This window comes from Sporosalibacterium faouarense, assembly GCF_016765695.1.
In the GTDB taxonomy this organism is placed as follows: Bacteria; Bacillota; Clostridia; order Tissierellales; family VENL01; genus Sporosalibacterium; species Sporosalibacterium faouarense.
In genome coordinates this window covers 1-115,343 of the sequence record NZ_JAETGO010000069.1, presented here as the reverse complement: position 1 = coordinate 115,343, position 115,343 = coordinate 1, and the positions used below count along the sequence as shown (strand labels likewise).

Below are 115,343 nucleotides of genomic sequence, written 5' to 3'. Positions count from 1 at the left end.
ATATTTTCCTTCTTTACCTTCCCTAAATCCATCATTCATTAAATCAGTAAATCTAGATAAATCTTTTATATCGGTCTTAACAAAACTTAATTCGTTATTTTCCAAACTCTCAAACTTTTTATCTCTTAGGTGTAACTTCATATGCCACATGTATTCATACTCTTTAAACTTATTTCTTTCAAATAAGCTTCTCAAATATTCAATATCCTCATTTGAACTAGCAGTTACTTTTCTTAATTTCTTTTCCTTAGCTTTTTTTACAAGAATATCATAGATGCTATCCTCAATGCCCATCCCCCTAAATTTTGGATGAACGTAAACCTCAAATCCACCTTCATATTTAGATGTTCCTGATGATATACATGTACCTATCCCTATAAGCTTACCTTCTTCATAAATTAAAAACATACTATCTTTAAAGTTTGGTTTGCTTAGAAAATAGTCCAACATTTCCTCAGAAACAGTAGCTTCTAAATTATCTACTTCATTTAACACTTTTATAAAATTAATAATATTTTTCTTATCTTCCTTTTCAATCACTTTCCATTGAAAGTTTGATACTTTATTCATTTATATTCCCCCATATCTAATATTTTTTCATAAAATGTTTGCACTATAACTCCTTTAACTCTTTTACAAACAACATCCATATTGTTAATGAAATTGACATTAATCCCACAGTTATAAAAATAGCTGATGGATGAAATGTATCAGCTATAAAGCCGATTACTAATAGACCTAGAGGTGTAATCCCCTGGGACACAGTTCCTAAAATGCCAAAGAATCTTCCTCTATACTCATCAGGTATCTTTTTTTGAAAGGTAGTTGTCAGGGGTACATTTAGTAATGCATTAAAGACTCCGAACATAAAGAATATTGCACAGAATATAAAGAATGCCATTGAATTGCTTATGTTTCCTAGAATAAATGGTAATATAGGTAATCCTAAGATTGCTAATAAAAATCCATGCATAAATATCGTAAACATCATCATACCATAATTTTTTTCCTTTTGAGGTAAAATAGATAAAAGGAGCATTCCAAGAATTGATCCTACAGGTGAAACAGCATACAATAGTCCATACTCCCTTGCTCCCATACCTAAAGTGAATTTAATGGTCTTTGGGAAAACCACTTGGAAAATAGGATTAAATAAGAAGTTAAGAACTATCACAAATCCCAATAAAGTCATTATTGCTTTTTGTCCTCGAATCACTCGAAGCCCATCCTTAAAATCCTCCCAAAAGGATGATTGAACCTTTTCATTTTCATCGGATTGACCAATTTCAGTTTCTTCTTTCGAATATTCCTCTTTATTATCTGATTCATTGGACAGCTTTTCTACTTTCTTTTTATTTTGGGGAATATTAATAAACATTTCTGAAAGAGCTGATAAGATAAATGAGAGACCATTAACTACTAATACGCCTACAAACCCTATATAGTAATATAAGAATCCTGATATTGCCATTCCAACTATCCAAGTCAGTTGTCTTCCCATACCACTAAAGGAATTTGCCTTAGTCAAATTTTTCTCTTCTACAATATTTGGTATTGATGCGCTTACTGCTGGATTAAAGAAACTTCCAAAAAATGCGCTTATTGCAGTCATCGTAAAAAGTGCAATCAATGGCACTATATCAAAATATATAAATCCTAATAATATTAACATTAATATACCTCTGATGAAATCTGTACCAACAATAATCTTTTTTCTATCAAATTTATCAGCAAATACTCCTGATAATGGTCCAAATATAATTCCTGGAACAGCCATACATATTCCAAAAATACCTATAAACATACCAGAATTACCTTCACCAACTAAATCCATAATATACAAGGATACTGCTGCAGAATGAACTGCATTTCCTATATTAGACACTAGTTGACCTAGTAATAAAAGCATAAAGTCCCTATTTCGAAAAATAATCTTCTCTTTCTTTTTTATTACAGTGTCCATGCAACTCCCCCTTAATATTGTTGAATTAAACTTTGATTTTTATTATATGTATTTTAAATTTATTGCGTTATAATATCATTATACTAAATTTTATTTATGTGTCAATATAATTCTATGCATTTTATTAATATTGTTTATTCTTTTTTTCTTTTTATTAATTTTAAAATTAAATAATTTAATTATCGTTATTTTAAAATTATTGTCCTTATTTAAGTCATTTGTCTAATTTATCAATAAGTTATATAATGGAAATAATTGATAAAATATTTATATTATGGGGGGATTATTTTGAAAAAAAGTATGTTTATATCTATTTTAATTCTTTTATTCCTTATTTCCGGTTGTGAAACTCAAGAAAGTTCTTCACAAAGTATAGAAGAGAAAATGATTGATAAAGTTAAGATATTAGCAGTTAATGATATTAAGTTCAAGCACTTAGACATAACCTATTCCGATTATAAATCTAATATAGAAGGAATACTTGTGGACTGGTTTCCTGATTTAGATGATGAAGTGATATTTTCTTCTTATGATGAAAATGGTCAATTAAAAGAGTTTAAAGGAATTGATTTAAAGGGGTTATCTATAGATGATTTAAAAGCACATAAAGAAAAGCTAAAAAAAGATATGCAATACAACATGACTTCTTTTATTTCCAATGAAAATGTCGAAAATACATTAAAGATATCAGATGTATATGATCCTAATGTTAATGACTTCAGATATGTATTCACTCAAAGAATTACAAAATTCCATGATGAAAAAAATACAGTTGATTATGTTAACAAACGCTATACTCTACAGAAAATAGATAATGAATGGAAAATTATTAATATTGAGAAATCAATGACTTGGTATTACGATGGATTGACAGTTAACGGAAAAGATGGAGAAAAAGCTATTACTTTAGAAGAGTTGATAAAGATGCCAAAGTATACTAGCTACAATAATGAAGAGATTGAGTACATTATAGAATTAGACCCCTTAGAATAGCAAGCCATCAGAAACCTATTGTAGCTAAATAAAAAAGTCATATTTACAAAACAAATGTGTTTCTAATAAGGTTGTAATATGCAATTTACTTAGGTTAATATTAATTTGCTTAACAACTTAATATTAAAAGGTATAGCTAAAGCTAAAAAAAGAAATTGTAATCAAAAGAGGACCGCATTCAACTGCAGTCCTCCTTTATTACTAACAAATTATTATTCTATTTATTAGTACTCTTTCTAGCATTTGAAACTGCCCAAAAAAGCCCTCCATACAGAATAACAATCCCAAATATAAGCATTATCCATGCACCTAATGACATATATATTCCCCCTCATTGTAAGGTACTTGTAATATTATCCTTCCTGCTTATTCTACTTCCTCAGAAGCCTCTTCCATAACATAACTAGACTTTGATTTTCCTAATATAATTGAGCCAACTATAAGTACTATCGCTACTAACCAACCACCTACGGCTATTGCCCAAACTGGATATCCACCATAGGCATTTCCTTGTGTAACATCAATAATTTCTTGCACAATATTCCATACAAGAATACCTGCTAAAGCTAAAGGTGCTATAAATTTAATTAAGACGTCATACCATCCACCTAGATGAACCTCAGATATTGGATTTACATATTCACGTAGTTTCCTAGATTTGTAAATCCAACCTATAGCTATAGTTTCAAATAAAGCAACACCAATAATACCATAGTTATTTACATATCTATCAACTATATCTAACCAGTGTAAACCACCTTTAGTTGCATAGATTAAACTAATAACAAATCCAACTAATATAACTCCAATAGTTGTCTTCTTCTTACCAAAGCCCCACTTATCAGATACCCCTGCAACCACACCTTCTACAAGTGAGAAGAATGAATCAATACCAAGAGTTAATAACATAATATAAAATACTAGTGCAAAAACTACAGATCCAAATGGTAGTAGTCTTATAGCCTCTGGATATACCCAGAAAGCCAATCCAATTCCTCCTGTGCCTGCAACTTCAGCCACTGAAGCACCTTTCTCAGCTGCCATATATCCCATTGTTCCAAATACTGCAAAACCAGCCATGAAACTAATTCCACAGTTTGCAAATGCAGTAATGAATGCATTGTTAGTTATGTCAGATTTCTTAGGTAAATAACTAGCATAGGCAATCATAACACCAAAAGCAACACTTAATGAGAAGAATACCTGTCCATAGGCACTAGCCCAAACCTTTGGATCCAATAACTTAGAGAAATCAGGATTTAGATAGTAATTGATACCATCTATAGCACCTGGCAATGTTAATCCTCTAATTACAAGGATTCCAAGCATTATAATTGGTAAAGGAACAGTCCACTTAACAACCTTACCAACAGATTTTACTCCGTCTCTAATTGTCCAGTAAACAGCTAGCCAAGCTAAAATTAGACCTATAAGCACTGGAATGCTGAATCCTCCTAAATGACCTGGTCCTTCTGAAAGCTTAAGAACATTATTTAAGAAGAAATCTGCCGGTGCATCACCCCATGCCAATGAAAGTGAATACCATAGATAGTCAAATACCCATGCCATAATTACAGCATAGTATGTAACTATAACGAAACTAACACCGATAGACCACCAGCCTAAGCCTTCCCAACCTTTTTTAACTTTACTGAATGCTGTTGGTGCTCCAGCTTGGAACTTATGTCCAATACCAAACTCAAGAATTAATAACGGTATACCCGCAGTAATAAGTGCAATAAAATAAGGAATTAAAAATGCACCACCGCCATTAGAGGCTGCCATATACGGAAATCTCCATGCATTTCCTAGGCCAGCAGCTGAACCAATTGCTGCAAAAATAAAAATCATTCTGCTATCCCACTGTTGTCTTTTTTCCATTAAAAATTCCCCCCTTGTTAATTTTTTATTAGAAGTAACTTTACTCCTAATACTATAATTATTAATAATTGTTACGAAATATTAATAATTATAGTATTATTATATCATTTTTGAAAATTATGACAAGTTGTAATATTGTTAATTTTCGGACAATTGACAGTTAACATTATTTGCTTTTGTCGTGTAATTATTACATACAAATTATAATTATTCATCCTACCGTTATTTAGGAGCAATTTGTTTCTATTTATTAATATTTTAATCAATTAGTCATATATTATGATTTTATGAAATAGATTATTAATATGAGATATTATAGTCCTTTTGCCATCAAAGGATTTTAAGGAGGGTTTTCCATGACCAAAATATTTTTTGTAAAGAAAAAGTTCCTGTATTGGATCGTTGGAGGAATCATCGCTATACTAATCTTAATTGTTTTATTGTCAGTACTTTAGATAAACTATAAATTAACATAATGAAAAAACCCTGATAAATCATCAGGGTTTATTTTTTTGCTAACTTATATTTCCAAGCTTAAATTATTTTTAACTTTAATATTTAAGTAAAATAAAACAAATAATATTTCTGATAAGTAAAATTATCTAACAAATTAATTAAAGGAGGTGCACAATGAAAAAGAAATATTTAGTATTGACTATAATTTTGCTTTTACTAACTTCCTGTACTAGTCCTAGTGAAAAACCTATGGATACTAATGAATCATCAATTTTTGAAACTGCAGAAGTTAAAAATGTTAAAATTCTTAGAAATGGATGCGATGTTAAATCAGGTGCAGGAGAAAGCTTTGATACAATTGGAACCTTAAATCAAAATGATGTAGCAAACGTACTTGGTAAGGTAGGAGATTGGTATGTCATTAAGCTAGATAACAATCGTGTTGGATGTGTAAATAATGAGTCAGTACAACCAGTTATAAAAGAAACAGATACTGCTAAACAACCAAACAATATACCGAATTCTGACCAAACGCAGCCAAATCAACCAAACACAGGTAATAACCAAGAACCTAATACAAACAACCAAACACCTAATAATCAACCAGACACAACGCCTAACACTAATCAAAACAATACACAATCACCGGCTAACCCTGTTAAAAGGTTAACCGATCAAGAACAAAGAATGGTAGAGTTAGTCAACATGGAAAGGACTAAAAATGACTTACCTCCATTAGAGGTTGATTTAGAATTAGCAAGGGTTGCAAGAATTAAAGCTCAAGATATGGCAGAAAATAATTATTTCAGCCATTATTCTCCTAACTATGGTAGTCCATTTGATATGATGAAAAGCTTTGGTATAGAATACTTACACGCAGGAGAAAATTTAGCTGGTAATTCTGGCGTAGAAAATGCCCATAACGCACTAATGAATTCAAGTGGTCATAGGAAGAATATTCTAAGTCCAGACTTTACTCATATTGGAATTGGAATAACTCCAAGTGATAAATATGGATATATCTATACACAAATGTTCATAAGTAAGCCAAAATAAATCCTTTATTTAGCTTAAAATAATAACGACCATATCAAGATATGGTCGTTATTATTTTAATTTTTCTTTATTACAGTCATAGTTTCAAAGAACTTAACTTCATCATAGGGAACACTGAATATCCCTTCTCCATCTCCTCTTTTTCCGTATATTTCTCCTAATCCAGCTGATGAACCTAGCACTAACTTTTCAACTTCCTCATCACTATAGGTTAGTATTATTGTTAGTGAAGGGTTATCTAATCCATAGAAAGATATCTCTTCATTTTCTTCATTGTGAAAATTAGCTATTTTAATCTTCTTTAAATCATTCACAAAATTAGATAGTTGCTCTTGGTCTATATCAAATGAATCTTTTCCTTCTTGTATCTTCCATCCACCATCATTTATTAAGGTCAACAATCTTTTATCTTCTCGAGTAACCTCAATTTTCTTCATATCTTCCAGATCTCCAGTAAAGATTTGTTTGGTTCGAAGCTCGTCAATAGGCTTAGTTACTTCTTTAAATCTAGTTGCTCCTACTTTATAAACTGTATCATTATTTGGAAGCTTAGCAAAATAGCAATCTCCTGATGGAGTATAATCTCCAATATCAACTTCCTGCGTATTGCCATCTGCTTTCATAAAGAGCTTATACTTTGGATTTTTTAAGCCATATTGGTCAAAATTATCTGGATTGGTTTCAATTATCCCAATAGATTCAAGTTTTGATAGTTTACCTACCATCTCTTCTATAGTCTGCTGGTCGGCAACATACTTATTTTCATCTATTACATACCAAGTATTATCCTCATTAATTATAGTTTTATTTCCTTCCTCTTGCTCTACAATGACTTCATTTATGGTCTTTCCTTCAATATTTCCTACTAGTGATTCATAACCCTCTAGTCCAGTATCTCTAGGCACTAAATAATAATACCCAAGGAAAACTATAAATACTATAGCTATTATAATCGTACCTCTAAACTTTCTCACCTTCTTCTCCTCCTTATGAAGATGATAAGTCCTGCTGCAAATATTATCAGAGGAATTACTCCTACAAGAACTACATATAAGAATGTACCTTGATTACCTTGAATTGTTAAAGGTTCCATTACTCTATTCTTTGTCCTTATGGATATCAATTCTTCTTTATCCTGAGTAAAGTTTATAGCATTGACTATAAAGTCCATATTTCCCTGTTCATTTATCAACTCATTTGTCGCAATAGCTACATTACCAATCACAACTACCTTCATAGCCTTTTGTCTTCCATTTTTAGTAATTGCTGCTGCTACGGTTAATGGACCTTCATGATCATTTTCATCAAAATTAATATCATCTGCTGTTAAATTTGTTTCACCCCATGCTTTATTACTAGTTTCAAGAAGCGGTTCATATAAAGTGTTATCCTTTATATTTTCTGATTTTTCGATGCTAATAGCATCTGTTAAAATCACATATAGTCCTGCTTGTTTAAGCTTATTTACTATAGTTTGTGTTTTATATTCTGGAATAATCGTAATTGGGTCATTAAAGTAATTTCTTTCAGGATCAATAACTAAGTCATTATTTACCTGTACTCCAAGACTTCTCATATACCCCAGAAGGCCATTTATTGAGGCCTGATCTTGTACCCTTCTCATCAAGAACATTATTCTACCACCATTGTCGGTATATTGAGTTAAATACCACAATTCATCTGAGGTAAAATCCTTTGTAGGACCAGGAATGATTAATAAATCAGCATCCTCTGGTATTCCATTTTCCTGTGCCATATTTAAATCATCAACAATATATCCTTCTCCTTCAACAGAACTTTTAAACCAGTGTATGCTATCTCCTGACAATTCTCCATGACCTTGTAAGAAATATGCTTTATTCTGCTTCTCAGTTGTTACATCAACAATGGCTTGAGTAATTTTTTCCTCTCCTGCAAATACATTTTCAGTAGTTCTAAAGTCCATCTGATAAAAATCATTTCTTCTGATTCTAACAATTCTATCTCCACTTTTAACTACAACTGTTCCATAGTCAGTAACATCATATTGTCTAGCTTTTACAGGATTTGAGTTTATATCCAATAATGAAATTGTAAGATCGTCAGAATGATGTTTGTATTCCTTCAATAGTTCATTTATTTGAGGAAGTAAGTCTGAATCATCAGTAAAAAATCCTATAATTTCTATATCATTATCTAAATTACTTAATACTTGCTTAGTTTTATCTGATAATGTGTGTAGTTTGTTCTGTGTCATATCTATTCTCATATTGTAATTACTTATTAATATATTAAAAAGAATAACAATTCCAACAATTGATACAGTTAGAATTATTGAATTACTTCCGTATTTTAATCTTCTCATATTAAATAATTTCTTCATTTTCTGCCCCCCTTATTTCCAACGTCTTCTATCAATTACTCTAGTGGTCAAGAATAAAAATACAAAGATAAAACTTAGATAAACTATAATTGCATTAGAATCTAATATTCCATTTTGGAAATCGTAGAAATAATTAAATAAGTCTATCTTTAATACAATAGTAACTAGAATACCACTCAGTACTGATTTTAGCATTGTAAGTAGCCAAATAGTTAATAGTATACCAAAGGATACTAACCCTGCTATAACTTGACTCTCAGTTAAGGAGGATGCAAATAAACCAACCGAAATAAATACTCCACCAACTAATAAAAGACCTATATACCCACTTACTATTGAACCATAGTCTGGTGTTCCAAATATCTCTAGTACCCCTGGATACATAAAAGTAAAGACTAGCATAATGCTATAAACAGAAAATGCAGCTAAAAACTTACCCATAACAAATTCTGTAACTCCAAGGGGAGTTGTAAATAATAGTTGGTCAATCCCCTGCTTCCTTTCTTCAGTTAATAGTCCCATAGTAAGTAAAGGAATCAAAAATATCATTAAAGTTACCATATTGGTAAATACATCTTGCATATATGACGATTTAGTAAAAAGAATACTAGTTGTAAATAGATATCCTGATATAACTAGGAAAACCGAAATAATAACATACGCTAAAGGTGAATAGAAATATGACTTCATTTCCCTCTTAAATATTGTTGCAGTTTTATTCATCCTCACTTTCCCCCTCTTCTACTACTCCTTCTCCCTTTTCACTTAATCCAGTAAGTTGAAGGAATACTTCTTCTAGAGTAAGCTCTACTGTCTTCATCTCTAATATGGGGAATCCCGCCTTAGACATATCAAAGAATACTCTTTTTCTTATATCATAGTTTGTATCTGATAACACATTATAATCATATGATTCCTGTTCAACCTGACCTATTACCGATACACTTTGTACTCCGGGAATTTCTTTGATGGTATTTATAACTTTCTCTTCATCTCCAACTATTCTTAAAGATAATCTTGAAGCAGTACTCAATCTTTTAGAAAGGTTTTCAGGAGAATCAATTGCAACTATTTTTCCCTTATTAATAATAATTACTCTCTCACATAATTGGTTGATCTCAAAGAGAATATGTGAGCTTATCATAATAGTATGCTCCTTACCTAGTTCTCTAATTAATTCCCTCATTTCAATAATTTGTTTTGGATCAAGTCCAACTGTTGGTTCATCTAAGATAAGAATTTCTGGCTTACCGAGTATTGCCTGGGCTAGACCAACCCTCTGTCTAAATCCCTTTGAAATGTTTCTTATTAATCTATTCTTAACATCTTCAAGTCTCAGCTTTGAAACAGCATATTGAATTTTTTCCTTTATCTCCTTCTTAGGAATATTTTTTAATTCACTTACAAATCTTAAATATTCTGTTACAGTCATATCTTTATATAACGGTGGAATTTCAGGTACATATCCAATCTTTCTTTTAGCCTCTTGAGCATCGTCGATGATATCTAATCCATCTATTAAAACGGTACCTTCAGTTGATGGCATATATCCTGTCATCATTTTCATTGTGGTAGATTTTCCTGCACCATTAGGTCCTAAAAAGCCTAGTATTTCGCCTTCTTGAACAGTAAAGTTTAAGTTATCGGCAGCAACTAGATTACCATACCTTTTAGTTAACCCTTTAACTTCTATCATAGATTCCCCTCCATATTCTATAATTTCAACAAATTCATAAATGTCACATATTATAAACAATTATATAACAATAGTATTACGAAAATATGAACAAATTATGAACAAGCCCTATCTCTTAGTATTGTATAATAAAAAAGAAGGGTTTTAAACCCCTCTTTTCAATAATCTTATCTCTAAATAGAGTAATCCATATGAAAACTATATGTTAGTCGCAGCAATCTGTTCTTTGCTTCTTTTATTTAACTCATTAGATATATCAGTAACTTCTTTTTCCATATTTTTAAACGCTACCGATAACATAAGCTTAATTCGATTTAATTGATTAACTTCACTTGCCCCAGGGTCATAGTCGATAGCAGCAATATTAGATTTAGGATATGCCCTTCTTAATTCCTTAATCATACCTTTACCGGTAATATGATTTGGCAAACAAGCAAATGGCTGTAGGCATACTATATTATTTACGTCACTTTCAATCAACTCAACCATTTCTGCTGTTAAAAACCATCCTTCTCCTGTTTGGTTACCTAAAGATAGATGCCTTGCAGCTCCTTCTGCAAGATCTTCAATAGATTTTGGTGCTTCAAATCTTTGACTTTCATTAAGAGCCTTTTTCATATCCTTCCTATAAAATTCTATTGCCTTAATAATAACTTTACTACTCAACATACCCTTAAAGCTTCCAGAAAGCTTTTCATACTTTACTTGACTATTATAGGCAGTATAGGAGAAGAAGTCAATTAAATCAGGCATTACTGCCTCTACCCCTTCATCTTCAAGTAAGTCCACAATATTATTATTGGCCGTTGGATGGAACTTAACAAGTATTTCACCCACTATTCCAACCTTTGGTTTTCTTAAATCTTCTTGTATTTCCAGGTTATCAAAATCATTAACAATTTTATATATATTTTCTTTAAATTCTTTAAATCTCTCATTCATTAAGGAATATTTACATTTTTCTATCCAATGGTCATAAAGTTTATTTGCAGAGCCTGGTATCTTCTCATAAGGTCTCACTTTGTACAGGATTCTCATAAGTAAATCCCCATAAACCACTGCCTTCATTAAATTATGAATCAAAGAAGGAGTTAATTTAAATCCTGGATTTTTTTCAAACCCTAAGGCATTCAATGATATTACAGGAACCTGCTCCATACCCGCATCCTTTAGAGCCTTTCTCATAAAAGCAATATAATTGGTAGCCCTGCAACCTCCTCCAGTTTGAGATATTATTACCGAAGTATTATTTACATCATATTCTCCCGACTTTAATGCCTTCATAAGCTGTCCAACAACGATAATGGATGGATAGCAAGCATCATTGTTTACGTATCTTAATCCTTCGTCAACAGCTTTTTTGTCAACTGATGGAAGCACTTCAAGATTATATCCAGCCTTATCAAAGGCAGTTTTCAAAAATTGAAAATGAATTGGAGACATTTGAGGAGCTAAAATTGTGTGTTTTTCCTTCATTTCCTTAGTGAACACGGCCCTCTTTGGTGCTTCTGATAGTTTTTTAGGTTCGAAACCTCTTCTATCCCTCTCCTTGATTGCTGCAATAAGTGAACGTATACGAATCCTAGCAGCTCCTAGGTTATTAATTTCATCTATTTTAAGCAGAGTATATATTTTCCCATGGTCTTCTAAAATTTCTTGTACTTGATCAGTTGTAACAGCATCTAGACCACAACCAAAAGAATTCAGCTGAACTAACTCTAGATCATTATGATTAGCAACATAGGTTGTTGCAGCATACAATCTTGAATGATATACCCATTGGTCAACTACTCTAATTGGTCTTTCCACATCGGCTAAATGACTAATAGAGTCTTCAGTAAGTACTGCATAGTCAAAGGAATTTATCATTTCAGGGATTCCATGATTTATTTCTGGATCCACATGATAAGGTCTACCTGCTAGTACAATACCTTTCATGTCATTTTCTCTTATATATTTAAGGGCTTCTTCACCCTTATTTTTCACATCACATTTAAATTTTTCAAGCTCTTTATATGCCTTATCAACGGCAATTTGTATTTCATCTTTATTAATTTTCTCTTCAATTAACTCTTCATTTAACCTCTTCACTAACCTTTTTTGATTATCTAAAGGTAAGAAAGGCTTAAAGAATATAATAGATTTATCATTCAATTTATCCATATTCGCAGCTATAGTTTCAGGATATGATGTCACTATAGGACAATTATAGTGATTATCAGAGTTCTCATCCTCTCTAATATTTAAAGGTATACAAGGATAGAATATCTTATTTATCCTCTTGTTTATTAAATCTTCAATATGTCCATGTACCAATTTTCCAGGATAACATACTGATTCAGAAGGAATTGTTTCCATTCCCATCTCATATATTCTCTTAGAAGAACGTCCTGAAATAACAACTTTATATCCTAATTCTGTAAAGAATGTAAACCAGAATGGATAATCCTCATACATATTTAGAACTCTAGGAATCCCAATTAATCCTCGAGGAGCTTCATTAACTGGGCGAGATTTATAGCTAAAAGCTCTTTTATATTTATATTCAAATAAATTAGGTATATCCTTTTTCTTTTTCTGGATTCCTGCGCCCTTTTCGCATCTATTTCCAGAAATAAACTTACCGCCATTTGAAAACTCATTTATAGTTAATAAACAATTATTACCACAAAGCTTGCATCTTTCCATAGTGGTATTAGCAGAAAAATCATCCAATTGGTCCGCTTTTAACATAGTTGTTTGATAATTTAGGGTATATTTCTCTCTGGCAATTAAAGCAGCACCAAATGCTCCCATAATTCCAGCTATATCTGGTCGAACCACTTCTCTATCAGAAATTTGCTCTAAAGAACGAAGGACTGCATCATTATAGAAGGTTCCACCTTGAACTACTATCTTTTCTCCTAAGTCTTCAGGACTACGTAATCTAATAACTTTAAATAAAGCATTCTTTATAACAGAGGTTGATATGCCAGCGGATATATCATTAACCGTTGCCCCCTCTTTTTGAGCCTGTTTCACTCTAGAATTCATAAATACTGTGCATCTAGTACCAAGGTCAACAGGTTTTTTACTTTTCAAACCATGCTTTGCAAAATCTTTAATTTCTATATTCAATGATTTAGCAAATGTCTCAATAAAAGAGCCACATCCAGAAGAACAAGCCTCATTTAACATGATTGAATCTATCACTCCATCATGTATTTTTAAGCTCTTCATATCTTGGCCACCAATATCTAAAACAAAATCCACTCCTGGCAAGAAATAATCCGCTGCTTTATAGTGGGCAACTGTTTCAATTTCTCCATGATCTATCTTTAAAGCTGACTTTAGAAGGTGTTCACCATATCCTGTAACAGCTGAATTCACAATATCTATTTTATTATTAACTTTACTGTATAAATCCTTTAATGCTTTTATAGTTGATTGCAATGGACTTCCCATATTGCTACCATAATAGGAGTATAGTAAAGCTCCCTGTTCATCAATTAAAGCTACCTTTGTAGTAGTAGATCCTGCGTCTATCCCTAAAAATGCTTTACCTTCATATTTTTCTATATCAATTCTTTTAACCTTGTGTTTAGAATGTCTTTTCACAAATTTATTATATTCATCTTCATTTTCAAATAATGGTTCTAACTCCTTATTTTCATCGTCATTTAATTTATCTATCTCGGGTAATTTACTGTATAAGATATCAAAGGATTGAGTTTCTTCTTCTACAGCAGAAAGAGCCGCTCCAATAGCCACAAAAAACTGAGAATTCTTAGGAAATATAATATTTTCATCATCCATTTTCAAAGTTTCAATGAATCTTTTTCTAAGCTCTGACATAAAGTTTAAAGGTCCACCTAAAAATGCAACATTTCCTCTTATAGGCTTGCCCTGAGCCAATCCGCTTATTGTTTGGTTTACAACCGCTTGTAAAACTGAGACTGAGATGTCTTCCTTAGCAGCACCTTCATTTAACAAAGGTTGAATATCAGTCTTTGCAAAAACTCCACATCTAGATGCTACAGGATATATCTGCTTATAATCTTTAGCCATCTCATTAAGTCCCGAAGCATCAGTCTGTAATAGAGAAGCCATCTGATCAATAAATGCTCCCGTACCTCCTGCACATGTACCATTCATTCTTTGCTCTAAAGATTCACCAAAATATGTTATTTTTGCATCTTCTCCACCGAGTTCTATGGCAACATCAGTATCAGGAATAAATTTCTCTATTGCAGTTGTGCAAGCAATAACTTCTTGTGTAAAAGGAATTTTAAGTTTTTGAGCTATACCTAATCCACCTGAGCCAGTAATCACAATTGATACAGCCTTATTATTGAGCAGTCCCTTCACATCTTCAAACATAGAAGTTACAGTCTTTTTTATATCAGAATAATGTCTCATATATTTCTTATAAAATATATTTGCATCACCATCTAAAACTACCATTTTAACTGTAGTTGATCCAACATCTAATCCAATATTATAAACCTTATACATTATTTCACCCCCAAGTGCTAATCAAGCTTAATTGCATTCCAAAAGAAATCTATATGACTCTCTATTTGATCTTTATAATACTTTTCATCACCATCTTCAGATCCAATTATTAGATGTTCTAAGTTTACTAATCCCAGGGGAGCCAAAAACTCGTTGGCTAAGACAGCTGGATCATGATTCTTAATGACTTGCCTCTTTGCCATTAATTCGAAAATTTCTCTTAGCAAACCTCTAGTCTGATCAAAGATTTCTCTTTCTATAATATATCTGGCATTTTCCTCACAAAACATTTCCATTACCACAATTCTCTTAAACTTATTAAACTCTTTATTACAAATAATCTCTAAAATTTCATCTAATGCTATGTGCTTAAGAAAATGATATGGATCATCTAGAAATTTCTCGTCATTCATCATCTGCTCTATATATATTCTAGCCTTACCTATTCCATACATATGAAAAATAGTATTAATTATTTCTCCTTTGCTTTTAAAGTGGTTATATATAGCACTTTCTCTTACCCCTACTTCCCTTGCAATTTCCCTGACAGAAGTAGAGTTAAATCCTTTTTCAGAGAATAATCTTAATGATGTCTCTATAATTAACCTTTTAGTATCATTTAATTGTTCCATATCCTTGTTCTTCCACCTTCTTTTCTATTATATCTATAATAATTTATTATAGTGAACGCTCGTTCACATGTCAAGATAATTTACTTTTTTACCCATATAATTCTATCCTGTTGAAGACAAGGAGAAACCTACACCTAATACATAAATGTAGGTTTCTTTACAAAATATTAACAATATTCACGGAAAACTAACTTTAATTTTAATATATAATTTATATTTCATGACTTTTATACCCTTATTTGCACTTTTTATTATTGATTTAAAATTTTCTTTATTGTAAACTCTATCAACTCAGGAACTCTCTCATATACATCCTTTTTAAAAACTCTTTCACTAAATTTATGAATGTCTTTTCCCCATGGTCCAATATTCATTACTGGAATATTAAGAGACTTTATACCTTTAAAATCTATGCTATATATGTTATCCCACAAAGGCATATTATCTCCAATTGAGGATACATCCTCCATGCTATCAGATAGGGATACATAGCTCATATCAGATATTCCCATAAAATAATTCTGCTTTTCATAGGATATGTTCCATTTTTCTTTAGAATATTTTGAGATTTCTTGATTTAAGTTTAATACCATTTCTGATAAATTTTCCATGGTAATATTTGATACGTTAGGATAATATGGAGGTGATACAGCAATAACCATAATAGGTGAAAAATCATCTATATATTCTAACGTTTTCTCAATCAATTCAAATGTACCCTCTTGCATATTAATATCATTGTTCTCAATTTTTCTCTTAACCTCATCCATTGCTCTTTTATAATCTTCAATAAAGACATTGCCATATTTATTATATGCTTGTTTATATACTTCTGAAAAGTCCTTTACATTGACTTTCCAAGGTATCTTCATGTCTACTATATCCTTTTCTACTAGAGATTCATACTTCTTATATTTTTCTCTTATTATTTCTATAGCTTCACTAAAGCTACTTTCACAAATATTCTTTATCTTATTTATTACTTCCTTTGGACTACTATTAAGGGTTATAACATTTAAATATCCACCTGCTGCTTGGGGAATGGAAATGTCATAAGCTATTTTCCTATCTCTAGTATTTATCCAAGCTGGTGGTGGTGATTGCTCTTTACCTACTTTATCAACAAAATCCAAATTCATTTCTGACCTTTTAATTACTTCCGACAACAATGCTATTGGATTAATCCCTTGAAATACATCTAAAATATGAGTCTGCTTACCTCTTACATAAATCAATGGCGTAACCTTTCCTGCAGACCCTTCATATAGGGTTGCTATTTCATCTTCTCTTCTCCCATGGGGCTCAGAGTTTATTAATAACTTATATTCTAAATTAAAGCTTTTTTTTAGTTTATTTAATAGTTTTACTGCTTCTCTCATCCCTAATGACAGATTTTCTTCATCGGGCACTGATAACAATAGGATATTACCATTAAAATTTGTTTTTTTCGAATATTTCTCTATCAGAGATAGTTGTATTGCTGCTCCAGCTTTCATATCTGCCGTACCTCTTCCAAAAATCCATTCATTTCCTTCAAGGTCTTTTCTTACCTCTTCTGATAATGATAATTTTTTTAGCTCATTAGAGAGAGCATCTGGATCATATGCAAACTTAGACAATTGTCTATAGTCATCGGCATCTACTGCATCATGATGATGAAGTAGAATAACTGTGTCCTTACCTTTCCCCTTGACTAAACTCCATACAATAGCCCTTTCTAAGTGATCTTTCTCAAGCTTATATGCTCCGTATAATTCAGTATTTTCTTTATAGTAGTTTATTCTACTTAATTGGTCATGAATAAAAAATTCAATTTTTCTTTCTAATCTAGTTCCAGTATCACTTTTTATGGAAACTAAATTTAATAAATTGTCTTTAATATTACTACATAAATTTTCATACACTTACTATGCACCCCTTTTACGATTGAAACATTTAAAGTAATCTGAATTATAATTATAACTATCTGATTTGTCATTATTTATTTATATATCCTATATTCCACTTAATATTCGAAGATTCCTTTTTTATAGCAAAAAATTAAAACACAAATATTATTTTAAAATTTATTTAAAATGTTCGTATATTGTGTTATTATATTAATGTATCCAAAGAAGGAAAGGTGAGATTATTATGAAATACGATATTATTATAGTTGGTGCAGGTCCATCGGGATTGTTCACGGCTATGGAGTTAATAAAGCTTAATAAAAATAAAAAAGTTCTATTAATTGAAAAAGGAAAAAAAGTTGAAAATAGAAAATGTCCTAAAGAGAAAACTAATGAGTGCGTTGATTGCCAACCATATTGTAGTATAACAGCTGGAGTTTCAGGCGCAGGAGCTTTTTCTGATGGAAAGCTTAGCTTAAGTCCAGAAGTTGGAGGAGAATTACCAAATTATATTGGTCATGATAATACAGTTGAGTTAATTAATTATGTAGATAAAACATACTTGAACTTTGGTGCTGATGAGCATGTAGAGGGTATAGAAAATGAAGAAGCTATTCAAGAAATTCGTAAAAAAGCTATAAAAGCTAATCTGAAACTAGTCCTCTGTCCTATTAGGCATCTAGGAACTGAAAAAGCCCATGATATATTTAAGCGTATTCAAGATCATATCATCGACTGCGGTGTAGACTTAAGAGATAATCTTTATACAGAAGATTTAATAATAGAAGATAACACTATAAAAGGCGTAAGGGTTATAAAGTCTCAGGAATATAAAAAAGGACATTTAGAGAATATAGAAGAAATTTATGGAGATAAAGTAGTTTTATGTGTAGGTAGGAAAAGTGCAAATTGGCTCAAAACTATGTGTCTAAAGCACAATATTAATCATAGAGCAGGAACCGTAGATGTTGGTGTAAGAGTAGAAGTTAGAGATGAAGTAATGGCAGAAATAAATGATGTCTTATATGAAGGTAAACTAATAGGTCATCCTAAGCCTTTTAAAGATAAGGTACGAACCTTCTGTCAAAATCCAAGTGGTTTTGTGGCTGAAGAAAGGTATGATAATAAGTTGTCAATTGTAAATGGTCACTCATATAAAGATAATAAGTCCAAAAACACGAACCTTGCAATACTAAGCTCCCATAACTTCGAATATCCTTTTAATCAGCCTATAGAATATGGAAAAAAAGTTGCTGAGCTTGTAAATATGCTGGGAGATAATAAAATATTAGTTCAGAGATATGGAGATATAGTAGATGGAAAAAGAACTTGGCCGAAGGAATTATCGCAGTCAAATGTGATACCTACTCTTAAAGATGCAGTAGCAGGAGATCTAACATCTGCTATTCCTTATAGACCAATGATGAATATAATAAACTTTATACAAGCTATGGATGTAATTGTTCCAGGCTTTGCCAGTCCAGAAACCCTATTATATGGACCAGAAGTTAAGTTTTATTCAAACAAGGTCATTTTAGATAACAATTTTAAGGCCAATATTGAAAATCTACATTTTCTTGGAGATGGATGTGGGTTAACTCGAGGGCTTATGATGGCATCATGCTCAGGAGTTCAAATGGCTAGGATATTAGAAAAAAAATAGATTAAATAAATCAGAGGATACTTTACACTGTACCAATAATGGATGTATTAGTATTCTCTGTTTTTTTGTTTTATCTATTAAGCATTTCATTTAATCATCAGCAATCTTTTAATATATAATCACATATCTTCATTTATTAATATATTTTTATAAGTTACTTTTACCATTTTTGCAGCTCTTATCATATTGTATTAAATGAAAGGTGAGTATAGTAAGGGATTGAACTAATAGATAGACAGGGAACGAATATTGTATTTCCCACTCTTTATACTGAAACACATTAAAAATTGCCATAATATATTCTATTATAGTCCCTATCAGTGATGATATTAGGATAAACAACATAATATTTATGCCCTTTGGCTTCAATCTATCATATATATTTAGAAAAATATATGAAGTTAAAGCAAAAAATATATATATGATTATCTCAAATAATTCAAAGGGTTCTCCATCTAAAACATCGTATAAATCATAGGGCCTTGGAGCTAATAAATGATCAGAAATTCTTGGGACTACAAGTCCAATTAATAATATTAGAATAATTGTAGATAATGAAAATCGTTTTGGTAGCTTTATTGCAACAAAAAATGTGATTATAAAAAAAATAATTACAAAAATCTCATTCTGGTCAAACGTTTCAGGTAAAGGCACTTTATTTCTTCCCCTCTCTTATATATACTTTTCTAAATGGTTGAAATAAAAGAAATGTTGTTATTAGCAAAGCTATCAAAAAAAAACTTTGAGTTACTATTCTTAATTTAAATTTTTCAATTATATTAAAATAAATCGCTAAATACTGTATCGCTATTAGTATTCCAGTGAATATTATTGTTAAGCAAATTCTTACTAAGAGTACTTTATATCCTACCATTAATTCTATATAGCTTATTATTACTATGGGAATAAGAATCACATCTATTATACGAGAATTCCAATAAAGTGCAATATTACTATTCAATCTAACAACCTTGTAATTTACAATAGCTATATCTTCCACGAAAGTATATAAGAAAGAAGCTACTAACCATAAAAATATAATTTCATTTATACTAAATTTATTCTTTTTTACTAAAAAAGAAATAAGCACAATTAAAGTAATACTTATAAAAAATGAGTATTCCATAAAACCCTCCTAAAAATCTAATTTAAATTAAACAATCTGCCATTTGCTATTTCAATATATATTTAGACTTCATATATGCTTTGCTAAAACATTTATTAATTATATTTCGTCAATATACGTCAAATTATGCGATTAATTTTACGAAAACTTCCTTCCGTTAAGTAGTTATTTGATGTAATAAAAAAATTAAGGTCAAAAATATTCTTAACCCTAACTTTTCTGTAACCCACATATATTCTTTTTTTCTCAAATTACTTATCAATTATTCGTTCTAAATCTATACTACTGCAAATCTTGTAATTATTTTCTTATATTTTTTTCATTTCTATTTTATTCTAGTTCGCTTCTTGTTTAATATTCTACTTCTACTAAGTAAAGGCCTTGAGCTGAGGCAGTTGGTCCAGCTAGTTGTCTATTCTTTTTCTTTAATATATCGTTAACCTTCTGAGGCTTCAGATTGCCCTTTCCAACCTCTATTAGGGTTCCTACGATTATTCTTACCATATTATATAGAAATCCATTTCCAACTATTTTTATTTCTATCAAACCATCACTTTTAGTAATATCTATAGAGTATATTGTCCTAACATTAGATTTTTTCTTAGATTTTGATGTAACAAAGCTAGAAAAATCATTTTCTCCAACTAAAAATTTAGCACCTTTTTCCATAGCCTCTACATTTAAGCTTTCATTAATATGTTCAGAATAATTTCTGACAAAAGGATTTCTATATTTTTCATTCCATATTTTATATAAATAAGTTTTTCTTATGGCATTATATCTTGAATGAAATCTATCATGTACCTCTTTAACTTCACCAATCACTATATCTTGAGGCAGATAAATATTTAAATAATCTTGAAGATCATTTAAAATCATGTCAGAATTTGTCTTAAAATTAGCTACTTGACCTATAGCATGAACTCCTGCATCTGTTCTACCAGACCCAATTATTTTTATATCCTCTTGTGTAATTCTTGAAAGTGTTTCTTCTATTTTCTGTTGAATAGATTTATCACTATTTTTTAATCGTTGCCACCCTTTATATTTAGAGCCGTCATATTTAATTAAAAGCTTGATATTTCTCATCTACCTCTCTCCTTTTCATAACTTCTTAATATTATAACCTAGACTTTTATCTTTTACAATTGACTTACTCATGCTAATATTTATTTGAGGTGTTGAATATTAAATAGTATGCAGAGTTATCCACTATCTTTTTGTTTTGTTTTTCTTTGAACTATGATATAACTAAATAGGATATAAATTTAGAGACGCTAAATTTCATAAAAGAGGAGATGATAAATTGGCAATAATAACATTAATTATTTCTATCACAGTGGTTCTTATCATAGTAAGTAAAAAAGTGAATATTGGATATTCTCTAATGATTGGAGCAGTTTTATTAGCCCTTTTAAATAAAATGTCTCCAATTAAAATATTAAGTTTAGTTTGGCAGACATTCTCTGACTACTCATCAGTCACATTAGCCATAACCATAGGCTTGATTACTATATTAAGCCATTTAATGGATAAGTATTTAATACTAGATAGAATGATATCTAGCTTAGAAAAGGTATTAAGAAGTGCAAAGATAACGATTTTATTCACACCCGCAATAATTGGAACATTATTGGTTACTGGAGGGGCTTTAATGTCGTGTCCAGTAGTTGATAAATTAGGTGACAAGCTTAATTTACCAAATGATAAAAGAGCATCAATTAATCTTATTTTCAGACATGCCTTGTATTTTGTATATCCTTTATCTCCTGCCATAATTTTAGCAGCAGAGGTAGGAAATATTAATTTATGGGATTTCATTAAGCTTCAATTTCCTATCACTATAGTTATGTATATATTAGGTTATATTTTCTTATTAAGAAAATGCGATGACACTAAACCAGAAAAAACTAGTCTTAAAGAATACATGATTTCAATTAAAGAGTTCCTATTATATGCATCTCCAATATTAATAAGTCTTTTAGGAGTTATAGTACTAAGATTACCTTTTTATATTTCATTACTCTTTGGTATTTTAATATCCATATCTATAAACATATATGATAAAAGACAGGATTCTAAATATGATACTAACCAAAGAGTTTTTAAAACTATTTTTCAAGGTTTAAAAATTCCAATGGTAGTCGCTATATTAGGAATAATGCTATTTAAAAACGTTGTAAACAACATTGATGAAATATATGTACAATTAAATGGTTTTTTAGATAAAGGCATCCCCTTAGAGTTATTAATTATAATTGGATGTGCTGTTATATCTTTCTCCATGGCGTCTACTCAGCCAAGTATTGCATTACTATTTCCAATGATATTACCTTTGGCTACTAGCTATGGTATGAAGCTAAACTATGCAATGTTTATATATGTTAGTGCATTCACCTTCTATTATATTTCCCCATTGCATTTATGTCAGGTACTAACTATAGAATATTTTGATGTTAAGGTAAAAAATCTTTATAAAAACTATGTGTATATTCTTCCTATTACATATCTGTCCATGATTGTAATTTATCTTTTGAATATATTTTAAAAGACTTGTTGCACAATGTTCTCAAAATATTGTGCAACAAGTCTTTTTTATTTTTTTCTTTGTTTTTTTGTTATAGGTTTCTATTTATATTCGATTGATTTGCATATTTAATAATTAAATGTATTTCTTGCATGATTTTAATATGTAATTTCCTAATCTCTAAGAAATACATTTACAGATAAAGTCATTCCTATAAATATCCAAAGATATATATAACTTAGATTTTCTTCTATAAGTACAAATAATAAAGCAAATAAAATAAAAGCGATAAACTTATTAGGTGACTTATATAAAAAAACTTTTAGAGCATCTATAACCTTATTATCTCTATTAATAAAGATTAATGTAGTAATGATTAATGAAACAGCTAGATAAATAGCTAAGGAAATCATAATACTCTTAAATGATAAATCCCTATCCCCTATGAGCTTAGCTATAATTAATAAAATAGGATAACTTACAAATAGCATTATTACTTTCTTTGTAACTTTTGATTCTAATAACATTTACTCACCTCAACTTTAGAGAAGTTCTAATTATATATCATTTTACCATTAGTTCCATTAAAAGTAAATTTATTAGCTTATAATGTTTTAAAACTATATCAAAAGAAGATATTTTCATAAAAAAAATGTGAGCTTTTTAATCTCACATTTTTTTCATTATTCTATTTCTTAATTATACCTATGCTACTTCTAGAGTAACCTTATCATCCTTCATTACTACCTTCACATAAGCTCCATCTACAACTTTATTTTGAATATATTGCTCTGCTATTTCATCCTCAATATATTTCTGGATAGTTCTTCTTAAAGGTCTAGCTCCATATTTCTCATCGTACCCTTTTTCAAGTATAAACTCTTTTACCTTATCATCAACATCTATTGTAATATTCTTTTCCTTCGCTTCAATAATAATCTCCTTAAGCATTAAATCTATTATCTTACGAAGTTCTTCTCTTGTTAGTTTAGTAAATACTATTGTATCGTCTACTCTATTTAAGAATTCTGGTCTAAAAATATCTTTAAGAGCCTCTTTGACTTTATTTTCTAAAGCATCATATCCTTGTTTTCCAAATCCTATACCACTAGACTTTAAATTTGTTCCAGCATTTGATGTCATTACTATTATTGCATTATCAAAATAAACTGTTCTACCTTGACTATCAGTCAGCCTTCCATCCTCTAGAATCTGTAATAACATATTGAAAACATCATAATGGGCTTTTTCAATTTCATCTAAAAGTATAACTGAATAAGGCTTTCTACGTACTTTTTCAGTTAACTGTCCACCTTGGTCATATCCTACATATCCTGGAGGAGCACCAATTAATTTAGATACTGTATGTTTTTCCATATATTCAGACATATCAATTCTAATCATAGCTTCTTCACTACCGAATATTTCATGGGCTAAAGCTCTAACTAATTCTGTTTTACCAACTCCTGTAGGTCCTACAAAGATAAAAGATGATGGCTTCTTACGTTTTTTGAATCCTGAACGATTACGTCTTATTGCCTTGGAAATACTTTCTATAGCTTCATTTTGACCAATCACCCTGTTATGAAGTCTATCTTCTAATTTCAATAGCTTTGCAGCTTCTTCTTCCGTAATTTTTTGAACAGGGATTTTTGTCCATGCTTCAATTACATATGCAATATCCTCAACTGTTATCTCAACTTCTGTACATTCTTCTTTTATTTTCTCTATCTTTTCCTGAATCTTAATTTCATTCATTTTTAAGTCTGCTGCCTTTTCATAATCACTATTTTCAGCTGCAATCTCTTTCTCTACTTCAATATCATCTAACTCTTCTTCAAGTGCAGCAAGCTCAACTAAGCCTTTATTTTTCAAGTTAGCTCTAGATCCTGCTTCGTCTATTACATCAATAGCTTTATCAGGTAGATATCTATCATTAATATATCTTTGTGATAGCTTGACAGCCACCTCAATTACATCATTAGAAATTTTTACTTGATGATAATCTTCATAATAATCTTTTATCCCTTGTAATATTTCAATGGATTCATCTATTGATGGTTCCTCTACTAAAACTGGTTGGAATCTTCTTTCAAGGGCTGTATCCTTTTCAATATGCTTTCTGTATTCATCAATAGTTGTTGCACCTATTATCTGTATTTCTCCCCTTGCAAGAGCAGGTTTTAGTATGTTAGCAGCGTTCATGACTCCTCCATGTACTTCACCTGCACCCATTATATTATGAACTTCATCAATTACTAAAATAACATTTCCACATTCAGAAGCTTCTTTAATGATAGATTTCATTCTACCTTCAAATTGACCCCTAAATTGAGTTCCAGCCACTACAGCGGTTAAATCTAATAAATAAACTTCCGTATCAAATAGCTTTATTGGAACTTGTTGTTCCACAATCCTAACTGCTAAACCTTCTGCAATAGCTGTTTTACCAACTCCTGGTTCACCAATAAGTATAGGATTATTTTTCTGACGTCTATTTAAAATCTGAATTACCCTATCAATTTCTCTATGTCTTCCAACAATTTTGTCAACTTGATTATTTTTTGCTTTATCTGTTAAATTTGTACCATAAGTATCCAAATACTTTTTCTTCTTTTTCTTTGATTTCTTTCCTTTGGTATCTTTTTTATCCTTTTCCTTTGTTTGTTTTATGTTATCTGATTTTTGAGTCTTTTCTTCCTTAGACTCTAACTTATTAGACTCTAACTCATCAGATTCTAAATCATCAGATTCTAAATCCTTTGATCCTTTCATAAATGGTAATGCACCTCTAAATATATCCTTAAATGCATTTTCTTCATCTATTTCCATATCATCCATCTCACCATTTTCATACATTGCATTCATCTGTTCAGTAAGATTTTCTACTTCCTCCGAAGACATCCCTGTTTGCTCCATCAATTGATTCATAATTGGAAAACCCATTTTCTTAGCACATTCTATACATATACCTTCCATTTTGGGCTTACCATTTTCCAGTTTTGATATAAAAGCAACAGCCATATTCTTCTTACAAATAGAACATTTTTTCATCACAACCATCTCCATACTTGTTTTATATTTTATTAAATTTTTACTGAGATCATTTTTAATTATTTACCCATAAAAAATATTAAATCAAAAATTAATTATAATTTTGCTAATTTTATAGTTGAAAATGTATATTTAAAGTTTTTCTTATATTAACTATTATACTAGACAAACTCATAACTTATTTTATTTAAAAGTACCTGGAAAAATTCATAGGAAAGATATAGTGTAGTTATATCACATTATATATAACATGATTACTATTTTCAATACATCAACTCAAAAACTAGAAATTATTATAAAAAAGTAATATATGCTAACTTATTTTGGATTATGCACTTTTTTCTTATTATGTTATAATTTAAATGTACTATAATAACGAGCATAGAGAAAAATAAAAATATAGAATTATTATTATTTATAAAATTCTATGCTTTAGCTCTAAATTTCAAGTTTTCTACAAACTAATAAACTAAATTATAGCAAGGGGGATTATATGAGTAAACAAACAAATATTGATTGGAGCAAATTAGGATTTAGTTACATGAAAACGGATTTCCGTTATATATCCAGATGGAAAGATGGAAAATGGGATGATGGAAAGTTAGTTGAGGATAATAGACTTTCAATTAGTGAAGCCTCTACTGCTTTACATTATGGACAACAATGTTTCGAAGGACTAAAGGCTTATCGCACAAAGGAAAATAAGATTCAGCTTTTTAGACCTGATGAAAACGCTTCCCGTCTTAAAAATAGTTGTAAGCGTGTACTAATGCCAGAAGTTCCAGTAGAAAAATTTATTGATGCATGTAAACAAGTTGTTAAAGCTAATGAGCATTTTGTACCACCATACGGTTCTGGTGCAACATTGTATCTTAGACCTTTTGTAATTGGTGTAGGAGATAATCTAGGAGTTAAACCAGCTCCTGAATATATTTTCTGTGTTTTCTGTGTTCCAGTAGGACCTTATTTCAAAGGTGGCATGGCACCAGTAAACTTTACTATTGCTGATTACGATAGAGCAGCGCCTTATGGAACAGGAGCAGCTAAGGTTGGAGGTAACTATGCAGGAAGTCTTTTACCTCACGAAGAAGCTGTGAAAAAAGGATTTGCAGATGCAATTTATCTTGACCCTAAAACTCACACTAAGATTGAGGAAGTTGGGGCTGCTAACTTCTTTGGAATTACTAATGACGATAAATTCATTACACCTAATTCACCATCTATTCTTCCAAGTATAACTAAGTATTCATTAATGCATATTGCTAAAGAATATTTAGAAATGGAAGTTATCGAAAGAGATGTATTTATCGATAAATTAGATGAATTCAAAGAAGCAGGAGCTTGCGGTACTGCAGCAGTTATAACACCAATCGGTGGTATAGAGTACAAAGGAGATCTTCATGTGTTCCATAGTGAAACAGAAGTTGGTCCTGTAACTAAGAAGCTTTATGATACTTTATATGGAATTCAATTTGGTGATGTTGAAGCACCAGAAGGTTGGATTGTAGAAGTAGAGTAATTTGAAATTTATTTAAAATGACTGTCATGTAAAAGTGACAGTCATTTTTTTATTATTAACACTTTAAAAATAAATAATTATATATTTCTATTAAGTCAGGAAAGTCTCCCTATTAAATAAGGTACAGCAGTTTCTACTCTCAAAATTCTTTTTCCCAGACTAACAATTTCAAAGCCTTGTTTCTTTAACATTTCAACTTCGTAGGGTATAAAGCCTCCCTCTGGACCAATGGTTAGAGTCACAGGTTCGTAAATGCCTCTAGGACATTCTCTTTCACCAGTTGGGTGTCCAGCAATCGGTCTAGTTCCCTTAATGATATTGGGAATTTCATCTTCTACAAATGGCTTAAAAAGCTTTTTGATATGAATTCTTGGTAATATCGTATCCTTACCTTGTTCTAAGCCTAATATCATATGCTTCAATAGATTATCATCACTTAATAAAGAACTCCCCCAATAGCTTTTATCTACTCTCCACGTTTTTATTAGATATATGTCTTTAATTCCCATTGTAGTAACATCTTGAAGAATACGTTTAAATACCTTTGGTCTTGGCATAGCCAATATTAATTTAATATTAGATGGCTCCGATGGATTATCAATTAAATTTACATTCATTTCTATAGATTCTTTAGTCAATGAGATAATTTTTCCTTCTCCCATTTTGCCATTTAGTAATCCTACTCTTAATGTATCTCCTATATCAGCCTTATGAATTGATTGAACATGCTTAAGTCTTCTACCCTGTAATCTAACCTTATTTTCTTCAATAAAATCTTCTTCAAATAGTATTATTAGGTTCATATACTTTTCCTTTCTTAATATTTGAGGAAGTTGCATGTTAAAATTTTATGCAAGATTATATTTAATTTGTAAATATGCAATTTCCTCATTTGCATTAATTACTTATAGTTTATAACAAAGGTCATAGACTTATTAAGCCTATGACCCTTTAGTCATCAATATCTGAATTGAACTCCTATTGTTTTTTAGTCTCTATTTCTTCAACCACTTTATTAACAAACTCTTCAATCTTCATTGCACCTATATCGCCTTCTTCTCTATCTCTAACCGATACAGTTTCGTCGTTTACTTCTTTTTCTCCTACAATAAGCATGTATGGATTTCTAGCTAATTGTGCTTCTCTTATCTTGTATCCGATTTTCTCAGATCTAGTATCAACTTCAACCCTTACTCCCTTTGCTTTAAGGGCTTCTGCTACTTCATATCCATAATCATTGAATTTATCAGATATAGGTAATATGCTAACCTGAGTTGGAGCTAACCATACTGGGAATTTACCTGCAAAGTGCTCTATTAAAACTCCAATAAATCTTTCCATACTTCCCAATATAGTTCTATGAATCATAACTGGTCTATGCTTTTCATTATCCTTGCCCACATAAGTTAAATCAAACCTTTCTGGCATTTGAAAGTCAAGTTGAATAGTTGCACATTGCCAAGTACGTCCTATACTATCTTCAAGATGGAAGTCAATCTTTGGCCCATAAAAAGCTCCATCGCCTTCATTAACCACATAATTAATCTCCATTTCCTCCAGAGCTTCTCGTAATGCATTTGTTGCCATATTCCATTGCTCTTCTGTTCCCATTGCCTTTTCTGGTCTTGTAGAAAGCTCTATGTGGTATTTAAATCCAAATACTTCATACATATGATCTGCAAGTTCTATAACATTCTTCAATTCATCTTTTACCTGCTCTGGAAGCATAAATATATGGGCATCATCTTGAGTAAAGCTTCTAACTCTCATTAATCCATGAAGAGCCCCTGCTAACTCATGTCTGTGAACAAGTCCAAGCTCTGCCATTTTTAATGGTAAATCTCTATAACTATACATATTTGATTTATATATTAACATAGCTCCTGGACAGTTCATTGGTTTTATTGCAAAATCTGAATCATCTATATTTGTGAAATACATATTTTCTTTATAATGATCCCAGTGTCCTGATTGATGCCATAATTGTTCATTTAATATTATTGGAGTTTTAACCTCAGAGTATCCTCTCTTTACATGCTCTTCTCTCCAGAACTCTTCTATGTTGCGCCATAAAATCATTCCCTTAGAGTGGAAGAATGGAAATCCCGGTCCCTCTCCATGCATACTAAATAATCCTAATTCTTTTCCAAGCTTTCTATGGTCTCTTTTCTTAGCTTCTTCAAGTCTTTCTAAATACTCATCTAAATCCTTCTTCTTTTCAAAGGATGTTCCATAAATTCTTTGAAGCATTGGTCTCTTTTCATCGCCTCTCCAATATGCTCCAGCAATGCTTGTTAATTTGAAGGCTTTAACTTTTTTAGTTGTTGGTAAATGAGGTCCCTTACATAAATCAACAAAGTCTCCTTGCTGATAGAAGGATATTACAGCATCCTCTGGTAAATCTTGAACTAATTCAACCTTATAATCTTCTCCAATTTCTTTAAGGTACTCTATTGCTTCATTTCTAGGCTTAATAAACTTTTCTGGATGTAAATCAGACTTAACTATTTTTTTCATTTCTTTTTCAATCTTCTCTAAGTCTTCTGGAGTAAATCTATGCTCTGTATCGAAGTCATAATAAAATCCATCCTTAATTGCTGGTCCTATTGCTAGTTTTACATCTGGGAAAAGGCGCTTAACTGCTTGAGCTAGGATATGAGCACTTGTATGTCTAAATACATCTTGACCTTCTTCACTATCAAACTTTAAAAGGTTTATTTTAGAATCTTCTTCTATAGTTTCTTGTACACCCACTAGTTCTCCATTTAACTCAGCTCCAACAATCACCCTAGCTAAGCCTTCACTTATGTCCTTTGCAACATCTAAAACCGTAATCTTATTTTCATACTCTCTAATTGATCCATCTGGTAAAGTAATTTTAATCATTGACATCACAACTCCTCCTCTTATTTATTATTTAAAAATCAAAAAAACCTCTCACTCCTAGCAATGCTAGGGGCGAGAGGTTACTCACACGGTTCCACCCTAATTAAAACCATTCATATATAACATTATATATAAACGTCCACTCTAATGATTATAACGTAATCAACGGAAATCCTTACCCAAATTAATGGATTTTAGATACACTCAAGGTTAGTTTTCAATTGGGTTCATCTAGGGTGCTTCCAGCCACGACATCCCTTCTCTGATAGATTAAAACCAATTTACTCATCCTATCATCGCTTTAATCCTTTTATTTTTATTCATTATATTTATTATTTTGTATATTGTCAAGGAATAATATTCATTTTTTATAAATAGTAGTACCACTTTCTCCTAGCAATGCCTGCCTAGCTTTTTCAAGAGAAGCTATTATAGCCTTTCTACCCTGTTTCGATTCCACAAATTTAATTGCAGCTATTACTTTTGGAAGCATACTTCCTGGTGCAAATTGATTTTCATCAATGTATTCTCTCGCTTCTTCTACTGAAATACTTTTTAATTCAATTTGATTAGGTTTTCCAAAATTAATAGCTACTCTATCAACTGCAGTTAATATAAATAAATAATCTGCATCAACTATTTCAGCCATTTTTTCACTTGCAAAGTCCTTATCTATAACTGCTGGCACTCCTTGAAGAGAACTACCTTGCTTAACTACTGGAATTCCTCCACCCCCAACAGTTATAACCACTTGCCCCTTTTCTACAAGTACTTTTACTATGTCCTTTTCTACAATATCTACAGGCTTTGGAGAAGGAACAACTCTTCTATATCCTCTACCCGAGTCCTCAACCATTTCATAACCCTTTTCATTTATTAGCTTCTCTGCTTCTTCTTTAGAGTAGAAGCTTCCTATTGGCTTTGAAGGCTTTCTAAAAGCTTCATCGTTCTCATCCACTATTACTTGAGTAATGATTGTAGCTACCGATTTGTCTATACTTCTTTTAGTCAATTCTTCTCTAATTGCATTTTGCATATGATATCCAATATATCCTTGACTCATAGCTCCACATTCTGGAAAAGGCATTTGTGAAACAGTTTCATTTGTACTTGATGCTATCTCCATAGCTAAATTAATCATGCCGACTTGTGGACCATTACCGTGGGCAATAATTACTTCATGACCTTGCTCTATTAGATTAACTATTGATTTAGCTGTTTCTTTAACTAGTTTTAGTTGTTCCTGTGGTGTTTTACCAAGGGCATTTCCACCTAAAGCCACCATAATTCTACTCATCATTTCCACCTCTTTTGCCATTATTAGTAAATTCTAGTATTGCTTTTTCAAAGCATTCTATCGGTGGATGTACAATACCTGCACCTATTTGTCCTACTCCTGCGACTTTATGAGCCATTCCTGTATTTATTATTGGTAATATTCCTGTTTCTACTACCTTAGCAATATTTATACCTAAAGCTGAACCACGAAAATCTAGTGTAGGGATTGAGTAGTTCGTATTTTCACCATCAGTGATTTCATACATTTGCTCACTGTAATTAATAGCATCTACAACTGTTCCACCAACAAATTGTACGATAGCAGGAGCACCACCCATTACAAATCCGCCTATACCCATTGTTTCTGTTATAGTGCTATCTCCTATATCTGGGCTTGCATCATCTTCTTTGTATCCAGGAAATAGAAGTCCTTTTACCATATTTGCTGGAGCAGTAAACCACTGTTTTTCACCTAATCCACTTACTCTAATTCCAAAATCAACACCATTTCTTGCCATAGTGGTTACAATTGTAGAATTATCTATTCCCTGAGCAGCGTCTAGCGAAACCTTACATGATGGCATAGAGAGATTTAAGAAATAATGGTCATTTCCTTTCATAAATTTTATAACTTCAACCAATGTTTCATTATCAGTGTTGGACGCAATTAAATAAGGTGCTATCTCCCTAAAAAACAGACTTGTAGCTGCCTTATTTCTATTATGACATTCGTCACCCATGTGAACAGCTTGAGCTATAATTGATTTTAAATCAATTCCATCTTCAATTAAAGCTAAGGCAGCCTTTAAAGTAGGTGCAAGCTTCTTTTCTATCCATTTCAATCTATTTATTACTTCATCACTAAACGCTCCATATCTTAATACCTTACCTAGTCCTTCATTAATTGTACAATACCCATAGTTACCATATGTTTTATTATATACTACGTGAACAGGCATAGATGGTGAAACTACACCAGCCATTGGTCCAACTGAATTATGCTCATGGCATGGAGCAAATTCTATTTTTCCTGATGCTGCCAATTCTCTTGCTTCTTCTTCATTCTTAGCTAATCCTTCATATATCAATGCACCGACTATTGCTCCCTGCATTGGACCACACATTCTCTCCCATTTAATTGGAGGACCTGCATGTAGTATCAAGTTTTTTTTCATTCCAGGAATTACATTGATAGCAATATCTACATCTATCAATACTGGATGGGATTCCTTTATAATTTTTATCGCCTTTTCATTAGCATCATTAATTTTATTATTATTCGAAATATCATCTAATGCTTTAATTAATTCTATATTTCCTCTAGCAGGAGGATTCCAATCAACTTGTATTACTTCTTCATTCTGTAATTCAATATCATCCTTGAATTTTGATGTTCCTATATTAATAACCTTAAGCTTCTCTGAAAATAGTTTATCTATTCCATTCATTTCGTGACTCCCTCCTATGATAAAATATTTGCTACTATATTGGCTGCTTCTACATTACTTTCCGCAATTATTATGTCTCCATTTTCTAGCATTTGTATTTGCTTTTTATAATCCTGTTTATCCTTGCTTGTCCCACAAACATATACTACAAATATGATATTTCTTCCATCTTTCTTAGCTATTTGTTGCGCTTCCTCTATTGTTGAAATAGTAACTCCTACAGGATCTTCATGGGAGCCATATCCTAATTCAAAATCCATTAAAACAACACCTACTGATTCATCTTTTGCTGTTTCTTTTATTTTATCTAACCTCAATGTTGGCTCAATCATTGGATGAGGTTTGCCAACGGTAAATTCATCTTCACCCAGATCAAGGAGAACATTCCCATTATAATTATTAATATCTTTTAGTTTCTCTTCTTCCCTTTTAGCAACGTTACTCTGTATACCTGTAAGTTTATCCCTTAGAATATATAGGGCTTCAGCACAGAGAGTTCCACCACCAAAGAGCCCCCTTAAATATTTTTGGTTATCATTTAGTTTACTCTTAGCTTCTGTTATTTTCCTATTTATTTCATTATTATCATTCTTTCTTAACTCTAATTTGATTTCTAATCCTGAAGCCTCAACAGCTTTCTTAGCTGCATTATAAAGGTTATCAGCAAAAATTGCATTAGATTTCTCTACCTTTTCCGAATCTCCTTCGATAAAGCATATAACTACCTGTTTTTTTATATTTTTAACTTGCTCTAGTATCTTTTTCTCGACTTTCTTTGCTGGTGGTTTTGATATTAAAACTATTACATCAGTATTCTCATCTCTATCTAATGCCTTAAGTCCTTCTAACATCATTATTCCACCAATTTCTTCCTTAAGGTCTCTCCCACCAGTTCCAATGGCTTGAGATATGCCCCCACCTAATCTATCAATTTGTACCATTACCTCTTGTAAACCTGTTCCTGATGCTGCAACTAACCCGATATTCCCTTTTTCTACTTTATTAGCAAAGCAAAGTCCTGTGTTATTTATTGATGCTGTTCCACAGTCAGGACCCATTACTAATAATCCTTTATCTTTAGCAAGCTCCTTTAAAGCTTTTTCGTCTTTTAAATCAACATTATCACTAAATAACATTACATTAAGCCCATTTTCTAAAGCTATTTTAGCTTCTCTTGCAGCATATTGTCCTGGCACTGAAATTACTGCTAAATTCCCATCATTCATTTCTTTAAGGGCAGATACTATTGTTTTTGGATTTCTATCTTTTTTTTCTTTTCCTTTCTTTTTTGAATTTAAAGATTCATCAATAATCTTTAAAGCTTCTTCATATACCTCATTGTTTATAGCTTTTATTGCTATTATGAGATCATTATTACTGGCTCCTCTTGTCTCTTCGTTTGAAAGTTCTACATTTTCCAATAGTTCTTTATTCATTTCTGTACCCATTGATATCACTGCTTCTTCTATCCCATCTAGCTCAAGTATTTTACTTGATAATGACATCAATGTAACAGAATCATAGTATGCATTTTTTCTTACTATAGTATTAGATATCATTTTTATCCCTCCATTTTGTGAAAATCTATTGCTAAAATAAATGCTGTAGCTATTCCTATAGCTAAATCTGTACCTGAAGATGAACCAATAGCTAATACTCTATCTAAAGATTTAATAAACTCAGACTCATTTTCATTTATAAAAGAATATATAAGTTTTAAAATTCTTTCCTTATATCTTCCTTCAAAAGTATTCATCAGCATCTGCCTACTTACATAGGTTGTAGATATATCTTCAAGATTAAGATCTCGTATAATTCTTTGTGAAATTTTATTAGTTTTTTTTGAGTTTATAATGCTTATTGTCGATAAAAATCCTGATAGGAAATCATCCCCTGAAGGAGTTAATCCCATTCCCAGCCCTATCAAAGAATTAATATGAGATATATTGACTTTTTCTTTATACACTTCATCTGTAAAAACCTTAATTCTATTGGATAACTCTCTTTCTACTAAACTTGGCTTATACTTATATTTCTCTAGATATCTACTCTCATAAAAATATTTGCATCCTCCATTAATTCCTTTATCTACTATTTTTTCATTAAACTTAATTATATTTCTTTCAGCTACTTTTACGTTTTTTATATTTATCTTACGATTAGAAGGCTTCCATAATTTTGTATTATATAATTTAATAACTATTTTATTTCCTAATATTAAACTATTCCTAATTTTTATAGCAGAATTTCCCACTATAAGATTTAATTCCTTAAAGCTACATCCCTTGTTATCAATTCTTAGAGTATATGGTGAGTTATCAACCGCTAACGCTGCTATTGAATAAATCCTATTACCATATACAATATTAATTACTTTATTAAATATTGTGTGGATTTTTCCAATAGACTCATAATCTTTCTTATCCTGAAAATGATCTAGAAAACCTTCATCACAAGAAAGGGAATTAAAAAATATTTTATTTTGATTTTTAGTACACATAGCTGATCCTCTCCTAGATTACTATTTAATAGATACCATTTTCCTCTATACTATTCATTAATATTTTTTTCAGGCAACACTATATTTAAAATAATAGCTACTATAGCAGCGGGTACTACTCCAGACCTTAAAAATAATTGAATGTTTTCTGATAAATATTGAGTAGCTTCTGGAACTAGATTTAACCCCACTCCAATTCCTAAAGATATAGCCATGATAAGCATATTCCTATTATTGAATTTAACCTTTCTTAGCAAAGATATCCCTGAAACTCCTACCATTGTAAACATTGCAATGGCTGCCCCGCCTAATACTGGTTCAGGCATAATAGCTATTATGGCTGCAAATTTAGGTAGCAGCGATAATATTATCAATATAATGGCTCCAATTCTAACCACATATTTACTGAATACTCCTGTCAAATTAACAACTCCAATATTTTGTGTATATGAAGTATTGGGAAAGGCATTAAAAAATGCTGAAATACAACTGGCAAGTCCATCGGCTATTACTCCACCACTTAATTCCTCATGTGTTGGTGTTCTATTCTCTGCACTACTTGTAATTGCAGAAATATCTCCTATTGTTTCTATAGACGTTGCGATAAACATAAAAAGCATGGCTATAATAGCTGAAGGTTCAAAGCTCCACTTATACTGAAATGGTATAGGAAATGACAACCATCCTGCCTCCATTAGTGGAGATAAATCAATAATGCCTAAAATAATAGAAATGATATATCCAATAATTAATCCCATTAATATTGATGATGTTCTTAAAAATCTATTTCCAAATTGATTAAATATAATTATAGTTGTTAGTACAATTAAAGCTATCAACAAGTTTTGAGGAGATCCTATGTCTCCATTTCCTCCGGCTGCATGTCTAATTCCTACTGGAATTAGAGTTATTCCGATAGTTAATATTACTATGCCAGAAACTAATGGTGTAAATATCTTTTTCAGTAATTTCAGGTTCTTACCTATTAAAATCTCGAACAGACCTCCTATAAAACCGGCACCTAGAACAGCACCAATACCAAATTCTCCAGATATTGCTAGCGCTACAGGTAAAAAAGCATTGCTCGTTCCCATGACTATTGGCAATCCTGAGCCTATGTTTTTAAATTTAAGGACTTGAATTAGTGTAGCTACTCCAGCCATAAATAGTGCACATTGTATTAAGAAAGTGCTTTCTTTAGAACTTAAATCTAGTAATCCAGTTACTAATAGAGGTACCGTTATATTTCCTGAAAACATTGCAAGAATATGTTGAAAAGCTAATGGTACTCCATTAGCTAACTTAGGCTTATCATCAATTCCATAGATAATATCTATTTCTGTTGATTTGTTTGTCATAATATCACCTCAAAAATTACTTCCAGTAAATTTATATAAAATATAAAGGGAAAGAATGATTGTCCTTAACATCATTTATCCCTTTATATTTAAATACTCATTTTAAACCAATTGATTCCAAGCATTCATTATTTTAAACAATTATTACTGCAAGTATAACTAGAATTACCATAGCAGATATTATAAACTTAATATTTTCTTTAATTACATCCATAATATCCATATCAAATCCTTCAGCTAATGCTGCCACATTTATTTGAACTGGACTAACTTGTGTTCCTAGTCCTGCAGCTATGGCCACGAAACCCATTGCTTCTGATGGTAATCCTAAAGCTGCAAGAGTCGGTAAAACTAGAGTAAGAACTCCTGCACAGAATGCACCTGCTGGAATAGCAATTAAGAAGGCTATAATCATTGCCACAGGAACCACTATCATTTGAGGCGCATTTCCTGCTATTGCTGCAATCTGCTCAAAAGTACCTAATTCTGCTATCATATTTATAAATCCTAAGAATATTCCTACTGAAAATAAGGTAGTTAGTATAAATCTCGAACCATCTACTAATGCTTCCGAGGTTTTATTGATATTTAGTGGTGTGAATATTACAGTTAATACACTAGTAAATATTATTGTAGTAGCAGGTGAAAAAATTGATATTCCTATTAGAGAGTTGATTTTACTCCCCCCAACTACCATTATAAGTAATGCAAGTGAAGGTATGGCCTTCTTCCATAAGGTAGTGGTATCTTCCTTTTCCTCTATTGATCCATCTTTGGTAGCTACCGTTTCCTTAATTGTCAATCCACCTCTTTTATATACACCATACATTGCAAGTCCAGCTGCAAGTAGGAAGAAGAGAATTGTAAATGGTCTCATAGCAGCAGCATGAGCTGCTATTTCTCTACCAGCGCTTTCAGCTGCTAAAGCTGTTTCTGTAGAAGCAGGTGACGTAGTAAATCCAACAGCTGTAGCAATTGCCATGCCAGCAATTACCTCTGGAACAGCTCCAACTGCTATTGCAATTAGAGGAGCAGTTACCATTGTGTTTCCGGCTCCCATACCAGCCATATAAGTTGCAAAGGCTTGAATTAATACCATAATTCCAGCTAAAATACTTATTTTTCCCTTTAATCCTCTTTTTGAAAGCTCAACAAGAGATTGAATACTACCTCCCTTGGCAACCATTGCTGCTGTTGCTGCATATAGGATGGGGACTGTAATCCCTAACATGTTCGATACTCCACCTAAAAATATTCCGGTTGCATCACCAACTGTCATTTTTCCAATTATCATTGCTAACACTCCACCGCACACTCCAGCAAATAGCATATGCTTTCTTTTAAACAAAAGAACTACTATCAACACTAATGGTAAAATATTTATTATTAACATGATTTTCCCCCTTAGTTTTATCCTCTTTTTACTGTACCCTCCAGATAGCTCTAATTAAGTGGGTTTAGTAATATTATTATCTTTCCACTATTACAGCAATCGGTCCACCACCTGATGGTCCTTGATGCTCTGCTCCTCCCGATACATAAACCATAGGGTCACCTACTATTGCAGAAATAACTCCATTTACCACTGCCCTTGCATGACGAGTATGATTTATATCAGAGTCAGTTAACATTGTGGTTCTTCTATTTCTCACATATCCATCTGGTGATGCTTCTGCCTTAGCTAGTACATTGACAATTTTCCTTTTATCCTCTTCGGTAGGAAGACTATTAAACTCTAGTCCTGCATCTTTCATGGAGTTAATTACTGCTTCCAGATCGATTGAGTCCTTCATAACGTCATGTCCTATTTTAAATCTACTATTAGATTTGTTTGAATTTCCCATAAGAATTATTTCACAATTTAGAAGCTCTACTCCAGCTGATGTGGAGGCTACCTCTGAAAATAAAGACCAATCTTTAAGAATTGATTCATCTTTTAACTTTTCTTCATCTATTTCATTTAGTGCAACTGCCACTCCTAATGCCGATGCTCCTCTTGAATATCCCATAGATTTATAGGTATCATTTACAATCACCCTTTTGCCTCTAGCCTGGGCATCTAAAATTCTATCTGAAGTTAATAAAGGACATTTTATTTGTACAAAATGTACATCTTCCTTAGACTCTATAGCTGCAGAATCCATAAGCTCTAAAACTACTCTTTCAACCTCTTTTACCATGGTCATAGTACCTATTTCCTCAGGTAGAAAATCTCTAGTAAATCCAACACTTACAGCTAGAGCTTTTTCATCATTACTATTATTATTTTCTTGATCAATTTCTTTTTTAGTAAAAATTGTAGCATGTGGTGACATTACTCCTTCTGTGCCACCAGACATAACAAAAGCAATACGTTCTCCAATTTCAGCCACAGACTTTCCTAGTTTATTGGATAAAAAGGTTTTAAAAGCTAGTGTTGAAAAGCCTCTTGTGAAATCGTTTACACACCCATTACCTTCAGTCTTACCCAGTATAGCTACTATTTCCTCTGGATTTATATCTCCCTTATTAATTAATTCCTTCAGTCCTTCTATATCATCAGGCGATGACATAGCTATCCTGTATACATTTACATCCATCATAAATATAACCTCCTTTAATGGTTCAGTGATCACTTAGATTGTTAACTGATTTGTACAATGTTCAAACTCACTATTTTTTCATCATACTCTAATCACCAAAAATAGTTTGTTTACCATTGGTACTTTCAATACTTCTTCTTCACTTTAATATTAGGAAATTTCCTTAAGATAATCTCAATTGAGTGTTTTTACAATAATAATCATTGGTAACTTCTTAATAAAGCTTATAATCATTATCCTTTTTAAAATTGTTAATTTACTTTAATATTCCATATGTTAATTAAATGATACCATGTAAATATTTGATAATCATCATAATACTCTGACAAAAAAAAACACGATTAGTTGTCACTGAGTGACAACTAATCGTGTTTTGAAAACGCTATTCCTTGTAAACTAATTACATATCAAGCTTTCCTTTAGCCTTTAACCATAAATACCCATTATATGCTAAAACAATTTCTCCCATTTCAAATCCATTTTCAATTTGTATTCCAAGCTCTTTAAGCTTTTCAACCCTATATCTTAATGTATTATAATGTATAAATAGCTTTTTTGCTGCCTTTTTCATATTAAAATTCACTTCTATAATTACTCTTAAGGTATTCATTAAATTTAGGTCATTTTTATTATCATATTTAATTATTTCTCCTAGTTTACTTTCAATGTATTCTCTCAATACGTCTTCGTCTTTTATTTCCTTTAAAATATTAAAAATCCTGTATTCATCATAGTGGCTGACGAAAGAACCTCTATTTAATATAGCGCCCACACTTAAACTATTATGAGCCTCACTATATGCTATTGGAAATCTATCTATATCTTCAATCAATTTTGAAATTCCTATACCTACATCAGTTTCTTTTTTTAGCTCATTCACTATCACGTTTCCAATATCAATACAGTATTGTTTTATATTATTTATAAATATAGCATTAATAAATACAACTAAAGAATCATCTAAATAAACTGTTTTTATATTTCCTGTGAATATGGATAATCTCTTAAAAAATATCTTTTCAACAAGACTAGAGCTAATGATATTCTCATAAACTGTCTTTTTATTAGTCTCATCACTATTCAACACTTTTATTACGATAATTACCTGGGGAAATTCTAGATTCCACCCGAAAACCTTGGCTTTCTTTATAGCATCAATTTGTGATTTCACTTTACCTTGCAAAATATCCCTAATAAAAGCATCCTGAAAATTCTTTTCTTTCTCTAATACTGCACTATTCTTATGAAATACTGATGCAATTAGTAATGCTGCCTGTTGGACAGCAACAATTAAATTTTCACCATTTGCCTGACCTTTTAATAAAATTATATATCCAAAACAAGTATTTCCTGCATTAATTGAATATATTATACACGAATCCTTTGTACATTCCTTGCCATTTATCACAACTTTAATATCATCTGCATGAATATTAGATATATTTTTATTGGCTATCACTGAAATATTTTCAACATCAATATCCTTTGAAGTGCAAATGATATTTAATTCACCGTCAAGAAGAAAGACTGGAAATTCAACAATATTTGATAAACTCTCCACCAGTGTTTTAATATCAGCTCCTTTTAAAAATAAGTCCATAAGTTTATCATGAACATAATTTCTAAACTCTAAGGTACTTATATGCTTATCCAATGATAATTCCAGAATATCGTTCACTAAATCTGATAAATTAGCATCCTGTGGAAGCTGCAATATTGGAAATTGTAGATTATTAGCTTGCTGAATCATTATTTCTGGTATTTCTTCAATATATCTTCCAGGTTTTATGCATATACCAGCAAGCCCTTGGGAAGCAAGCTTAGGTATTAACTCCTGAATAGCGTCCTTATTGTCATAAATAGGATACAGTGTAGTAATTAGCAAATTATTAGCCTCTACGTATGGAAAAATATCAGGAACCTCCATAAGAGATGCATTATTTACTTTTCTAGATATACCTTTAAATCCAGCCACTAGCTTAACTGTTTTGAAGCTATTTAATTGTAGTACATTCTTCACAGTAATAGGCATGATACCTTACTCTCCTTATAGTTTGTCCTAATTGATTTAGTATATGACTTATCTTTAAAAGATTGTCTTTATATTATATATTATACTATCCCAATATCAAGCTGTCTTTATTAATATAGAAATATTTCGTACTTATATTATATAAACTCCTAAATAAAGTTTTTTAACACTAAAATCTTATACACAACTTTATTCTAATGATTTACATTTGTAAATATAGAACTACTTTATATATATAATTACTCAAACATAACATCCTTTTCACAAAGCTTTAACAATATTGTTTTACTATTAAATTAAAGGAAAATAGTAAAACAATCAAGGGGGATTTTGATGAAAGTAGCCTTATTTACAGACACTTTTTTACCTCAGATAAATGGAGTGACTAAGACCTTAGGAAAATTAATTGAACATATGGAAGAAAATGATATTGATTATAGGGTCTTTGCTCCAGTAGATGGAGATGTAGAGTATAATAATCGGATTATTAGATTTTTTAGCTTCAAATTTTTTCTCTATCCAGATTGTAGAGTATCACTTCCAAATTACTACTCAATAACTAAAGAATTAGATGAATTTCAGCCAGATATTATTCATGTAGTTACACCATTCAATATAGGTCTTTGGGGTTTAAGATATGCTAAAAGTCGTAATGTACCACTGGTTTCATCTTATCACACCAATATCCCTCAATATCTAGAATATTTTAAATTAAACTTTCTCGCAAATATAAGTTGGGAATTCTTTAGATGGTTCCATAAGCATTGTGAAATAAATTATTGTCCATCCCAATCAACCTTCATTCTACTCAAAGAAGAAGGTATAAATAATCTAGAAATTTGGGACAGAGGTATTGATACTAATAAATTCTCTCCAACCCATAGAGATATAGAGTTTAGAAATTCCCTTGAAATCAATGACAAATTAGTTTTTTTATATGTTGGCAGAATGTCACCTGAAAAAGATTTAGATATATTTATGAATGTAGCAAAGAGATTAAATCAGAGATATCGTGATAAAATTCATTTCCTGATGGTGGGTGATGGTCCTATGAAAAAGGAATTAGATGAAAGCAAGCCTGATAATATGACCTTTACAGGATTTATAAAAGGAAAAGAACTAGCAAAAGTTTATGCTTCTTCTGACATCTTTATGTTTCCATCTTCAACTGAAACCTATGGTAATGTGATTTTAGAAGCCATGGCTTCTGGTCTCCCTACCATAGCCTGTTTAGCTGGTGGTATCATTGAAAACCTTAAAGATAATTACAATGGATTAGGATGTGGAGTTAGAGAAGAAAATGAATTTTTTAATGCTTGTGAGCAGCTAATTACTAGTGATGACTATAGAAGGAATATAGGTAAAAATGCGAGGAAATACACATTAGAAAGAAGCTGGCATAAAGTTTTTAATAATCTTTTCAATAGCTATAACAGTGTAATAAGCAAAGACTTATTAGATAAAGAAAGGAATAAAATATCTGCTTAATGGAGGGTTTTTTATGAAAATTTCTGTAGTTGGAACTGGGTATGTGGGGTTAGTAACAGGCACTTGCCTATCTGAAGTGGGAAATGAAGTAACCTGCATAGATATAGATTCCATAAAGATAGATAAGTTAAAACAGGGAATATCTCCAATCCATGAAGAATTTCTCGATGAGATGATAGCTAGAAATATTGCGAAAAACAGACTTAGCTTCACTACTTCTATGAAAAATGGAATTAAAGATTCAAAAGTAGTTTTTATAGCTGTTGGAACTCCTTCCTTAGAAAACGGAGAAGTTGATATGAGTCAAGTTGATTCTGTGGCAAGGGAAATTGGTACATATTTAAATGATTATAAAGTAATTGTTAATAAAAGTACAGTACCTGTTGGTAGCTGCCAAAGAGTTAAATCAATTATTAAAAACAACCTTGATAATAAGAATGCCAGCTTTGATGTAGTATCTAATCCTGAATTTCTGAGGGAAGGTACTGCTGTCTTTGATACCTTCAATGGAGATAGAATAGTTATCGGCAGTAACTCACCAAGAGCCACTTCAATACTTACAGAGATTTATAATTCATTTAACACCGATTATTTAATAACAAATCCTGAAAGCTCTGAAATGATAAAGTATGCTTCAAATGCTTTTTTAGCAACAAAGATTTCCTTTATTAATGAAATTGCAAACTTATGTGAAAAAGTAGGAGCTGATGTAAGAGAAGTAGCAAAAGGTATGGGAATGGATAATCGTATAGGAAATAAATTTCTTAAAGCGGGAATAGGTTTCGGTGGAGCATGCTTTCCAAAGGATGTTAGTGGTTTAATTAAAATTGGTGAAGAAGCTAACTATAGCTTTGGAATAATTAAAGAAGTTATAAATGTTAATAAAAAACAGAGAATTAAGCCTATAGCTACATTACTTGATGCATTCGAAAGTCTAGATGGCTTGACTATTGGACTCCTAGGCTTGGCTTTTAAACCAGGTACCGATGATTTGCGTGAAGCCCCTTCCTTCTTTATATCTGAAGAATTACATAAATTAGGTGCAAATATAAAAGCCTATGACCCTGTAGCTCATAAAAATGCTATAGATAATATATCAACACCCATAAATTATTGTGAAAATCCATATGAAACCGTAAAGAATTGTGATGCTATTATCTTGGTTACAGAATGGCCACAATTTAAAAGATTAAAAATGGATGATGTAAGAAATTTAATGAAGGGCAATGTTTTAGTTGATGGTAGAAATCTATATAATCATATCGAAATGAAAAAAATTGGTTTTGATTATTACGGAGTGGGAATAGGTTCAAATGAATATTCATCTAGTACTACTAATTTGAATGCCTTAGATAAAACGAAAAACAAAGAATCTATAGTTGTTTAATATTTAGTGGAAAGCTTGAATCAAATAAAGCTAAATAAAAAAGAGTGATGGAATATTCCATTACTCTTTTATTTTAAGCAACTTGAGGAAATTGCATATTAAAATTTTATGCAAGAATCTAATCAAGTTATATATATGTAATTTTCCCACTTCATAATAGCTATCTTTATGATAAAATGTGATTATAATTATATTAAGGAGGTTTGGAAATAGTGGATAATTACAATATGGATGTTATCAAAGAAATTAAAAAGCTTAATCCTGTTTTATGGAAGAACAAAAATAAGGAAAGCTTTAAGGACATAGTTAATTCCTTACCTATGTCATATGAGGATATCGTTGATGCTTCAAACAGATTAGAGCGATTTGCTCCCTTAATTGAAAGACTCTTCCCCGAAACAAAAAATGGAATTATAGAATCTCCATTAGCTGAGACAAATAGCCTAAAACATAATCTTGAAAGCAGATATACAACTGAGATTAAGGGAAAGCTCTATCTAAAATGTGATAGTCATTTAAAGATTGCAGGCTCAATTAAGGCTAGAGGTGGAATATATGAAGTTTTAAAGCATGCTGAAGATATTGCTCTTGAAAAGGATATATTATCAGTAAATGATGATTATTCTATTCTGGCAAATAAGGAATTCAAAGAGCTATTCTCTAACTATAAAATTGCTGTTGGTTCTACTGGCAATCTTGGTTTAAGTATTGGTATAATATCCTCTGCATTAGGTTTTAAAGTAGATGTACATATGTCCAGTGATGCTAAGGAGTGGAAAAAAGAAATTCTCAGAAGTAAAGGTGCCAATGTAATAGAATATGAGGATGACTATTCTAAGGCAGTTGAAGAAGGAAGAAAGCAATGTGAAGGAAATGATTACGCTTATTTCATAGATGACGAAAATTCTAAGGATTTATTTCTAGGCTATAGTGTAGCAGCTCTAAGATTGAAGAAACAGCTTGAAGAAAAGAGTATCTCCGTTGATGAAAATCACCAGTTATACGTTTACCTTCCCTGTGGTGTAGGTGGGGCTCCTGGAGGTATAGCCTTCGGTTTAAAGCATATCTTTGATGATAATGTTCATTGCTACTTCGTTGAACCAACCCATGCCCCATGTATGCTTTTAGGACTTGTTACTGAAAAGTATAGTGATTTAAAGATTAATAACTATGGTATAGATAATATAACGGAAGCCGATGGTTTAGCTGTAGGCTCTCCTTCAAAGCTAGTTTCTGAAATGGCTTCTAACTTTTTAGATGGCATTTATACAATTGAAGATGATGAGCTTTTCAAGCTACTTAGACTAGTAAAAGACGTCGAGAATATTAAAATTGAGCCTTCTGCTGCATCTAGTGTATTAGGGCCGACACTGGTTAATGCAAATAATAATGACACCCATATTTGTTGGTTAACAGGAGGAATCTTTGTACCTGATTCTGAATATCAAGAGATGTATAATAAAGGATTGGAAAACTAGTGTAAAAAATATACGATTTTATAAAAAAACTCCTTTCTGGCAATAATTACAATGTTAATTAAGCCTAAAAAGGAGTTTTGTAATAAATACATACCAAAGGAAGTTTTTAAAGTTCTATTGTTCACATTTTCTTGCTAATCTTACTTTCCAAAATTATACAAACCAGAATTATACAAAGCTTTTGTCTGTTAATGTTGATGTGAATCCATTCATTATCACCTTATCTCCAATTTTTGCTTTGGTACTATCAATCAAAGCATATCCAATGCTTTTTCCAACTGTATATCCATATGTGAACTTCGTCACTCGTCCAACTTCTTCACCTTCAACCATAACGGCTGCACCAGGTCCTCCCTTATCTCTAGCTTCTATCATAGCCTCATCATCATCGACAATGAATCCAAGCATATTATATTTCGGACCTTGTTCTTTAACTTTTTCCAGTGCATTCTTGCCTATAAAATCTTTATCCCAATCAATTCCACGCTCTAAACCTACTTCAAAAGGATTTCTGCCACCAATATCGCACATTAGATAGAATCCTTTTTCAGTTGGTAATGTCCAAACCATAACTTGAAATTCTGTAACTTGCATTGCTCCCAACTCTTTTCCATACTCAGTAAGTTTTGATCTTACTAACTCAACATTTTCAGGAGCAACATATATTTCATATCCTAGTTTTTCACCTGAGAAACCTGCTCTAGAAACTTTTATCGGAATATCATCAATCTTGTTGTCTTTAATAGAAAAGAATTTTTGATCATCAATCTTATTTGCCAATATGTTGTTTAATAATTCTTTAGATTTTGGACCCTGAACTGCATACATGTCCATGTTGCTAGTTATATCTTTATACTCCACTACTTCTTCTACTTTATGAGCATTGAACCATGAAATCATTTTATTCACAAAAAGGGTTGATACCCAATACTTATCCTCTTCGATACGGAATATTACAACATCATCAATGATGAGACCATCTTCATTTAACATTGTTGTATATCTAGCTCTACCAATCTTTATACTAGCGATAGGCTTTGGAAACATCTTATCTAGAAAAGCTGTTGCATCATCTCCAGTAACTTCAAGAAGTTGATGCGTAAAATGGTACCACCCCACGGAATTTCTTACGGCTTCATGCTGTGCTCTCTTCATGGCGTCGTCCTTGTACACATTCTTAAACATTTTTATACACTCTCCTCTTCATTCTACTGGGGCTTTAGCAAAATTTATCAATTTTTTTCCCTATCTTTAGACGTAAGATTTCATCAGCAACTCCTTCTGTTTCACGCCATACGAACCACTGTGATCCTATTAGAGTTTTACCCATTCCGTTCCACATGGATAGATAAGCTTTTGTCAACATTGGGTGCCTGCGCTCAAGACCTGCCAAGTTTATATCATAAATAACTTCTTCCTTGTCAAAATTCTGAATATCATATTTAGCCCTTAAAGCTTGAAGAACTACTTCAATATAACCACCAAGTACGCGACCATCTTTAACGTCACCTGGTACCCCTAGCCAATCACGAAGCCCTTTAATAGCAAAATGTTCGCCAAATGTCATCTTTCCTGAGGCTTCAAATACACATTTAATGACATTCTCAATTTCTTCCTTATTAATCTCTTTAGCTTCAATCATAGGGTATAGAACATTGAGTACCATATCACTACCAAGGGGATGAGCCAAACCACCATATAATTGATCATGTGTAATCTCAGCATTCAAGCCATTTCGATATTTAAAATCACACTCTTGTCTGAACTGCTGAGGTTCTTTGTACATTTTATCTTCAGGTGTGAACTTGATTTGATCTGATGTTGCGATTGGACCAAATTTTTCCCAACTTTCCTTTTCAGGCATAGGATATTTATCACGGTTTTCTGCGATAACGCGGCAATGTAAATCTCCACATCCTTTTGCTTCAACCATATTGTATTCCATTGAAGGCCCTCCAAAAGCTACACCAGTTCCCTCTAATGAAGATGTGGTACAACGGCAAAATTCTGATCCAACTATATCCCAAGGACATGCATCAAGCTCTTTTTCAACGCGAAATTGACCAAAGTCGTTAACACGACCTGGCATACATAAACGCTCGTCACCAGAATCGCCAAATATAGCACCGATATATCCTCCTTCCATGAAAGGATGAATATTGTGATTTTCTACTTGAATTCGTTTATAAGGTGATGAAAATATTTGTTCCAAATTTTTCTTATTGTATTCACAGAGTAATTTGCTACGTTTAACATAGTCCGGAATAAGTATGCGTAAGGCTTGCATAAAAGCTGAATCTATAACTGAAATGTGTCGTACGACATAATGATATGCATCGTGATATGAAATAAGTCTTTCCCAAGGTGTCTTTATCGCCGGGTGGTCTGGAAGAACCCCCTTGCCAACTTCTCTAGGAATCCGTTTGTTATCCATAATTATTCTCCTTTTATAATGAATTTTGTAAATAACTTAACCCATATTTTTTATATTAATTATCGTTTGAAATCGTTTTCATATTGTTTATAGAAAGTTATATCAGACATAATTTAAACCTCATTATCATTTTTCTTTACATCTTCACAGTTCAAATTAGCAGTTATTTGTACTACTCATTATGCGCTATACCAACCGCCGTCTACTATAAGGCTCGATCCAGTAATAAATTTGGCCTCTTTTGATGATAGGAAACAAATAGCGTCTGCAATATACTGCGGGATACCTACATTAGTTCGTGGATTTATCGTACCAATACCTTGCTGATGATAAATAGAAAGACCTTTTGGACAGAACCCGTGCTCATAGTTTCTATTAGGAAAAATACGGGTAGCAGTTTCCATAATTTCCGTATTAAACGCACCAGGAGCTACGCAGTTAACCCTTACGTTATCTCCTTTGTAAGTAAAAGCGAGATTCTTCATTAGTCCTTCTACAGCATGCTTAGAAGTGATGTAAGCAGTACCTGCTGATGAACCAACATATCCTCCCAATGAAGAGACGATAGTTATACTTGCTTCATTATTCTTGTGATTTTTCATTAGTGGTATTGCTGTCTTCACAATACGCCAAACACTCTTAACATTTACATCCATGACACGGTCCCATAGCTCGTCATCAACCTCTTCTGGAGGACACATAAAATCTAAAATGCCTGCTACATACGCAAGAATATCTAGCGTTCCATACTTCGTCTTTACATAATCCACAACACCATTTACTGTTTTAGGATCACATATATCACCAAGATAAGTATCAACACTACCTGCCAGTCCATCTGCCTTAACAGAAAGCCGGTCTAGACGATCCTGAAACATATCCAATGCTATAACTTTTGCGCCTTCCCTAGCAAATTGCAGTGTAGTAGCTTCCCCCATGCCAGCACCAGCACCCACTACTAATACATGCTTATTTTCAAATCGATTACAACTCAAAAATAGTCAACCCCTTTCAAATATTTTAAATACATGATATGATTTATATAGAAATCGTGTATCTTAATACAATTTTATCAACGTTTTTTTAAATCGTATAGACTTCAACAATATGGAAGTTTGTCCCTATACGGGCATCATTTTGACTTCCTAATTTTAGCTGCTACTCAATAGTAATTTGCAATACAGGATATTTGGGGCACAAAACTAATACCTCATACTGCACAAAAGTAAACGAATGGTAGTTACACCTATGAAAATTTTCCGCTTATTTTGACAAATTCAAATTTTATGCAATAATCATACTTATTACTGAGTATGACTTTTTCTAATCTGTATAAAAGAAAGGAGGATAGGTTTTAAAAAAACTATGAGTTTATATACAACGACAAAACCACCAGTAAACTGCTACTTTTTAAAATATCAAATATTATTAAATTAAGAATATTAAGCTGATACAGCATGAAAAAAAATTTAAAATAATAGATATTGACTAAATATCTAGCAAAGAATACCAATAGAATTGCTTTAACAATTATTATATTACGTACTAATGACACACTTTTTTTACTTAAAAATATATTTGACGCATGTTATTTGTTATACGGACTTGTTTCCGAAAAAATAACTCGGTAGACACTTGATTACGATTTGTGTCTAAGCGAAGTGAAAGGATTGTGGGTTATTGTGAAATTAAATCTTGACATTATAAGCGATAATTTGCCAGAATCCTATCAATTAGAACGGTTTGGTCGAGAAAATAGATCTCTATCTCTTAAGCGACCACTTCTCTATGAGGTAGGATATGAGTTTGAAAATGATAGATTATACGTAGCACGGGCTGATACTCTTCCAAAGACACCACCAAAACGAGGTCTCTCGGTGGTATGCGTAGATATCCGTCCACCTCAGGAATGGATGTCTAACGGTTGTAATATCCTTTTGATTACTAGTGCTCAAAGCTTATTTACTGTCTTTAACGAGATTATTAAAATCTATGATAAATTTGACGAATGGGAAAACAGCCTTAGGAATGAACTGGAGTCAGACGTTGACTTTGATATTAAGAACATACTTAAGATAGGTATACGTATGTTGGGAAACCCTATGTCCGTTATTAACGGCACAATGTTAGTCATATTACAATCCGATATCGTAGTTGATGGAGAGAATGTAATTGATATCGTCGTCGATGATGAGCCCACTTCCCCATCTGTCGAAACTAGTGAAATGATAAAAAATGCATGTCAGCTAGAGCGATCTCTAACTGTGCCATTCATCTCTTCTTTATCGATAGACGGAACGCGAAGCTACTGTAACAATTTGTATACTTTTGGACACTTCTCAGGATGCATTTCGTTATCCGAAAGACACAGACCATTCAGAGATAGTGATTTTTCTCTGGCCAATTATTTTTTTGATTATTTTCAAAAAGCATTTGTGAAATACCTTCAAAGAATGCGGGCATTTGAATTACCAGGTATCGTTGCTTTTAAAAATTTGTTAAACAACGTACCACTTGGAGTTAGAGAGCAGAAAATACTCACATTGGATGAGGGAGAACATTGGATATCCTTTGAACTGAGACAGAAGAAATCTAAGAAATATTTTCCAATAAATTATATGTGTACAGCCCTCAGTGCGCTGATGTCTGGCTCTGTGTATTCCGTAATTAAGGATGATACCATACTTGGTCTAATAAAACTTAGCCGAGTTGAAACTGCTCAAAATAGCGAGACTCTAAATTTTTTTCAAGAATTTCTCTCCAAAATGGAATATATTGCTGGACTGAGCGATGAATTTACTAATATAAGACGCATAAATACTTACCTACAACAAGCAAATTATGCCGTTGAGAATGGCGAACGGATATGTGTACAAACGAGTGAAGAAAATCAATTGTACCACTTTAGTAACTATGCATTAGAATATATGATGTCCCAATCCACAGGTAAATTCTCTGCTGAATACCTGTATCCTAAAGGATTTCGCAAATTGATCAAATATGATATGAACAGAAGCACAGACTATGTTGAAACACTAGATACTTATTTAAAGAACGAAATGCGCCCAACCAAAACGGCAGATGAGTTATTTTTACACCGTAGCAGCCTCTCAAAGCGACTAAAGAAGATAAGCAAGCTTCTTGACGCTGATTTAGATGATCCAGATGTGCGATTATATCTTAGAATATGTCTCTATTTGTTTAGAAAAGACAAATAATAATGGACTAAAACATTCATTTGTTTTTAGGACATGCTCCTAAGCCCAATAACCACTTTTGATAATCGCATACTAGTTTAGAGGAGTAAAACTAATATTATCTATTTAAGTTTGGAAGCTATTGTCTAATTTGCGATGATTTTTCTGATTTTTCTAAATATTTTTACTTTAATATTATTTCTCTATTCCTCTTTACCCCATAGTCTTCTCTGAAGTCAGAAAATTTAAATATTCATAATGTTATTATATATGTAACGTAAAAAAGCTTGGCACAGGGGGGAGCCAAGCTTTTTTATATTATAATTCTTAAAAATTTGTGTTAAACTAAACATCCTAACTATCTATATTAACTCAACCTAGAAGGCATAACTCCTAGTTGAAGATTGATGTCAATGTATTTATCTCCTCTATATATCTTTAAGGTTATATTATCATTTGGTTCATATTCTTCCATTATCTTGGATAATTCTGATACTGTTTCTACTTTATCTCCCTCAATTTCAGTTATTATATCGTTTGTTCTTAAGCCTACTTTTGCAGCTGGTCCTGAAGGATCAACTTGACTAATAAACACTCCTATAGGCACATTATATCTTTGTGATAAAGCTTCAGTTACATTACCTATTGTAACTCCAATCCAAGGTCTCTTAATGTATCCATTTTCAACTAATTCTTCAATTATTGGTAATGCATCATTAATTGGAATAGAAAATCCCATCCCTTCTACATCTGTAGCTGAAAGTTTTATACTATTAATTCCTATTACTTCACCATTCTTATTCACTAATGCTCCGCCACTATTTCCAGGGTTTATTGCAGCATCTGTTTGGATAAGCTTTATCTTATTTGTTCCCATATTTAAAGTACGGTCCATGGCACTAATTATTCCTGCTGTAACACTGCCTGAAAACTCTTCTCCCATTGGATTTCCAATGGCTACTGCTAATTGACCAACCTTTATGTTATCAGAATTTCCAAGCTTGGCTGCTGGAAAATTGTTCCCTTCAATCTTAATAACTGCCAAATCTGTTTTTTCATCTTCTCCTAATATTCTAGCATCAAAGCTTCTTCCATCATGAAGTATAACTTCTATCTCACTAGCTCCATTAATTACGTGTTGATTGGTAATTATATAACCGTCACTTTTATATATAATACCTGAGCCTGTGCCACTATCAACTGATTGAGACATGAATCCACTACTGAGTTGCTGTTTATTTTTTATCATCACTATAGAAGGCAAAACTTCATCTGCTACTTCTACCACAGGACTAGTGTAAGAAGTGTTTATGGCTTTGACACTATCTGCACTTACCTTACTTCCTTCAATAATCCCTTGATTTCCTATTAAACCATAAGTAAAAGCGCTTCCTATAAGTATTCCAATGACTACTGAAACCAAGACCATGTTTATTATCTTAGTTCTTTTATATTTTTTTTGATAATCTATTTGCATATCACTCATAAAAAATCCTCCTTTACAAAATATATGTTTTGTATATCTTTATTATAGGGTATAATATTTAATAAATTATGAATAAATTGTAAATTTATTCTTTTTATCTATTCATAAAGGAGTGATTATTATTTCTCTAGAATTACAGACTTTAATAAAAACCATCGAAGAATTAAGAAGTAATCTCAACTCTTTAATCCTTAGAAAAGGAAATTTACGGCATCCTGAAGTAATTCGTGCAAGTAAAGATTTAGATGATGCTTTAAATAAATATCAAAAACTTATAGAGAGCATAATGTAATTTGTAAATATATATTTATTTAAAATACAAGCTTGCATAAAACTCTAGTATCCATGCAAGACCCTAGATTGTTAATTATGCAGTTTCGACTTGTATTAAAAAATGAGCAATATCTATTGCTCATTTTTTATCGCATCTAATGTAAATGTAAATTTTGTCCCTTTATTAACTTCGCTCTCTATCCATATATCTTCACCGTGATTTTTAATAATTTCCTTCACTATGGAAAGTCCTAATCCAGTTCCTTTTATTTGTCTTGATCTAGACTTATCTCCTTTATAGAATCTTTTCCATATATTTTCCTTTTCATTATTCGGTATTCCTAATCCAGTATCTGCTATAGAAATATACGCTTTTTCATTCTTAATACATGAAGTTATCATCAGTTTATCTTCACTATCATTATTCATAAATTTAATTGCATTATCTATTATATTAGAAATAACCTGAGATATGCTTTCCATTTCTCCTCTTACTTTTAAAGGATCTTCTTGGAAATCTACATCAACATCAATATTCTTTTCTTCTAATTTATTTCCAAATTTAATAATATTTCTTCTAAGTAATTCATTAATATCAAAGCTTACAATATTTAAAGGATAATTTCCCGATTCCATTCTCGATAGGTCTAATAGGTTATTAATTAACTCCGTTAATCGCTCAGTTTCTCCATATATTATTTTTACATACTGATTTCTTTTTTCATCAGACAGATTCTCATCCATAAGTCCCTTAATATATCCCTTAATTAATGTTAATGGTGATCTTAGCTCATGGGATACATCGGCTATAAAACCCTTTCTCATCTCTTCTAGCTTCTCTAGATCCTTTGCCATATTGTTAAAAGACTGAGATAGTTGTCCTATTTCATCATTACTTTTTATATTTAATCGTTTATGAAATTCTCCTGAAGCGATTTTTTTAGTAATACTATTAATTTCTGTTAACGGTTTAGAGATTCTTTGGGATGTATAGTATATTAATAAAGTAGCTATAATCAAAGCTACTGCCATTGATGTTAAAATAATTTTATAAACCTCATGCAAGGTTTCATCAATTTCATAAACTGGAGTATGCATAAATACTGCATTTATAACAACATTATTTATATATATAGGCATACCAACTGTGAGAACTGGTACCCCAAACACCTCATCATATTCTCCCATTTTACTAATTATTTTCCCTTGCAATACTCTAACTTTGTCTTCGTTTGAAATCTGTTTTCCAATCCATTCCTGTTCAGATACACTTGAAATCCCATATATCCTGCCTGATTTATCAATAACCCAAATCTTAGCATTTAAAAATCTTTCAATAGATTCTAACTCTACGCTTAATCGCTCATAGCTTATAGTGTTATTCAAATATTGTATTACTGTTTTGTTTAATTTTTCTCCGGATTCTATCAGAGCCTCACTTCTCTTTTCAAAATAGTAATTTTCGAACATTTTTATCATAGAAACCCCTAGAATAGCAAAACTAATCAAAATTACAATTAGGTAAACTAAGGTCATTTTTCTAAATACAGAATTAAGCACCTTTTTTCACCTCAAATTTATACCCTACACCCCAAACTGTCTTAATTTCATAATTATCCTCTACATCTTGAAGTTTAGCTCTCAATCGTTTAATATGTACATCTACAGTTCTTGTATCTCCAATAAAATCATAGCCCCAAATTTGCTCTATTAACTGCTCCCTGGTGAAAACCTTTTCTGGATTAGATGCCAAAAAATATAATAATTCCATTTCTTTTCTTGGAAGTTGTAATATCTCATCTTTTATCTTAATTGTAAAATTAGACATATTTATAGCTAAATTAGGAAATATTATTTGGTCTGAATCTTTATTCTCATCAGGAGATACTCTTCTCAATACTGCCCTTATTCTAGCTATCAACTCCTCTGGGTCAAAGGGTTTTACTATATAGTCATCAGCACCAAGTCTTAGTCCCAATACTTTATCAAAGGTCTCGCCCTTTGCAGTTAGCATTATTATAGGTACGTTACTAATTCTCTTTATTTCTCTACATACATCATATCCATCCATCTTAGGTAGCATTATATCTAATATCACTAATTTTGGTGTTTCTTCCTTAAATTTCTTAACTGCATCTTCTCCGTCGTGGGCTTTTATAACCTTAAATTGTTCTTTTTCTAAGAATATTTCTACCATATTACATATTTCTACATCATCATCAACTACTAGAATTTTATCCATATTTTCGATAACCATATTATCACTCCACATGTTTATTTACTTATTCTAATTCTAACAAAAAATTAATAATAATTAAATCCATAAAATTATTATGTGAGGAAGTTGAACAATAAATTCTCATGTGAAATTAAATATTTAGTGCTTCAACATCCAATCACTTTAGTATTTAATTCCCAATATATAAAAATAAAAAAAGAAGAGTTCATTACCCTTCTAGTGTTATATACTTGCCTCATTTAAGTTCTTATATTTATTTTTATAATAGTTTACAATTAACTTGTCCAAATCCTGACTCATTTTTAATGTTTTATTATCAACTATTTTATTGTCGAATTTAACTTCAGATAAAAGTTCATTCAATTCATACTGCTTGTCTCTAATATTCTTATTATTTATTCCTTTCTTTAGTTTCATGATTTCTCCCCTCTAAATTTGATAATTTTCACTCCAAATCATATTACCATTTTTTAGGTATTAATTCAAGATAATTTGCTAAATTTTTATTTTTTTTAACACTGTTATTACATTTTTTTGTCATTGACATTTCTTTATGAATATGATACTTTAGACTAAATATAACCTTTAAATTAGTCCTGTGAGGCTGAGAAGGTATAGAATTTGCGTTCATACAATACAGGTATTTGCCTTTAGATAGTATTATTAACAGTCATAAATTTGATTAGTTAGTTTTGCTATATCTTACTATATATCTGTATAAAATCATTTAAAAAGTATGCATACATTTTTCTATGCTAATTATACCTTCTTGCCCTCAGGTAAGAAGGTTTTTTGTTACCTTTAATTTAGTCCTGTGAGACTAAAAAGGGAGATTAGTCTCCCCACCAAAACTATAAGGGGGAATTTTAATGAATTTAAAAGGTAAACATCTTATTGACCCAAACGATTTGACACTGGAAGAGCTTGATAGTGTTTTCACTCTTGCTCAAGATATGGAAAAAGAGCCTGCTAAGTATGAGAATTTATGTAGTGGAAAAATCTTAGCAACTCTTTTCTATGAGCCCAGTACTAGGACTCGACTAAGCTTTGAATCAGCAATGTTGAGAATGGGAGGCAATATTCTAGGATTTGCCGACGCCAATACCAGTTCAGTTAGAAAAGGTGAAAGTATCTCAGACACAATCAGAGTCTTAGATGGCTACTCTGACATTGCAGTAATTCGACATCCTCGTGAAGGTGCTCCAAAGCTTGCTTCAAATTTTTCTGCAGTTCCAGTAATTAATGGTGGCGATGGTGGTCACCAACATCCAACCCAAACCCTAACAGATCTATTGACTATCAAAAATCTCAAGGGAGAAATAAAAAACCTTAGAGTGGCCTTATGTGGTGATTTAAAATACGGTAGAACTGTTCACTCCTTAATCAAAACTCTTTCTAGATATGAAGGTATGTCCTTCTGCTTAATATCTCCTCCTCAACTAAAGATGCCTAGTTATATCAAAGAATATGTTGCTAATGAATATAATGTTGAAATAGTAGAAACTGAAAACCTTGAGGATGTAATAAACGAGGTTGATATTCTGTATATGACTAGAATACAAAAAGAAAGATTCTTTAATGAGGAAGATTATCTTAAGCTCAAAAACAGTTATATCCTAACTAGAGATAAGATAAAGGACTCTAGATCAGACATGCTTATAATGCATCCCCTACCAAGGGTAAATGAAATTGATTATAGTGTTGACGATGATCAGAGAGCAGTTTATTTTAAGCAAGCTAAGTATGGTGTGTATGTAAGAATGTCACTTATGGCACATCTTTTGGGGGTGATTTAATATGTTAACTGTTAATAGCATTGAAAAAGGGATAGTTATAGACCATATCAAATCAGGAAATGGACTTAAGATTTTCGATAAGATGAATTTATCAAAGGTAGACTTTCCAGTGGTTCTTCTTATGAATGTGCCAAGTAAAGCCCTGGGCAAGAAGGACATAATAAAAATCCAAGACAAAATAGATATAGATTTCACTATGCTAGGATTAATAGATCCAAATATCTCAATTAATATAATAGAAAATAATGAGATTGTAGAAAAGAAAAAAGTCGAGCTACCTCAAAGAGTAAAGGGGTTATTTAAATGTGATAATCCTAGATGTGTGAGTAACAACGATATCTACGCTACTCCAGAATTTACTTTAGTAGATAAGAATAATGTAAAATACAAATGTGAATTCTGTGATGATTTTACTAAGTATAAAATATAATTAAAAAAATCAGTATTTAGTATATAGACAAAAGACTGAGGAAACTCAGTCTTTTGTTATGCTCTATTTATTTGGTCTTTAATCTTAATCGCCTTTTCAACCTTATCCTTATCCAACTCTTTCTTCCCATATCTTACTTCATTATAATATTCCGTTAGAACATCGAAGTCTTCCTCATTATAATCTTCTCTTTTGCTCACATTAGCAAGAAATTCATTTGGAGTATGACTGTTTTCATAGTTGTATCCTTTACTCTTTAACTTTCTTATAGCTTGAATATATATTTTTCTTATAGCATGTAACCCATCTAAATTATAAGAATCTTTATTAAATATATTCCCAAGGTTATTAAAAGTATTTCTAATTCTTTTTAGCATATCCCCTGATGGTTTTACAAAGTTTTTTTCTTCAGCTTCAAGATTTTTGCTCCTTGATGAGTAGAATAACTCTTTAAAGTTCTTATATAGCATATATGCTATTATTGAGAAAATAAGAACAAATATTATCCATTTAGCAACTTCTATAACTTGTAATACAATATGACTGTATTTATCAGGCTGAATATCTGCCATAGCATTACTAAGCTCCTGCTGAGCCTGTTCACTTATCCCTTCACCTTTAATTTCATCACTTAGGGCATGCTTAAATAAAGGACTAAGCCACATCGTTATTTTAGCTCCTAATGCACCAATTGGATATAATATTATCTCTATTACCCTCTCAACCCAATTAAAAACCTTAGATACTACTGGTGAATAATCTCCTATCCCAAAAAGTAAACACAGAGCAACCACTACAGTAGATATTATATTAAATCTATTTATATTTTTTTCCTTATCCACAGTATTTGTATGATATTTAGAATAAGCATTTAATATACTTACTCTTGCCATATATAGGAGTGTAATTATTAAGTAAATAGGCACATAGGTTTTAAAAACCTTTAAATACCAATCAAATGCTGGTATTACAGTTATTAATAGTGATAATAACGCTACTAAAACTACACTAGTAAGCATTACTCTTTTCATGGTGTATATATAGTCATTATCAATTCTGCTATCCATCCCTCTTTTCCAGATAAAAGCATAAACAATTAGTATTGATATTTTTAATATCGAAGTTTTTAGCTCTTGTAGATAAAATACAGATATCAAGCAAGATGTTAAAGCTAATATAGGTATTATAAAACGAAGCCTAGCCCCCTCATAACTCCTGTTGGCCGCATAACTAGATAAAAGATAACTTATTCCATAATTGGCTATTCCTATCATAAATATTGCATTAACATTTATAGTATCTATATAATTACTAAAGATTAAAGTTAAAGCAGTAATTGCAATTAAAACGTATCTTAAAGTTTCACTGACTGCCTTTAATAGAAATCCTGATATATTGTTAAGTCTATTGATCACTTTACGTCACCTACCCTGCTAATAATCCTGAATTTTTACTGTATATCAATTCCACTTCTTTCTTTAGCCCAGCTGCTCTTGCATCATTATCTAGTAAAATTACCTTAACCATATACCCTTGCTTGGCTAAATAATTTATTTCATTTCTTAAGCCATCGGATACATGAGCTGTTGCTATTACAATGCAGCTTCCTCGATCTAGCTGCTTAGATCTCATATTTATTAATTTGTCTAATGGCAACCTTCTAGAATAAGATGTTTTGGCTAATGCCTCTAATATTGCCACTCGTTGACTTCTTCTAAGCTCAGGATTGATGAAAACGCTTGGGTTTTCACCGTTGAAGTAACCATTTGATGTATAGCCCACTGGAACGCCTTCTTTAATTGCCCTTTCTGTCATTGCAGCTATGATTTCTATGCCATTTTCAATGAAGTCTGTATTAACGTCCTGCCAATAAACCTTAGATGTTTGTACATCTAAAAACATCATTAATGAGGGATTTGCAGTAAAATCGAACTTTTTTACATACATTTCTCCCATTCTTGCAGTTGTCTTCCAATCAATTGTATTATAGCTATCTCTACTTGTATATTCCCTAGCTCCAATTACCTGTATTGGATCGGGCATTATCCATCTTTTAACTGAAATCTCTCCCTGTGGCTCCTTATAAGGTACAATAAGCTCTTCTAAAGGCTTAATTTTCGGATAAACTATCAACTTCATTGGATATGTTACTTTCATTTCTGCAGTTTTAACTCCAAAGAAATCTCCAATACTCAAATCCAAATCGTAAATATTAAAATACCCTCTTGCTTCACATATCAATGAATTACGCCTTCTAACTCTTTGATAGCTTATAAGAGAAGTAACTACCCTATAAATCTTATTCCCTTCCTTAGAGTACTTTACTGTCTTTTGGTCATTAAAACTAAAGGAGTTAGGGACCTCTGTAGCAACTTCTATCCAAGGTAGGGGTAAAAGTTTCCTATTTACTATTTCAGTAGTCATTATCACCTGTTCACCAGGGAAAATTCTATCTTTATCTAAATATCTCTTATATTCAATTTTTCTTACAGCCCACTTATCCCATTTCAACATTACCAAACTTCCAATAGTAATTGCTACTACTATAGCTACTATACTTCCCATATCACTCAACTCCTAAATAGCCTGTAAATTTTCAACAGGAGTAGATATACTATTTATTATATCGTCTAACACCTCTATAGTATTTCTTCCCTTAACAGCTGCTTGACCATTTAAAATTATTCTGTGAATAAAGATTGGCCTTACAAGTTCTTTAACATCATCTGGAAGCACATAATCTCTTCCTTGAATGGCTGCATAAGCCTGAATTCCTCTAAATAGTGCCATACTTCCCCTTGGACTTATTCCTAGCTCTATTTCCTCATGTTCTCTAGTAGCTCTAACAATTTCAAGCAAATATTTCATAATTTCTTCATCTACGAAAACATCTGTAAAGCATTTTCTTGCTTCAACTATATCCTCAGAATTTACAACTGGCTTCAAATCCTCAAATGGGTTGTTTTCTCTAAATCTTCTTAATATCTCCATTTCTTCATTAAAGTCCGGATACTCCATAGATAATTGCATAAAGAATCTATCTAATTGGGCCTCTGGTAACGGGAAAGTTCCTCCCGTTTCTACTGGGTTCTGTGTAGCTATAACAAAGAAAGGTTCATCAAGTTTATATGTTATACCATCTACAGAAACTTGATGCTCTTCCATAGCCTCTAATAAGCTTGATTGAGTTCTTGGAGTTGCCCTGTTAATTTCATCAGCCAATACTATTTGACTCATTAAAGGTCCCTTTTTGAAATTGAATTCACCTGTTTTTTGATTATATACATTTATTCCTGTTACATCACTGGGTAATAAATCAGGAGTAAATTGAATTCTCTTAAATGTGCTATTTACTGATTTTGATAAGGATTTAGCTAACATGGTTTTTCCTAGTCCTGGTACGTCTTCAAGTAATACATGTCCTGAACATAAAATTGAAGTTAACATTAAATCAATTACTTTATCCTTACCAACGATTACTTGTTGAATATTTCTTTTTATTTTTCCAGCCATTTCTTGGATATCATTAACCTTTAAAATCATATAGACCCCTCCAAATTTTTATTATTATTTAATCTCACTCATTTTAGCTTCAATATATATGGCATCTTTTATATCTTCTTTTGTGAGTTTCTTTCTCCCATATATCACTTTATTATAATATTCAGTTAATTTTTCAAATCCTGCTTCCCTATACTGCTCATTAATTCCATGCTTCAAATACTCATTAGGAGTGTAGTGAGATTCAAAATAGTCAGTAAGAATTAGGACAAGAGTTGTTATTACTACTATAATTGAAAAGATGTTAACTTTCAAGATATTCTTCGCAGCATTAACTGTATTCTTAAATTTATTATCATATGCGTTTATAAATGCTAATCTAGACAAGGTTACTATGAAGACTACTAAAAAGTTATTTTTTATCCAATGTACTTTCAATTAATATTGCTTCTTCAATGACTTTATCTTCTAATTCTTCTCCGCCATATCTGACCTTATTATAGTATTCCGTTAATTTATTAAAGCCTTCTCCTTCAAAATCACTTCCTTTTAGTCCCTTTGATAGAAATTCATTGGGAGTATATTGTTTTTTAAATATATAACCAGAATTTCCTGCTTTCATTACAGCCTTTATGTATAATTGTCTTATAATAGGCAAGTCCTTGAAGTTATTTCGTCTTCTATATAGCCGATTACCTTTACCTATCATATTCCTAAATCTGTTTACAAGCAATCTATTTGAGATTTCTTCCCTTATAACAAATTCTTTGCTTTCTCCATCAATAATTATTTGCCTCTTCTTTATTTCAATTGCCTTCATAAGTCTATAGATTATTAGTAGTATTATTACTGTAAATACTATTGCAAAAGCAACATTTCTACCGATATTTGCTATGCTTTCTGCCATTTCATCACTAATCTTGACTTTCTGTGGATTAGAGTCCCTTCCATACTTAGTTACAAAGTTTATAAATTTCACTACAAAGCTTATAATAATCATAAAAAGAGTGAAAAAATTTATTCCAATGATTCTTTTAAATATCCCATCTATAGCAATAACTATATAACTAAATCCTAATATGGCAATATCAATAATCTTCTTAATTACTAGATAAATAAAATTAACTCCATGAACCCCAGTTCCCAAATAATTTGTTAAAATCAAAGTTAATGCAAATAAAACAATAATTAATGATGCAATGTTTACCTTAAATACATTTTTTTCTGAGTTTATTGTATTTTTAAACCTATTATCGTAGGCATCTACAAAGGTTAACCTAAACATAGTAATTAGTGAAATAATTAGGTATATGGGAATGTACCTCATAAATAACCATTTATAAAAAAAGTTTTGTCTTATTCCCATTAGCAAAATTAAAAATATAAACCATGAAAAAACTATTACAAATGATACCCAAAACCCCTTCTTGTATGTGCTTATGTCAATTTCGTCAACTGAAAAATCTACTCCCTTTTTCCACAAAATTAAATAATAAAAAAATAACCCTACTCTAATATGATTGGGGAAATCTTCCATAACATAGATACATGTGAACAATGAAATGAAAGATGCTAATATAGGAACTAAAATAATGATCTTGGGATATTTCTTTTTATTTCTATTAATAAGATAAGCTAAGATATGACTTAGTATATAATTAATAAGACTTAAGACAAAAATTATATCTGCATTATAGGGAGCATTTGTTTCTAGAAGCATTAATCGAAATAGTGTTAGAAAGTTAATGGTTATTAGAAAAGCCCATATAACTTGACTAGCTGTTTTTGTTATAAACTCCGCAGCAAAATCAGCTTTCCCATACAAATGTTTTCTCACCTCCTATTACTTATCTCTACCAACAATAATTTTCAGAATTTTTTGTTATTAATTTAATTCTATCAGAATATTTACCTCAAAGTTGTTACAATGGTATTAAAAACCATTGGTATATTTTTAATATTTTGTAATATCTTTCTTTTTGAAAAAATAAAGACTGACACTTCTATATGTCAGCCTTTAATAACTTTTTGATATTTTCTATTATTTTTCAACTATTTGTTTATCGCCCTTCAGTACTTTATTCAATACTTCCCATACGTCTCCCTCTTCAAATCCTTTACGCCAAGAAGCAGCTCCTGCTAAGTCATACTTATGAACTAAATTTGCTTTGAGTTTAATAGATTCACTATTCTCAATCCAAATTCTATATCTTTTACCTTCCTTTTCATATTCGGTATAGTATTGTCCTGTATCATCAAGCCATACAACTTCAGAGTTATACTCTTCTATTCTTTCTTTTACCGTTCCCATAGATAAGGCTTTAGACTTAACCTTTACCTTGCCATCCTCGATTTTTGTTTCTTCCCACTCTCTAGTATAAAATGGTATGCCCATTAATAGTTTTTCTTTAGGGATATATTCTAAAGTTCTGCGAATACTCCAATCCACCCAGTCTATAGATGCAACAGACCCACTTTTAGGACTTGCTGCCCAGTGCTCATCATAAGTCATAACTACACAGTAATCTACTATTTCACTTAGACTTTCTCTATCATAGAATTTAGACCATGTAGGACTCGAAGAAGGAACTGTAGTATCTATAGATACTATTAAATTCTGTTTCTTTAATGCTTCTGTAAGATTATCTACAAAATTAGTTAGTCTATCCTTATCCTCATAATATACATTTTCAAAATCTATATTTATTCCATCCAAATTATATAGACTCGAGTATATAAGAACTTGATCTATGACTTTTTTCTGTGCCTCTTCACTAGCTAGTAATTCTCTGGTTAAATCTTTATCGAAGCTATTATTTATTAATCCCCATACCTTATAACCCTTGTCATGGGCATCTCTAGCATATTTTATGTCTCCATTATTTATTACAAATCCATCACTATTTACTACAGAGAACCAAGTAGGTGATATAACGTCTAGCCCTTCTATAGTTCCTTCGACAGATAAATTAGGTGAATACTTAGATATATGATTCCAAACTAGACTTATTTTCTCCTGAGGATTCCAATCTCCTCTCACTACATTTAGTTGACTATTTATATTATATTCCTGCTCTTTAATCTCTACTTTTTTCTTTAATACATATCCGATATATCCTTTATTTGTTCTAACTTTTAACCACTTATCCCCTTCTTCATAAATGGTCATATTATCTCCCTTTTCTAGCTTGTCCAAGGAAAAGCTAAAAGAGCTTTTCTTAGGTCTTAATCTTACCTCACTAGTTATAATCCCTGTTGTCACTTTTTCCTTTAATTTATCAATAATTAATATATTGGAATCTTGATGATATTCAAAGGTAATTCCAAAGATATTCTCCATTCCGCTTATATCAATATATTCCGTTCCCATAATATCTTCTGTTAGGAAATTTAATCTCAGTTCTTTATCTAGTCTATTATCTAACTCTTCAGTCTCGAGTTTAAATTGAGGTTCCTTAATATTAACATATAACCTATTGCTCTTGTCATTTACTTCAATATTTTCGTAGATATGATCTGCTATTATATTAACTGGAATAAGTGTCCTGTCTTTATCTATAATTGGCGAGCTTTCTGTTCTTATAGGATTATCCTCTATCACAAGATTAATTTCATTTCTAGAAAAGGCCGATACTGCTTCATAAGGGCTTATAGACTTGTAAAATAACATACCCAAAACCCCTACTGTTGTCAGTATAGCTATGACTAAGGCTAATAATAATACTTTCTTCATTCTATTTATCCCCCTCTTTATCCTTTGTAAAATTTATGATTCTACAAGTCTATATAAATGTAAAAGTATGATTACTAATATTTATCAAACTTGACTTTGCTATCAGTTATTTAGACGTAACTATAAAGTTAATGTTGCATTACAATATATTCCAAGCTATTCATTTATGAAATTTCATACAAAGTTAAACTCAAATTGTATTTCTCTATTTACTCATATTATAACAAGATTAAAGAGTATTTACATTGGGAAAAAAGACGCATTTTACTAATTATAGAATTTAATACTAATTCTAATATTTAATTGTTATTCTCTAAAGTAACATACTTCCAGTCTATTTCCACTAATATCCTTAAACCAGAACCATTGAACACCGCCACCATCTTCTATACTCCCTAATTCTACTCCTTTAGATTTAAGATTATCGTAAGCTTCTGTTATATTAGATACATAGAAATTAAATGTAGCATATTCTGATGGCTTAAATTCTGTTATATTCTCAGGCTCGTATATTGTAAAGGCTGTTTCTCCAAGATTAAATGCAGCGTAATTTTCACTTTTCCATCTTATTTCTAAGTCCATAATTTCTTCATACCATTTTAATGATTCTTCAATATTTTTCACCCTTAAAAATATGGTATCAATTCTTTTAAATATTTGTTTCATATGAATCTAACTCCTTCTCTAATTAGTTTAGGGAAGTTACATATAGTGTTATTTATAAAGTTAAATGTCTATTATGCAATCCCCTCATTAATATGTAACTTCTATATTCAATAATATTTACCTTCATACTAAAATTTCTTTTCTCCATAGTACATTTTAAATTTACTTTTTAAATAAATACCATTTGCATGTATCTAACTCATATTTTATTTCATAAACATCCCGTTCATTATGTATACAGACAAATACTAATCTTCTATTACCTGCTAATTTTTCTTCATATATTTTTGATATCCTTTGAACCTTTATAGGCTTATCTCTATATTTAAATTTAAATGGAGTTATCTTTCCTGTCTCTTTCTGGAACACAGCTATCATATCAATTGACTCGTTTATTATTTTCATATACTCAACATCCTTTCTTTTTTACAAAATACTGGACATTACAGGATAATCTTCTGCTGCAAAACCTCCTAACATACTTTTTAGTCCACTATTTATGAAAGTTGCCCTCATGATAGCCCCCTTTCCATATTTATCTCTTATGGAGTCTACAACTTTATCCATTTTCTCAATTTTTTCTTGATCCTCTCTATCAAATACTGTTAATTGAGTCATTTCTTCCGAAACCAACTCACTCAATCTAACATTAAACTGTCTAATAGGAATTCCATCCCATAATTCATTAAATAGCTCTTTTGTTATCTCGTAAATTTCCTTAGTAGAATTAGTTGATGCCAATAGTTTTCTTTGATGTCCACTCCTTGAAAGATTAGTATCTTTAATAGAAATACCTATAACTCTACTTTGAACATTAGCCTGCCTGAGCCTTCTTGATGTTGTTTCTACAAGACTTAGCAAAATCTTATATGCTGTTTCTTTATCTTCCACATCAAAGTGTATCGTGCTACCATTCCCCACGCTTTTAAAAGGTATATATTCCTTACTTGTAAACCGGGAATCATCCCTACCCCAAGCATAATTGTATATTAGTCTTCCATGGGATTTAAACTTGTTAGAAATTAGTTTATAATCACTATTTGCCAAATCCCCTATGGTATATATTCCTATTTTATTTAACTTAGGTTTAGTTTTCCTACCTACCATAAGGAGTTCTCCTATATCTAAAGGCCATAGCTTCGTCTTTATTTCATGGGGATATATGGTATGGACTTTGTTTGGTTTTTCTAATTCACTAGCCTGTTTAGCTAATAATTTATTTGTTGAAATACCTATGTTTACTGTGAATCCCAATTCTTTTTGTATTCTATCCTTAATCTTATAAGCAGCTTCTATAGGATTACCAAAATGTATTTCCATTCCTGTGTAATCTAAAAAACATTCATCAATACTAAAAACGCTAATTTTATAAGAATATTCTTTCAATAAGTTGAGTAATGCTTTACTACTCTTAATATATAAATCATAGTTTGGTGGAATAACTGTTAAGTTTCTACATTTTGTTCGTGCTTCCATCAGACTCTCACCGGTTTTTATGCCTTCTTTTTTAGCTAAAATAGATTTGGCTAGAACTATACCATGTCTTCGCTCTTCGCTTCCTCCTATAACAGCCGGTATCTCTCTAATATCACCTTCAATCCCTATTTGTTTATTATAGGCAGCTTGCCATGATAAAAAAGCAGAGTTTACATCAATATGCATTATAGTTTTTGAATATTTCTTTTCCATAATTCTATCCTCCATTTTAAGAACATATGTTCGTATATAGTATTATATCACCATTTACTAATTTTTAGAAGTAAAATTATAATTTTTAATAATTTTTTTCTCATAAAAAATGCTAACGGATAACCGTTAGCACCAATAGTTTTATTGAACTATATAAGCTGATTTATATGGTTTTATATAATTACCTAGTATATTAAAACCTCGATAGAATTCCATTTTCTTCAATTGTTGATTATATCTACTGATTTCTCCCAAAAATACTTCAAATAAAGATGAGGGATACTCACTTTCAAAATTCCCTGTTTTAATATTAAATGACCTATTCGTTCCTTTAGATACCATCATGAGATTAACACTATCTCCATAAAACAGGAATGGAGTCATAGGTTGACTAGATATTATATTTGTCCTTATCTCATCTCCATATTTTTCTACTACAAGAATGAAAGAAGCATCAAGAGAATATACATCTAATTGAAAGTCTGTTTTCTCTAGCTCTCCTATCCAAGACTCTACAAAATAGAAATCTTTTACTGTAATGTTACTAAATCTCTTCTTAATTTCTATATCTTCATATCTGTTTACTATGCTTTGAATTACTTCCTGCCATTTACCCTCTGGTATTTTTATCTTAGATATTTCATCTTTTTCAACTTTAGAAGTTTCTCCATTAAATTTAGGTATGACTATTGGCTTAGTTATCCATATTTCTGGGTTATAATTTAACCTTAATAGATTTCTATCTTTATAGCTATAATAATTATTCGTATAACGCTCATTCTCTATTGCTTCATTTTTTGCTTTTTTCACAGTTTTAATTATCCAACCTTCTTCATCCTCATAAAGGTATGAACTTATACTATCTGTAGCCTGATTTACATTACACTTCTCAAAATGATCTTCATTCCAAAAATATATTTCTAAATAGGATGGTGTGCTTCCCATCGAAACTCCTATTAAATCATCTTTGCCATCTGAATCTAAATCTATTATTCTAGGATTCCCCATAGTTAATACATCTTTCCATATTCCTTTATCATTGTTATATTTTATAAGTTTAATTTGAGAGTATGACGCTCCCATATCTCCGATAATCTCTATTTCCCTATCTCCATCTAATGTTCTGTCAACAGCTTTCACAGATATATTATCTAATCCAAGGTAACTAACCTGACCAATAGAGTACATATTTCCTTTAGATTCTAAAAATGCAAAAACATCATTATTTGACTCATCTTCTTGATTTTTCTGAACAAATAGATGTATTTTTACATTGAGAGAATCCAATTGAATAACCTTTGCCTCTGTATATCCCTCTTTAGGTTCTTCCTGCTCTAGATTTTGAATAGGAACCGAATTAAAACTTAACTCAACTACCTCTTTTATTTTTGCCCTAGCATCCTTATAAACAAAATATGGTTTAACGGCATCGCAAACCAAAGCATAATCTCCTACATAATTTACTTTATTATTATATTCATATATTTCACCTTTTTTATAGTAAAAAACAGAAATATTATTTATTTCTATGTTCTCTCCCTTTGACCACTCAATAAATAATTGAGTTTTCATATCTCCTTTTTCTATGCCCAGTTTATCAATTATCATTTTATCTTTGATTTCTTCATCATAATTCATTATATAATCATCTTTGGTAAAATCATATCTCCAAACTTCCGTTGTTCCATAACCTGGAATAATAGATTCACTAGGATTTATCACTGTTACTTCCCCTATTATTTCCTTTAGCTCTTCCTTTGACATTCCTAATTCTATATTGTTTTTTATAAATTCTAAAATTTCTCCATTACTTTTATTCGTATCTGTTGTTATTTTACTTTTTTTAGATATATCATCAGAATTTTTTTGGTCTGGTGTGTCAAATTTATCTAGACCTGATATCAATATAAATCCCAATATAGCAATTAATATTATTAAAGAAACCCATTTCCAAGAAACTCCATTGAATTTGCTTTTCATCACTATCCCCCGCTCTTCTACTACTTATAATTTTTCTATAGGCTTTTTATAATAATTATATCATTACCCAAGTAGTCTTTCCACGAAATTAAAACTAACCACTAAGTGAGTAGTCTGATAGTACCTTAACTTATAAATATTTCTTAATAAAAAAACTGGTGTAGGGATGACACCAGTTTTTTAGGATAATTAAGGGAAATTAACCTGAAGTTTAGCCTTATTTATTAGCATTAGCATTGTTATCTTCTATTTTCATTAAATCATATATAGATTTTCATATGGTTAATAATAGGTTTATATTTTGTTATTTATATGTAAATTCATTTGTTAAATAATTGAACCAATCAAATATTAAAAGACCAGTTGGGGGAACTGGTCTTTTAAGGGGGAAAACTTTGGGATTTATTTGAAATCTATATTAATTGTGTTAGATTCCATATAAGTATGGTTTTTCCGCTGCATATAATTTATTTTGCTTCTTCAAACTTTTATAAGCTTTTCTATTCTCAATACTTAAATATAGTAACATTTCAATTCCTCCTTAATTGATAATGATTTTCATTTCCTTTGTATTCTTATATTACCCCACCATTTTCTTCAATAAACATTTTTCAGAAAAACTTTTCAAAAAAATAAAGACTGCCTAAACAGCCTTTTTTATAAGTGTATTATGGGAAGTTAATACTCTCAATGTCTATAAAATATATTTTATGCTCTACCTATATATAAACATATTTCCTAAATTAATTTGTTAACTATAGATTTTATTACTGTTATTATTGAGTAAACTCTACTCATCATTTAACATTATATCTATAGCTCTTTGACAAATTACCCCTGAATCTGTCCTTTCAAAATTAGATAATGCTACAACTCCCAGTTTCTTGCCTGGTACCATAACCACACTAGCCCTTACCCCTGGATATCCTCCACTATGACCTACTATCCTTTGCCCTTTATAATGTCCTATAAACCATCCCAATCCATACCCAGCATCCTTTAACCATTTAAAATTATCATTTGTGTTGTTACATATCTCGCTCACTGGAATCTGCATCCTACCAATACCTTTAGAAGTCAAAATAGGAGAGTAGCCATACTTCATGTGAGCAGCTAAATATTTAGCCATATCATGGGCAGTAGAATATATAAATCCTATAGGAGCAACAATTGGATTTGTTGGAAATGGCACTTCTATTAGATTATTATTCTTTTCTATATAATACTTACAACTATTAAAATCATTTTGAGCTTGTATAGGATCAAGTGTTGTTCTCTCCATCCCTATCGACTTAAATATTTCATTTTCAACATATTCATCCCATGAAGTTTCACTAACTTTTTCAAACAAATCTCCTACTATAGCGTAAGCATCAGTACAATAACTCCATCCTCTACCAGGTTCATAACTTAAATTAATATTTTCAAAATATCTTGTTATATCTTCGAAGGTATTTATACTTTCAATAATCTTGGAGTACTCTTGGGATTTTTCATATAAACTATCTATTCCTTTAAATTCAGAGATATTAGGAGAAATTATATTAGCGATATGAATATCCTTTGGAAATCCTGCCGTGTGGCTTAAAAGCTGCTTAACAGTAATTTTATCACTTTGAGATTTGTTCTTTGTTCTAAAGTAAGGAAGATACTCTATTAATGGATTATCAATATTAATTAGTCCTTTTTCAACTAACCTCATAATGCTTGTGGCAGCAAAACTTTTGGTAATACTTTGAATGCTCAAAATTGTATTCTCATCCACATTCTTGCTAGATTTGATATCTGTTTTTCCAAATCCATTTTTATATACAATATTATCATCATAAACAATTGCTATAGATAAACCAACTATTCTTTTATCCTTCTGTAGTTTATAAATATAATTTTCAAAGCTAGCAGTCTTACTCCTTAGCCTTTGTAGCATTCTAATCCCCCCAATCAAAGCTTTATATGAGTATTGTCCATCATCAGCAAAAATATAGCCTAATTATAAATTATTAATGCTATATTATAATTAGTATGTTTTATTTGACAGATTAAGTATGTAAAAATTGACTATCTTTGATGTACTCATACTATTTATACTAATTACCCCCACATTTATTCCATAAACTTATTCATAGTATCTAATGATTGTGAATGGTTAAAAACTAAAATATATAACTTATTTTTTTCACCTCTACCTTTTAGCTTTCTTTCTATTGAGCAGAGGTATATAATATATGTGGATGTGGATATTAATAATAAATATATACTCGAGAAAATTATATATTAAAGTATTCTCGTTTAATAATTAAAATATGAGGAGGAAAAATTATGAGTAAGGTTGTTGAAAGATTTCTTAAATATGTAAAGTACGATACTAAATCCGATGGTAGCTCTAATACTGTGCCTACTACATCAGGACAATTAATTTTGTCAAAGGATATTGCTAAGGAATTAGAAAACCTTGGTATGAAAAATGTTTCAGTAGATGAAAATGGATATGTTATGGCCACCCTTCCTAGCAATATTGATAAGGATGTTCCTACTATAGGTTTTATAGCCCATGTAGATACTAGTCCAGATATGTCAGGTAAAAATGTTACTCCTCAAATAGTTGAAAATTACGATGGTGGAAATATAATTCTTAATTCTGAAAAAAACATAATCCTTTCTCCAAAGGATTTTCCTGATTTAAAAGATTACATAGGTAAATCATTAATAACTACTGATGGTACTACTCTTCTAGGAGCTGATGATAAAGCAGGAGTTGCAGAAATTATTACTGCTATTGAATATTTAATTAGTAATCCAGAAATATCCCACGGAGATATTAAGATTGGTTTTACTCCTGATGAAGAGGTAGGCAAAGGAGCAAATCATTTTGATGTAAAGAAATTTGGCGCTGACTTTGCTTATACTATTGACGGTGGACCAATTGGTGAGCTACAGTACGAAAATTTTAATGCAGCTGGTGCTAAGATTATTGTAAAGGGAAGAAACGTACATCCAGGTAGTGCTAAAAATAAGATGATTAATTCAATGACTATAGCTATGGAGTTAAATTCTCTACTTCCAGTTGAACAGAAACCAGAGTATACTGAAAAATACGAAGGATTCTATCATTTAGTAGGTATAAAGGGCGAGGTGGAAGAAACTAATCTTCATTATATAATTCGAGATCATAATAAAGATGAGTTTGAAGAAAAGAAATCTTTATTAGAGAATATTGTTAATTTACTAAACACTAAGTATGGTGAAGAAACTGTATCTCTTGAGATAAAAGATTCCTACTATAATATGAAGGAAAAAATTGAACCAGTTATGGATATAATAGAAAATGCTAAGATAGCCATGGGTGAAGTTGGTGTTGAAGCTAATATTCAACCAGTACGCGGTGGTACTGATGGAGCAAGATTATCATATATGGGATTACCCTGTCCTAATATTTTCACTGGAGGTCATAATTTCCACGGTAAATTTGAATATATTCCTATTTTTGCAATGGAAAAGGCTGTTGAAACAATTGTTAAGATTGTTGAGTTGTATGGAACTAAGTGAACTCGTTCTGCTCAATAAATTACCAATATAAAGAGTAATATTTGATTTTTATTGGTTAACATAAATGGGGAATACACATTGTAATCTGTGTTATTTCCTCATTTATATATTTTTGTTAATATCTTCTATTTGTTATAATGTATTTATGGCATTTAAATATGTTATGGGAGGAGATATTATGAAAAAATATATCAAAGATAGGGATTATTATAATTTAATAGCATTCTTATTTATTCTTAGGGCTTACGATGTTATAGTTTCAAGTTACATAAAGTCCTATATAAAAAGTCCTATAATTGAGTTTTTAAGCTATTTTATTATTGTGGGTATACTATATGGTGTTTTCAATATTATTATGAAAAATACATTGCAGAAAAAGTATCCAAATAATAAATATGTAAAAATTATATTGTTAATTGTATTTCTACTATTTCTTTATCTTACTTAAATCTAAATAAAATACTATATAAAAACATTAAACCAGTGCTATATTTGTATAGCACTGGTTTAATAAATAAACGAATTACATATTTACAAATCAAACAATAGGATATCTAAATACTGAAATCACGAAACTATAATTTCCCTTGAGATTTTAATATTCCATTTTCTCAAATATTAAATTCAATTATATTCCTTGGCATCCAAGTATAATAGCCATTCCTGTAAATTAATAATAATACAATAAACATTAGTTATGTTTATTATACACTTCATACAATTCAGTATCTATTTGTTGTATAAAAGAAGAAGGTTCTCCTTTGCAATATAAATGTAAATTATGAAGGGCCCTCGTACATATGGTATAAAATAACCCTCTTTCTTCCTCGTAGCCATAGCTATTAATACCAGCATCATAAACCAATACAGCATCAAATTCTAATCCCTTAGCTAGATATGAAGGGATTACTACCTTGCCACTCTTGTATTTAGTATCCTCACTATTTATAAGCCTTATATCATCGATGTTTCCTAACATTTCATATACTCTTTCACTTTCTTTAGCAGTTTTACAAATTACTGCAATGGATTTTGCTCCTTGTTTTTCTAGATTAAGGATATCTTCAGATATATACTTAGCCATCTGCTTATAGCTGGACACTTTTGTCAGTTTAGGCTTTTCTCCTCTTCTATCTATGCTTTCTATATTGGTCTCTTCAGTTAATATTCCCTTGGAAAAGTCAAATATTTCTTTAGTTGAACGATAGCTTTTAGTCAGCTTCATTAAAGCTGTGTTTTTCAAATTAAAAGTTTCCATTATATCTTTGTGACTAACTGGACTAATATATGGATGGATAGATTGACTTAGATCTCCAAGAACTGTTAGATTGCTCTTCTTAAATAATCTTTTAAATATTTCATACTGAAATAACGTATAATCTTGAGACTCATCTATCACTACATGCCTAATATGAGCAAGATTAAGTGTTCCTTCAAGCTCAGCCTTTAACAATAGAATGGGAGCTATATCTTCATATGGTATAAACTTATTATTAAGGCTTGTAACCGTTATATCTTTTATATTAATTAAATAATCTTCTAAGCCATCTTCTTCAATTATTTTAAAGAATATCACCTCATTAGAAAATAGCTTTTTGTATAAATCCATAATATCTATAGAAGTCATATCCTCAACATCATGTATAATTGGTCTAAATTCCTCCATTCTCTTTAATCTACTAAACGGTTTAATCTCATGTTCAAAGTCAACCTTAAATTTCATTTCTTTTTCAATTTCTTTTAGTCTTGTTTTTTGGATAGGTCTTAATATCTTCCATATTCTTTCTCTTATCTTTCTAAGTCTAACTGCCATTGGCCACATTTTAAATCCATTATAAAACTGATCTTCAAGTTCTTCCTTAGATATTAAAATTCTATCATTATACTCAATATCATGGAATTCAATAAGATGTTCTTCAATATACCTTATATATTTGTTTATCACATTTAGAAATTTTTTAGAGGTTTTGTATCTAATTGCCTTTATCTTATCACTATATTCCGAGTCTTCTTTATAATTTAGTAAATACTCCATCTGAGTCATCATACTCTCTACTTTATAATTTGAGCCAATAGATTTTTTAGCATAATCATAAAAGGTTGTTTGTTGAGAATTTTCTTCTCCTAACTCTGGAAGCACTTCTGATATATAGTCATTAAAGATTTCATTTGGAGAAAAAATTATAATATTTTCTGACCCAATATTTTTATCTCTATATTTATACATTAAATAAGCAATTCTATGAAGAGCTATTGATGTCTTCCCACTTCCTGCAGCTCCTTGCACTATAAGTAAATTATTCTTATCATCTCTTATAATCTTATTCTGTTCTTTCTGAATAGTCATAATAATATTCTTCATCTTATCGTTGGAACTCTGACTTAATACTCTTTGAAGTATTTCATCATCTATTTTAATACTACTATCAAACATATAGTGTATTTTCCTATTTGATATACCAAATTGCCTTTTCAACTTAATATCGCCGTACACATCATCATTGACAGCATTATATTTAGCTGGTCCCAACTCATAATCATAAAAAATACTACATATAGGTGATCTCCAATCATAAATTAAAATATCTTTAGTATCATCATCAAATAAAGTTGATAGTCCTATATAGATTTTCTCAACTTCTTCCCCTGTTTCCTGAAAATCTACCCTAGCAAAGTAAGGTTTATCTAATAGCTTTTCTAAGATTTTAATTTGTTTATGGAAAAATAAATGTTTATTTTCTTCTTGTCTCAAATTTTCAAGATGCTGCTGAATAGTGTTTACATCTTCAAAATTAACACCATCAAAGTCAATAGCCGTATGAGGGGCTTCATCCCACATCGATCTCCTTATCTCTACAATGTTTTCTTTATATGCATCGTTATCCTCTCTTTTTACTTTCAATTGCTCTTCTATTTCATCACAAACTATTTGTAGTCTTCTTTCTTCCCTTTGCCATACTATTTTTTTTATCAAATAAATCCCTCCAATTAAGTAGTTTTAGGAGTTAAATGCTAGATCTGTCAAATCTTTTTTATTATTTATATCTCTAGCACCAAATTCCTTATTTGATTTTCATGAAATTTTTTAAAAAAAGTGTTGACATTCTGTTTTTAGTGTTATATAATTATTATAGAGAAACTTTTAATTATATTGGATTTTTATGCGCATTTTTAGAATACCACGTATGAATATATTTGTCAATAGAAATATCCGTCTTCTTTGATATTTCTTTTTTTTGTGCTCATTTTAAGTTCTTTAACTTCTATCTTCACACTCTAGTCAATTTTATGATCTTTATTTTCTCTCTATCCTTTTATTAAAACACTCTATATTATTTGATTTAGGAAAGCATAGAATTCTAATATGCCATTTCCTCGATTACGTATTTTACCCTATTTCTACTTTAAATCAATTCAGTAAAAAAGTAATTTAATAATATAAATAGTCTTTGTTTACATAATATTCTAGTTGACATAACATCTTATTATTTATAAAATTAAACTATAATACAATATCAATCATAATATAGATGGAGGGTGAAAATGAAAAACAAAAAGAAACTTATTATCTCCTTTGTAGCTATATTTGTACTTATATCTTCAGCCCAAGTATATGCAGCTACATTAGGTACCGATGTAATTACTTTACTAAAGGAAGGTATTAATGACGTTAAAAGCTTTTATGTTAGCGAAGCTGAAAACGATGTGGACAACCTTAAAAACCAGTATGATAATGAGGTAGAACAATATATTGACAATAAGGCTAATGAATTTATAGAAAACCTTAAAAATCATAAAGCCAATGAAGTTAATCGTGCTGGCCAAGATTTACAAGCCTATATAAGTCAGGCTAAAGCAGAAATTCAGTCTGAATTCGACGCGGCATTAAATCAATCTAAATCAGAAATCACTAATAAGGTAAATGAAAAGGTTGAAAATGCAAAGAACGAAATGGAAGAAGAAATCAAGAATAAAATCAACAATAAGCTTAAAGGATATAACGGAAATAATTAGTAAAAAATAACCTAAAGAACATGAGGTAATTTAATGTTCTTTAGGTTATTTTTTACTTAAAATATCTATTATACTACTGTAATTTCCCAAAATACTCAAACTGTTAACTAACTTAATTAAGTTAACAGCTCTTAAACCTATACCCTACTCCTCTAACTGTTTCTATCCATTTATTTTTAGAGCTGCTTATTTTTTTTCTTATAGAAGATATATGCATATCTATTACTCTAGTCTCAGTTGTATAATTTTCTCCCCACAACCTGTTTAACATATCATCACGACTGAATACCATTTCAGGATTAGACGCTAACAATGATAGTATCTCAAACTCTCCATAGGTCAAGTGTATATCTTCTACATTTTTTCTCAGCTTTCTATTCTTTAAATTCAATTTAAAATCATCAAACTCTACAACGTCCCTCTTATTCCTATGATTTACTCTAACCCTACGCAAAGATGCATTTAATCTAGCTACAAGTTCTCTCTTATAAAAAGGCCTGGTTATATAATCGTCAGCTCCTAATTCTAAAGCTAATACAGCATCCATTTTGTCGGTGTTTGATGTTAACATTATTATGGGGATGCTATAATATAGATTATGTTCTCTTATTGTCCTAATTATTTCAAACCCATTGCTATCAGGCAAATATAAATCTAGTATTATTGCATCAATATATCCTTTATTCAATATATCAAAAGTTTTCTCTCCATCTTCAATCGCAATGGTATGAAAACGATGTTCTTCTAAAATTAATTGGACCATCCTCCTTGTTGTAACATCATTTTCAATAATTAATATAGTTTTTTTATTCATTATATTCCCCCCATTACAAGTATTTACTTAATAATGATAGACTTCTGTTAATCACAATATTATTTAACATATAAATCTTTATTACAGTGTTATTTAAATAACCTTTCATCAATCATCTTTTGAAAAAGATTGCTGCCGACAGGTTTGCCATATAAATATCCCTGTAGCATATCACATTTATTTTCTTTTAGAAAGTTTGACTGTTCTATAGTCTCTACCCCTTCTGCTACTGTCTTAATATTAAGGATTCTTGCCATTAAAATAATTGTCTCAACTATCTTAGTGTTTGTAATATCCACTTTTATATCTTTAATAAATGCTCTATCTATTTTCAACTTATTAATCCTAAGTTTGCTAAGTTGACTGAGGGATGAATAGCCTGTACCGAAATCATCAATAGAAATATTTATACCTAGTTTACTAATTTCCTTAAGTGATTCGATAATCCTATTTATGTTTTTCATATATTGCGTTTCTGTTATTTCAAATTCTATATATTTTGAATTTAAACCAGTTTTATCTAAAATCTCTTTTACAATCAGTGGAAAGTTTACCTCCTCTAATTGTTTTATGGAAATATTAATAGCCATAAAAATCTTCTTATATCCTTTGTCATGCCAGCTCTTAAGCTGTTTACATGCCGTTTTTAAAACCCATTCCCCTATGGATACTATTGTCCCCATCCTTTCAGCAATACAAATAAATTTATTGGGCGGCACCAAACCCAGTTCTTTATTTCTCCATCTAATAAGTACTTCAGCTCCAATAATTTCACCGTTCACCGCATTAACAATTGGTTGGTAGTTGAGGAGCATTTCATCATTTAATATAGCATGCCTTAGATTGTTTTCAATTATAAAATCCTCACGTACTTTATTTTGAAATTCAGGAGCAAATATTTGAAATTGATTTCCACTTGTTTCTTTAGCTTTATACATAGATATATGTGCTCGCCTCATTAGTGAATTAATCTCTACACCATCATTGGGGTAATTTGATATTCCAATACTTGTGGAAATATATATATCATTATCTCCTATTACAAATGGATCGTTAAATTTACCTAGAATATTATTCGCTTTATAAATAATTTTCATTTTATCTTCTATGTTTGATATCAGTAAAGCAAATTCAGTTTCTCCAATCCTCGCAAGAATATCTTTATTGGAAATACATTCTTCTATCCTTTCCGATGCAATTTTTATTATCATATCTCTAATCCTATAGCCTAAATTATCATTAACCCTATTTAGACCATTTAAGTTTATAAGCATAAGGAAAATCTTATTCTTATCCATTTCTTTCTCTTGTATATTCTTTAATTTATCATCGAATTTATTTATAAAATAACTTCTATTATAAAATCCTGTAAGCTCATCTTTAATTTTAAGAGATAGTCTTTCTTCTTTACTAGTCATTTCAACATATATTACATACACACCTATAGCTTTGCCATCATTAACGATTGGATATGCAACTATGGAGACATCTACAAGCTTCCCTTTTTTTGTTTTCCTAATGGAATTTTCTCTTATTACTTTCCCAGCTTTTATTTTCTTAATAAAATCTATGGACTCATTTAATTTTTTTCCACTACAAAGTACCTCTGAGATACTTTGTCCTTTAATCTCATCTAATCTATAACCAAAAAGTTTTTGAAATTTCTTATTAATATTTATAATTCTAAAATTCATATTTAACATAGCTATAGCATTAGGTGTATTATTAAAAAGTTGCTCTAGATAAGCCTTATGTAATACAAGCTCCTTTTCAAGATTTTGTTTTTCTGTCATATCATGAATTATTGATAATAAAAATCTGTCACTTTTGCCTAAGGGAGCACTGTACACCACCACATCTCTTATGTCCCCATTTGCAAGCCTATGTTTAAAATACGATTCTGTTTTTTCTTCTAATCTCACGTTATTAATTTCTATATTAATTGAATCTGCAGATAAAGTATTTATATCTGATATTTTCATTTCAGAGAACTGATGTTTTGTATATCCATAATAAGTACAAGCAGCATTATTTGCATCTACTATATTTTGATTTTTAGCATCAATAATTAGCATTATTGCATGATTGTTTTCGAAAAAATTAATGTAGTTTTTCTTAATCACCATATATTTACCTCCTCTCCTCAGTCTTTCTTTACAATATATTGTTGCAATTTTTGTGCCATTTCCAAAAAATATTTTATTTATTTTAGATAGGCATAATGGCTTGCATTTTATTCTATTTGTTATTGGCACTTTACTCTATTTCTATTGGAATTCTAAGTAATCTTTACATTTTTCTACTTTCTTCGTGTAATTATTACACTCTTATTCATAACTATTTGAACAAAAACTTAAAAAAACTAAGGTATTAAATCATACCTTAGTCATACTCTAATTTTCTCCCAAAATGTTTTTTATAAAATATCTATCTATAATCTATACTTCTTTATTTTATTATATAATGTTTTCTTACTAATCCCTAATATATTACTAGCTTTTTCTTTATTGTAATTTACACTCTTTAATACATTAATTATATGCTCTTTTTCCAGTTCTTCTAAACTATATATAGAATTTAAAGTATCACTATTTATTTGATTTTCTATCCTTTCAATTATATATGTTGGAAGGTCACTAACTGTAACCTCCTTGTTAGAAGAAACTGAAATTACTCTTTGAACTACGTTCTTAAGCTCTCTGACATTCCCTGGCCATCTATATCTTTGAAGCATTTTTAATACTTCATCTGACATTCCATTTACAGGAGTTATATAATCTGCTTTAAATATGTTTATAAAGTGCTGTGCTAGTAAAGGTATATCTTCTTTCCTCTCTCTAAGTGCTGGTGTTTCAATTTGAAAAGAACTAATTCGATAAAATAGATCTTTTCTAAAGTTACCCTTTTCTATTTCTTCTTCAATATTTTTATTTGTTGCACATATAAGCCTAAAATCAGAATATATCTGCTTGTTACTTCCTAGTCTTTCAAAAGACTTATTTTCAAGAATTCTTAAAAGCTTAGTCTGTAGTTCTTCTTTTATCTCACAAATTTCATCTAAAAATAAAGTCCCATTATTAGCTTCTTCTATCTTGCCAATTTTGGTAGAATCGGCATTTGTAAAAGCCCCTTTTTCATATCCAAAAAGCTCACTTTCAATTAAGTTCTTCGGTATTGCAGCACAGTTTATCTTGACTAGTTTTTCGTGTTTTCTAACACTATTATAATGTATAGTATCTACAATTAGTTCCTTTCCAGTGCCACTTTCTCCTAATACTAATGCCGATGAATCACTATTTGAAATTTTAAGTGCCATATCAACACATTTTTTTATCTGATCACTTTGTCCTACTATATTGAATCTATTTTCTTTGACACTAGAGCTTAAAACATCTTTAGACAAAAGTCTTGAGATAATAACCCTTATATCCTTTAATTTAAATGGTTTTGCAATGAAATCATCAGCTCCATTTTCTAAAAAGAATTTTGATTTTTCTGCATCTGCATAGGCGGTCATAATTATTATTTTACTTTTTGGACTCAAGCTTTTAAGTTGATTAAACACTTCAAATCCATCTACCTTTGGCATTTGAACATCTAGCATTACAAGGTTAGGAGGTTGGTCTTTTATTGCATTAATAGCCGATTTACCGTCATAAAAAGATACTGCTTTATAGTTTTCTTTGATAAGTATTTTCTTTAGTAAATCTGTTACTTCTTTTTGATCATCAATAATATATATTAGTTTCATGCAATTCCTCCCTTATCAAGATAAATCATTATTAAAAATATTATTTCTCATTATTAGAACATTCCACAGGAATTATAATAATAAAAGTTGCACCTTTATCAATATTATTTCTTACTTCAATTTCACCTCCCAAGTTCTCTACAAAAAGCTTTGCAATACTTAACCCTAGTCCTACTCCTTTATATTCTTTTTTAGATGAATTATCTACTTGATAAAAAGAGTCGAAAATCTTATTAATATGCTCTTCATCTATTCCTATCCCATTATCCTTAATATATATTTTTATCTTTTCATCAGTATTTTCTAGATTTACATTTATATCTCCATTATTAGTAAATTTAATTGCGTTATCTAATATATTACCCACGACTTGTCTAAGTCTATCACTATCTGTTATTATTTCTATATTATCTTTTAAAGCATTCAGATGAATTTTAATATCTTTACTATCAGCTATCATTCTTCTTTCTTCAACCAATTCACTTATGAGAGAGTTAATACAGGCACTATTAAAATCAAATTCCATTTTATCAGATTCTAATATTGATATATTTAACATGTCCCTTATCATATTAACTAATCTATTGGCATTATTATATACAATAACAAGGGTTTCTTTGCCTTCTTCGTCTAATATACTCTCATTTTCTTCTAAAAAGTATTCTAGATAAGCCATTATAATATTTAATGGGGTTCTTAACTCATGACTAACATTGGCAATTAAATTCTTTTCAGAATGACCTGCAATATTTAACTCTTGATTATTTTGCTCTAATATTTTTAAAGCTACGGAGTGATTCTTATATAATTTAAATAGTTCTTCATTCTTTTGTTTAAGGATTTCACGTTCTATTTTTAAGTCATTAATTAATTCTCTATTAGCTTTTTCTGATTCTTTTGCTTCTGTTATATCTTGAGAAAATACTGCAAACTTAGTTATTTCATTTAAGTCATTAACAACTGGATAAATAACATTCTTAAACCATCTATCACTAAAACAACTTTGGAATTGTACTGATTTCTTACCTTTTCTAAGTTCTTCCACAATATTTTTTGTCTTACTTTTAATACTATCAGATACGATATCATCTATCGATTTACCAACTATTTTTTTAATTTCTTTGTCTAACCTTTTAGCCCCTGTTGGATTAATCGTAAGAATTTTCCCTTCATTATTAATTAATAATAATGATTCAGTAATAGCATTAAATATAGCTTGATTTATTTCCTTTTCACTCTTGAGTTTTTTTTGTGATTGCTTCATTTCAGTAATATCTTGAAATACTGCTACTGCACCTATGTTGTTGTTCTCTTCATCTTTAATAACACTACTTGAAACAGAAATGATAACATCTCTATCACTTTTCTTTTTTATAAGCATCTCTATATCTTTACTACATAACTCCTGTCTAATGGATTTTATTATTGGCATTTCCTCTTGAGAAAATAGAGTTCCATCAAGCTTATGAACACTATAATCATCGTATGATTCCTGAATTTTATGTCCTACTCTCCCAATAATAGTCTCAGCTGTACTGTTATGCAAAATTACATTTTCTGCCATATCACAACAAACTACCCCTACAGGCATAACATCAATTATTGTATTCAGTGTGCTATTAGCTTTATCTAATTCATTAGCCATTAGCCTCATGCTCTCATGCTCTTGTTTTTGTTCTTCCTGTAAAACTTTCTTTTTATTATAATCACTAACTATTAGGAATATAAGTACCGTAGCAAATATAGAAAAAATGGTTATCATAATATTTATTTGAAGCCATGGTATAAATTCAATATCTACTGTAAACCAAATTAACACAGCATTTATTATCCTACTAAGTAGAAGTGCTTTTATTATTCTCTTAATATCACAAATAGATTTGTTATTTACAGGATTATATACTTCGCACAAAATGGAACCTATGATTGCAGGCACAATTATTCCATTTAATACTCCTTGAAGTGAGGTGGGTCCTCCAATGTGAAAACGATATACAGTAGGTAAAATCCATGATATTAGTGCTCCTCTCCATCCTAAAAAGTATGATACTAAGAAAATTGGTACTGTTCTTAAATCAAATATCATTTCTCTATAAGTAAAATTATCAATAATAGTTAAAACAGATAATGCACTGCCCAATAGTGAATAAGCAATTATTCGTATCCTATTGCTTATGGAATTCTTAAACATATAACTCCTGAACTGGATTGCTAAAAAAACAAAAATCGTAATTGTTGATAGATTATGAAAAAAGGGAATAAACATAGGTCTTTCCTCCTGTTTTTATATCTTATTTACTGATTCTGCATATTCTCGTCATAATCCTTCAAATGTTTACTGATTTTTCTTTGTAAAAAATCCCAATAGTAAATATTTTATCTTAAACTTTAAAAAGCAGTGATACTATATATCACCACTGCTCCTCTTTTTATATTTATAAATCCTTTAACTATAGCTTAGTATTCTATCAGCAATATCTTCCAAATCCTTACCATTAACATCAGCTTCCTTATTTACTCTTCCTATTTTAGCAGTTCTACATCCTGCTCTTCTTCCAGCTTCAATATCGGTATCCATATCTCCTACCATCCAACTATGCAAGAGATCTATGTTGTATTTTTCTGCCAGTTCCAATATCATTCCTGGCTCAGGCTTTCTACATGTAGATTTCTTTTTAAAGTCTGGACAGTATCTTATATCCTTTATCTTACAATATGACTTTAGGTGTTTTATCATTTGTTCATGTATTTTATTTAATTCTTCATGGGTCATATAGCCTAACTCTATTCCCCCTTGATTAGTTACAACAAAAAGATCATAGCCAGCTTCATAAAGCTTTTTCATTCCTTTTTTTGATTCTTCATAAATAATTAAGTCCTTAGGTTTATTTACATGTCTAGTATTATCGCTAATAACTCCATCTCTGTCTAAAAAAATAGCATTTTTCATCATATCACCCTTTATTATTTTCTAGTGAAATCATTTCTCTATTTAAGTTTTTCAAGATATTTAAAATATATACTTAGAAGGTTGAAAAATTATTTAAATTCAATATTCTAATATTATACTTTCTATGCCTATATTTATTTGCTATAATTTAACATATAGTGTGTTTAAAAATGGGGGAGGATATAGAATGTTTAAAGATTTTTTTATGATTAATAATGATATATCAAGAAAAGTGAAGGCAGTCTTCTATGCTGGTTGTGCTATGATAATATATTTAGCATATATTATTGCAGGTGAAGTATCTACAATATTTACTACAACTAGGTTAATATACAATGGTAATAATCAAATAATTGGACGAAAAACAAATTCACCAAATCTTTTCCTTGGTATTGTAATTGGATTTATAGTTTTAGTTTTATTAATGATACTTTGGAGAAAGCTTAATCAGAAGCTATTCTTTGATAATAATGTTCAAGATGGTATATTGTTTTCACAAATGTTTTCAATAGGTAAATTAACTGCCACTAAAGTAATAAACATATTATTTTATTCTGGAGTCTTAATATTTTCAATACCAGGAATCTCTATAAGTCAATATTTAAATCACTATAGTCAGTCACTATATAGACCATTAATGAATTTTAGTGGATTCATTTCTTTTATTCTAGTTTACTTACTATGGATTATAATTTGGAAATTATTCTGTGAATTACTACTAATAATTTTTAGATGCTTTGAAACATATTATCAATCTAAAAAGAAAGAATTGTAGATACAATCACATATTTAATAATCCAGCTAAAAATTTAGCTGGATTATTTTATTCTTTATAGTTTTCTAAAGTCATCTATACTCTCACCTAATATATGATGACAGAACCATATAAGATTTTGTTTCATTATAGCTCTATTAAATCCCGGTTTGTCCGATCCATGTCCCATCCCCTTAAATATTACAAGTTCAGTATCAACTCCTACATCCTGCAGTCCCTGATATAGCTCATATGCGTTTGGAGTAGGAACTCTTGCATCCTTTTCTCCATGCTGTATCAAAGTTGGTGTACATGCTGACTTTATATATGTCATTGGAGATGTTTTTTCATAAATTTCTTTATCAATCCATGGGTTTTCTCCAAGATATTGTCTAGTAAACTGATGTATATCAGTATTTACGTAATAGGTGATCCAATTACTTATACCTGCTCCCACAGAAATCGCTTTAAATCTATCACTGTAGGTTGAGCAAAATGCTGAGATGTATCCTCCTTGACTCCATCCCATGATGCCTACTTTTTCTTTATCTACCATACCTTTTTTAATTAATATATCTACACCTGAAATAATATCATCATAATCCCCCAACCCTAGATTCCTATAATTAGCCTTCTTAAATTCATCTCCATAACCTGAACTTCCTCTATAATTAGGCTCCAGGACTATAAAACCTTTTTCTACAAATTCCTCAATAGGATAATACTTATTAAATGCAGGGATTGGGAATGATGCCCATGTTGGTCCTCCATGTACTACAAGTAATAATGGATATTTTTTGCTAGCATCATAATTTGATGGAAGGGACAATACCCCCTCAACCTCTAATCCATCACTACTTTCCCAAGAGATTACTTCTTTACTACTAATTGCTTTTCCACTAAGTAGCTCGTTCTCACTTGTTACTTTTTTACCATCTAGATATACTTCAAATATTTCCTTTGAATTAGCCTTAGTATAAGCAATATTGTCACCACTCTTAGTTATAGTTGGCTCCCACGCCAAACAATCATCCCTATCTTCTATTATTTCTATTCTTCCATCCGTATCAACTAGTCCGATAAGATAATTGGTTCTTTCTTGCCAATTGATTAAAATTCCCTTATCTATCCACTGAATTAAAGTGATATCTATATCTATTCCATTCAAAGGATGGGAAGTTTCCTTGGAGTTTAAATCAAGTATTTCTAATAAGCTATCAGTTATATTGTTTTTATAATAATCCTTTTCTCTTCTGGACCTTAAATAGCATATCTTTTCTCCACATGGTGAGAAGAGCACCTTACTCCCTAGAACTGCATCAACTTCTATTGCATCACTATCTCCAGTCTCTATATCATATATGTATATTTCAATTTCATCTAGATCCTTCATATCAGATGATGGTGCTATGGAATAAATTATTTTGTCTTCCATAGGAGAAATATCAAAATTCTTAATGAAAAAATCTCTTTCTCCAATTAGCTTTTGTCCAAATAACTCTTCTCTATGGTCATCATTTTCCTTACTACTTTCCTCATGATTACTTTTTACTTTTTTAAAAGTATTCTTAGCTTCTTTTATTTTTGAAATTCCATCTTTTAAATCTATATAACATATACAATTTTGATGATATTCTTTATCTACATGAGTGAAATCTCCATAAAATTCGTTTCTATCTTCAATATCTTTCTCTTTTGAAGATTTAGTAATATAATAGAAGCCTTTATTATTAGGAGCCCATTTAAAGCTATTCACACCTTCCTTTTCATTTGTAACCTGTATTCCTATGTATCCATCTCTATCTTTGATAAATATTTGATTCTTCCCCTTTTCTTTATCTCCTACTTTAGCTAAATAAGCTAATTTATTAAAATCAGCTGACCATATAGGAGATGAACTTTCATTATCTCCAGAGGTTAAAGGATACGTTTTTTCCTTATTTTTTTCATAAATCCAGATATGATTTCTATACTTATTTTCCTTCCAATCTGGTGTCTGTTTAACAAAAGCAACGCTTTCTCCATCATCACTAATATTTAGTTGTGTAAATAATGGAATAGATACTACTTCTTCAATGGTTAGATATCTTTCTTTATCCATTTTTATCGCTCCTTTATTTTAAAATTAATCTATACTTCCCCATATCTAAAACAATCAGTTATATGATCATTAACCATGCCAACTGCTTGCATAAATGAGTAACAAATAGTTGCCCCAACAAATTTAAATCCTCTTTTCTTTAAATCTTTGCTCATGGCTTCTGACTCTTCTGTCATGGTAGGAACTTCTCCGAGGTCTTTCCAGTTATTAGTCACTGGGCTTCCTCCTACAAACTGCCATATATAGTTATCAAAGCTACCAAATTCTTCTTGTATCTTTATAAATGCTTCAGCATTAGTAATAGCCGCATGTACCTTTCTCTTATTTCTAATAATTCCTTTATTTGATAAAAGATTTTCTACCTTTTCTTCATCATAGTTAACTATCTTATTGTAATCGAAATTATCAAAAGCCTGTCTATAATTTTCTCTTTTTCTTAGTATAGTTATCCAGCTTAAACCTGCCTGAGCTCCCTCTAGTATAATCATTTCAAAGAGTTTCCTATCGTCATGGACAGGAACTCCCCATTCCTTATCATGGTATTCTATATATAAAGGATCTTCTGTTACCCAATCACATCTTGTTTTCATAACATACCTTCTTTCTTCTGCCTAGTTTTTTTATTATTCCTACTGTTATACGCAATATAATCTGATTTTTAATACTCTTATACTCTTGTAATCTCAATTATATCTTTATTTTTACATTCCAGTCAAATATTACTACGAATAAAGGTCTCCTCTTATTGAGAAGACCTTTAATAGTAATTATATAATTGTAAGCTCTTTAGATGTCTTATTAAACCTTTCACAACCATCTTCAGTTACTACAACAATATCTTCAATCCTTACTCCAAATTCACCTTCTAAATATATTCCTGGCTCTATACTAAATACCATTCCTGTTTCTAGCACTATTTCGCTCACTCCAGATATATAAGGATCTTCGTGAACCTGCAATCCTAATCCATGACCTGTCCTATGGGTGAAATACTCACCATAGCCCTTCTCCTCTATATAGTTTCTAACTGCTTTATCGACCTCTTTTGCCTTTATTCCTGGTCTAGCAGTCTTTACTCCTAATTCCTGTGCCTCTTTAACTATATTATATACCTCTTTCATTTTTTCAGAAGGTTCGCCAACCGCTAATGTTCTAGTCGTATCAGAGCAATATCCCTCATATGTAGCACCAAAATCCAATACTACAAATTCACCAGATTCAATCTTTTTTTGGCCAGCATTATAGTGAGGCAATGCCCCATTTATACCTGAACCAACTATGGTATCAAAGGACGGACCTTCAGAGCCTCTTTTTCTCATTTCAAATTCCATAAAAGCTGCTACTTCAATTTCAGTCATTCCTGGTTTAATATATTTCTTTAATTCCTCTATAACTCCATCGACTATATCACTTGATTTCTGTATTTTCTCTATCTCTTCCTGGGATTTTATTAATCTTAATCCATTAAGCATATTCCCTAATGGTACAAATTCTTGTTCTGGTAATACCTCTGCCATATGTAATAATTGCTCTGCCCACATAGTATCATCTACAGCCAACTTACTTTTATCTATTCCTTTTTCTTCCATTGTATTTTTTAAAACTTCATAAGGATTTTCTTCATCCTTCCATAATATCATTTCTTGATAATATGAATCTTTCTTTATCTGACTCTCATATAGCTTAGGAGCAACAAAGAATGGTTCGCCTTCCACAGGTAGAACAGCTAATAGTAGTCTTCCTTCAGGAAATGTCTTAAATCCTGTCATATAATAAAGATTCGACGAAGGAAAGAGGACAATCCCATCAATATCTTCCTTCTTCATTTTCTCCCTTACATAATCTAATCTAAACTTATATATATTCATAAACAACTCCTCCTCTATTTAGTTATTGTTGATTTATTGAATTCAACCTAAACCATTTTTTATTCTAGAAAATTGTATTAAATTTCATGCAATTTTTTCATTCATACATTATATTAACATATTAATACTCTAATCATAAGTATATACCAGTTACTTTGATATGTACACATTATAGATATATTCTTCTTAAGAAGCTACACAAAATTTATTTCGTGTTTCGAAAAAAAATTGAAATAATTAACATTAATAGGTATTATAATATATATATACCAAATTAAAATAATAGGAGGTCAAATTAATGAATATGAGATGGAGTTTAGATGCATTATACCCTTCTTTCGAATCCGATGACTTTAATAGTGACTTAGAAAAAAGCTTTGATATGATCAATAAAATTAAAACTTGGTCAGAGAACAATCTAGAGGATTCCAATAATGCAGCAAAAAAAATGGAAGAATACCTTAAGCTAGAGATGGAATGTCTTAATCTATATAGTAAGGTTTCTGCATTTGCAAGATTAACATCTTCAGTTGACGCCAAGAATGAAAAAGCATTGAAAATTTTAGATAAGCTACAGTCTAAAGCTACTGAACTGACAAAACCTGAGGTTACTTTTCAGAAATGGCTGAATACTCTAGATAATTTAGATGATATTATATCTTCATCAGACTTCTTAAAAAATCATAAGTTCTACATAAAAGAAAATGCTAGTAAGGCTAAATACCTATTAAGCGATGAAGAAGAAATCCTTATTTCTAAAATGTCTAATACTGGTTCAAAGGCTTGGGCAAATCTTCAAAATGTTGTTTCCTCAACATTGATGGTAGATATAACAGTGGATGACGAAGAGAAAAAGCTTCCTTTGCCTGTAGTTAGAAATATGGCTTATAATAAAGACCCTAATGTTAGAAAAAATGCATATGAAGCTGAATTAAAAGCTTACAAGAAGATAGAAGAATCTTCGGCTGCTGCTTTAAATGGTATAAAAGGAGAAGTATTAACAATATGTGAAATGAGAGGATATGAATCACCTTTAGAAGAAACTCTTATTAAATCTAGAATGGATAAAGAAACTTTGGATGCTATGCTTACAGCTATGAAGGAAAGTCTCCCTACATTCCATAGGTATTATCATAGAAAAGCTGAATTATTAGGATATGAAAATGGACTTCCTTTCTATGAAATGTTTGCCCCAATTGGAGAAGTAGATATAGAATTTTCTTATGAAGAAGCAAAGAACTATATTGTTAAAAATTTTAGAAGCTTTAGTGATGAATTAGCTAATTTTGCAAAAAATGCTTTTGAAGAAAGATGGATAGATGCTGAACCTAGGGAAGGTAAAAGAGGTGGAGCCTTCTGTTCAAACCTTCATTCTATAAAAGAAAGTAGGATACTAGCAAACTTTAATGGTAGCTTTAGTAATATGACTACATTAGCCCATGAGCTTGGTCATGGATATCACGGTCACTGCTTAAATGACGAAACTGTTCTTAACAGCTCTTATACAATGCCAGTAGCAGAAACTGCCTCTATATTCTGTGAGACTATTGTTGAAAATGCTGCATTAAAGGATGCAAATGATAAAGAAGCTTTAAGTATTTTAGAATCCTCTATTCAAGGTTATGGTCAAGTCATTGTGGATATATATAGTCGATTTTTATTTGAAAGCAAACTGTTTGAAGAGAGAAAGGATCATGCTCTTTCCGTTAATGAACTTAAGGAAATCATGACTAATTCACAAAAAGAATCATATGGTCATGGGCTGGACCATAACTACCTACATCCTTATATGTGGACTAATAAGCCTCATTACTATTATGCAGGATTAAATTTCTATAACTTCCCATACGCCTTTGGATTATTGTTTGCTAAGGGAGTTTATGCAGAGTACCTAAAACGAGGAGATTTATTTGTTAAAGAGTATGATAAACTACTGAGAGCTACAGGACAAAACGATATTTATGATGTTTGCAAAATGATGAATATAGATGTGCACTCGGTAGATTTTTGGAGAAGTTCACTAAATCTTATTAAAGAAGATATTGAAAAGTTTATAGATTTAAGTAAATCAATATAGCATATATTTAAAGCATTCTTATTGATTTAAATATTCAAAAGTAAAAGGCTATTCTCACAATAGCCTTTTACTTTTTGCCCTTATTTATTAAAAAACTTAAGTACTTTCCCTATGGCGTCAACAAAATTCATATTAGTATTATATATAGCTTGCTTGACTCCTGGAGTCCCTAACACACTTAACATCCTATCAAAATCCTTATTCTCAAACTTGTTAACTATATCTCTAAAGGCTGATACATTCTCAACATGTTTTTTTAATGGCTTCATTAGTTTTGTATAATCTTCCCCTTGAATAACAGACCTTGCTGCATATACTCCGCTCATAATTGCTTCCGGTCCACCTACTCCAAGAAGGCGCTCAGTTAGTCCAGCCGCTCTTCCAGCCAGAAATACATTGTCTACTTGAAATTTCCTGACCCTCCCTAGTTGAAATGATGGTGGCGTAAGTTTATAAATAAAATCTAAATGATTTAAATTCTCCATTTCTAAGAATTTTTTAAAAAGCTTATCTACCTCGTATTCTTCTTTTCCAATTGTATAAATCCCAACTATAGCTTGATAAGAGTTAAAAGGAGTAATCCTTGCGTAGCCTGTTCCAGCATAATCAGTATTAAAAAATACTGTAGAAGATGTTTTGTCAAAATTGCCAAGAGCAACTCCTCCCATCATATATACCGTCCCTAATGATTCCCATACTCCTAAGTCCAAGGCCTCATCTACCTTTCCACTTGATACAACAACATAGTCATATTCTTTTGCCAGTTCCTTATAATCTGCTGGTACGTTATATTGTATTCTAGTTCTCATAATGTCTTTTTGCATTTGCTTCACAAACGAATTCTCTGCTTTTCCTCTTGCTAGAAAATATCCAAGTTTACCTTCAACCTTTACCTCCTGATTTGCTGATTTCATTATAAAGCTTTTAGTTTTAGACAATGGCCTAACATCTATATTGAATTTGTTTAATAGATAGTTCCTAATCTCCGCCTGTTCTTTTGTGAAAACTCCAGGCCAAAAAATCACTGAAGGCCATATCCATCCTATGGATGAATCTCTTTCATATATATCAGGAACTACTCCTAACCTCTCACATTCTAAAGCGCATGACAACCCACTAACTCCGGCACCAACAATTGCTATTTTCATAGGCTCCTCCTAAGTATCCGTTTATTTTCATATTTAAATGATAATATGTAAAAATTTTTATAAGATTATGATGTGTAGTTTTCTAAGTATTATTAGTAAAAGCAAAAAAGAGCTACTTAAAAATATTAGCTCTCTTTGAGATATAGATATTTTCTATTTAGTTTAAAACATTATAAGTAAGACTTTTCTTAAACCTTTAACCAATATAAACTACAATCTCGTTTTCTGTCCATAAAACCATATTGAATCAAATACCTTCTGATAGTTACATAATCATCATAAATGCCTTTAATAACCTCATTTACTTCGTCTTCAGTATATTCTTGATTTGATTCAAACTTTTCAATTATATATTGCAGTAATATTATCCTTCTCTTTTCCTTCGAAGGAAGGGTTTCTATTTTTCCATTAGTAACATATCTATTTAAAATCTTATCCTTTTCTTCTCTTGTAATGGCAAATCTCTCATCTATCATTGTAGCACCTTTATGGATTGCAACAAATTCCTGTTTATTATTATTTCTCTTTGTCTCTTTTATATTAGGTTCTTTAGATGTCTTTATGTTTTTTTCCTCTAGTAGATTCATAAGAGCTAAAAATAATTTTGACTGTCTTTGCTTTTCTTTTAGTTTAAAGCGATGATTTCTTATTGTTGATGTACTACCCCCACCTTGTTCCTTTACAATTTCCTTATCACTTAGGCCCTGATAAAAATACATAAGTATCTCCTTTTGTGTATCTGTAAGCCCAGTAAATTTTTTATTCATACTAATTAAGTAGTTGAACATATCACCATGTTGCATTGATATATGGTTCTCTATAGCCTTTTTTGCACTATACAAGCCGTCCTCTTGTGGATAAATCACTCCTTCTTCATAGACTTCTCCACATATTAAACATAAATATTCACTTTTTGATTTATCAAATCTATATCCTTGCTTAACTTCTTTAACACTTCCATCCCAAAATAATTTATCTATATCCTTCATTTTGACACCTCCTAAGTCTCAATTTCAAACATACAATGTTTCAGTTTTTATTTATACAAACATTTTACACCTTCGTTTGATATATGTAAACATCTACTGAAAAGCATATCCTGTAGTTTTCTCGATAGATTAGTAATACGGTAGCTGTTTTAATGCTAAAAGAACTCTGGAAGAATTTATTCTTCCAAAGTTCTTTTTATTTTTTTATCAGAAAATCATATGTTTCTTGACCAATAATGAGCAACAACATCTTTTTTCTCAACAAATCCTAACTTTTTAGCCAATTTCAATGATGCTTCTTTAAAAGGCCAGCACGACCAATTGGGTTTTATCCCTCTAGATAAACACTCCTCAATAAAGGATATCACCACGGCAGTAGCAAGTCCCTTTTCTCTATGATTTTCATTGGTATGTATATCAATTTCTGCCATTTTATTACCTATATAAATCGAATAACATGATGAAACTACTTTATCACCTTTTACGATGCAATATCCTATACCTTTATTCATGAAACCTTCTATATTTCCCCACGATTTAATTATTCCTATCTGATTTGCTACCTCTTTATTTATCTTAATTAATTTATATCCCTTAGGTAGCCCTTTATCTAAATCTAATCTTTTCTCTTTAAATTTAGTCTTTATAAAATCAAAATCCCTTCTTTCTATCTTGACTAATCCTTTATCTCCTAACAGTTCATCTAACTTATCCCTCCACTTTTTTGAAAAAGCAAATAGTACTAGTTCATCCTCATTATTCACCAATAAATCTTCAAATATTAATTTCTTTATCTCTTGTAAAAATTCATTGTTTTTTTCATCTCCAGCTATATAAAAGAAGGAATTGGTTGGATATAAAAGAGCTGTTCTAGGATTCTTTATATCATCTATGAATACTTTCCCAGGCTGATTACCTTCTAGTACCGAATATACAATAGGATGACTATGGCTTATATCTTGAAATACTTCATTTATCCTATAGTATTCATTCTTATGTAATTCAAACATTATATCTCCCCCTTCACTAGAATTAGATTTCACATAAGGATCTAGAAAAATTCCAAGCTTCTATCTTATTAATCTAACCCTTTGCTTTATAATACTGAATTTTCAGTAAATAATAATTAAATTTTTAAGTCATATTATAATATACAAGTAGGCTAGTACAAATAACCTACCTATATATTATCTATATTAATTTAACCTTAGATGTTTCTTATATATTAAACTTTCTTGTATTCTCTTGTAACTTTTTAGACAAGTCTTTTAAATCCTTAGAGTGAGAGGCTACTTCTTGTATGGATGCTAACTGCTCTTCTGTAGATGCACTAACCTCTTCTGATGTAGCTGAAGTTTCTTCAGAAGCCGCCGAAAGATTTGTCATAACATCAATTATACTATCTTTCTTACTCTCCATATTAACATTGTATTCCTTAATCTCATATACATCATTAATCAATATACTAATTGAATTCGATATTTCTTTAAATATGTTTCTTGTCTCATTAACTGCGTTATTCTGACTATCTACAATATTAGTTGTTTCCTCCATAGAATTTACTGCAAATTGTGACTTCTCTTGAATTCCTTCAATTAATGTTTTAATATTATTAGCTGCTTGAGATGATTGCGTTGCCAGCTTTCTTATTTCTTCAGCCACCACTGCAAAGCCTTTTCCTTGTTCCCCTGCCCTGGCCGCTTCTATTGCTGCATTTAAAGCCAATAGATTTGTTTGTTCAGCTATTTCACTTATTGTACTAATAATAACACCTATCTCTTTAGAATTTCTATCTACGCCTTCTATTATATTGGATACCTTTTTTGTAGATTCGTAATTATCATCAGATTTTTCTTTCAAGCCAGTAATTATTTTTGAACCCTTACTACTTAACTGATCAGTCTCATTAGCAATATCAGACATTTTAACACTAGCTTTTGTTACCCTTTCAATAAGATCCGATAGCTCTTTTATTTGAATAGTTCCATTCTCTATCTCATTAGCTTGACTACTAGCGTTATTAGCTATATCTTCTATAGCTGAAGCTACTTGATCTGTAGCGATTGATGTTTGCTCAGAGATGATGGCAAGAGAATTAGAAGATTCGAATACTATTTCTGTTGATTGCTTTATTTCCTTTATTAGTTTACCAATATTTCTAATCATGATATTAAAACTATTAGCTAAATCCTCTATTTCATCTTTAGAATGTATATCAGTTGCTGATTGGAGATTTCCGTTTTCTCCCTTTTTCATAGCTTCCTTTAGCTTCTTTATTGGTTTCATCAAACCACTTGATATCTTTAACGAAATTAGTACTGATATTATCATTATTAACAAAAATACTGCGCCTAGAATAACAAGTGTTGTAAGTGATTGCTTAAACACTTCATTTTTATTAATATGTCCAACAAGTTTCCATCCCGATTTTTCGTTAGTAACATTATAGATATATTTATCTTTGCCCAATAACTTTCCTTCTTGTAAATCTGAGTTATCTGCCATTATATCGTTCATCCACTCGACACTATCTTCATCTCTAAAGAAACTCTCGATGTTTTCCTCATTTATATCTTCATTTGTACTAACTCTATTAGGATTTAAATTCTTTCCTATAGAATTAACTTCTTTAGCTGCTAAAATCACTCCTGTTCTGTCTAGAAGATAGATATCACCTGTTTGACCTATTTGAATATTTTCAAATATTTCTCCTACTTTAGAAACTTCAATGTCTATACCTATCACTCCAACAAAACTACCACCACTAGTATATACTGGTTTTGTGGCAGTAACAATAGTTTTTCCTGAGGTGTCATCTTCATATGCATCTTGCCAAATAATCTGATTGCCTGCTTCTTTTGTATCCTTATACCAAGACTTGGCTCTAGGGTCATAATCATCTGTAATACTTTCTTCCCCCATATATATGTATATCTGTCCTTTCTCAGTAGCTATATAAACATTTATTATTGCATCATTGCTCAAAATTATCCCCGATAATTCATTATAAATTGCCTGAGAATCTTCATTATCTAAAGCACTTTTAATAGTTGAATTCTCAGCCGCCTGAAAAAGTGCTAATTCATAACCTGTATAAATCTCATTTATGATCTTACTTGTATTATCTACAGTATTTTGAAGGTTATTTAAATGAGACTCCTTAGATGAATTTGCAAACATAGTCATTGTAATAATTCCTATAATAAGCACGGGTAGTATTCCCACAAGCATAAAGCCTGACATTAATTTACTTCTAATTGATTTAAACTTTATCATCACTACCATCCTCCCTATGGATTCTATAAGCCTTACTAATTATACCAAAGAGAAAATGTAGATAAAATTACTTTTTTTTAATATTATCTTATAAAATTTGACAATTTTATTCATAGAATGATAAAAAAAGGAAAAGTATACCATGGATACGGCTATTTTACAAGCATTAAAGTAATATATTTTTTCTATACTTGTAGAATAAAATATCAACTTTAATAGTTGGCATTTTAAAAATCCTACTAGAGTCCTATTTCTCTAAAGGTAATATATTTTTAATCCTTGGAAATATTTTTATTGCATTTTTATAAAATACATAGTCATGAAACTCTTTTGGCACGAGTTTCTTTACAAATTCAATATAAGGATTAATCTGCACTAACGGCCAATCCGTTCCAAACATAAACTTAAAATAATTATCAGTATATACTAATCCTCTTTTAATATGGTCAACAAATAAAGGTTCATTCATAAATCTATCTACTTGCTTGGCATCACCAACTAATAACCCCGATAGATCGGCATACACATTGGAGTTCTTTAATATGATTTCTGCCGCATCCATAATCCAAGGATCTCCAAAATGAGCCATTACAAAATTAACATTTCTAAATCTTACCGCTAACTCATCTATTGCTAGAGGATGAGAGTATTTTAATAATCCTCTCTCAGAATAAGTATCGCCAGTATGTATTACTACAGGAAGATCATGTTCTGCCGCCAGTTTATATATAGGATGATAGATTTTATCATAAACATAATAGGGATAATATCCTGCATATATCTTGAGTCCTACAACTCTTTCATCCTCGAGTTTATTCTTGATTTCTTGAATTTGTAGCTCTTTTTCTTCTCCTTTAAGTCTTTCAGGATTAATCCCAAGACAATAAACTAAAGATTTAGGAATATCCTGTTCTAAATCTAGGTTCATTGGGTTGTTTGAAAGAGAATCTGGAAATCCTTCTCTTTCCTTCTCAGTTAGACCCATACCTATTCCTAAAATTATATTAGACTCTTCAAACTCCTTTTTTAATCCCTTAGAAGAATAATCTATATTAGATATATCTAGTGCTGTTTTATGAAAAGAAGCTATATCTGAAAAATGAAGATGTGCATCTATTATTTTCATGTTCCTATTTCTCCTTATATTTAAGTTTTATATATGCTTTAATTATAACCATAATCTCTTGTATCTACGTATTTAAACTAATTAATATAGTAGAAGGCTATTCCTACCTTCTACTATATTATTTTTACCAATTACAATTTTAAATTTCAAATCTAATATTATTTAGAGTCTTCAATTTCTTTTCTTCAAGATATTCTTCGTTAAGGAATATAAAAGTAGGCTTAGTTATAGCTTTCTCTCCTGACTCACAAGATATGAAGTTTTTTATGGTGGTTCCTAAAACTAAATTATCTATAAATCCCTCTATAGGTTTATCCCCGGTATGATAAATCATTAATTGATCTTTCAAGTCTATACTTCCATGTGCTAATAGGTGTTTATCACAAATATCACAGGATGTACCTCCTTTATGTTTCATAAAGTCACCTTGGGAGTTTTTAGTTATAATCCAATTTTCATTTAATTTATCATTGGATTTTATAAACAAATCAGTATAGAATTTTACAGAATCAAAATATGTTCCTGTATTTTGATGAACCTCCGTAAATGTAAGTAATAAAGGAAGCTGAGGTAAGGTTAAATAGTATTGATTCAACTTTAATCCTTTAAATCTCTCATGCTTATCAATATTCATGGAAACTTTAATTCCTTGCCATAGATTATTAAAATTATCTTCTAATTCTACAAATTCACATTTCCTTTCTTCCCCTAATACTGATATCATTTTCATATCTGCAGGTCTTGATAGCATTCCTCCTGTCCAAGGATTCCACCATGATTTAGGTTCTGCTACAGGAAAGGATGTGTCTAGCCACTCTATATCCTTATATTTTAAAGAATAAATAGAATTTGAAAATTCAGGACAAGCCTTCATCTTTATTAACCCATTATCAATAATATATGAGTCTTTTCCTTCATCCTTAATTTGTTTTTGAATAACTTCTTCTTTTCCAACATTAAAAATAGTAAGTTCTCTATTAAATGCTATATCTTCAAAGTCCACACTTAAATTTAAGACATTTATTGGGTGCATAAAAGTATTTGGCAATTCCACATTCGACTGTCTGATTCCATTGTCTCTAATAAATTCCTTAGTCACTGTATTGAAAGCTTTATTATTTGAACTTAACTTTATTTGACCATCAAAATCAACCCTACAGTTATATTTAAAATCAACATTTAAATCCCCTTTTATGAATGGATTGTTACCATTAACAATAACTTCGAACTTATCCACTACTCTATTTTCTTTAGGTTTATTCTCCTTCAAAGCAAATCGTCTAAACTCTTTCCAGTCATTAAAGGCATCTAGAGCAACACATATTGGCTCAGTTGTTCTACTACCTTTGCCCTCAATGATTCCTAGATTAGAATTAATAGCCATGCACCAACCGTTAGATTTTATATTGTTATCCTTTGACCAACATATACCTCTATTTAAGTCTTCCCTTTTAGAAAAAATCCAGTTCTCATTTATTTTATTACTATCCCAATAGTCTGTATCCATATAATGGGCGTCATCAATATAAACTATCCTATCTCCATAAGGAATATAAGAATCAGCTAAGCTATGATAAAAATTAATATTAACCTTTATATCATGTTTGGTAGGAGATTCTGCGATATTTTGTACTTCATGGTTATATCTTAAAATTCCATTCGATGATAAAGTTAAAATAGAAATTAATTCAACGTTCTCAAAATCCGATGACTTATAAAATGCTTTAAGAATTATGTCATCCTCTTGTTGAAAATACTTAACTTCATATGGTCTCTTTTTTGAGAACTCTGCTGAATATGGTAGCCCTAACTTTGGATACATAATGAATGTTTCAAAAATACTTTTTCTAAATGTTTTAACTTCAATACTGTTATCAAATTTACTTAAAAACACTGTATGTTTTCCATTGCATATAATCCAGTTATCCTTAGTCTCTCCTCCAAATTTGTTGAGTCTACCCTTAAATATTGCTGATAAATTTTTGGAGAAATTAGAAAGCTTATTCTTAGTATTGACTTTTATATCTATTTTTTCACTATACATAGCAGGTCTATTAAATATATATGGAATAGAAATTGTCTTTCTCTCCTTAGGCTTTAATTCAACCTTTATACTTCTCTTTAATAATTTTATATCCTGTGATTGGGGTAGATTAAACTCAAAGGTTGCATCGGTATTGTAATTACTTTCAATTTGTAAATAACATTTATTCTCGGTTCCTAAGTGTTTTTCTACATCAGGAGATATCATGTCTATTTTACATGGAAATTGTGTATCTACACCCATTTTAAACATTGCTTTCTTTCCATTAATACTCACCTCTGCAGCTACAGCTGGATGAGTTCTCCTATGATTTTGTTCTTCATCGACTTTTTCAACATAAAATGTTCCCGTTATGAACTCTTCGGACTCAACCTTCACTTCTTTATTCATATTAAAACTAATATTTCGATCTTTTAAACCATCTATTTTAATATGTAAAGGTTTTCTTGTCTTATTTACAATATGGTATGTAACTTCATACTCATTAGCAAATATAAGCTTCTGGTCCTTAAGCTTTACTTCTATAAGATAGTCGTCAGTTTCTATTAGTCTTAATCCTCTGCTCCTTCTTTCAAATTCAATTCTAAGACTCTTTCCATCTTTATCCCATATGTATTCATAATTGCCGAAGTCTTTTTTCTCGTCACCATCAGGCTTAATTTCTATTCTTCTTTTACTATCAACATACCAGTCTATATCTTGAAAATAATCTTTAACAGCCTCAGTTGTTAATACTGTAGGTATAAAATTCATAAGATGAGTTGAATCATCCCTCTTTTCCCAAAAGAAACCGCATTTTTTATATAATGGAACTGCCTTGGTATTTCCAGGCCATGTATATAGATCCAATCTCGGCCACCCTAATTCAACAGTCCTCTCTACAGCTTTTAAAACAAGTTTTTTTCCTATCTTTTTCCCGTGATAATCTGGTCTTACATTAAGTAATGGAATATACATTGCTCCTTGGTCTTGTTTATACTCAGAAAAGGAGCAATATCCAACAATCTCATCTCCACATAGAGCTATATATGTATTTAAATTATCAGAACTTTCATGTTCCTCTATTATACTTTCTTTAGTAGGTATTGTGTTCGAACCTCCCCAGTGCTCTCCACTCATTGCCCACATATGTGCTACTTCCTCGGCATAGGAATGATCGTATTCAATAATCTTTATATCCTCCATCATAATTCCCCCTGTTAAATATTTAAGTCAAAATCAACAGTAAACTTTCCATCCTTATATATTAGCTCACCATCGGCATATATCTCACTATCTGTTTTCATATCACATATCATATCCCAATGGATTCCAGATTCGTTTTTAGAGCCTGTTTCCTTGGGTCCATCGCCTAATGCTGCATGGATAGTTCCTCCAATTTTTTCATCAAATAAAATATTCTTTGTAAACTTCTGAATTCCATAGTTCGTTCCAATTGCGATTTCTCCAAGACGCTTTGACCCTTCATCAGTATCTATTAAAGCTAATAGAAGATCTTCTCCTTTAACAGCTGTTGCATCGACAACCTTACCTTCTTTAAATTCCAACCTTACATCTTCTACCTCTTTACCGTTATATATGGCGGGAAAACTAAATCTAATATGTCCTTCAACGGAATCTTCCACTGGGGTTGTAAAAACTTCACCATCAGGGAAGTTCTCCTTACCATCACAATTAATCCACTTTCTTCCTTCTATATTCATTCTTAAATCAGTATCTTTAGATTTAATATGTAGAGTTTTTTTAGTATTTAAAAATTCGCAAATTCTTTCCTGTTCCTTAGATATTCTTTTCCACTGATCTATAGGGCTTTCCTCGTTAAGAAGCATTGAATCATAAACAAAGTCCTCATACTCTTCTAAGCTCATGCTACCTTCTTGAGCACTGGCATGGGTTGGAAATTGAGTCCCACACCATTTTAAATCCCCATTTGCAATTCTTTCACCAAACTTCACATATACATCCTTCATGACCCCACTTCTCATTTTCATTTTATTAGGGTCCACATTAGATAGCGCTTTTTCATTGTAGCCTCCCCATAATGTCAAAATAGCATCATAGCGTTCTGAGCTAAATTTCGTATATGGATTCACAAATTTCAGTTGGTCCTCACTGGCATTATCAAAGAAAATTTTTAATAAATCCTCTATAAAAATATTTGTATCCACATTAGCCCCTTTTTTAATAGCCTCTCTATAAACCTCTTTTACTAATGGTTGAGTTATATCTGATCCTTCAATTAATAGATAATCTCCTTTTTTTATTCTTAATGAATAATTTACTAAAAGTTCCGCTAATTTTTTTATTCTTAAATCTGCCACTTTTACTCCCCCTCTAAATTAGTTGTATGTATCTAATATATAATTCCATAAGGACTTCAATACGAAGCCCTTATGGCAAAATATTCTATAATAGCTAAGTGTTATGCTCAGATTTTAAGCTTAGAAATTGATTAAGACCTAATGCTTTCTTAAATTTACAATTCATCGTTATAGTTAACATATTTATCCTCCTCAGATTTGCTTTTCTTTTGTTATTTCTTTCTAAATTCATGCTTCAAATACTCTTCTAGACCCTTGTCATTTTTTTGACCTTTAAACTTTATATTTTTAACTCTCTCTTCAAATAAATATAACATCATATCACCTCCTAAATTCTTTGTTGATATATTCCTCAACTGCTATATCCTTTTTCTGCTCTTTAAGCCCCATCTTTTCCATCATTTCCTGGCGCGTATAAGTCATCTTTATCACCCCAATTCTATACTATATTAATTTCTTGTATTCGTGCTTTAAATACTCATGTAATCCTATATCCTTTTTCTTACTTTCATATTTAACTTTATGTTTTAAGCCTTGAAAATTTAGCATTTCTATTACCTCTTTCTTTATAATTTATTTGTTCTTCTACTTTCTTTTAAGCTCATGTTTTTTATATTCTTCATAACCTAAATCTCTCTTCTGACTCTCATATCTCAATTTCAACTTTAAGTTTTCAATAATATAATTCATATTTTTCTGCCTCCTTTTATAAGTCATTTATTTCTTGAGCTTTCTGTACTCATGTTTTTGATACTCTTCTAATCCAATATCTCTTTTTTGAGTTTTTAAATCTAACTCCTGACACTTATCGAAAAATATTGATATCATATCTATCACCTCCTAAAAGTTCCTCTTGGTACTATAATGAAAAAAGCGCAGACTAATACCGTCTGCGCTTTACATAAAAATATCGTAGGATTTCTCCCACGACTTTTTGCAATTTTAAGCTAAATATATCCTCAAAGATATAAAGTTCTAAATAAGTCATAATCTCAATCATTAAGTAAATTCATCTTAACCAAATTTTAACTCATCTATGTAAAAAAGCTTATAAAATATAAAAGTCGCAGACATCAGCCTGCGACTAGATTTCAAATTTAATAAAAAATATCTTGTTTAAATAATTTAATCAAAATAATAATCATTAATTAATCTAATTCTTAAAACCTAATCCCGGGCCGCATATTTCTAATTTGTATTCTATTTTCTTTAATCCTTTTAATTTATTAGTCATAATCATCAAAATACGACCTCCTTTTTTAAAAATTATTTCATTATTTACCAACGTCTTACATTATAGCACCATTCTATTTTTTTAGCAAGACTTTTTTTAAGAAAAATTTCCAAATAATCAATTTTTTACTTTTAACTTTTCTTTTTAGCCTTCTCAAGTTCTTTATTTATAATCATTTCTAAAACTTCAGCAGCCTTTAAAATAATTCCATTACATCCCTTCTCTTCTGTTCTATATTCTTTCTTGAGAGGAGCACAATCAATATTATTCATATCCTTTCTAAAAGCATCCAAAAAGCTTTTAATAATTCCTCTGAAGTATTCATTTTCTTCCTTAGTCTTATTTATAGGCTTGAAAAGCTTACCTAAAACCATGACTCCACCAGTCAAAGCTCCACATGTACTCTCAATAGCCATTCCCCCACCAAATCCAGCGGCTAATTTTAATGCTTCACTATCAAGACCTAAATTGTAAACTTCATTTGCACTATATAATATTTTTTCTGCACAGTTTAGTTTAAGATCTGTACCATATCCTTGTTCTATTAATTCTTTCATCATTTTACTCTTCCACCTTTTCTAGATGATATATATTTTTTTATTTTTATAATATATTCTCTTGATACGGCTTCTATAACCTTATTACTAACTGAGGGGTATCTTATATCATTTATTGTAGACACAGGTAAAACGCCTACAGAAGTACCTGTCATAAATACTCCGTTAAATTCCCTTAGCCTATCAACATGTACATTTTCTTCAATTACATCTATATTGATGTCCTTACATATCTGCAATATTTCGCTTCTAGTAATGCCTAATAAAACATCTCCAGATGGAGCAGTATAAATCTTATTTTCCTGTACAAAGAAAATATTTGACCTGCTTCCCTCTGTCATAAATCCATCTTCATTAACTAAAATAGCTTCATAGGCTTTTTCTTCTTTAATTCTTAAATTCACTTTTTGTCTTAAGTCTGCATTCACAACCTTTACATTAGGATTCTCCCTTTCCGAGTAATAGAGAATAGTATGTATGCCTTTTCTATAAATATAATCTTCAGGATAATTACTATGTATAAAATATATCAAAAAAATGCTTTCATCTTTGTTTATATTACTATATACTAATTTGATGTTTAAGTTTTCACAATTATTAGCTTGAATCAAACGATTAATTTCATTTAATATCTCCGAATTATCCTTATTGATACTATATCCTAGAAGCTTCGCCGAATGCCTCATCCGATTTAGATGTTCCTCTTGAAAAATCGGAATTCCATCTTTTATTCTTATAACTTCATAAATTGATGGAACTGTAACATTATTAAATATATCTTGACTTGTTGACAATAATTCACCATTGCATATGTAATAATCAAGTATAGCCTCGTTATTCATTATATCACCCCACATAGAGAATATATTACTATAATGATATATCTACTATAGTAAAGATTTATTAATTTTGTCTATATAAAAAAACTATAAATATTTTTAACATTTTCCAAAAATATTATAAAAAAGACTTCATACTTGCAAACTAAATATATTTTTCCATAAAATTTTAATATGTATTTTCCCCATTTATTAGTATACATTATTTAATCATAGAACACAAAATAGTCAGAGCATAACCCTGACTACTTTGCCTCTCCCCTTACTTCTTCTAAGTTTTTAAGCACAATATCTCTTTTTATCTTTATTAACTTAACATTTTTTTCAGGTATTGAATTTTGTAAATCCTCTATAGATAAGTTCAATTTATTTATGAGCTTTTCTTTATCCTTACTTATATCTATTTTTTGCCTAAGTCTTTCAAAAGTTTCCTTTAATTTAGTCGTAAGTTCATTTACACCTTCCCACATACCTGTAGCTGATTCTAAGTAAATTTGACGTGTATAATATTTTAATCTAACTACTTCTCCATCAGGATTTCCCTTATAGAGATCATAGAGTTTCGACATATATAAAGTCATATTATTTATATCAAGCAATGCTTCAATATCTTTTTTATTTTCTACAGATATAGTAAGCTTGTTGAGAGAATTCTCAAACTCATTTATAGTTTCACTAGTAGCTCCATCTTCTATAGTCTGAGTCTCATAATCATTCCATGATGTATGGATTTCTTCTGTTGTCTTTGTTATATCTTCCCACATTTTCTTTATTTTTTCTTCCTTACTCAGATTTTCTTCCTTTTTCTTTTGATCCCCACTATTACTTTGGTCCTTTTCCCCTTGACCATTGCCACCTTGCTTTTCACTTCCTCCACCGTCAGATTTCTTTTCTTGATCTTTATCTTCCTGCTTATTTTCTTCTTTTTTAGGAGGTTCAGCTGGCTTTTCCTTTTCTTCTTGAAGCTTTTCAATATCCTTAAAAATTCCTTCTAGCTTTTCTTCCATCGAGGCTAATCCTTTAGGAATTTTATCTTTTTTGTCGTCAGAAGGTGCTGGTTTTTGCTGTTTACTTCCACAAGAAACTACAGTCGTAAAAAGTAGTATAATTAATAATATATAATATATGATTTTAAATGCTTTTGTTTTCTGATTCAAAATAATCACCTCTAGGTTAGTATAACCTAGAGGTGTATTTTTGATTAATTTTATTCTTTAATATTTTTATCATCTTCTTTATTTTTATTCTCTAAATCTTTTCTCTTTTTAAATATATAAAGACATATTAATCCTATAGGTATAATTACAATTAAGAAAGGAATTATAGAAATAATAAAGATTACTAAACCTTTTAATATGTCTACCAAAGCTTCAACAGAATTATTAAAACCATCTTTAATTTTTTCACCAAATGTTACTGGTGTTTCCTTTACTTCTATAACCTCTTGCACCTCATATACGGTTACATCAATAGTTGAATAACTTACTAAATTATCCCACTTTTTTATAGTCCCAGTAAGATTTTCAATCTTATATCTTATATCAGATAGCTCTCTTTCTAAGTCGATGATATCCTCAACTTTTTCAGCTTTTTTTAAGATTTCAAGCAACCTATCCTCTTGTATTTCCAAGGTCTTTAATCTTGCCTCAGTGTCAAAGTATTGATTTGTAATGTCCTGTCCGTCGGTTCTATTGTTAATAATATTCCCTAGGTTACCAAAATCTAAAATAAAATTAGCAAATTCATCTTGTGGGATTCTTAACCTAAAACTTGCTTGCCTATTCTCTGAATTTCCAGTAGATGTTATTCTTTTTCCTGTAACATTTGATCTTTCAATGTATCCCCCAACAATATCTGTTCTTCTAGCTATTTCGTCAACCGTATTATCAAATGTCTTTGTTTCAATACTAATATTTGCAGATTTAATAATTTTCCTATTCTGTAATGTATTACTTTCCTCAGCACTTTGATTACTATCATTCCCATAATCAGATTCACTTTGTTCACTGTCATTAAATCCACCATTTGCTTCATCATTTGATTCTGTAGCTCCCCTATCATAATCACTTGATTTATCATAGTTATCAGTACTTGAATCTTCTCTTCCTCCACTACTACATCCAACAACTGATAATACAATAGTAATTACAAGAATTAACAATATAATCTTATGCCGAGATATAAGTTTCAGACACATACAACGCCCCCCTTTTTTTATTTCACCTAATTTAACAAATTGCATATTTGCAAACAGAATATGTTTTCATAAGACTCCGTCTAAACTGCAACTTATTTAGTCTCTTTTTCCTCAAATTAAATAACATATCTACTTTTTAGACGAAACTTCTAGAACTTTGTTCCATATTTTTACTTTGCTTTATTTATCAAAGCCATCATACCCATAACATAGCTATATATTCCAAATCCAGAAATTTGTCCTATACATGCAGGAGCAACAACTGACTTTCTTCTATACTCCTCCCTAGCATAAATATTGCTTATATGAACCTCCACAGTAGGAATATCTACTGCTTTAAGAGCATCATAAATTGCTATACTATAGTGGGTATAAGCAGCTGGATTAATTATAATCCCATCATATTTGTCATAAGCATCTTGAATATATGTAACTAACTCTCCCTCAATATTACTTTGTAATATATCTACATTAATAGATAGATTCTGCCCATTTACTCTGATATATTCACACAAGTCTTCATAGCTAGATTCTCCATATATTGCCCTTTCCCTTTTCCCCAGCATATTAATATTGGGGCCATTTAATATTAGCAGCTTCATTTTTTCATCTCCAATTAAAAAATATTTCTATTTCTTTAAAAATCACATTTGTAATTGTACTGTCGATTTTAGTCCCTTGCCATAGTTCTTGAGCTTTTATAGCCTGACCAACTAACATATATAGTCCATTATCAGCTTTTATATTAAGCTCCCTAGCCTGCTTTATTAATAAAGTTTCTCTAGGATTGTAAATCAAATCTAAAACGACACGACATCCTTCTATCTCTTTTTTACCTATAGGTGACTTATCTGTATCTGGATACATTCCTACAGGTGTACAATTTATAATTATGTCTTTGTTTTCTAGTTTAGATATTTCATCATAGGATATAATTTTCAAGCTATTATATTTTCTTTTAGCTTTTTCAGGATTTCTACTTACCAATATTATCTCACTAGCTCCTTTATCTTTTAAAGCCTTTACTGCTGCTCTAGAAGCTCCTCCCGTTCCTAATACAACTACAGTTTTATCTAAAATTGAGACATTATTTTTATCTAATAGCATGATAAAGCCAAAATAATCCGTATTATATCCTTTTGTATAGTTATCGTTAAAAACTATAGTATTGATTGCTCCAATCTCGGCTGCTTCGTTGGCCAATTTATCTATGCAACCAATAACATCAACCTTATAGGGAATAGTAACATTTACTCCTTTTGTTCCTAATACCTTTAACCCCTCAATAGCAGTTCGAAGCTCTTCTTTTTTTACTTCAAATAAATGGTAGTAGCTCTTAATACCTAAATGTTGAAATATAAGTGAATGTATTTGAGGAGAAAAACTATGTCCAAGCTTCTCTCCTATTAATCCATAAATATTTTTCAATATATCACACCTCGTATATTATGTTTAGTCTCACCTTGTGAATTGCCTAATTATGTTTTTTACTTTGGAGTTTTTTGCTAATATCCATTAACTCAATTATAAATTCTTTTAAATATTCTTCCAGCTCTTTATTTTTCAACCTATTTATATTCTTCTCTATTACGTCATCTTCTCTTGATTTATTAATTACGCTCAATCCATTTTTCTTTTTGTACTCTCCAATTCTTAATACAACTTCCATTCTTTTTTCAAAGTTTTTTACAAGTTCCTCATCTATTTTATCAATTTCTCTTCTTAATTTTTCTAAATCATCCATTTTGTACCCTCCCCTTCAATCATTAAATCCAATATAGCCAGAGCAGCCACTGCTTCTACAACTGGTACCACCCTTGGTACAATACAAGGATCATGTCTTCCCTCGATTTCTAGAAAGACTTCCTTCTTATCTTCTATATTAATGGTCTTTTGTCTCTTTCCTATTGAAGGTGTAGGTTTAATTGCAACTCTAAAGATTACGGGCATACCATTAGTTATGCCACCTAAGATACCTCCATTATTATTTGTATGGGTTTTTACTGTATCTTTATCAAAGTAAAAACTATCATTACTTTGACTCCCACTCAACTTAGTTATATCGAATCCCTTTCCAAACTCTATTCCTTTAATTCCAGGTATAGAAAAAATCATTTGAGCAATTTTACTTTCAATAGACATGAAAAATGGTGCTCCTATGCCCGACGGTAAATTTAATATTGCGGTCTCAACTATACCACCAACAGAATCTCTATTGCTCTTTGCTTCTAAGATAAGTTCTTCCATTTCTCTTCTCTTATCAATATCAATCACTGGCAGCTCTATTTGAGATAAATCAGTTAATAAATCTTCACTGATACTTACATCATCAAACTTTTCTCCCTCTATATCTCCAATACTACAAATATGGCTCCCAAAACAAATATTCAACTTATTCTTTAGTATCTGTCTGGCTATTGCACCTGCAAAAACTAGAGGAGCTGTTAATCTACCTGAGAAATGTCCACCACCTCTATAGTCATTGAAACCAGAATATTTTATATGTCCAGTATAGTCAGCATGTCCTGGTCTCATAATGTTTTTTATCTCCTCATAATCCTTAGACCTTTTATCCTTATTCCATATCATAGAAGCTAATGGCGTTCCTGTCGTTCTACCATTAAAAAAACCACTTATTATTTCGAAATTATCCTTTTCTTTTCTACCTGTGACCAATTTACTTTTGCCCGGAGCTCTTCTTTGCATTTGAAAATTTATGTATTCTAAGTCAAGCCTAATCCCAGAAGGAATACCGTCAATTACAATACCTACACCTTTACCATGGGATTCTCCAAATATAGTCAACTTTATGTTATCTCCCAAAACGTCCCCCATTTTTAACCTCCTAGCATAAACAAAGTATTTTTTACATATTTTAAATAACCTTATTATATCGGAAATTACATAAAGTTTTAATATGTATTTCCCTTATATGAATTTTGAAACTTCAGTGATATTAATTTCTTTTATATACCCTTCTCCAATTTTACTTAAAAGTATTAGATTTATAGTATCTCCTTTAGTCTTCTTATCAAGCTTAACATTGTCTAATATTTCATCTCTCACTACATCGGGAAGCTCATAGGGTAAATTATATTTTTCTAAAATTTTTTTTAGGATTTTAGTAGTCCCTCTTTCAGTCAAACCTTGAGCTTCACTTTTATTAGTTATATGGTACATTCCCATCGCTACAGCTTCTCCATGGGTATATTTTTTGTAATTATATGCCTTCTCTATTGCATGACCGATTGTATGTCCAAAATTTAAAATCATTCTATTTCCAATATCTCTTTCATCTTCTTCTACAATTTTTCTTTTAATATCGCAGCATTTATATATTATATTTGCTATATCCTTAGAATTCTTATTTAGTTCATCTAGCCTAAGTAATTGATAAAATAAATCTCTATCTTTTATACAACCATATTTTATTATCTCTGATAATCCATCGGTAAAATATCTATCTTTTAATGTTTGTAATAAACCTACATCTATAAAAACTCCATCAGGATGATAAAAACTTCCTACAAGATTTTTCCCTTTTGGCAAATTAATAGCTACTTTGCCTCCCACACTACTATCTACTTGAGCCAACAATGTAGTAGGAATCTGTATAAATGGTACTCCTCTTAAAAAAGTAGCGGCAACAAATCCACTAATATCTCCTACCACTCCTCCTCCAAAGGCAATTATTAAATCACTTCGAGTTATATGAAAGTCTAAAAGCTCATTATATAGCCTTTCTACTGTTTTTAAGTTTTTGCTTTGCTCCCCTGGTCTTATAGTAATAAGCTTAATTCCAATGGTATTATCATAGCTAAGCAATTCTACTATAGTACTTCCATAAATTTTTTCTACATTACTGTCTGTTATAATCGCAATCTTTTTAACAGAATTATCTAGATTAACTGTATTATTTATTTGTTCTCTTATATCTTTCAAAATATTACTCCCAATAAAAATATCGTAGCTTTTATGGGGAAGCCTAACCTTTAAATCATCCATCAGATTTACACCTCTCATAGATTATATATACTTTATATTCCCTTTTAATTTTTGAAAATCGTCCCAGAAATGAGGATAGGATTTCTTTACTACGTCACTATTATTAATAATTACTTCTTTAGAACATTTAATAGATATAATTCCTAAAGCCATAGCAATCCTATGATCATTCCAGCTATCCACTTCGCCACCATTTAATCTGTCTTTACCTTCTATTCTCAAACCATCCTTTGTCTCTTTAATATCTGCTCCCAGCTTATTGAGTTCAGTTGCTATAGCCTTAAGCCTATCTGATTCTTTAATTCTTAATCTTTCAGCATTAATTATTGTAGTAGTCCCTCTGCTCACCGCCCCCAATGCTGCCACTACTGGTACTAAATCAGGACATTGAGAAGCGTCTACTGTTGCTCCCTTTGTTAAAGATTCCTTAGTTTGTATGTAATCATTTTTTATATTTATATTACCTTTCATGCTTTTAATTATATTTAGAATTGCTTTATCTCCTTGTAGTGAGTCTTTATGGATATCTCTACATTTTATATTCTTACCTAATAATCCAGCCACTAACCAAAAGGCTGCCTGGGAGAAATCTCCCTCAACTCTAATACTATTAGACTGGTATTTTTGATTGCCCTTTATGTAAAATTCATTATAATCATTATTTTCTATTTCAATTGAGAATCTTTTTAATATATCCATAGTTAAGTCCACATAACCTTTAGATTCTAATTCTGTAGTTAACAATATTCTTGAATCACCTTCTAATAATGGAAGAGCAAGCATAAGTCCTGTTATAAACTGGGAACTTATATCCCCCTTTAATTTAAAATCTCCTGGATTTAATCGTCCTTTAACTATAAGAGGCAATTTATTATTTTGATTTGAATACTCTATATTTTGTTCATTAAAGATTTTATAATACTGTTCTAATGGTCGTTCAATTAGTTTTCCTCTCCCTGTATATGTGATTTCTTTATCACATAACGCTCCTAAAGGTATTAAGAATCTTAAAGTCGACCCTGATTCCGAACAATTAATTGTATTTTCTATTACTTCTAATTTTCCATTACCTTTAATAGTAAGATTATCTCTTATATTAGTATGTGTATATGCTTTAGTAATATCATTAGCTCCAAAGGACTTCATTCCATTTAATGTAGCTATAATATCTTCTGAAAAAACTACATTATCAATATTACTAATACCATCAGCTATACCTCCACAAATTATAGCTCTATGAGTAATACTTTTCGATGGTGGAGCTTTTATTTCTCCCTTTAATTTAGATGGTACAATTCTAACTCTTGCCAATCTCCTACCTCCTATCATATATAATCTACACTGAAAAAATTTATATTATTAATGACTAAATCGAATCATATTGAGTCCTATATTTATTGTTTAGTATGCTTATAAGAATTTTGATTATGAATAAAATATCTCTAGCCCTATTACTGTCTATAATACTACTCTTACTGACTATATGCAAAGTTATTTGTTATTATATAAATGAAGAAACTTCCTTCATAATAAACAGTTATATTAATCAACTGTTGCTATAAAAGAAGTCCCTTAATCTTTACATTTTATGGCATACTACACTTTTTATCATTGAAAAAACTATTTGATTTAATTACTATTGTTCATTCCATTTAGAAAAGCCAAAGCCTCTTCCATTTCCCCTTCTTTGACCATATCCTCTGCCTTTACCCAATCCTTGCCCATTTGCTCCATTCATTCCTATTCCCTGGTTACCATAATTCGTTCCAAAACAGAGTCCATATTCTTGTCCCCATCTATTAGTCCCAGGCTCTAAAGTACATCCTTCTTCCATTGCCTTTATTATCTCTTCTGCTTGCTCTTGGGTTATAACACCTTCTTCAACCTTTTCTTCCAATATTGCCTTTTTATATTCCAAATTAGCATTTCTAAATTCTTCAAAGAAACCATTTTCTTCTGCCAATTGTCCAAAGGTTTTATCAATTCCCCTTTGTTGATATGCCTCTTCTACAGAGATATCAGCTAATTTAGAATAAGTATCTGCAGGACCATCAAATCCACTGGCAAATGTTATTCCTCCTAAAGCTAATAGCACGACTGCTACTAATGATACTGAAATTAATTTTTTCATTAAAATTCTCTCCCTTCATTTTTTGTTAAGGAAATTGTATATTATAATCAGTATAGAATATACTGAAACAGTAATTCTTCAATTTCCTCACCCTTATTATATGGAGAGTTTGTGACAGTTTTGTGACAAGGAGTTTTAAAATTTGTGTTATTTATCTTTTTTTATTTTAAACCAAAACTCGACTCCATTTTTTTTATTATCTACACCTAATTTTCCATCATGAAGTTTAATTATTCCTTTAACTATGGCTAGTCCAAGCCCTGTTCCACCATATTTTCTGCTTCTTGCTTTGTCTAATTTGTAAAAGCTATCCCATAAATTATCTATTTCTTCCTCTGGTATGGTTTTACCTGTATTAAAAACCGATACCTTAACCTCTTCCATTTCTTCGTATATACCAACAATTATATCCTTTTCATTAATAGTATGGTCAATAGCATTGTTTATATAATTTTTCAATACTCTTTCTATTTTCCCCTTATCTCCCATGACATTAACAGCTTTGAATCCATTTGCTTTCAAATTAATGGCTTTTTCTTGAAATATTGGCTCATACTTCATTAAGACTTCATTAGTCAACTTACAAATATCAAAGCTTTGCTCTTTTAAATCTAAGTGACCAGACTCTATTTTCGATAAGTGTAAAAGGTCTTTAACTAAATTGTCCATTTTAGAAGCCTCATCGATAATTACATCGCAGTAAAACCCTCTACTTTCTTTATCTTCAGCTACATTATCCTTTAGTCCTTCAGAATATCCTTTTATTAGAGAAATAGGAGTTTTAAGTTCGTGGGATACATTTGATATGAATTCCTTTCTCATTTTATCTATTCTTCTTTCTTTTTCTATATCCTCTTGCAATTTAGTATTTGCTAAATTCAAGTTATTAATTGTATTATCTAGCTTAAAGGATAAAACATTAATGTTTTCTGCCAATTCTCCAATTTCATCTTCTGACCTAATATCACTTTTCTTACTAAAATCAAGGTTAGCAATATCCTTTGTGATTCGGTTTAACTCAACAATTGGTTTAGTAAATTTTTTCGAAAAATAAAAAGAGATGATACCTCCAATTATTATGGAAAATATTGCTATATACAGATAAAAGTCATTGGCAACCTTTAGCGTTTCTGCCACGGCAGCCATTGGAACTTGCACAAGCAGTATGTCACTATTATTAAGTTGATACCCCATAACTAAAAATTCTGTTTGTAGTTTAGTATGTTTCTGAATCTCAAATACAGTCTTACCATTTGCTAAATTAGCTTCACCTAGTTTGCTTAATCTGATATTCCAGGGAGAATTCATACCCCTTCCTCTTATATTGTAGGTTGTATATCTAGTTTCTCCATTATTTGAATATATAAAAATATTAGCATTTAACTTATTTTCTAGTTCTTCTAATTTATTAACTAGGATATCATTATTAATACTTCCATAGTAATCATCCAAGTCTTTTACACTTTCAGTAATCATTTCTTTCTCTTTATATAGATAATATTTATCAAGCAATTTGGTATTCAATATCCAGGATAAACCTATTATAATTATTATAAAAAGACTAATTCCCCAAAACAATCTATATCTTATTGATTTTCTCATTTATTCACCTCTTCATTGCCCTCAAATCTATAACCTAAGCCCCTTACTGTTTGAATATAATCACTTTTTTCCTTGAGCTTAATTCTAAGTCTCTTAATATGGGTATCTACAGTTCTTTCATCTCCATAATAGTCAAAGCCCCAAACTGAGTCTAAAATTTGGTCTCTGCTTAAAGCCCGTCCTTTATTCTTTACCAAATATAGAAGTATATCATATTCCTTTGGACTTAAATCTATGTGCTCTTCATCAATATAAACTTTATGGGCCGCTTCATTGATTTTTAATCCATTAAAATATATATTTTGGTCATCTGATATATTCTCATTTAGCCGCTTCAATAATGCTTTAACTCTTGCAACTAGCACCTTTGGACTAAATGGTTTAGTTACATATTCATCGGCTCCTAGCTCAAACCCAAATAATTGGTCGGACTCTTCACTTCTTGCGGTAAGCATAATAATAGGTACATCTGACACTTTTCTTATCTCTCTGCATACTGTCCATCCATCATATTCAGGAAGCATAATATCTAAAATAACTAAATCTATTTTTTCTTTATTAAAAATCTCTAATCCAATTTTTCCATTCTCAGCTTCTATAACACTATATCCTTCTACCTTTAAGTAATCTCCTACTAATCTTCTAAGCCTTTCTTCATCTTCAACAACTAATATATTTATTTTAGACATAAGAATACCTCCTAAACTAAAATCATTTTAATATAAATAATCATAACAACCTAATTATACCATTTCTCACAATAATAAGTGAACTCGTTCTGCTAAAGCAGAACATCGGGGCTTCAGATGGAGACTCTACTCCACCTG

The 115,343-nt window shown here is 30.7% G+C and carries 90 protein-coding genes and 1 other annotated feature (1 of these 91 running past the window's edge); of the genes, 17 read left to right on the top strand and 73 right to left on the bottom strand.

What is annotated here, in order from left to right; all coding sequences use genetic code 11:
* Both JMO20_RS13820 and JMO20_RS13815 read right to left on the bottom strand, forming a co-directional pair.
* On the bottom strand, positions 1–570 hold the 5' portion of the coding sequence (locus tag JMO20_RS13820) for a GNAT family N-acetyltransferase (protein ID WP_202710275.1). It extends 330 nt beyond the left edge of the window; 570 of the gene's 900 nt are visible here — the first part of the coding sequence; its start codon is at positions 568–570; its stop codon lies off the left edge, out of view.
* A gap of 43 nt (positions 571–613) precedes the next feature.
* On the bottom strand, positions 614–1,963 hold the full coding sequence (locus JMO20_RS13815; protein ID WP_202710274.1) for an MFS transporter: 1,350 nt from the start codon (positions 1,961–1,963) through the stop codon (positions 614–616).
* A 288-nt stretch (positions 1,964–2,251) separates the two neighbouring features.
* On the opposite strand from JMO20_RS13815, the gene JMO20_RS13810 reads away from it, so the two are divergent.
* A complete protein-coding gene (locus JMO20_RS13810; RefSeq protein ID WP_202710273.1) occupies positions 2,252–2,956 on the top strand; it encodes a hypothetical protein in 705 nt (234 codons plus the stop codon).
* A 217-nt stretch (positions 2,957–3,173) separates the two neighbouring features.
* Here JMO20_RS13810 and JMO20_RS13805 read toward each other — a convergent pair whose 3' ends face one another.
* Positions 3,174–3,275 (bottom strand): MetS family NSS transporter small subunit, encoded by a 102-nt coding sequence (locus JMO20_RS13805; RefSeq protein ID WP_202710272.1) that lies wholly within the window; start codon positions 3,273–3,275, stop codon positions 3,174–3,176.
* Between the two features lie 47 nt (positions 3,276–3,322).
* Complete coding sequence (locus JMO20_RS13800; RefSeq protein WP_202710271.1) at positions 3,323–4,837, bottom strand: sodium-dependent transporter; 1,515 nt, start codon at positions 4,835–4,837, stop codon at positions 3,323–3,325.
* Between the two features lie 630 nt (positions 4,838–5,467).
* On the opposite strand from JMO20_RS13800, the gene JMO20_RS13795 reads away from it, so the two are divergent.
* A complete protein-coding gene (locus JMO20_RS13795) occupies positions 5,468–6,349 on the top strand; it encodes a CAP domain-containing protein (RefSeq protein WP_202710270.1) in 882 nt (293 codons plus the stop codon).
* Positions 6,350–6,405: 56 nt separating this feature from the next.
* Here the strand turns inward: JMO20_RS13795 and JMO20_RS20635 are convergent, their stop codons facing one another.
* From JMO20_RS20635 to JMO20_RS13760, 7 genes are all read right to left on the bottom strand, one after another.
* Positions 6,406–7,323: a DUF4340 domain-containing protein gene (locus tag JMO20_RS20635; RefSeq protein WP_202710269.1), complete on the bottom strand. Its 918-nt coding sequence runs from the start codon at positions 7,321–7,323 to the stop codon at positions 6,406–6,408.
* Positions 7,320–8,711 carry a GldG family protein gene (locus tag JMO20_RS13785; protein ID WP_202710268.1) on the bottom strand — a complete coding sequence of 464 codons (1,392 nt, stop codon included), beginning with the start codon at positions 8,709–8,711 and terminating at the stop codon, positions 7,320–7,322. Before JMO20_RS13785 ends, JMO20_RS20635 begins: the two co-directional genes overlap by 4 nt.
* Before the next feature lie 12 nt (positions 8,712–8,723).
* Positions 8,724–9,434 (bottom strand): ABC transporter permease, encoded by a 711-nt coding sequence (locus JMO20_RS13780; RefSeq protein ID WP_202710267.1) that lies wholly within the window; start codon positions 9,432–9,434, stop codon positions 8,724–8,726.
* Positions 9,427–10,407 (bottom strand): ABC transporter ATP-binding protein, encoded by a 981-nt coding sequence (locus JMO20_RS13775; protein ID WP_202710266.1) that lies wholly within the window; start codon positions 10,405–10,407, stop codon positions 9,427–9,429. The genes JMO20_RS13780 and JMO20_RS13775 overlap by 8 nt, the downstream gene beginning before the upstream one ends.
* Positions 10,408–10,605: 198 nt before the next feature.
* On the bottom strand, positions 10,606–14,901 hold the full coding sequence (locus JMO20_RS13770; RefSeq protein ID WP_202710265.1) for a 2-hydroxyacyl-CoA dehydratase: 4,296 nt from the start codon (positions 14,899–14,901) through the stop codon (positions 10,606–10,608).
* 17 nt (positions 14,902–14,918) lie between these two features.
* Positions 14,919–15,533: a TetR/AcrR family transcriptional regulator gene (locus JMO20_RS13765; protein ID WP_202710264.1), complete on the bottom strand. Its 615-nt coding sequence runs from the start codon at positions 15,531–15,533 to the stop codon at positions 14,919–14,921.
* A 251-nt stretch (positions 15,534–15,784) separates the two neighbouring features.
* Positions 15,785–17,437, bottom strand: a complete 1,653-nt coding sequence (locus JMO20_RS13760) for a M20/M25/M40 family metallo-hydrolase (protein ID WP_202710263.1) — start codon at positions 17,435–17,437, stop codon at positions 15,785–15,787.
* A 229-nt stretch (positions 17,438–17,666) separates the two neighbouring features.
* Here JMO20_RS13760 and JMO20_RS13755 point away from each other — a divergent pair, with 229 nt between their 5' ends.
* The gene (locus JMO20_RS13755; protein ID WP_202710262.1) at positions 17,667–19,085 is read left to right on the top strand and encodes an NAD(P)/FAD-dependent oxidoreductase; all 1,419 of its coding nucleotides are present in this window, start codon (positions 17,667–17,669) and stop codon (positions 19,083–19,085) included.
* Positions 19,086–19,232: 147 nt separating this feature from the next.
* On the opposite strand, the gene JMO20_RS13750 is transcribed toward JMO20_RS13755, so the two are convergent.
* The 3 genes from JMO20_RS13750 to truA all read right to left on the bottom strand — a co-directional run bounded on the left by JMO20_RS13750 (position 19,233) and on the right by truA (position 21,300).
* The gene (locus tag JMO20_RS13750) at positions 19,233–19,739 is read right to left on the bottom strand and encodes a hypothetical protein (protein WP_202710261.1); all 507 of its coding nucleotides are present in this window, start codon (positions 19,737–19,739) and stop codon (positions 19,233–19,235) included.
* 1 nt (position 19,740) lies between these two features.
* Positions 19,741–20,211, bottom strand: coding sequence for a hypothetical protein (locus tag JMO20_RS13745; RefSeq protein WP_202710260.1), 471 nt, complete (start codon positions 20,209–20,211; stop codon positions 19,741–19,743).
* A 351-nt stretch (positions 20,212–20,562) separates the two neighbouring features.
* Complete coding sequence (gene truA, locus JMO20_RS13740) at positions 20,563–21,300, bottom strand: tRNA pseudouridine(38-40) synthase TruA (protein ID WP_202710259.1); 738 nt, start codon at positions 21,298–21,300, stop codon at positions 20,563–20,565.
* A 217-nt stretch (positions 21,301–21,517) separates the two neighbouring features.
* On the opposite strand from truA, the gene JMO20_RS13735 reads away from it, so the two are divergent.
* The gene (locus JMO20_RS13735; protein WP_202710258.1) at positions 21,518–22,759 is read left to right on the top strand and encodes a DUF401 family protein; all 1,242 of its coding nucleotides are present in this window, start codon (positions 21,518–21,520) and stop codon (positions 22,757–22,759) included.
* A 152-nt stretch (positions 22,760–22,911) separates the two neighbouring features.
* On the opposite strand, the gene JMO20_RS13730 is transcribed toward JMO20_RS13735, so the two are convergent.
* Both JMO20_RS13730 and JMO20_RS13725 read right to left on the bottom strand, forming a co-directional pair.
* On the bottom strand, positions 22,912–23,265 hold the full coding sequence (locus tag JMO20_RS13730) for a hypothetical protein (protein WP_202710257.1): 354 nt from the start codon (positions 23,263–23,265) through the stop codon (positions 22,912–22,914).
* A gap of 178 nt (positions 23,266–23,443) precedes the next feature.
* Entirely contained in the window at positions 23,444–25,792 is a 2,349-nt protein-coding gene (locus tag JMO20_RS13725; protein WP_202710256.1) for an ATP-dependent Clp protease ATP-binding subunit, read from the bottom strand.
* 493 nt (positions 25,793–26,285) lie between these two features.
* Here JMO20_RS13725 and JMO20_RS13720 point away from each other — a divergent pair, with 493 nt between their 5' ends.
* On the top strand, positions 26,286–27,311 hold the full coding sequence (locus tag JMO20_RS13720; protein ID WP_202710255.1) for a branched-chain amino acid aminotransferase: 1,026 nt from the start codon (positions 26,286–26,288) through the stop codon (positions 27,309–27,311).
* A gap of 95 nt (positions 27,312–27,406) precedes the next feature.
* Here JMO20_RS13720 and JMO20_RS13715 read toward each other — a convergent pair whose 3' ends face one another.
* The 10 genes from JMO20_RS13715 to JMO20_RS13670 all read right to left on the bottom strand — a co-directional run bounded on the left by JMO20_RS13715 (position 27,407) and on the right by JMO20_RS13670 (position 41,395).
* Positions 27,407–28,114, bottom strand: coding sequence for a 16S rRNA (uracil(1498)-N(3))-methyltransferase (locus tag JMO20_RS13715; protein WP_202710254.1), 708 nt, complete (start codon positions 28,112–28,114; stop codon positions 27,407–27,409).
* Between the two features lie 175 nt (positions 28,115–28,289).
* The gene (gene thrS / locus JMO20_RS13710) at positions 28,290–30,197 is read right to left on the bottom strand and encodes a threonine--tRNA ligase (RefSeq protein ID WP_202710308.1); all 1,908 of its coding nucleotides are present in this window, start codon (positions 30,195–30,197) and stop codon (positions 28,290–28,292) included.
* Between the two features lie 65 nt (positions 30,198–30,262).
* Positions 30,263–30,503, bottom strand: a binding site (T-box leader).
* A 55-nt stretch (positions 30,504–30,558) separates the two neighbouring features.
* Entirely contained in the window at positions 30,559–31,494 is a 936-nt protein-coding gene (gene arcC, locus JMO20_RS13705; protein WP_202710253.1) for a carbamate kinase, read from the bottom strand.
* Positions 31,487–32,923 carry a YlbE family protein gene (locus JMO20_RS13700; RefSeq protein WP_202710252.1) on the bottom strand — a complete coding sequence of 479 codons (1,437 nt, stop codon included), beginning with the start codon at positions 32,921–32,923 and terminating at the stop codon, positions 31,487–31,489. The genes arcC and JMO20_RS13700 overlap by 8 nt, the downstream gene beginning before the upstream one ends.
* Positions 32,924–32,937: 14 nt before the next feature.
* Positions 32,938–34,482, bottom strand: a complete 1,545-nt coding sequence (gene fdrA, locus JMO20_RS13695; RefSeq protein WP_202710251.1) for an acyl-CoA synthetase FdrA — start codon at positions 34,480–34,482, stop codon at positions 32,938–32,940.
* Positions 34,483–34,484: 2 nt separating this feature from the next.
* Complete coding sequence (locus JMO20_RS13690) at positions 34,485–35,423, bottom strand: oxamate carbamoyltransferase subunit AllH family protein (RefSeq protein ID WP_202710250.1); 939 nt, start codon at positions 35,421–35,423, stop codon at positions 34,485–34,487.
* A 50-nt stretch (positions 35,424–35,473) separates the two neighbouring features.
* Entirely contained in the window at positions 35,474–36,781 is a 1,308-nt protein-coding gene (locus JMO20_RS13685) for a uracil-xanthine permease family protein (protein ID WP_202710249.1), read from the bottom strand.
* A gap of 133 nt (positions 36,782–36,914) precedes the next feature.
* Positions 36,915–38,174, bottom strand: a complete 1,260-nt coding sequence (locus JMO20_RS13680) for a hypothetical protein (RefSeq protein ID WP_207753509.1) — start codon at positions 38,172–38,174, stop codon at positions 36,915–36,917.
* A gap of 76 nt (positions 38,175–38,250) precedes the next feature.
* Positions 38,251–39,363, bottom strand: coding sequence for a cyanuric acid amidohydrolase (gene atzD, locus JMO20_RS13675; protein WP_202710248.1), 1,113 nt, complete (start codon positions 39,361–39,363; stop codon positions 38,251–38,253).
* 400 nt (positions 39,364–39,763) lie between these two features.
* On the bottom strand, positions 39,764–41,395 hold the full coding sequence (locus tag JMO20_RS13670) for a PucR family transcriptional regulator (protein WP_202710247.1): 1,632 nt from the start codon (positions 41,393–41,395) through the stop codon (positions 39,764–39,766).
* A 333-nt stretch (positions 41,396–41,728) separates the two neighbouring features.
* On the opposite strand from JMO20_RS13670, the gene JMO20_RS13665 reads away from it, so the two are divergent.
* From JMO20_RS13665 to JMO20_RS13655, 3 genes are all read left to right on the top strand, one after another.
* Positions 41,729–42,883, top strand: coding sequence for a glycosyltransferase family 4 protein (locus JMO20_RS13665; protein ID WP_202710246.1), 1,155 nt, complete (start codon positions 41,729–41,731; stop codon positions 42,881–42,883).
* A gap of 13 nt (positions 42,884–42,896) precedes the next feature.
* Positions 42,897–44,270: a UDP-glucose dehydrogenase family protein gene (locus JMO20_RS13660; RefSeq protein WP_202710245.1), complete on the top strand. Its 1,374-nt coding sequence runs from the start codon at positions 42,897–42,899 to the stop codon at positions 44,268–44,270.
* A 212-nt stretch (positions 44,271–44,482) separates the two neighbouring features.
* Positions 44,483–45,748, top strand: a complete 1,266-nt coding sequence (locus tag JMO20_RS13655; RefSeq protein ID WP_341534033.1) for a D-serine ammonia-lyase — start codon at positions 44,483–44,485, stop codon at positions 45,746–45,748.
* Positions 45,749–45,916: 168 nt separating this feature from the next.
* On the opposite strand, the gene JMO20_RS13650 is transcribed toward JMO20_RS13655, so the two are convergent.
* The 3 genes from JMO20_RS13650 to JMO20_RS13640 all read right to left on the bottom strand — a co-directional run bounded on the left by JMO20_RS13650 (position 45,917) and on the right by JMO20_RS13640 (position 49,177).
* A complete protein-coding gene (locus JMO20_RS13650) occupies positions 45,917–46,933 on the bottom strand; it encodes an aminomethyl transferase family protein (RefSeq protein WP_202710244.1) in 1,017 nt (338 codons plus the stop codon).
* Positions 46,934–46,967: 34 nt separating this feature from the next.
* Positions 46,968–47,837, bottom strand: coding sequence for a hypothetical protein (locus JMO20_RS13645; protein ID WP_202710243.1), 870 nt, complete (start codon positions 47,835–47,837; stop codon positions 46,968–46,970).
* A 524-nt stretch (positions 47,838–48,361) separates the two neighbouring features.
* Entirely contained in the window at positions 48,362–49,177 is an 816-nt protein-coding gene (locus JMO20_RS13640; protein ID WP_202710242.1) for an SDR family NAD(P)-dependent oxidoreductase, read from the bottom strand.
* Positions 49,178–49,864: 687 nt separating this feature from the next.
* On the opposite strand from JMO20_RS13640, the gene JMO20_RS20630 reads away from it, so the two are divergent.
* Positions 49,865–51,400: a helix-turn-helix domain-containing protein gene (locus JMO20_RS20630; RefSeq protein WP_202710241.1), complete on the top strand. Its 1,536-nt coding sequence runs from the start codon at positions 49,865–49,867 to the stop codon at positions 51,398–51,400.
* A gap of 346 nt (positions 51,401–51,746) precedes the next feature.
* Here the strand turns inward: JMO20_RS20630 and JMO20_RS13630 are convergent, their stop codons facing one another.
* Positions 51,747–52,865, bottom strand: coding sequence for a S1C family serine protease (locus JMO20_RS13630; RefSeq protein ID WP_202710240.1), 1,119 nt, complete (start codon positions 52,863–52,865; stop codon positions 51,747–51,749).
* Positions 52,866–52,977: 112 nt separating this feature from the next.
* On the opposite strand from JMO20_RS13630, the gene JMO20_RS20770 reads away from it, so the two are divergent.
* Positions 52,978–53,157, top strand: coding sequence for a Spo0E family sporulation regulatory protein-aspartic acid phosphatase (locus JMO20_RS20770; protein ID WP_424141327.1), 180 nt, complete (start codon positions 52,978–52,980; stop codon positions 53,155–53,157).
* A gap of 113 nt (positions 53,158–53,270) precedes the next feature.
* On the opposite strand, the gene JMO20_RS13620 is transcribed toward JMO20_RS20770, so the two are convergent.
* From JMO20_RS13620 to JMO20_RS13610, 3 genes are all read right to left on the bottom strand, one after another.
* Complete coding sequence (locus JMO20_RS13620) at positions 53,271–54,674, bottom strand: sensor histidine kinase (RefSeq protein ID WP_207753508.1); 1,404 nt, start codon at positions 54,672–54,674, stop codon at positions 53,271–53,273.
* 16 nt (positions 54,675–54,690) lie between these two features.
* Positions 54,691–55,395 carry a response regulator transcription factor gene (locus tag JMO20_RS13615; protein ID WP_202710238.1) on the bottom strand — a complete coding sequence of 235 codons (705 nt, stop codon included), beginning with the start codon at positions 55,393–55,395 and terminating at the stop codon, positions 54,691–54,693.
* A 204-nt stretch (positions 55,396–55,599) separates the two neighbouring features.
* The gene (locus JMO20_RS13610) at positions 55,600–55,794 is read right to left on the bottom strand and encodes a Spo0E family sporulation regulatory protein-aspartic acid phosphatase (RefSeq protein ID WP_202710237.1); all 195 of its coding nucleotides are present in this window, start codon (positions 55,792–55,794) and stop codon (positions 55,600–55,602) included.
* A 452-nt stretch (positions 55,795–56,246) separates the two neighbouring features.
* Here JMO20_RS13610 and pyrB point away from each other — a divergent pair, with 452 nt between their 5' ends.
* Positions 56,247–57,173 carry an aspartate carbamoyltransferase gene (gene pyrB / locus JMO20_RS13605; protein ID WP_202710236.1) on the top strand — a complete coding sequence of 309 codons (927 nt, stop codon included), beginning with the start codon at positions 56,247–56,249 and terminating at the stop codon, positions 57,171–57,173.
* 1 nt (position 57,174) lies between these two features.
* Positions 57,175–57,603: an aspartate carbamoyltransferase regulatory subunit gene (locus JMO20_RS13600; RefSeq protein WP_202710235.1), complete on the top strand. Its 429-nt coding sequence runs from the start codon at positions 57,175–57,177 to the stop codon at positions 57,601–57,603.
* A 56-nt stretch (positions 57,604–57,659) separates the two neighbouring features.
* Here JMO20_RS13600 and JMO20_RS20625 read toward each other — a convergent pair whose 3' ends face one another.
* The 11 genes from JMO20_RS20625 to JMO20_RS13545 all read right to left on the bottom strand — a co-directional run bounded on the left by JMO20_RS20625 (position 57,660) and on the right by JMO20_RS13545 (position 71,099).
* A complete protein-coding gene (locus JMO20_RS20625; protein WP_202710234.1) occupies positions 57,660–59,018 on the bottom strand; it encodes a DUF4129 domain-containing protein in 1,359 nt (452 codons plus the stop codon).
* Between the two features lie 10 nt (positions 59,019–59,028).
* A complete protein-coding gene (locus tag JMO20_RS13590) occupies positions 59,029–60,168 on the bottom strand; it encodes a DUF58 domain-containing protein (RefSeq protein WP_202710233.1) in 1,140 nt (379 codons plus the stop codon).
* Between the two features lie 12 nt (positions 60,169–60,180).
* Complete coding sequence (locus JMO20_RS13585; protein ID WP_202710232.1) at positions 60,181–61,146, bottom strand: AAA family ATPase; 966 nt, start codon at positions 61,144–61,146, stop codon at positions 60,181–60,183.
* Between the two features lie 24 nt (positions 61,147–61,170).
* Positions 61,171–61,542, bottom strand: a complete 372-nt coding sequence (locus JMO20_RS13580) for a hypothetical protein (protein ID WP_202710231.1) — start codon at positions 61,540–61,542, stop codon at positions 61,171–61,173.
* The gene (locus JMO20_RS13575; protein ID WP_202710230.1) at positions 61,517–62,929 is read right to left on the bottom strand and encodes a hypothetical protein; all 1,413 of its coding nucleotides are present in this window, start codon (positions 62,927–62,929) and stop codon (positions 61,517–61,519) included. The genes JMO20_RS13580 and JMO20_RS13575 overlap by 26 nt, the downstream gene beginning before the upstream one ends.
* Positions 62,930–63,145: 216 nt before the next feature.
* Positions 63,146–64,837, bottom strand: coding sequence for a glycosyl hydrolase family 18 protein (locus tag JMO20_RS13570; protein WP_202710229.1), 1,692 nt, complete (start codon positions 64,835–64,837; stop codon positions 63,146–63,148).
* Positions 64,838–65,143: 306 nt separating this feature from the next.
* Positions 65,144–65,503 carry a VOC family protein gene (locus JMO20_RS13565; RefSeq protein WP_202710228.1) on the bottom strand — a complete coding sequence of 120 codons (360 nt, stop codon included), beginning with the start codon at positions 65,501–65,503 and terminating at the stop codon, positions 65,144–65,146.
* Positions 65,504–65,665: 162 nt separating this feature from the next.
* A complete protein-coding gene (locus JMO20_RS13560; RefSeq protein WP_202710227.1) occupies positions 65,666–65,908 on the bottom strand; it encodes a hypothetical protein in 243 nt (80 codons plus the stop codon).
* Positions 65,909–65,929: 21 nt separating this feature from the next.
* A complete protein-coding gene (locus JMO20_RS13555) occupies positions 65,930–67,192 on the bottom strand; it encodes a DNA polymerase Y family protein (protein WP_202710226.1) in 1,263 nt (420 codons plus the stop codon).
* A 141-nt stretch (positions 67,193–67,333) separates the two neighbouring features.
* Positions 67,334–69,172, bottom strand: coding sequence for a hypothetical protein (locus JMO20_RS13550; protein WP_202710225.1), 1,839 nt, complete (start codon positions 69,170–69,172; stop codon positions 67,334–67,336).
* A gap of 790 nt (positions 69,173–69,962) precedes the next feature.
* The gene (locus JMO20_RS13545; protein ID WP_202710224.1) at positions 69,963–71,099 is read right to left on the bottom strand and encodes a serine hydrolase domain-containing protein; all 1,137 of its coding nucleotides are present in this window, start codon (positions 71,097–71,099) and stop codon (positions 69,963–69,965) included.
* A gap of 392 nt (positions 71,100–71,491) precedes the next feature.
* Between JMO20_RS13545 and pepT the strand changes: the two genes are divergently transcribed.
* Both pepT and JMO20_RS13535 read left to right on the top strand, forming a co-directional pair.
* A complete protein-coding gene (gene pepT, locus JMO20_RS13540) occupies positions 71,492–72,718 on the top strand; it encodes a peptidase T (protein ID WP_202710223.1) in 1,227 nt (408 codons plus the stop codon).
* Positions 72,719–72,896: 178 nt separating this feature from the next.
* Positions 72,897–73,166 carry a hypothetical protein gene (locus JMO20_RS13535; RefSeq protein ID WP_202710222.1) on the top strand — a complete coding sequence of 90 codons (270 nt, stop codon included), beginning with the start codon at positions 72,897–72,899 and terminating at the stop codon, positions 73,164–73,166.
* Between the two features lie 243 nt (positions 73,167–73,409).
* On the opposite strand, the gene helD is transcribed toward JMO20_RS13535, so the two are convergent.
* Positions 73,410–75,692 carry an RNA polymerase recycling motor HelD gene (helD, locus tag JMO20_RS13530; RefSeq protein ID WP_202710221.1) on the bottom strand — a complete coding sequence of 761 codons (2,283 nt, stop codon included), beginning with the start codon at positions 75,690–75,692 and terminating at the stop codon, positions 73,410–73,412.
* A 569-nt stretch (positions 75,693–76,261) separates the two neighbouring features.
* Between helD and JMO20_RS13525 the strand changes: the two genes are divergently transcribed.
* Positions 76,262–76,732, top strand: a complete 471-nt coding sequence (locus JMO20_RS13525) for a hypothetical protein (RefSeq protein WP_202710220.1) — start codon at positions 76,262–76,264, stop codon at positions 76,730–76,732.
* 121 nt (positions 76,733–76,853) lie between these two features.
* Here JMO20_RS13525 and JMO20_RS13520 read toward each other — a convergent pair whose 3' ends face one another.
* From JMO20_RS13520 to JMO20_RS13500, 5 genes are all read right to left on the bottom strand, one after another.
* Positions 76,854–77,546, bottom strand: coding sequence for a response regulator transcription factor (locus JMO20_RS13520; protein ID WP_202710219.1), 693 nt, complete (start codon positions 77,544–77,546; stop codon positions 76,854–76,856).
* A gap of 89 nt (positions 77,547–77,635) precedes the next feature.
* On the bottom strand, positions 77,636–79,672 hold the full coding sequence (locus tag JMO20_RS13515) for a sensor domain-containing protein (RefSeq protein WP_202710218.1): 2,037 nt from the start codon (positions 79,670–79,672) through the stop codon (positions 77,636–77,638).
* A gap of 305 nt (positions 79,673–79,977) precedes the next feature.
* On the bottom strand, positions 79,978–81,297 hold the full coding sequence (locus JMO20_RS13510; protein ID WP_202710217.1) for a sigma-54-dependent transcriptional regulator: 1,320 nt from the start codon (positions 81,295–81,297) through the stop codon (positions 79,978–79,980).
* Positions 81,298–81,337: 40 nt separating this feature from the next.
* Positions 81,338–83,563, bottom strand: coding sequence for an ATP-binding protein (locus JMO20_RS13505; RefSeq protein WP_202710216.1), 2,226 nt, complete (start codon positions 83,561–83,563; stop codon positions 81,338–81,340).
* 180 nt (positions 83,564–83,743) lie between these two features.
* Complete coding sequence (locus tag JMO20_RS13500; protein ID WP_202710215.1) at positions 83,744–84,247, bottom strand: D-glycero-alpha-D-manno-heptose-1,7-bisphosphate 7-phosphatase; 504 nt, start codon at positions 84,245–84,247, stop codon at positions 83,744–83,746.
* 187 nt (positions 84,248–84,434) lie between these two features.
* Here JMO20_RS13500 and JMO20_RS13495 point away from each other — a divergent pair, with 187 nt between their 5' ends.
* Positions 84,435–85,022 (top strand): hypothetical protein, encoded by a 588-nt coding sequence (locus JMO20_RS13495; protein ID WP_202710214.1) that lies wholly within the window; start codon positions 84,435–84,437, stop codon positions 85,020–85,022.
* Positions 85,023–85,077: 55 nt separating this feature from the next.
* On the opposite strand, the gene JMO20_RS13490 is transcribed toward JMO20_RS13495, so the two are convergent.
* From JMO20_RS13490 to JMO20_RS13480, 3 genes are all read right to left on the bottom strand, one after another.
* Positions 85,078–87,102: a S9 family peptidase gene (locus JMO20_RS13490; RefSeq protein ID WP_207753507.1), complete on the bottom strand. Its 2,025-nt coding sequence runs from the start codon at positions 87,100–87,102 to the stop codon at positions 85,078–85,080.
* A 29-nt stretch (positions 87,103–87,131) separates the two neighbouring features.
* Positions 87,132–87,692, bottom strand: coding sequence for a DNA-3-methyladenine glycosylase I (locus JMO20_RS13485; RefSeq protein WP_202710213.1), 561 nt, complete (start codon positions 87,690–87,692; stop codon positions 87,132–87,134).
* A 177-nt stretch (positions 87,693–87,869) separates the two neighbouring features.
* Positions 87,870–88,970, bottom strand: a complete 1,101-nt coding sequence (locus tag JMO20_RS13480) for a M24 family metallopeptidase (RefSeq protein ID WP_202710212.1) — start codon at positions 88,968–88,970, stop codon at positions 87,870–87,872.
* A 298-nt stretch (positions 88,971–89,268) separates the two neighbouring features.
* Here JMO20_RS13480 and JMO20_RS13475 point away from each other — a divergent pair, with 298 nt between their 5' ends.
* A complete protein-coding gene (locus tag JMO20_RS13475) occupies positions 89,269–91,047 on the top strand; it encodes a M3 family oligoendopeptidase (protein WP_202710211.1) in 1,779 nt (592 codons plus the stop codon).
* 80 nt (positions 91,048–91,127) lie between these two features.
* Here the strand turns inward: JMO20_RS13475 and JMO20_RS13470 are convergent, their stop codons facing one another.
* From JMO20_RS13470 to JMO20_RS13375, 20 genes are all read right to left on the bottom strand, one after another.
* Entirely contained in the window at positions 91,128–92,195 is a 1,068-nt protein-coding gene (locus tag JMO20_RS13470) for an NAD(P)/FAD-dependent oxidoreductase (protein ID WP_202710210.1), read from the bottom strand.
* 188 nt (positions 92,196–92,383) lie between these two features.
* Positions 92,384–93,184: a DUF2087 domain-containing protein gene (locus tag JMO20_RS13465; protein ID WP_202710209.1), complete on the bottom strand. Its 801-nt coding sequence runs from the start codon at positions 93,182–93,184 to the stop codon at positions 92,384–92,386.
* Positions 93,185–93,399: 215 nt separating this feature from the next.
* Complete coding sequence (locus JMO20_RS13460; RefSeq protein ID WP_202710208.1) at positions 93,400–94,194, bottom strand: GNAT family N-acetyltransferase; 795 nt, start codon at positions 94,192–94,194, stop codon at positions 93,400–93,402.
* Between the two features lie 208 nt (positions 94,195–94,402).
* Positions 94,403–96,460, bottom strand: a complete 2,058-nt coding sequence (locus tag JMO20_RS13455; protein ID WP_202710207.1) for a methyl-accepting chemotaxis protein — start codon at positions 96,458–96,460, stop codon at positions 94,403–94,405.
* A 247-nt stretch (positions 96,461–96,707) separates the two neighbouring features.
* Positions 96,708–97,586 carry an amidohydrolase family protein gene (locus JMO20_RS13450; protein WP_202710206.1) on the bottom strand — a complete coding sequence of 293 codons (879 nt, stop codon included), beginning with the start codon at positions 97,584–97,586 and terminating at the stop codon, positions 96,708–96,710.
* 139 nt (positions 97,587–97,725) lie between these two features.
* Positions 97,726–100,815 (bottom strand): GNAT family N-acetyltransferase, encoded by a 3,090-nt coding sequence (locus tag JMO20_RS13445; protein WP_202710205.1) that lies wholly within the window; start codon positions 100,813–100,815, stop codon positions 97,726–97,728.
* A gap of 14 nt (positions 100,816–100,829) precedes the next feature.
* Entirely contained in the window at positions 100,830–101,951 is a 1,122-nt protein-coding gene (locus tag JMO20_RS13440) for an aminopeptidase (RefSeq protein WP_202710204.1), read from the bottom strand.
* A gap of 1,365 nt (positions 101,952–103,316) precedes the next feature.
* A complete protein-coding gene (locus tag JMO20_RS13435; RefSeq protein WP_202710203.1) occupies positions 103,317–103,745 on the bottom strand; it encodes a C-GCAxxG-C-C family (seleno)protein in 429 nt (142 codons plus the stop codon).
* Positions 103,742–104,584: an aminotransferase class IV gene (locus tag JMO20_RS13430; RefSeq protein ID WP_243414742.1), complete on the bottom strand. Its 843-nt coding sequence runs from the start codon at positions 104,582–104,584 to the stop codon at positions 103,742–103,744. Before JMO20_RS13430 ends, JMO20_RS13435 begins: the two co-directional genes overlap by 4 nt.
* A 242-nt stretch (positions 104,585–104,826) precedes the next feature.
* Entirely contained in the window at positions 104,827–105,738 is a 912-nt protein-coding gene (locus tag JMO20_RS13425) for a hypothetical protein (protein WP_202710201.1), read from the bottom strand.
* A gap of 50 nt (positions 105,739–105,788) precedes the next feature.
* Positions 105,789–106,778 carry a DUF4349 domain-containing protein gene (locus JMO20_RS13420; protein WP_202710200.1) on the bottom strand — a complete coding sequence of 330 codons (990 nt, stop codon included), beginning with the start codon at positions 106,776–106,778 and terminating at the stop codon, positions 105,789–105,791.
* A 170-nt stretch (positions 106,779–106,948) separates the two neighbouring features.
* Positions 106,949–107,380, bottom strand: a complete 432-nt coding sequence (aroQ, locus tag JMO20_RS13415) for a type II 3-dehydroquinate dehydratase (RefSeq protein WP_202710199.1) — start codon at positions 107,378–107,380, stop codon at positions 106,949–106,951.
* 4 nt (positions 107,381–107,384) lie between these two features.
* The gene (aroE, locus tag JMO20_RS13410; protein ID WP_202710198.1) at positions 107,385–108,206 is read right to left on the bottom strand and encodes a shikimate dehydrogenase; all 822 of its coding nucleotides are present in this window, start codon (positions 108,204–108,206) and stop codon (positions 107,385–107,387) included.
* 46 nt (positions 108,207–108,252) lie between these two features.
* Complete coding sequence (locus JMO20_RS13405) at positions 108,253–108,522, bottom strand: chorismate mutase (protein ID WP_202710197.1); 270 nt, start codon at positions 108,520–108,522, stop codon at positions 108,253–108,255.
* Positions 108,510–109,613, bottom strand: a complete 1,104-nt coding sequence (aroC, locus tag JMO20_RS13400) for a chorismate synthase (RefSeq protein ID WP_202710196.1) — start codon at positions 109,611–109,613, stop codon at positions 108,510–108,512. The genes JMO20_RS13405 and aroC overlap by 13 nt, the downstream gene beginning before the upstream one ends.
* 93 nt (positions 109,614–109,706) lie before the next feature.
* The gene (aroB, locus tag JMO20_RS13395) at positions 109,707–110,783 is read right to left on the bottom strand and encodes a 3-dehydroquinate synthase (RefSeq protein WP_202710195.1); all 1,077 of its coding nucleotides are present in this window, start codon (positions 110,781–110,783) and stop codon (positions 109,707–109,709) included.
* Positions 110,784–110,804: 21 nt separating this feature from the next.
* A complete protein-coding gene (gene aroA, locus JMO20_RS13390) occupies positions 110,805–112,094 on the bottom strand; it encodes a 3-phosphoshikimate 1-carboxyvinyltransferase (protein WP_202710194.1) in 1,290 nt (429 codons plus the stop codon).
* A gap of 325 nt (positions 112,095–112,419) precedes the next feature.
* A complete protein-coding gene (locus JMO20_RS13385) occupies positions 112,420–112,914 on the bottom strand; it encodes a DUF2680 domain-containing protein (protein ID WP_202710193.1) in 495 nt (164 codons plus the stop codon).
* A 147-nt stretch (positions 112,915–113,061) separates the two neighbouring features.
* Positions 113,062–114,516 carry a sensor histidine kinase gene (locus tag JMO20_RS13380; protein WP_202710192.1) on the bottom strand — a complete coding sequence of 485 codons (1,455 nt, stop codon included), beginning with the start codon at positions 114,514–114,516 and terminating at the stop codon, positions 113,062–113,064.
* Positions 114,513–115,205, bottom strand: coding sequence for a response regulator transcription factor (locus JMO20_RS13375; RefSeq protein WP_202710191.1), 693 nt, complete (start codon positions 115,203–115,205; stop codon positions 114,513–114,515). The genes JMO20_RS13380 and JMO20_RS13375 overlap by 4 nt, the downstream gene beginning before the upstream one ends.
* Positions 115,206–115,343 lie beyond the last annotated feature (138 nt).

Excerpts from the sequence above, each read along its gene's own strand:
- JMO20_RS13815 (WP_202710274.1), bottom strand. The coding sequence starts at position 1,963 with ATGGACACTGTAATAAAAAAGAAAGAGAAGATTATTTTTCGAAATAGG.
- JMO20_RS13805 (WP_202710272.1), bottom strand. The coding sequence starts at position 3,275 with ATGTCATTAGGTGCATGGATAATGCTTATATTTGGGATTGTTATTCTG.
- JMO20_RS13800 (WP_202710271.1), bottom strand. The coding sequence starts at position 4,837 with ATGGAAAAAAGACAACAGTGGGATAGCAGAATGATTTTTATTTTTGCA.
- JMO20_RS13795 (WP_202710270.1), top strand. The coding sequence starts at position 5,468 with ATGAAAAAGAAATATTTAGTATTGACTATAATTTTGCTTTTACTAACT.
- JMO20_RS13785 (WP_202710268.1), bottom strand. The coding sequence starts at position 8,711 with ATGAAGAAATTATTTAATATGAGAAGATTAAAATACGGAAGTAATTCA.
- JMO20_RS13780 (WP_202710267.1), bottom strand. The coding sequence starts at position 9,434 with ATGAATAAAACTGCAACAATATTTAAGAGGGAAATGAAGTCATATTTC.
- JMO20_RS13775 (WP_202710266.1), bottom strand. The coding sequence starts at position 10,407 with ATGATAGAAGTTAAAGGGTTAACTAAAAGGTATGGTAATCTAGTTGCT.
- JMO20_RS13770 (WP_202710265.1), bottom strand. The coding sequence starts at position 14,901 with ATGTATAAGGTTTATAATATTGGATTAGATGTTGGATCAACTACAGTT.
- JMO20_RS13765 (WP_202710264.1), bottom strand. The coding sequence starts at position 15,533 with ATGGAACAATTAAATGATACTAAAAGGTTAATTATAGAGACATCATTA.
- JMO20_RS13755 (WP_202710262.1), top strand. The coding sequence starts at position 17,667 with ATGAAATACGATATTATTATAGTTGGTGCAGGTCCATCGGGATTGTTC.
- JMO20_RS13745 (WP_202710260.1), bottom strand. The coding sequence starts at position 20,211 with ATGGAATACTCATTTTTTATAAGTATTACTTTAATTGTGCTTATTTCT.
- truA (WP_202710259.1), bottom strand. The coding sequence starts at position 21,300 with ATGAGAAATATCAAGCTTTTAATTAAATATGACGGCTCTAAATATAAA.
- JMO20_RS13730 (WP_202710257.1), bottom strand. The coding sequence starts at position 23,265 with ATGTTATTAGAATCAAAAGTTACAAAGAAAGTAATAATGCTATTTGTA.
- JMO20_RS13725 (WP_202710256.1), bottom strand. The coding sequence starts at position 25,792 with ATGAAAAAATGTTCTATTTGTAAGAAGAATATGGCTGTTGCTTTTATA.
- JMO20_RS13720 (WP_202710255.1), top strand. The coding sequence starts at position 26,286 with ATGAGTAAACAAACAAATATTGATTGGAGCAAATTAGGATTTAGTTAC.
- JMO20_RS13715 (WP_202710254.1), bottom strand. The coding sequence starts at position 28,114 with ATGAACCTAATAATACTATTTGAAGAAGATTTTATTGAAGAAAATAAG.
- thrS (WP_202710308.1), bottom strand. The coding sequence starts at position 30,197 with ATGATTAAAATTACTTTACCAGATGGATCAATTAGAGAGTATGAAAAT.
- arcC (WP_202710253.1), bottom strand. The coding sequence starts at position 31,494 with ATGAGTAGAATTATGGTGGCTTTAGGTGGAAATGCCCTTGGTAAAACA.
- JMO20_RS13700 (WP_202710252.1), bottom strand. The coding sequence starts at position 32,923 with ATGAATGGAATAGATAAACTATTTTCAGAGAAGCTTAAGGTTATTAAT.
- fdrA (WP_202710251.1), bottom strand. The coding sequence starts at position 34,482 with ATGATATCTAATACTATAGTAAGAAAAAATGCATACTATGATTCTGTT.
- JMO20_RS13690 (WP_202710250.1), bottom strand. The coding sequence starts at position 35,423 with ATGTGTACTAAAAATCAAAATAAAATATTTTTTAATTCCCTTTCTTGT.
- JMO20_RS13685 (WP_202710249.1), bottom strand. The coding sequence starts at position 36,781 with ATGACAAACAAATCAACAGAAATAGATATTATCTATGGAATTGATGAT.
- JMO20_RS13680 (WP_207753509.1), bottom strand. The coding sequence starts at position 38,174 with ATGTTAATAATAAATATTTTACCATTAGTGTTGATAGTAGTTCTTTTG.
- atzD (WP_202710248.1), bottom strand. The coding sequence starts at position 39,363 with ATGATGGATGTAAATGTATACAGGATAGCTATGTCATCGCCTGATGAT.
- JMO20_RS13670 (WP_202710247.1), bottom strand. The coding sequence starts at position 41,395 with ATGCCTATTACTGTGAAGAATGTACTACAATTAAATAGCTTCAAAACA.
- JMO20_RS13665 (WP_202710246.1), top strand. The coding sequence starts at position 41,729 with ATGAAAGTAGCCTTATTTACAGACACTTTTTTACCTCAGATAAATGGA.
- JMO20_RS13660 (WP_202710245.1), top strand. The coding sequence starts at position 42,897 with ATGAAAATTTCTGTAGTTGGAACTGGGTATGTGGGGTTAGTAACAGGC.
- JMO20_RS13650 (WP_202710244.1), bottom strand. The coding sequence starts at position 46,933 with ATGTTTAAGAATGTGTACAAGGACGACGCCATGAAGAGAGCACAGCAT.
- JMO20_RS13645 (WP_202710243.1), bottom strand. The coding sequence starts at position 47,837 with ATGCCAGGTCGTGTTAACGACTTTGGTCAATTTCGCGTTGAAAAAGAG.
- JMO20_RS13630 (WP_202710240.1), bottom strand. The coding sequence starts at position 52,865 with ATGAGTGATATGCAAATAGATTATCAAAAAAAATATAAAAGAACTAAG.
- JMO20_RS13620 (WP_207753508.1), bottom strand. The coding sequence starts at position 54,674 with ATGACCTTAGTTTACCTAATTGTAATTTTGATTAGTTTTGCTATTCTA.
- JMO20_RS13615 (WP_202710238.1), bottom strand. The coding sequence starts at position 55,395 with ATGGTTATCGAAAATATGGATAAAATTCTAGTAGTTGATGATGATGTA.
- JMO20_RS13610 (WP_202710237.1), bottom strand. The coding sequence starts at position 55,794 with ATGAAACTAAAGAAAGGAATAAATAATAAGAATATTAGAGACAAGCAG.
- pyrB (WP_202710236.1), top strand. The coding sequence starts at position 56,247 with ATGAATTTAAAAGGTAAACATCTTATTGACCCAAACGATTTGACACTG.
- JMO20_RS13600 (WP_202710235.1), top strand. The coding sequence starts at position 57,175 with ATGTTAACTGTTAATAGCATTGAAAAAGGGATAGTTATAGACCATATC.
- JMO20_RS13590 (WP_202710233.1), bottom strand. The coding sequence starts at position 60,168 with ATGGGAAGTATAGTAGCTATAGTAGTAGCAATTACTATTGGAAGTTTG.
- JMO20_RS13585 (WP_202710232.1), bottom strand. The coding sequence starts at position 61,146 with ATGATTTTAAAGGTTAATGATATCCAAGAAATGGCTGGAAAAATAAAA.
- JMO20_RS13570 (WP_202710229.1), bottom strand. The coding sequence starts at position 64,837 with ATGAAGAAAGTATTATTATTAGCCTTAGTCATAGCTATACTGACAACA.
- JMO20_RS13565 (WP_202710228.1), bottom strand. The coding sequence starts at position 65,503 with ATGAAACAAATATTTAAAAGAATTGATACCATATTTTTAAGGGTGAAA.
- JMO20_RS13560 (WP_202710227.1), bottom strand. The coding sequence starts at position 65,908 with ATGAAAATAATAAACGAGTCAATTGATATGATAGCTGTGTTCCAGAAA.
- JMO20_RS13555 (WP_202710226.1), bottom strand. The coding sequence starts at position 67,192 with ATGGAAAAGAAATATTCAAAAACTATAATGCATATTGATGTAAACTCT.
- JMO20_RS13550 (WP_202710225.1), bottom strand. The coding sequence starts at position 69,172 with ATGAAAAGCAAATTCAATGGAGTTTCTTGGAAATGGGTTTCTTTAATA.
- JMO20_RS13545 (WP_202710224.1), bottom strand. The coding sequence starts at position 71,099 with ATGCTACAAAGGCTAAGGAGTAAGACTGCTAGCTTTGAAAATTATATT.
- pepT (WP_202710223.1), top strand. The coding sequence starts at position 71,492 with ATGAGTAAGGTTGTTGAAAGATTTCTTAAATATGTAAAGTACGATACT.
- JMO20_RS13535 (WP_202710222.1), top strand. The coding sequence starts at position 72,897 with ATGAAAAAATATATCAAAGATAGGGATTATTATAATTTAATAGCATTC.
- JMO20_RS13525 (WP_202710220.1), top strand. The coding sequence starts at position 76,262 with ATGAAAAACAAAAAGAAACTTATTATCTCCTTTGTAGCTATATTTGTA.
- JMO20_RS13520 (WP_202710219.1), bottom strand. The coding sequence starts at position 77,546 with ATGAATAAAAAAACTATATTAATTATTGAAAATGATGTTACAACAAGG.
- JMO20_RS13515 (WP_202710218.1), bottom strand. The coding sequence starts at position 79,672 with ATGGTGATTAAGAAAAACTACATTAATTTTTTCGAAAACAATCATGCA.
- JMO20_RS13510 (WP_202710217.1), bottom strand. The coding sequence starts at position 81,297 with ATGAAACTAATATATATTATTGATGATCAAAAAGAAGTAACAGATTTA.
- JMO20_RS13505 (WP_202710216.1), bottom strand. The coding sequence starts at position 83,563 with ATGTTTATTCCCTTTTTTCATAATCTATCAACAATTACGATTTTTGTT.
- JMO20_RS13500 (WP_202710215.1), bottom strand. The coding sequence starts at position 84,247 with ATGAAAAATGCTATTTTTTTAGACAGAGATGGAGTTATTAGCGATAAT.
- JMO20_RS13495 (WP_202710214.1), top strand. The coding sequence starts at position 84,435 with ATGTTTAAAGATTTTTTTATGATTAATAATGATATATCAAGAAAAGTG.
- JMO20_RS13490 (WP_207753507.1), bottom strand. The coding sequence starts at position 87,102 with ATGGATAAAGAAAGATATCTAACCATTGAAGAAGTAGTATCTATTCCA.
- JMO20_RS13485 (WP_202710213.1), bottom strand. The coding sequence starts at position 87,692 with ATGAAAACAAGATGTGATTGGGTAACAGAAGATCCTTTATATATAGAA.
- JMO20_RS13480 (WP_202710212.1), bottom strand. The coding sequence starts at position 88,970 with ATGAATATATATAAGTTTAGATTAGATTATGTAAGGGAGAAAATGAAG.
- JMO20_RS13475 (WP_202710211.1), top strand. The coding sequence starts at position 89,269 with ATGAATATGAGATGGAGTTTAGATGCATTATACCCTTCTTTCGAATCC.
- JMO20_RS13470 (WP_202710210.1), bottom strand. The coding sequence starts at position 92,195 with ATGAAAATAGCAATTGTTGGTGCCGGAGTTAGTGGGTTGTCATGCGCT.
- JMO20_RS13465 (WP_202710209.1), bottom strand. The coding sequence starts at position 93,184 with ATGAAGGATATAGATAAATTATTTTGGGATGGAAGTGTTAAAGAAGTT.
- JMO20_RS13460 (WP_202710208.1), bottom strand. The coding sequence starts at position 94,194 with ATGTTTGAATTACATAAGAATGAATACTATAGGATAAATGAAGTATTT.
- JMO20_RS13455 (WP_202710207.1), bottom strand. The coding sequence starts at position 96,460 with ATGATAAAGTTTAAATCAATTAGAAGTAAATTAATGTCAGGCTTTATG.
- JMO20_RS13450 (WP_202710206.1), bottom strand. The coding sequence starts at position 97,586 with ATGAAAATAATAGATGCACATCTTCATTTTTCAGATATAGCTTCTTTT.
- JMO20_RS13445 (WP_202710205.1), bottom strand. The coding sequence starts at position 100,815 with ATGGAGGATATAAAGATTATTGAATACGATCATTCCTATGCCGAGGAA.
- JMO20_RS13435 (WP_202710203.1), bottom strand. The coding sequence starts at position 103,745 with ATGATGAAAGAATTAATAGAACAAGGATATGGTACAGATCTTAAACTA.
- JMO20_RS13430 (WP_243414742.1), bottom strand. The coding sequence starts at position 104,584 with ATGAATAACGAGGCTATACTTGATTATTACATATGCAATGGTGAATTA.
- JMO20_RS13420 (WP_202710200.1), bottom strand. The coding sequence starts at position 106,778 with ATGTGTCTGAAACTTATATCTCGGCATAAGATTATATTGTTAATTCTT.
- aroQ (WP_202710199.1), bottom strand. The coding sequence starts at position 107,380 with ATGAAGCTGCTAATATTAAATGGCCCCAATATTAATATGCTGGGGAAA.
- JMO20_RS13405 (WP_202710197.1), bottom strand. The coding sequence starts at position 108,522 with ATGGATGATTTAGAAAAATTAAGAAGAGAAATTGATAAAATAGATGAG.
- aroC (WP_202710196.1), bottom strand. The coding sequence starts at position 109,613 with ATGGGGGACGTTTTGGGAGATAACATAAAGTTGACTATATTTGGAGAA.
- aroB (WP_202710195.1), bottom strand. The coding sequence starts at position 110,783 with ATGGATGATTTAAAGGTTAGGCTTCCCCATAAAAGCTACGATATTTTT.
- JMO20_RS13385 (WP_202710193.1), bottom strand. The coding sequence starts at position 112,914 with ATGAAAAAATTAATTTCAGTATCATTAGTAGCAGTCGTGCTATTAGCT.
- JMO20_RS13380 (WP_202710192.1), bottom strand. The coding sequence starts at position 114,516 with ATGAGAAAATCAATAAGATATAGATTGTTTTGGGGAATTAGTCTTTTT.
- JMO20_RS13375 (WP_202710191.1), bottom strand. The coding sequence starts at position 115,205 with ATGTCTAAAATAAATATATTAGTTGTTGAAGATGAAGAAAGGCTTAGA.